The 93,044-nt window shown below is 60.7% G+C and carries 83 protein-coding genes, 1 tRNA gene and 2 riboswitches (1 of these 86 only partly in view); of the genes, 34 read left to right on the top strand and 50 right to left on the bottom strand.

Features of this window, described 5'->3' with window-relative positions; genetic code table 11:
* Positions 1 to 147: 147 nt before the first annotated feature.
* Both ACTJJW_RS11010 and ACTJJW_RS11005 read left to right on the top strand, forming a co-directional pair.
* Positions 148 to 1,878, top strand: coding sequence for a threonine/serine exporter family protein (locus ACTJJW_RS11010; protein WP_462644603.1), 1,731 nt, complete (start codon positions 148 to 150; stop codon positions 1,876 to 1,878).
* A gap of 207 nt (positions 1,879 to 2,085) precedes the next feature.
* A complete protein-coding gene (locus ACTJJW_RS11005) occupies positions 2,086 to 3,276 on the top strand; it encodes an integrase core domain-containing protein (protein WP_462644601.1) in 1,191 nt (396 codons plus the stop codon).
* Positions 3,277 to 3,332: 56 nt separating this feature from the next.
* On the opposite strand, the gene ACTJJW_RS11000 is transcribed toward ACTJJW_RS11005, so the two are convergent.
* The 3 genes from ACTJJW_RS11000 to ACTJJW_RS10990 form a co-directional block, all read right to left on the bottom strand.
* Positions 3,333 to 3,406, bottom strand: a tRNA-Met gene (locus ACTJJW_RS11000).
* Positions 3,407 to 3,496: 90 nt separating this feature from the next.
* Positions 3,497 to 6,373 (bottom strand): UPF0182 family membrane protein, encoded by a 2,877-nt coding sequence (locus tag ACTJJW_RS10995; protein WP_462644600.1) that lies wholly within the window; start codon positions 6,371 to 6,373, stop codon positions 3,497 to 3,499.
* A gap of 111 nt (positions 6,374 to 6,484) precedes the next feature.
* Positions 6,485 to 7,597: a YlbL family protein gene (locus ACTJJW_RS10990; RefSeq protein WP_462644598.1), complete on the bottom strand. Its 1,113-nt coding sequence runs from the start codon at positions 7,595 to 7,597 to the stop codon at positions 6,485 to 6,487.
* Between the two features lie 108 nt (positions 7,598 to 7,705).
* Between ACTJJW_RS10990 and ACTJJW_RS10985 the strand changes: the two genes are divergently transcribed.
* Complete coding sequence (locus ACTJJW_RS10985) at positions 7,706 to 9,049, top strand: zinc-dependent metalloprotease (protein WP_462644596.1); 1,344 nt, start codon at positions 7,706 to 7,708, stop codon at positions 9,047 to 9,049.
* A gap of 91 nt (positions 9,050 to 9,140) precedes the next feature.
* The gene (locus ACTJJW_RS10980) at positions 9,141 to 10,031 is read left to right on the top strand and encodes a hypothetical protein (protein ID WP_462644594.1); all 891 of its coding nucleotides are present in this window, start codon (positions 9,141 to 9,143) and stop codon (positions 10,029 to 10,031) included.
* Here the strand turns inward: ACTJJW_RS10980 and ACTJJW_RS10975 are convergent.
* Both ACTJJW_RS10975 and nudC read right to left on the bottom strand, forming a co-directional pair.
* On the bottom strand, positions 9,952 to 11,643 hold the full coding sequence (locus ACTJJW_RS10975) for an ATP-dependent helicase (RefSeq protein WP_462644592.1): 1,692 nt from the start codon (positions 11,641 to 11,643) through the stop codon (positions 9,952 to 9,954). The two genes, ACTJJW_RS10980 and ACTJJW_RS10975, sit on opposite strands and share 80 nt — an antisense overlap.
* Positions 11,640 to 12,566, bottom strand: a complete 927-nt coding sequence (nudC, locus tag ACTJJW_RS10970; protein WP_462644590.1) for an NAD(+) diphosphatase — start codon at positions 12,564 to 12,566, stop codon at positions 11,640 to 11,642. Before nudC ends, ACTJJW_RS10975 begins: the two co-directional genes overlap by 4 nt.
* A gap of 67 nt (positions 12,567 to 12,633) precedes the next feature.
* On the opposite strand from nudC, the gene ACTJJW_RS10965 reads away from it, so the two are divergent.
* On the top strand, positions 12,634 to 13,635 hold the full coding sequence (locus ACTJJW_RS10965; RefSeq protein WP_462644588.1) for a phosphotransferase: 1,002 nt from the start codon (positions 12,634 to 12,636) through the stop codon (positions 13,633 to 13,635).
* On the opposite strand, the gene ACTJJW_RS10960 is transcribed toward ACTJJW_RS10965, so the two are convergent.
* A complete protein-coding gene (locus ACTJJW_RS10960; protein ID WP_462644586.1) occupies positions 13,632 to 15,089 on the bottom strand; it encodes an MFS transporter in 1,458 nt (485 codons plus the stop codon). The two genes, ACTJJW_RS10965 and ACTJJW_RS10960, sit on opposite strands and share 4 nt — an antisense overlap.
* 88 nt (positions 15,090 to 15,177) lie before the next feature.
* Here ACTJJW_RS10960 and ACTJJW_RS10955 point away from each other — a divergent pair, with 88 nt between their 5' ends.
* Positions 15,178 to 16,026 (top strand): LysR family transcriptional regulator, encoded by an 849-nt coding sequence (locus ACTJJW_RS10955; protein WP_462644584.1) that lies wholly within the window; start codon positions 15,178 to 15,180, stop codon positions 16,024 to 16,026.
* A gap of 48 nt (positions 16,027 to 16,074) precedes the next feature.
* Here ACTJJW_RS10955 and ACTJJW_RS10950 read toward each other — a convergent pair whose 3' ends face one another.
* Together ACTJJW_RS10950 and ACTJJW_RS10945 are read right to left on the bottom strand one after the other, a co-directional pair.
* Positions 16,075 to 19,326 carry an ATP-dependent helicase gene (locus tag ACTJJW_RS10950; RefSeq protein ID WP_462644582.1) on the bottom strand — a complete coding sequence of 1,084 codons (3,252 nt, stop codon included), beginning with the start codon at positions 19,324 to 19,326 and terminating at the stop codon, positions 16,075 to 16,077.
* Positions 19,323 to 22,424 (bottom strand): ATP-dependent helicase, encoded by a 3,102-nt coding sequence (locus ACTJJW_RS10945; RefSeq protein ID WP_462644580.1) that lies wholly within the window; start codon positions 22,422 to 22,424, stop codon positions 19,323 to 19,325. The genes ACTJJW_RS10950 and ACTJJW_RS10945 overlap by 4 nt, the downstream gene beginning before the upstream one ends.
* A 73-nt stretch (positions 22,425 to 22,497) precedes the next feature.
* Here ACTJJW_RS10945 and ACTJJW_RS10940 point away from each other — a divergent pair, with 73 nt between their 5' ends.
* Together ACTJJW_RS10940 and ACTJJW_RS10935 are read left to right on the top strand one after the other, a co-directional pair.
* Positions 22,498 to 22,722, top strand: coding sequence for a DUF3107 domain-containing protein (locus ACTJJW_RS10940; RefSeq protein WP_341952554.1), 225 nt, complete (start codon positions 22,498 to 22,500; stop codon positions 22,720 to 22,722).
* Between the two features lies 1 nt (position 22,723).
* Complete coding sequence (locus ACTJJW_RS10935; protein ID WP_462644578.1) at positions 22,724 to 23,014, top strand: hypothetical protein; 291 nt, start codon at positions 22,724 to 22,726, stop codon at positions 23,012 to 23,014.
* 60 nt (positions 23,015 to 23,074) lie between these two features.
* On the opposite strand, the gene ACTJJW_RS10930 is transcribed toward ACTJJW_RS10935, so the two are convergent.
* Positions 23,075 to 23,791: a ferritin-like fold-containing protein gene (locus tag ACTJJW_RS10930; protein ID WP_462644576.1), complete on the bottom strand. Its 717-nt coding sequence runs from the start codon at positions 23,789 to 23,791 to the stop codon at positions 23,075 to 23,077.
* Between the two features lie 175 nt (positions 23,792 to 23,966).
* Here ACTJJW_RS10930 and ACTJJW_RS10925 point away from each other — a divergent pair, with 175 nt between their 5' ends.
* Both ACTJJW_RS10925 and ACTJJW_RS10920 read left to right on the top strand, forming a co-directional pair.
* Complete coding sequence (locus ACTJJW_RS10925) at positions 23,967 to 25,466, top strand: DEAD/DEAH box helicase (protein WP_462644574.1); 1,500 nt, start codon at positions 23,967 to 23,969, stop codon at positions 25,464 to 25,466.
* A 187-nt stretch (positions 25,467 to 25,653) separates the two neighbouring features.
* Positions 25,654 to 26,352 (top strand): hypothetical protein, encoded by a 699-nt coding sequence (locus ACTJJW_RS10920; RefSeq protein WP_462644572.1) that lies wholly within the window; start codon positions 25,654 to 25,656, stop codon positions 26,350 to 26,352.
* A 79-nt stretch (positions 26,353 to 26,431) separates the two neighbouring features.
* Here the strand turns inward: ACTJJW_RS10920 and ACTJJW_RS10915 are convergent, their stop codons facing one another.
* On the bottom strand, positions 26,432 to 27,385 hold the full coding sequence (locus tag ACTJJW_RS10915; RefSeq protein WP_462644570.1) for an L-lactate dehydrogenase: 954 nt from the start codon (positions 27,383 to 27,385) through the stop codon (positions 26,432 to 26,434).
* Positions 27,386 to 27,591: 206 nt separating this feature from the next.
* Between ACTJJW_RS10915 and ACTJJW_RS10910 the strand changes: the two genes are divergently transcribed.
* Positions 27,592 to 27,981 (top strand): TetR/AcrR family transcriptional regulator C-terminal domain-containing protein, encoded by a 390-nt coding sequence (locus ACTJJW_RS10910; protein ID WP_462644568.1) that lies wholly within the window; start codon positions 27,592 to 27,594, stop codon positions 27,979 to 27,981.
* Here ACTJJW_RS10910 and ACTJJW_RS10905 read toward each other — a convergent pair.
* Entirely contained in the window at positions 27,978 to 29,150 is a 1,173-nt protein-coding gene (locus tag ACTJJW_RS10905; protein ID WP_462644566.1) for a MalY/PatB family protein, read from the bottom strand. The two genes, ACTJJW_RS10910 and ACTJJW_RS10905, sit on opposite strands and share 4 nt — an antisense overlap.
* A gap of 57 nt (positions 29,151 to 29,207) precedes the next feature.
* Positions 29,208 to 30,074, bottom strand: a complete 867-nt coding sequence (locus ACTJJW_RS10900; protein WP_462644564.1) for a PHP domain-containing protein — start codon at positions 30,072 to 30,074, stop codon at positions 29,208 to 29,210.
* Between the two features lie 33 nt (positions 30,075 to 30,107).
* Between ACTJJW_RS10900 and ACTJJW_RS10895 the strand changes: the two genes are divergently transcribed.
* Positions 30,108 to 31,121, top strand: a complete 1,014-nt coding sequence (locus ACTJJW_RS10895) for an endonuclease/exonuclease/phosphatase family protein (protein ID WP_462644563.1) — start codon at positions 30,108 to 30,110, stop codon at positions 31,119 to 31,121.
* A gap of 34 nt (positions 31,122 to 31,155) precedes the next feature.
* A complete protein-coding gene (locus ACTJJW_RS10890; protein ID WP_462644561.1) occupies positions 31,156 to 32,634 on the top strand; it encodes an aminopeptidase P family protein in 1,479 nt (492 codons plus the stop codon).
* Positions 32,635 to 32,696: 62 nt separating this feature from the next.
* Here ACTJJW_RS10890 and ACTJJW_RS10885 read toward each other — a convergent pair whose 3' ends face one another.
* A complete protein-coding gene (locus tag ACTJJW_RS10885) occupies positions 32,697 to 33,275 on the bottom strand; it encodes a YflT domain-containing protein (RefSeq protein ID WP_462644559.1) in 579 nt (192 codons plus the stop codon).
* Between the two features lie 36 nt (positions 33,276 to 33,311).
* Between ACTJJW_RS10885 and ACTJJW_RS10880 the strand changes: the two genes are divergently transcribed.
* From ACTJJW_RS10880 to ACTJJW_RS10870, 3 genes are all read left to right on the top strand, one after another.
* A complete protein-coding gene (locus tag ACTJJW_RS10880) occupies positions 33,312 to 34,643 on the top strand; it encodes a magnesium transporter MgtE N-terminal domain-containing protein (RefSeq protein WP_462644557.1) in 1,332 nt (443 codons plus the stop codon).
* Positions 34,630 to 35,166 carry a DUF1003 domain-containing protein gene (locus tag ACTJJW_RS10875; protein ID WP_462644555.1) on the top strand — a complete coding sequence of 179 codons (537 nt, stop codon included), beginning with the start codon at positions 34,630 to 34,632 and terminating at the stop codon, positions 35,164 to 35,166. The genes ACTJJW_RS10880 and ACTJJW_RS10875 overlap by 14 nt, the downstream gene beginning before the upstream one ends.
* 95 nt (positions 35,167 to 35,261) lie before the next feature.
* The gene (locus ACTJJW_RS10870) at positions 35,262 to 36,359 is read left to right on the top strand and encodes a P-loop NTPase (protein WP_462644616.1); all 1,098 of its coding nucleotides are present in this window, start codon (positions 35,262 to 35,264) and stop codon (positions 36,357 to 36,359) included.
* 95 nt (positions 36,360 to 36,454) lie between these two features.
* Here ACTJJW_RS10870 and ACTJJW_RS10865 read toward each other — a convergent pair whose 3' ends face one another.
* Positions 36,455 to 36,577: a hypothetical protein gene (locus ACTJJW_RS10865; RefSeq protein WP_462644554.1), complete on the bottom strand. Its 123-nt coding sequence runs from the start codon at positions 36,575 to 36,577 to the stop codon at positions 36,455 to 36,457.
* 71 nt (positions 36,578 to 36,648) lie between these two features.
* Here ACTJJW_RS10865 and ACTJJW_RS10860 point away from each other — a divergent pair, with 71 nt between their 5' ends.
* A complete protein-coding gene (locus ACTJJW_RS10860; protein WP_462644552.1) occupies positions 36,649 to 37,581 on the top strand; it encodes a LysR family transcriptional regulator in 933 nt (310 codons plus the stop codon).
* 23 nt (positions 37,582 to 37,604) lie between these two features.
* Here the strand turns inward: ACTJJW_RS10860 and ACTJJW_RS10855 are convergent, their stop codons facing one another.
* The gene (locus tag ACTJJW_RS10855) at positions 37,605 to 39,095 is read right to left on the bottom strand and encodes a pyridoxal phosphate-dependent decarboxylase family protein (protein WP_462644550.1); all 1,491 of its coding nucleotides are present in this window, start codon (positions 39,093 to 39,095) and stop codon (positions 37,605 to 37,607) included.
* Positions 39,095 to 40,495, bottom strand: coding sequence for an MFS transporter (locus ACTJJW_RS10850; protein WP_462644548.1), 1,401 nt, complete (start codon positions 40,493 to 40,495; stop codon positions 39,095 to 39,097). Before ACTJJW_RS10850 ends, ACTJJW_RS10855 begins: the two co-directional genes overlap by 1 nt.
* A 60-nt stretch (positions 40,496 to 40,555) precedes the next feature.
* On the opposite strand from ACTJJW_RS10850, the gene ACTJJW_RS10845 reads away from it, so the two are divergent.
* A complete protein-coding gene (locus ACTJJW_RS10845) occupies positions 40,556 to 42,118 on the top strand; it encodes a succinic semialdehyde dehydrogenase (protein WP_462644546.1) in 1,563 nt (520 codons plus the stop codon).
* 43 nt (positions 42,119 to 42,161) lie between these two features.
* Here ACTJJW_RS10845 and ACTJJW_RS10840 read toward each other — a convergent pair whose 3' ends face one another.
* Positions 42,162 to 42,545 (bottom strand): sec-independent translocase, encoded by a 384-nt coding sequence (locus ACTJJW_RS10840; protein WP_462644544.1) that lies wholly within the window; start codon positions 42,543 to 42,545, stop codon positions 42,162 to 42,164.
* A gap of 62 nt (positions 42,546 to 42,607) precedes the next feature.
* On the opposite strand from ACTJJW_RS10840, the gene ACTJJW_RS10835 reads away from it, so the two are divergent.
* Both ACTJJW_RS10835 and uvrA read left to right on the top strand, forming a co-directional pair.
* Positions 42,608 to 43,240 carry an O-methyltransferase gene (locus ACTJJW_RS10835; protein ID WP_462644542.1) on the top strand — a complete coding sequence of 211 codons (633 nt, stop codon included), beginning with the start codon at positions 42,608 to 42,610 and terminating at the stop codon, positions 43,238 to 43,240.
* A 35-nt stretch (positions 43,241 to 43,275) separates the two neighbouring features.
* On the top strand, positions 43,276 to 45,741 hold the full coding sequence (gene uvrA, locus ACTJJW_RS10830) for an excinuclease ABC subunit UvrA (protein WP_462644540.1): 2,466 nt from the start codon (positions 43,276 to 43,278) through the stop codon (positions 45,739 to 45,741).
* 143 nt (positions 45,742 to 45,884) lie between these two features.
* On the opposite strand, the gene ACTJJW_RS10825 is transcribed toward uvrA, so the two are convergent.
* The 3 genes from ACTJJW_RS10825 to dapE form a co-directional block, all read right to left on the bottom strand.
* Positions 45,885 to 46,058: a DUF3117 domain-containing protein gene (locus tag ACTJJW_RS10825; RefSeq protein ID WP_341952577.1), complete on the bottom strand. Its 174-nt coding sequence runs from the start codon at positions 46,056 to 46,058 to the stop codon at positions 45,885 to 45,887.
* 94 nt (positions 46,059 to 46,152) lie between these two features.
* Complete coding sequence (locus tag ACTJJW_RS10820; protein WP_462644538.1) at positions 46,153 to 47,382, bottom strand: hypothetical protein; 1,230 nt, start codon at positions 47,380 to 47,382, stop codon at positions 46,153 to 46,155.
* Positions 47,364 to 48,461 (bottom strand): succinyl-diaminopimelate desuccinylase, encoded by a 1,098-nt coding sequence (gene dapE, locus ACTJJW_RS10815; RefSeq protein WP_462644536.1) that lies wholly within the window; start codon positions 48,459 to 48,461, stop codon positions 47,364 to 47,366. Before dapE ends, ACTJJW_RS10820 begins: the two co-directional genes overlap by 19 nt.
* A gap of 26 nt (positions 48,462 to 48,487) precedes the next feature.
* On the opposite strand from dapE, the gene dapD reads away from it, so the two are divergent.
* Positions 48,488 to 49,429: a 2,3,4,5-tetrahydropyridine-2,6-dicarboxylate N-succinyltransferase gene (dapD, locus tag ACTJJW_RS10810; RefSeq protein ID WP_462644535.1), complete on the top strand. Its 942-nt coding sequence runs from the start codon at positions 48,488 to 48,490 to the stop codon at positions 49,427 to 49,429.
* A 115-nt stretch (positions 49,430 to 49,544) separates the two neighbouring features.
* Here dapD and ACTJJW_RS10805 read toward each other — a convergent pair whose 3' ends face one another.
* From ACTJJW_RS10805 to ACTJJW_RS10755, 11 genes are all read right to left on the bottom strand, one after another.
* On the bottom strand, positions 49,545 to 50,813 hold the full coding sequence (locus tag ACTJJW_RS10805) for a citrate synthase (RefSeq protein WP_462644614.1): 1,269 nt from the start codon (positions 50,811 to 50,813) through the stop codon (positions 49,545 to 49,547).
* A gap of 126 nt (positions 50,814 to 50,939) precedes the next feature.
* Positions 50,940 to 52,046, bottom strand: a complete 1,107-nt coding sequence (gene dapC / locus ACTJJW_RS10800) for a succinyldiaminopimelate transaminase (RefSeq protein ID WP_462644533.1) — start codon at positions 52,044 to 52,046, stop codon at positions 50,940 to 50,942.
* Complete coding sequence (fdxA, locus tag ACTJJW_RS10795; RefSeq protein ID WP_462644531.1) at positions 52,046 to 52,381, bottom strand: ferredoxin; 336 nt, start codon at positions 52,379 to 52,381, stop codon at positions 52,046 to 52,048. The genes dapC and fdxA overlap by 1 nt, the downstream gene beginning before the upstream one ends.
* The gene (locus tag ACTJJW_RS10790) at positions 52,378 to 53,379 is read right to left on the bottom strand and encodes a PIG-L family deacetylase (RefSeq protein WP_462644529.1); all 1,002 of its coding nucleotides are present in this window, start codon (positions 53,377 to 53,379) and stop codon (positions 52,378 to 52,380) included. Before ACTJJW_RS10790 ends, fdxA begins: the two co-directional genes overlap by 4 nt.
* A gap of 98 nt (positions 53,380 to 53,477) precedes the next feature.
* Positions 53,478 to 53,930 (bottom strand): hypothetical protein, encoded by a 453-nt coding sequence (locus ACTJJW_RS10785; RefSeq protein WP_462644527.1) that lies wholly within the window; start codon positions 53,928 to 53,930, stop codon positions 53,478 to 53,480.
* Positions 53,931 to 54,127: 197 nt separating this feature from the next.
* Positions 54,128 to 56,035: a translational GTPase TypA gene (gene typA / locus ACTJJW_RS10780; RefSeq protein WP_462644525.1), complete on the bottom strand. Its 1,908-nt coding sequence runs from the start codon at positions 56,033 to 56,035 to the stop codon at positions 54,128 to 54,130.
* A 204-nt stretch (positions 56,036 to 56,239) separates the two neighbouring features.
* Positions 56,240 to 58,042: an ABC transporter family substrate-binding protein gene (locus ACTJJW_RS10775; RefSeq protein ID WP_462644523.1), complete on the bottom strand. Its 1,803-nt coding sequence runs from the start codon at positions 58,040 to 58,042 to the stop codon at positions 56,240 to 56,242.
* Between the two features lie 102 nt (positions 58,043 to 58,144).
* Positions 58,145 to 59,896, bottom strand: a complete 1,752-nt coding sequence (locus ACTJJW_RS10770) for a dipeptide ABC transporter ATP-binding protein (protein ID WP_462644522.1) — start codon at positions 59,894 to 59,896, stop codon at positions 58,145 to 58,147.
* Positions 59,893 to 60,852 carry an ABC transporter permease gene (locus ACTJJW_RS10765; RefSeq protein ID WP_462644520.1) on the bottom strand — a complete coding sequence of 320 codons (960 nt, stop codon included), beginning with the start codon at positions 60,850 to 60,852 and terminating at the stop codon, positions 59,893 to 59,895. Before ACTJJW_RS10765 ends, ACTJJW_RS10770 begins: the two co-directional genes overlap by 4 nt.
* Entirely contained in the window at positions 60,842 to 61,771 is a 930-nt protein-coding gene (locus tag ACTJJW_RS10760; RefSeq protein ID WP_462644518.1) for an ABC transporter permease, read from the bottom strand. Before ACTJJW_RS10760 ends, ACTJJW_RS10765 begins: the two co-directional genes overlap by 11 nt.
* A 137-nt stretch (positions 61,772 to 61,908) precedes the next feature.
* Positions 61,909 to 63,519: a peptide ABC transporter substrate-binding protein gene (locus ACTJJW_RS10755; RefSeq protein ID WP_462644517.1), complete on the bottom strand. Its 1,611-nt coding sequence runs from the start codon at positions 63,517 to 63,519 to the stop codon at positions 61,909 to 61,911.
* 248 nt (positions 63,520 to 63,767) lie between these two features.
* Between ACTJJW_RS10755 and ACTJJW_RS10750 the strand changes: the two genes are divergently transcribed.
* Together ACTJJW_RS10750 and ACTJJW_RS10745 are read left to right on the top strand one after the other, a co-directional pair.
* Complete coding sequence (locus tag ACTJJW_RS10750) at positions 63,768 to 64,169, top strand: thiol-disulfide oxidoreductase DCC family protein (RefSeq protein WP_462644516.1); 402 nt, start codon at positions 63,768 to 63,770, stop codon at positions 64,167 to 64,169.
* The gene (locus tag ACTJJW_RS10745; protein WP_462644514.1) at positions 64,166 to 64,966 is read left to right on the top strand and encodes a CPBP family intramembrane glutamic endopeptidase; all 801 of its coding nucleotides are present in this window, start codon (positions 64,166 to 64,168) and stop codon (positions 64,964 to 64,966) included. The genes ACTJJW_RS10750 and ACTJJW_RS10745 overlap by 4 nt, the downstream gene beginning before the upstream one ends.
* A gap of 74 nt (positions 64,967 to 65,040) precedes the next feature.
* Here ACTJJW_RS10745 and gcvP read toward each other — a convergent pair whose 3' ends face one another.
* From gcvP to ACTJJW_RS10725, 4 genes are all read right to left on the bottom strand, one after another.
* On the bottom strand, positions 65,041 to 67,965 hold the full coding sequence (gene gcvP, locus ACTJJW_RS10740) for an aminomethyl-transferring glycine dehydrogenase (RefSeq protein ID WP_462644513.1): 2,925 nt from the start codon (positions 67,963 to 67,965) through the stop codon (positions 65,041 to 65,043).
* Positions 67,965 to 68,336: a glycine cleavage system protein GcvH gene (gcvH, locus tag ACTJJW_RS10735; RefSeq protein ID WP_462644511.1), complete on the bottom strand. Its 372-nt coding sequence runs from the start codon at positions 68,334 to 68,336 to the stop codon at positions 67,965 to 67,967. Before gcvH ends, gcvP begins: the two co-directional genes overlap by 1 nt.
* Before the next feature lie 2 nt (positions 68,337 to 68,338).
* Positions 68,339 to 69,496: a glycine cleavage system aminomethyltransferase GcvT gene (gene gcvT, locus ACTJJW_RS10730; protein ID WP_462644509.1), complete on the bottom strand. Its 1,158-nt coding sequence runs from the start codon at positions 69,494 to 69,496 to the stop codon at positions 68,339 to 68,341.
* Positions 69,497 to 69,530: 34 nt separating this feature from the next.
* Positions 69,531 to 69,633: riboswitch (glycine riboswitch) on the bottom strand.
* A 1-nt stretch (position 69,634) separates the two neighbouring features.
* Positions 69,635 to 69,757, bottom strand: a riboswitch (glycine riboswitch).
* Positions 69,758 to 69,854: 97 nt separating this feature from the next.
* Positions 69,855 to 70,286, bottom strand: coding sequence for an Lrp/AsnC family transcriptional regulator (locus tag ACTJJW_RS10725; protein ID WP_462644508.1), 432 nt, complete (start codon positions 70,284 to 70,286; stop codon positions 69,855 to 69,857).
* A 131-nt stretch (positions 70,287 to 70,417) separates the two neighbouring features.
* Here ACTJJW_RS10725 and ACTJJW_RS10720 point away from each other — a divergent pair, with 131 nt between their 5' ends.
* Entirely contained in the window at positions 70,418 to 71,449 is a 1,032-nt protein-coding gene (locus ACTJJW_RS10720; protein WP_462644507.1) for an ornithine cyclodeaminase, read from the top strand.
* 7 nt (positions 71,450 to 71,456) lie between these two features.
* Complete coding sequence (gene ctlX, locus ACTJJW_RS10715) at positions 71,457 to 72,449, top strand: citrulline utilization hydrolase CtlX (RefSeq protein WP_462644506.1); 993 nt, start codon at positions 71,457 to 71,459, stop codon at positions 72,447 to 72,449.
* Positions 72,450 to 72,495: 46 nt separating this feature from the next.
* Here ctlX and lipA read toward each other — a convergent pair whose 3' ends face one another.
* Both lipA and lipB read right to left on the bottom strand, forming a co-directional pair.
* Positions 72,496 to 73,485 (bottom strand): lipoyl synthase, encoded by a 990-nt coding sequence (lipA, locus tag ACTJJW_RS10710; protein ID WP_462644505.1) that lies wholly within the window; start codon positions 73,483 to 73,485, stop codon positions 72,496 to 72,498.
* Positions 73,482 to 74,120: a lipoyl(octanoyl) transferase LipB gene (gene lipB / locus ACTJJW_RS10705; protein WP_462644504.1), complete on the bottom strand. Its 639-nt coding sequence runs from the start codon at positions 74,118 to 74,120 to the stop codon at positions 73,482 to 73,484. The genes lipA and lipB overlap by 4 nt, the downstream gene beginning before the upstream one ends.
* A 100-nt stretch (positions 74,121 to 74,220) precedes the next feature.
* Here lipB and ACTJJW_RS10700 point away from each other — a divergent pair, with 100 nt between their 5' ends.
* Positions 74,221 to 75,150: a prenyltransferase/squalene oxidase repeat-containing protein gene (locus ACTJJW_RS10700; protein WP_462644503.1), complete on the top strand. Its 930-nt coding sequence runs from the start codon at positions 74,221 to 74,223 to the stop codon at positions 75,148 to 75,150.
* Positions 75,151 to 75,218: 68 nt separating this feature from the next.
* Here ACTJJW_RS10700 and ACTJJW_RS10695 read toward each other — a convergent pair whose 3' ends face one another.
* Entirely contained in the window at positions 75,219 to 75,578 is a 360-nt protein-coding gene (locus tag ACTJJW_RS10695) for a zinc ribbon domain-containing protein YjdM (RefSeq protein WP_462644502.1), read from the bottom strand.
* 182 nt (positions 75,579 to 75,760) lie between these two features.
* Here ACTJJW_RS10695 and ACTJJW_RS10690 point away from each other — a divergent pair, with 182 nt between their 5' ends.
* A complete protein-coding gene (locus ACTJJW_RS10690; protein ID WP_462644501.1) occupies positions 75,761 to 76,345 on the top strand; it encodes a nitroreductase family protein in 585 nt (194 codons plus the stop codon).
* 42 nt (positions 76,346 to 76,387) lie between these two features.
* Here ACTJJW_RS10690 and ACTJJW_RS10685 read toward each other — a convergent pair whose 3' ends face one another.
* From ACTJJW_RS10685 to ACTJJW_RS10655, 7 genes are all read right to left on the bottom strand, one after another.
* The gene (locus tag ACTJJW_RS10685; protein ID WP_462644499.1) at positions 76,388 to 77,062 is read right to left on the bottom strand and encodes an SDR family NAD(P)-dependent oxidoreductase; all 675 of its coding nucleotides are present in this window, start codon (positions 77,060 to 77,062) and stop codon (positions 76,388 to 76,390) included.
* A gap of 122 nt (positions 77,063 to 77,184) precedes the next feature.
* A complete protein-coding gene (locus tag ACTJJW_RS10680) occupies positions 77,185 to 77,475 on the bottom strand; it encodes a type II toxin-antitoxin system RelE/ParE family toxin (protein WP_462644497.1) in 291 nt (96 codons plus the stop codon).
* Positions 77,472 to 77,705 (bottom strand): type II toxin-antitoxin system ParD family antitoxin, encoded by a 234-nt coding sequence (locus tag ACTJJW_RS10675; protein ID WP_462644495.1) that lies wholly within the window; start codon positions 77,703 to 77,705, stop codon positions 77,472 to 77,474. Before ACTJJW_RS10675 ends, ACTJJW_RS10680 begins: the two co-directional genes overlap by 4 nt.
* 160 nt (positions 77,706 to 77,865) lie before the next feature.
* Positions 77,866 to 78,420, bottom strand: a complete 555-nt coding sequence (locus ACTJJW_RS10670; protein WP_462644493.1) for a hypothetical protein — start codon at positions 78,418 to 78,420, stop codon at positions 77,866 to 77,868.
* Positions 78,421 to 78,478: 58 nt separating this feature from the next.
* Positions 78,479 to 79,555 carry a redox-regulated ATPase YchF gene (ychF, locus tag ACTJJW_RS10665; RefSeq protein WP_462644492.1) on the bottom strand — a complete coding sequence of 359 codons (1,077 nt, stop codon included), beginning with the start codon at positions 79,553 to 79,555 and terminating at the stop codon, positions 78,479 to 78,481.
* Between the two features lie 62 nt (positions 79,556 to 79,617).
* Complete coding sequence (locus ACTJJW_RS10660) at positions 79,618 to 81,114, bottom strand: CoA-acylating methylmalonate-semialdehyde dehydrogenase (protein WP_462644491.1); 1,497 nt, start codon at positions 81,112 to 81,114, stop codon at positions 79,618 to 79,620.
* A gap of 161 nt (positions 81,115 to 81,275) precedes the next feature.
* Positions 81,276 to 82,196, bottom strand: a complete 921-nt coding sequence (locus ACTJJW_RS10655) for a LysR family transcriptional regulator (protein ID WP_462644490.1) — start codon at positions 82,194 to 82,196, stop codon at positions 81,276 to 81,278.
* An 80-nt stretch (positions 82,197 to 82,276) separates the two neighbouring features.
* Here ACTJJW_RS10655 and ACTJJW_RS10650 point away from each other — a divergent pair, with 80 nt between their 5' ends.
* Positions 82,277 to 83,584 carry a DNA recombination protein RmuC gene (locus ACTJJW_RS10650; RefSeq protein WP_462644488.1) on the top strand — a complete coding sequence of 436 codons (1,308 nt, stop codon included), beginning with the start codon at positions 82,277 to 82,279 and terminating at the stop codon, positions 83,582 to 83,584.
* A gap of 4 nt (positions 83,585 to 83,588) precedes the next feature.
* On the opposite strand, the gene glpX is transcribed toward ACTJJW_RS10650, so the two are convergent.
* The gene (glpX, locus tag ACTJJW_RS10645; protein ID WP_462644486.1) at positions 83,589 to 84,578 is read right to left on the bottom strand and encodes a class II fructose-bisphosphatase; all 990 of its coding nucleotides are present in this window, start codon (positions 84,576 to 84,578) and stop codon (positions 83,589 to 83,591) included.
* A gap of 210 nt (positions 84,579 to 84,788) precedes the next feature.
* On the opposite strand from glpX, the gene fbaA reads away from it, so the two are divergent.
* A complete protein-coding gene (gene fbaA, locus ACTJJW_RS10640) occupies positions 84,789 to 85,814 on the top strand; it encodes a class II fructose-bisphosphate aldolase (protein WP_462644485.1) in 1,026 nt (341 codons plus the stop codon).
* A 98-nt stretch (positions 85,815 to 85,912) separates the two neighbouring features.
* Here the strand turns inward: fbaA and ACTJJW_RS10635 are convergent, their stop codons facing one another.
* Together ACTJJW_RS10635 and ACTJJW_RS10630 are read right to left on the bottom strand one after the other, a co-directional pair.
* Positions 85,913 to 86,527 (bottom strand): DUF6264 family protein, encoded by a 615-nt coding sequence (locus tag ACTJJW_RS10635; protein WP_462644484.1) that lies wholly within the window; start codon positions 86,525 to 86,527, stop codon positions 85,913 to 85,915.
* Positions 86,528 to 86,530: 3 nt separating this feature from the next.
* Entirely contained in the window at positions 86,531 to 87,577 is a 1,047-nt protein-coding gene (locus tag ACTJJW_RS10630; RefSeq protein WP_462644612.1) for a 4-hydroxy-3-methylbut-2-enyl diphosphate reductase, read from the bottom strand.
* Positions 87,578 to 87,712: 135 nt separating this feature from the next.
* Here ACTJJW_RS10630 and xseA point away from each other — a divergent pair, with 135 nt between their 5' ends.
* Genes xseA through ACTJJW_RS10605 form a run of 5 tightly spaced genes read left to right on the top strand, consistent with a single transcriptional unit; the run spans position 87,713 to position 91,939 of the window.
* Complete coding sequence (gene xseA / locus ACTJJW_RS10625; protein ID WP_462644482.1) at positions 87,713 to 88,933, top strand: exodeoxyribonuclease VII large subunit; 1,221 nt, start codon at positions 87,713 to 87,715, stop codon at positions 88,931 to 88,933.
* Between the two features lie 19 nt (positions 88,934 to 88,952).
* Positions 88,953 to 89,207 carry an exodeoxyribonuclease VII small subunit gene (locus ACTJJW_RS10620; protein WP_462644481.1) on the top strand — a complete coding sequence of 85 codons (255 nt, stop codon included), beginning with the start codon at positions 88,953 to 88,955 and terminating at the stop codon, positions 89,205 to 89,207.
* Positions 89,207 to 89,848: a DUF4245 domain-containing protein gene (locus ACTJJW_RS10615; RefSeq protein WP_462644480.1), complete on the top strand. Its 642-nt coding sequence runs from the start codon at positions 89,207 to 89,209 to the stop codon at positions 89,846 to 89,848. The genes ACTJJW_RS10620 and ACTJJW_RS10615 overlap by 1 nt, the downstream gene beginning before the upstream one ends.
* Positions 89,845 to 90,486, top strand: coding sequence for a carbonic anhydrase (locus ACTJJW_RS10610; protein ID WP_462644479.1), 642 nt, complete (start codon positions 89,845 to 89,847; stop codon positions 90,484 to 90,486). Before ACTJJW_RS10615 ends, ACTJJW_RS10610 begins: the two co-directional genes overlap by 4 nt.
* A gap of 55 nt (positions 90,487 to 90,541) precedes the next feature.
* The gene (locus tag ACTJJW_RS10605; protein ID WP_462644478.1) at positions 90,542 to 91,939 is read left to right on the top strand and encodes a class II fumarate hydratase; all 1,398 of its coding nucleotides are present in this window, start codon (positions 90,542 to 90,544) and stop codon (positions 91,937 to 91,939) included.
* Positions 91,940 to 91,956: 17 nt separating this feature from the next.
* Here ACTJJW_RS10605 and ACTJJW_RS10600 read toward each other — a convergent pair whose 3' ends face one another.
* A complete protein-coding gene (locus tag ACTJJW_RS10600; RefSeq protein ID WP_462644477.1) occupies positions 91,957 to 92,724 on the bottom strand; it encodes a fumarate hydratase in 768 nt (255 codons plus the stop codon).
* Between the two features lie 73 nt (positions 92,725 to 92,797).
* A protein-coding gene (locus tag ACTJJW_RS10595; RefSeq protein ID WP_462644475.1) for a PhoH family protein crosses the window boundary here: on the bottom strand, positions 92,798 to 93,044 show its 3' portion. 1,115 nt of this gene lie beyond the right edge of the window; 247 of the gene's 1,362 nt are visible here — the last part of the coding sequence; the start codon falls outside the window, past its right edge; the stop codon is at positions 92,798 to 92,800.

Genomic DNA, 93,044 nt, shown 5'->3' with positions numbered 1-93,044 from the left:
TCCCTACAGCCTGCCCGATCGAGCTGAGCCCTGTCATTACGGTGTTCGTCAAGGGGAACTCCTTCCCCGCCCTCTACGACACTATTCGGGACGATCCCGGTGCCTTATGCAAGGTTGACAGAGAGGGTCGCGGCTTGCGCTGCGGGCGTGCTCGCATTCTCGGCTCCTGCCGTCGCCATGGCCGCCGCCCCTGCGATCGCGATGGCGATCGACGAGCCCGGGGCCCCCGATCCCACGGCACCAACGCCTCCCCCGTCGACGGATACACCGACCCCAGGTCCGATCCCCACCGTCGAACCAACATCGACTCTCAGCCCCACTCCGATCCCAGTTCCGTCCGAGACCGTGGTAACGACCCCGAGCGCGACGCCAACTCCGGTCGAAACGCCAGTCGATCAAAACAATGGTGAGGTGACGCCTCTCCCCGAGATCCCGCCGAGCTTTGCGACATCAAATGTTTCACTCACCTCACTTCTGATTGCCGTTGCAGTGCTCGCTGCGAGTCTCCTCGTGCTGTGGCTCGTGCTTCGTCGGCGCCCGCTTCCCGCGTCTGCCGCAGCAGCCACTACGCATTCGCGCAACCGGAAAACGTCTGCCGCCGTCGTTCTCGATTCGATGGCCGATATCGGCGAAGCAATGATCGACAGCGGCTACCCCGTGAGCATGGTGCGTTCTGCCGTGCAGGATGTCGCCACGGCGAATGGCTACCCGTCGGCCGAGGTAGTCGTCTTTCCGACGGCACTGTTCGTGTCCTTGGACGACGGAGGTGCCACTCTCACTCGAGCCGTGTCGGCGGGGAGACAGTCGTATCTGCTTCATCACGTCGATGTAATTGATCGCGTCGTGAAGGTGGGGCGAGTTCGCTCAGGGTCGAGCGCGTGGGTCACTCGTCAGCTCGCAAAAGTGCGTGAGCTCCCGACACCTTTTTCAGGCGCTCAGCGGGTGTTCGCGTATGCGCTCACCTCGGCTGCGATCTCCGTGCTGTTGGGCTCGTCATGGCTGGGAGTGCTCTTGGCCGCGCTCCTTGGCGCGGGTGTGGGCACTCTACTGCTGCTCGGTGAGCGTCTGCCCTCCAGCTACAGTGCGCTCGTCATTGTCGGCGCCGCACTCGGATCCTCGCTGATTGTTCTGCTCGCGGCCCGGGCATCCGCTGACCCCGGAGTACTGCCGTCGCTAGTTGCCCCGTTGGTAATTCTGCTGCCCGGTGGGCTGCTCACGACCGCCGTGATCGAGCTCGCAACCGGCCACATCATGTCCGGTTCGGCGCGGGCCGCAGCAGGCGCCATGAGACTGCTGCTGCTCGCCGTCGGAATTGTGTCTGCGGGCGCCCTCGTCGGCGTGCCAACAATCGAACTTGACGTTGCCAGCGAACCGCTCGGCCCTCTTGCCCCGTGGATCGCCGTCGCGGTCTTCGGCGTGGGCATAACCGTCTATCAATGTGCCCGACCAGCCTCGATTCCATGGATTCTGCTCGTGCTTTATGTCGCCTACGGCGCTCAGGTGATCGGCGACGTGTTGTTTGGCGGCGTGCTCTCGGCACTCATCGGTGCGATCGCTATGACCCCGGTAGCGGTGCTCGTCGCACGGCACCGCAGCGGGCCTCCCGCGATCGTCAGCTTCCTCCCTGCGTTCTGGTTGCTTGTCCCTGGCGCGCTTGGTCTTGTCGGCGTCACCGAGATACTGGGCGGTAATGCCGGAGCTAGCAGCACCCTCATCACCACGGTCGGCACAATGATCGCAATCGCCCTCGGTGTGCTCATCGGACTCGCGGCGTCCAGTTCCTTGCGCGATCGCCGGCTGCCGAAACTCTTCGACTTCCTCGAGCCGGTCCCGGAGCCGGAGCAAGAGCAAGAGAAGGAGCCCAAGCCCAACGCGTAGTGAGCTAACGGCAAGCTCGAAAGCCTCGTCTTGTGGAGGCCAAGAAACAAAAAATCCCCCTCCAAGAAGGAGAGGGACTTACATGCAATGTCTAAGACATCTTTTCGTTGCGGGGACAGTGTTCTGGTGCAGGACATAGGAATAGGGTGTCGCACGACATCGGAATAACCTGTCGCACGTCATAGGCATACACGTTCAGGCTGAGGCATGAGTAAACAGCGCCTCGTGATCACCGCCGTTCTTGCCGGCCAAACGCAGTCAGACGTCGCCCGCCGATACGGTGTCTCGCAAGGGTGGATCTCGAAACTCATGACCCGCTGGCGTCTCGAGGGAGACGCCGCATTCGAGCCACGATCCCGTCGCCCTACGACCAGCCCCACCGCAACACCACCGGCGGTCATCGGCCTCGTGGTCGCCCTGCGCCAGCGGCTAGAGAAGGCTGGTTTGGATGCCGGCGCTGACACCATCGGCTGGCACCTGACCCACACCCACCAAATCTCTTTGAACCGGGCCACCATCCACCGGATCCTGACCCGGCAGGGACTGGTTGAGGCAGAACCACAGAAACGTCCCAAGAATTCCTACCTCCACTTCGCTGCCGATCAACCCAACGAGTGCTGGCAGTCAGACTTCACCCACTACCGCCTCAGCACCCCCGACGGACGCCCAGGCCCAGACACCGAGATCATCACCTGGCTCGATGACCACTCCCGCTACGTCCTGCACCTCTCAGCACACCATCGAATCTCTGCCGTCATCGTGCTGGATACCTTCACCCGCACCGCCCAGCAGCATGGTTATCCGGCATCAACGCTGACCGATAACGGAATGGTTTACACCGTCCGCCTCGCAGGCGGCAAAAACAGTGGCGGCCGCACGAGCCTAGAAACCGAACTTTTTCGCCTTGGGATCACCCAAAAGAATGGCTCACCCCATCACCCGCAAACCCAGGGCAAAGTTGAACGCTTCCAACAAACACTCAAGAAATGGCTGAGAGCACAACCGTGCCAACCCACCACGATCGCCGGACTGCAACTGCTGCTTGACGAGTTCGCGGAAGAATACAATCAGCGTCGCCCCCACCGCTCGCTGGACCACCGGGCAACACCATTCACGGCCTACACAACGAGCATCAAAGCCACACCCGCCAGCAGCCCCCGCGACGACACCCACAACCGAGTCCGCCACGACCGCATCGACAAATCTGGCACCGTCAGCCTTCGCGTCGCGGGCCACCTGCGCCACATCGGCGTCGGCCGAACCCACGCCGGAACCCACGTCACACTACTCATCCAAGAACTCGACGTCACCATCATCAACGCCGCCACCGGAGAAATCCTGCGGGAGCTCACCATCGACCTCAACCGCGACTACCAACCCGCCAGCACAAAAAAATAGTTCGAACCCACAAACCGTGGGTTCGAACTATTCCGATGTCTTGCGACATCACATCGTTGCGGGGACAGGATTTGAACCTGCGACCTCTGGGTTATGAGCCCAGCGAGCTACCGAACTGCTCCACCCCGCGGCGTGTAATAAAGACTAACACAGGGTGAAGGGCACGAAAACCGAACTCAGCGGGCTCGCAGTGTGCTGCAAGCCCGCAGAGTCGAAATGGCTACTCAGTTGCGGCAATTGCCTTCAGAATGGCGGCGACCATGCGCTCATCCGCCTCAGCAGCAGCTACCAGATCGTCGGCGGCGTATGCTGCCTGGCGATCGGCCAATGCCGCCTTGTACTCCGCGAGCGCACTGTCGAGTGCAGGGTTATCTCCGGGTGTACCGGGATCAACGGGAGCGTCAGGATCGACGGGGGTCTCAGAGTTATCCTCCGGAACCTCACCATCGCCAGCCTCAGCGCCCGAATCTCCCTCGAACAGCACGTCGAGCGCGCCGTCAAGGGTGTCCTCGAAGGCAATATCCTCACCGAATGCTACAAGTACCTTGCGCAAGAGCGGGTACTGCGTGCCACTGGTCGACTGAACGTAGACCGGTTGCACATACAGCAAGCCTCCACCGACGGGCAGCGTAAGAAGGTTGCCGAGCCTGACCTCAGTATCGCCTCGCTGCAACAGCGCCAACTGATTGGCTACGTTGGTGTCGGTATTGAAGCTGTTCTGCACCTGGCCCGGTCCGGGAACAGTGTCCCCGGTGGGCAAGTTCAGGAGTGTCAGCTTGCCGTAGTCGGGGCCATAATCTGAGTTCGCCGTCAAATAACCGGTCAGAACACTTCGGCTGGAGTCGTCAGTTCCCTGCGGGATAAACGCCGAGTACAGCGTGAATGCGGGATCTTCGGTTCCCGGAACCTGCATCGTCAAGTAGTACGGCGGCTGAGTCGACCCAGTAGTCGAAACCGGATCTTCGGGGCTCACCCACTGGTCATCACTCGAATAGAACGAGTTAGCGTCGGTTACGTGGTACGAACCCAAAACTTGACGTTGCATTTTGAATAGATCGGCCGGATACCGAACGTGATCAAGCAGTTCGACACTCATCTCGTCCTGTGGCAGCAGAGTGCTCGGGAACACCTTGTTCCACGTTTCCAGGACAGGGTCCTTGTCATCCCACGCGTAGAGCTTCACCGAGCCGTCATACGCATCAACGGTCGCTTTGACCGAGTTGCGAATGTAGTTGATGTTGTCGAGCGCAAACTGCGGCGCCGGCGTGTAGGTGTCAGCAATCGCACTCGATAGCTGTTCGACCTGCGAGTACGGATAGTTAGCACCTGTGGTGTAACCGTCAACGATCCACACGGTGCGACCATCCACAATTGCCGGGTAAACATCGCTGTCAACCGTGAGGTACGGCGCGACCTTCTTCACACGCTCAATCGGTTCCCGGTCGTAAAGAATCTGCGACTCATCGGTGACAGCTGACGAGAGGAAGATCTGCTCCGACTGGAACTTGATCGCGTAGACGAGCTTCTTGAAGATGTTATCGAGCAACGGTCCACCGTCGCCAGCGAACGTCGTGGTTGCGCTCTTCTCGGTATCTTCACCGCCCTCGCCCGCGGGGTAATCGAATTCGATATCATCAGCATCTTCGCTGGCGCCAACGATCGAGTACTCCGATGACTTCTCACCGAAGTAGATGCGTGGCTCAAAGTCACCAAGCGCTCCCGTGCTCGGCATGCCAGACTGCAGGAACACGGGTTCGCCATCGGCTGAGCGTTGGTTACCAAATGCCGCCACAACGCCATAACCGTGGGTGTAGACGACAGTGTTGTTGTACCACGACTGAGACTCACCGAGACCTGATTGATTGAGCTCACGAGCCGCGATCACAGTGTCCTGCATCTCGCCGTCTATTTCATAGCGGTCAACATCCAAGTGACTGTCGAACTGGTAATACTGTCTGAACTGTTGGAGCTGTGCGAACGCCTGTGGGGCGATTGCGGGGTCGAGGATACGAATGTTTGCTGTAGTAGCCGCATCTGCGCGCAGAGCACCTGCCGCGGCGTCCGTCGTTGCGCTGTAAGGAACCTCTTGAACGTCGGCTATCCCATAGGCATCTCGCGTCGCCTCGATGCTGCGATCAATATATTCCGCCTCGTAGATACGCGCGTTGGGGTCTACCTGGAAGCGCTGAACGACCCACGGGTAAAGGTTTCCGACGACGAGACCGCTGATGAGCAGGAGAGCGGTGCCAATCATGGGCAGACGCCAGCGACCGATGATCGCTGTGACGATGAAGAGGATGGCCACGATTGCCGCAATGCCGGCCAGAATCGCGCGGCCAGGAATGGTGGCATTCGCTTCGGTATAGCTTGCACCGGTCTGCAAAAATCCCTGGCTGGCTGAGTACAGCGTCGTGTACTGGTCGAGCCAGATGCTGACAGCCTGAAGAGCAAAAAAGAGGCCAGCGGTGATGGCCAGCTGGATGCGAGCGGAACGCGAAATGCGAACCTCGCGACCGTTAACACTGAGCGCACCATAGAGGTAGCTCGTGGCAAGCGCGCCAACGAACGAGACCAGCAGCACGGCTGACGCAAAGCCAATAATGCCGTGGTACATAGGCAGTTCGTAGAAATAGAACCCGATGTCGAACCCAAACTGCGGGTCTACTTCACCGAATGAACTGCGGTTGAGCCACTGAAGCGCAACCGGCCAGCTACCCGCTGCGGAGACACCGCCGAAGATACCCAGCAGCACGGGGATGCCGACCATGGCGAGCTTGCGCAGCGGCTCAACGACCTGCTGGTAGCCCTCTAGCTGCGCATTGAGCTTGGCGTAAATGGGGCGTGCACGGAATGCGATCAGCAGGCTGATGCCCACCGGAACTGACATCGCGACAAAGCCGATGAGGAACATCACTGCGTTTGCGATCCATTGGGTGGTAAGCACCCCTAGATAGCCGGCCTGGTCAAACCAGAGCACATCCGCGTAGAGGTTGGAGAACAAGAAGAACGCGATGACAATGACGGCGAGAATTATCGCCGTGATTGTAAACGCAGACCTCGTCTTGCTCGGTGGGGCTGATTTGGTTTGGGTCGACACAGTACTTCGCTCCTGAAATTGGGGGCCTAGCGGTATCTTAAAGGTCTTTCATGGGCGCGGGGCGAATGATCGCTCTCAGCGTCAATTGGGGCAACACTCAACCAGTGGCGCTCAACTTGCGTCGCATGACGGAAGACCGGTGCCACTCAGTCCAGCACGAATGCTGGCGAGCGCAACTAGTGCATCGTTGAGGTCGTCGATTGCATAGACGGTGAGGCCCTGAGGAATGTTTCCCGTTACCTCATCGCAGTTCTCGATGGGAGCAAAGAAGTAGCTGGCTCCTGCGTTGCGGGCTCCGTACAGTTTCTGCTGGATGCCGCCGATGGGGCCGACGTCTCCGGTTGCCGTGATCGTTCCGGTTCCAGCGATTTCTTCGCCGCCGTTAATCGCCCCTGGCGTGAGCTTGTCGATGATCCCCAAGGCAAACATCATGCCAGCACTCGGACCGCCAACGCTCTCCAACTGAATCTTGACGTCAACAGGGAAATTGTATGCGCTTCCGACTACGACACCGATTACAGCGATCGCGTCGTCACCCTCCGTCATCGCGGGGGTGACCTCAGCGGTTTGCTCTTCGCCATCACGTTCGAAAACGATCGTGGCTGGCGTAGTGGTTCCGTTGGCGGCAATCGCATCGCGAAGACCTGTCACGTCAGCGAACGTCTCGTCATTTACTGTGCGGATGATGTCGCCTGCCTGCAGCACGCCATCCGATGGCCCATCGGCACTCGTCTCAGCGACCGTGAGTGTTGCATCGAACTCGTAGCCCCGGTCAGACAGTGCAGCAGCGATCGCTTCCTGCTGCGAACTTTCCATTTGGATGCGGCCGGCTTCGCTTGACTCTTCAACAGTCACGCCGACGGGGTAGACGGCTTCGACCGGAACGATTGCGCGACTGCGATCGAAGAAGGCAGCACCAACCTCGAACCAGCTGAGCGGCGACTCCGGGTTTCCCCGCACGTTCACGGTGAGCATGTCGAGCGCACCCTCAGTGGGATACGTAGTCTCCACTGGAATCTGGATGAGCGGCACACGGGCACCGTCGATCTCGACGTCACCCAAGGTGTCGTATACCGGACCGGGTTGCTCGATGATGTACGGCGACGGAACAAGCGTTGCCAGCAGCGTGCCTATGAGCGCAACGCTGAGAATCAGCCACCCCAGCCAGCCACTTCGGGCACGGCGCGATGAAGGTTCGGGACGATTATCAGTAAACAGGGCCACCTAGGTCCTTACGGGGTGGAAGGGGTGTTCGCCACAGGCGCACGGTAAGAATTACTAGCCTAGGTCAAAACTCAGCCGCGCACGGCATCGAGCGAGTAGCGTTAATCCATGGCTGACGACGCTGACAACAATTCCGAAGACGAGTTCCGCGACATGATGCGCGAGTTTCTCTCCGGCGATGGAGAGATCGATCCAGCGAAACTCGCTGCGGCCGCGGGGCTGCCGAACGATCCGGCGATGATCCAACAGCTGCTCGGTCAGCTCCAGAATGCCCTCGGCAAGAGCGGTGATGGAATCAACTGGGATATCGCACTTGAGCAGGCCAAGAACCTTGCTTCTCAGAGCTCCGTCGTCTCGCTTCCGGCTGAACGTTCCAAGCTGGAGCAAGCCCTCCACGTGGCATCCCTGTGGCTCAATGAGGTCACCGATGTCTCTGAACTTACGGTCGAACCTAAGCTGCTCAGCCGCAGCGAATGGGTCACTATCACGATGCCCATTTGGACTCAGCTCGCCGAGCCCGTCGCCAATTCAATCGCCAATTCTCTCACTGATGTTCTCAAGCAGAACGCGCCAGAAGAGATGGACGAGATGCTCAGCGGGGCGAGCAAAGTGATGCGCAACATCGGCGGCACCCTGTTTGCCATGCAGCTCGGCCAGGTAGTTGGTCAGCTCTCCAGCGAGGTCGTTTCCGGTGGTGACATTGGCATCCCGCTGCTCGACGAACAGCAGGCAGCACTTATCCCGCAGAGCGTCTTCGCGTTCGGCAACGGACTCGACATTCCCGACGAAGAAGTTCACCTCTATTTGGCGGTGCGCGAGCTCGCCCACGCCAGACTCTTCCGGCACGCACGGTGGCTGCGTCTGCAGTTGCTCACGTCGATCACCGCTTACGCCCACGACATCCACATTGACTCGGATGCGATTGCCGAGCTTGCCAGCGGCTTCGACCCCAATAACCCTGAAGAGTTGCGCGATGCCATGACCAACGGTTCGCTGATTCCGCCAAAGAGCGAAGAGCAGCGAGAAGCGCTCGAACGCCTCGAGACAGTACTCGCACTTGTCGAAGGCTGGGTGGATGTGGTGACCGCCGCCGCGACCACGCGACTGCCAGCGCGTGGTGCCATTGCCGAAACCGTACGTCGCCGCCGCGCATCCGGTGGCCCCGCAGAGTCTGCATTCGCCACTCTCGTAGGTCTCGAACTTCGACCGCGTCGACTGCGTGAAGCCGCCGCGATGTGGCAACACGTCAGCGACGAACTGGGCGCAGAACAACGCGATGCACTCTGGTCGCACCCCGACCTGATGCCGACGGCTTCTGACATCGATGACCCCGCCGCACTCGTGGCCCGTCTTCGTGATGGTGGCAGCACACCCGACGATATCGATCAGGCCATCAACGACCTCCTCAACGACGAGACTGGCGACCGACCGCACGAGGACGACAACTCCTAGCTTCGAGCACCTCACGTCGGCGACATAGTGATCGCCGTAACCGCTGTGGAATCTTCGCTCTGATCAGTCGGACAGTGTGCACAATTGGCACATGATCCTGCGTGTAGACCCCCGACTACCACTGGTGTGGCGCTCCCCCACGAGCGCCCAATTCGGCATCGACCCACCTGCTGTCGTGCTGCCCAACGTCACCGAAGCCCAAGAAAAGATCCTCTCAGCGCTCGTTGCCGGCATCAGCCGCAGCGGTCTAGGGATGCTGGCCAGATCGCACCCCGAAGAATGCGATGACCTGCTTGATGCTCTCTCCCGCGTGCTCATTGCTACGCCACCGCAGTCGCCAAGCGCTCACGTTGCCGTGCTCGGCGTTGGCTCCTTAGCCGAGTCAATTGCCCGAATTCTCGCAGCCAGTGGCGTGAACGTTCGCGTTGCCGAGCACGCGGACGGGCTATCCGACCCCGACCCTGACCTTGCGATCGTTGTCGGCCATTATGTGATTGCGCCGTCGGCGCACTCACACTGGCTCCGCCGTGATATTCCGCATCTGCCCGTGGTGATTTCGGATTCTGCTGCCGAGGTCGGGCCTGTCGTCACCCCTGGGATCACCGGATGCCTGCTCTGCGTCGAGCTGCACCGTCGCGATGCCGATCTGGCGTGGCCTGCCATCGCAACCCAACTCATGGGTCGCACGTCGCACGCCGAAACCCCTGTGCTAATTGCGGAGGCTGCAGCAGAGGCGAGCCGCATGGCGCTGCACCGCTTAGGGCGCGCCGGTTACACCGTCTTCGACCAAACCCCGGCCAGCGCAACCGCATCGGTGCGCATCGACCACATCACAGGGCGTCGCGATGAAAGTTTGCGGTTCCGGCACCCAGAGTGCGGGTGTCAGCAGGTGGGCAGCGTCGCTACTGTTGCGTCCGATCGCGCACATCGTCCAGAAAGCGACTGGGGGCACGACGCCCACCCCGACCTGTTTGTGCACTAGCCGACCACGACATCCCGAGCGATCGGCGTGCACGAGTGATGCCGACGTACAGTAGGCGTCGTTCTTCATCGATCGCTTCGGGCGTGCGGGCATAGCTGATGGGCAGCAAACCTTCGTTGAGCCCGACGATGTGCACGCAGTCCCACTCCAAACCTTTCGCCGAGTGCATGGTTGCGAGGTTCACTGCTGATCGCAGCGGCTCGTTATTGCTGCTCTGGCGGTCAACCAGATCGGCAACAAACTCCCGCAGAGTCATCTCCTCAAGGGCGCCTTCGGCAAGCCGCATGATCACGTTGAGCGATTCCCAGCGGTCGCGTACTGCACCGGCGCTCTGTGGTGGCTCTTGCGACCATCCAATTGATCTGAGCACGTCGCTGACCGATTTGAAGAGTGGTTCGGTGGCCGTCGTAATGGATGCTCCACGCAGCAGCATGATCGCCTCTTTGACCTCGCGCTGATCAAAGAACCGCGTCGCGCCGCGCACCAAGAAAGGAACGCCTGCGGCAGCCAGCGCAGCCTCGATCGGCTGTGACTGCGCATTGATCCGGTAGAGCACGGAGATCTCTTCTGGGGATGTTCCTGCCGCAATCTGTCCAGCAATCGCCTCAGCAACTGCGGCGGCCTCAGCCTGATCGTTGTCAAATCCGGTGACCACTGGCGGTGCGGAGTGTTCTGTGGTGGCCGCTTGAAGGGTTAATGCTCCTGGCTGGCTAGCCATCAGCTTATTGGCGGTGTGCACAATCTCGGGCGTCGACCGGTAGTTGCGCTCGAGCCGCAGCACGATCGCATTCTCGTGGTGCGAGGCAAAACGCAACAAGAAGTCGGGGCTTGCTCCGGCAAACGAGTAGATGGTCTGGCTGACGTCTCCGACCACGCAGAGATCGTCCCGGTCTCCCACCCATAATCGCAGCAGTTCATGCTGAAGTGGCGAAACGTCCTGGTACTCATCCACAACAAAGAAGCGGTACTGCTCGCGCACCTGCTGCGCAATTCGTGGTTCCGCTTCGATCATCCCGGCTGCAGCCAGCAACACGTCTTCGAAGTCGATTTGGCGACGGGCATCCTTGGTCGACTCATAGGCGGTATGAATGTCAACCATGCGCTCGACTGTGAGGGCCGCAGGCAAAGTGCGCTGGGCTTCGCCATACTGCACGATCGACATACGGGAGGTCTTTCGCCACTCGATCTCCGCTGCAACATCGCGCAGGGTGGCGGTATCGAGCTTGAGCTTCAGCGAGTCGGCGGCGTGCGCAATCATGCGCGCTTTGCCCTCAAGAAGCCTGGGCATTGTTCCGCCGATCGTTTGCGGCCAAAACGCGTTCAGTTGCGAGAGTGCGGATGCATGAAAGGTGCGAGCAGCAACGCCTTCCGCACCGAGAGTTCTCAGTCGGCCGCGCAGCTCGCCCGCAGCGCGATTCGTGAAGGTGAGCGCCATCACTCGACCGGGCGGGTAGACACCGGTAGCTACGCCATAGGCGATGCGGTGGGTGATCGCTCGGGTCTTTCCTGTTCCTGCTCCGGCGAGCAGACAGACCGGCCCAAGGAGTGCTTCGGCTGCTTGGCGTTGGCTCTCATCGAGCGCGTCGAGCAGGGCGTTTGCATCCAGAGTCACGGTTGTTCGTCAATCGGTTGTCCGTACCAGTGCTCGATGATGGCGCGCGCAATGGAGGAGTGCCCGGGCAGGCGGATCTCGTTCAGCGACGCCGCGAGTTCTTCGCGACTGAACCAGCGCAGGTCAAGAATCTCGGTGCCGTCTGGGGTTCCCGACCCCGTAAACCCTGGGGCAACGGATGCGGTAAAGCCGAGCATGAGCGATGCCGGGAACGGCCACGGCTGGCTGCCCAAATAGACGGGGTCGACCACGGGAACGCCCGACTCTTCAAGGATTTCGCGTTGAACGGCCGACTCAAGCGACTCCCCCGGTTCTACGAATCCGGCCAGCAGCGAGTAGCGATTCGATTCCCACAGTGCGTTTGATCCCAACAGCAGACGGTCATCGTTGTCGGTGACCCCCACGATGATCGCAGGGTCGGTGCGAGGGAAAACTTCGAGCTTCGAGGCAACATCGCGACGAACCCATCCGGCCTTCTCTACGACGGTCGGTTCACCAGTCCGAGGCGAGAACAGGTGCGAAGAATGCCAGTTCAAAATCGCGAGGGCCTCAGTGAAGAGCCCGGCATCTCGGTCACTTAGCTGGGTGGCGATCGAGCGCAGGTTTCCCCAGTTTGCTTCGGCGAAATGACCGGCATCTTGCAGCTCTACGCTCACAATCGGAGTGCCGACCGGCTCAGGGCTCGTGATCGACATTGACCGCCCGAGATAAACACTCGTGTGGCTACGTTCGATTGCGTCCGGTCGCAGCAAAGCTAACGACCCATCGGCAGCGAGCAGAGCGGAGCCGTTGAAAATCGGCAAAACTCTCGTGGTGGTGTCGCGCCACAAGCGGTCAAGAAGACGAGGATCTTCCCTAGCAAGGTGGTCACGATCAACTTCGTATCGCGACAGTGGCAGTCGCGAAAGAAAAGCCTGTGACATGTATCGACCCCGTCCCAAGTGCGTGGCGTGCGGCAAATGCGCGTCTGAGCAACCTACCCTGAGTGTTATGGCCAGATCACATCTCACTCTAGCCGCGCTGGCGACCTCGGCTGTCGAGGGACTCGATGTTGCCGCAGCCGCACCGTTCGGCACCGGCAACGGCAACGACTTCGACTCCGCTCTCGTTACCGGGCGCGACGGCAAGCACTGGATTATTCGGGTGCCCCGCAACACTTCAGCAGAAAATCTGCAGTCCGCCGACCTCGTCGCATTGCGTGCCCTCAGCGCTGGCGTGCGCACCCGTCTGCCCTTTGCTGTCACGAGCTATGCCGGCCAGGTTCCTGTCGGCCAAACTCGCGGCATCGTCTACGAATTTGTGTACGGCAACAAGGTGCCGATGCGCTCGTACACCACCGGCGACGGCTCGCTCTCCGCGTCAATCGGTACTGCCATTGCCGCGATTCACAGCCTGCCAACAAGCTTTGTTGCGGATGCCGGACTCCCCGTGCAGACCGCCGGCGAGAGCCTGCGCGCCTGCGTCTCCATCATTGACCGCGCTGCGGCCACCAAATTGGTTCCCGCAGCGCTGCTCGAACGCTGGCGCGAAGCCGCCGAAGACTCCAAGCTCTGGCAGTTCCAGCCGACCGTCGTCAACGGCTCACTCGTCTCTGACTCGTTCTTGAGCGCAGAGAACGCCGTGACTGGCGTTCTGGGCTGGCAAGACATCAAAGTCGGCGACCCGGCAACCGACCTTCAGTGGTTGCTCGGCCCACGCAATGAGGCCATCATCGACTCGGCTTTTGGTGCCTACTCGGATGCCCGCGGTGCTGGCGATCGCCAACTCAAGCAGCGTGCGACCTTCTATGCGGAACTCTCGGTAGCCAAGTGGTTGCTCCACGGAACCGAAGTGCGCAGTACCGAAATTGTGGACGACGCCGTCGAAATGCTGACGACACTGCTTGACGACATCCGCGACGACGTGATGAACCCGATCAGCGCAAACACGATGCCAACAATGGCCGTCGACGAGGTTGAAGCCATGCTGCGCAAGAACTACCGCGCGGTCTAACGTTCCTCTTGCTCCGAACGGCGCTTGCGGGCCGAGCGAGATAGTGACGACCTCAGCCGGCGCAACTTGTTGCGGGAGGCTGGGGCCTCCACGGCATCCCCGTCGACGATCGTGATCGGCTCAGTGATTGCCCGCGACTGATGCTGCGGCACGATCGCGACCCAGCGGCCGTTGCGGCGCGGAGCCACCTTTACGGTCAGTCGACCAGACCGCGCCAAGGCAATGGAGATTGCGATGGCGACTGCTGCGGGTACCCCACCAGCGATAACGAACGCCATCTTGGCACCCCACAGTTCGGCGATCGAGCCCATGAGCGGGCCACCGATTGCTTGCCCTCCGATAATCACCATCACCCAAAACGCCATTACTCGGCCGCGGATGACGAGGTTCGATGACAACTGCACCATCGTTTCCGCCGCGGTCATCAACAGGAGACGGCTGAGCCCGATGCCGATCAGCACGCCGAGGAATAGCCCGTAGATCGGCACAATTCCGGCGAGCATCATCATCACGCCGTAGAGCACCGCACCAAAGATAATCGTGCGCAGCCGGAGGCTCGCCCTGCGTGCCGAGGCCAGCGCACCGAGCAGTGCACCAATCGCCGCGAGCGAGTTGTAAAGGCCATACCCACTAGCCCCGGTGTCGTACACGGTGTTGGCCATCGCGGCGAGCAACGTGGGCATCGGCATCCCGAACACGGCAATCACGAAGACCATCACCATGGTCCAGAACAGCGTGGGTTTTTTGCGGATGTAGCGCATTGCTTCGCGAATTTGCCCCGTGGACTCGGGGGCACGCGGCGCGATCAAGAGTTCGTTCTTGCGCATCGAGGCGAGGATGATGACGCCGATTACGACGGCAACCGCGTTGATGCCGATGGCCCAACCGGAACCTGCCGCGACGATGAGTGCACCGCTCAGCGCGGGACCCAAGAAAGCTCCCGAGTGGAAGATCGATGCGTTGAGGCTGATCGCGTTGCGCAAGTGGCGTGGCCCAACAAGCTCATTAACGAAGACAGCGCGCGCCGGGTTGTCGAAGACCTGGATGATGCCCATGAGCAAGACCAGCAGGTAGACGAGCCAGAGCTGCGCTAACCCCATGATCGTCACAATGGCGAGGGCAAGACTAAGCAAACCGATGATCGACTGAGCGACCATGAGCGTCGCACGCTTGTCGAAACGATCGGCGATGACTCCCGCATACGCACCGAGAATGATGGTCGGAGTGAACTGGATAGCGATCGTCAGCCCCACAAGCGCAACGTTGCCGGTGAGCTCAAGAACTAGCCAATCGACGGCGATGCGCTGCACCCACGCAGCCGTATAAGCGATGAATTGTGCGATCACATAGAGCCGGTAATTGTGCAGGCGTAGTGAGCTAAACGTGTCGCGCCAGAGTGGGCGCTGCATCACCGCCGAGATAGGCACAGTTGCCGGAGAAGTCTCAGATGTCATAGCCACACCCTCAACCGTATTGTCTCACTGCTCATTCCAGTGCATAATCGAGCCTATAAATTCAATTACGTTTCGTAATGAGGTGATTGTGTTCGACCCCGTGTTGCTGAAGTCTTTTGTTGCCCTCGCTGACGCTCTCAGCTTCACTGATGCTGCCCGAACGCTGACACTGAGCCAGCCAACTATCAGCCAACACATTCGCAAACTTGAGGCTGCCGCTGGCCGCACTCTCGTCGTGCGCGACACTCGCGCCGTATCTCTGACCGACAACGGCGAAGCGATGCTCGGTTTCGCCCGTGCAATTTTGGCCGAACAAGATCAGGCGGTGAAGTACTTCACGGGTTCGGCGATGCGGGGGCGACTTCGGTTCGGCTCCGCCGACGACCTCGCGCTCAACGAACTACCGGGCATCCTGCGCAACTTTCGCCAGTTGTACCCACAGATCAACCTCGAGCTCACGGTCAGTCAGAGCGGCACACTTGTGCGCCGGTTGCAGGCCGGGCAACTTGATCTGATCTTCGTCAAGCAAGACAAAGGCATGGAAGGTGGGCGACTAGTGCGCCGCGACCGGATGGTGTGGCTCGGCCACAAAAGCACGACATTGGAGTTGGGCGCACCCGTTCCGCTGATCGCCTATCAGGCGCCCAGTCTGGGCCGCGCCTATGCGATGCGCGCACTCGAGGCGAACGGCCGAACCTGGCGCATCACGTGCAACGTCAAGGAAGTCAACGGAGCCCTCGCCGCGGTGCGTGCGGGAATTGGAATTACCGTGTTTCCGCAGTCACTAATCCCGGTGGATCTTGCTCAAGTGCCGGCCACTTTCGAACTGCCCGAGCTCGGCGATGTCGACTTCGTCCTGCTTGATAACCCGATGGCTGCGCGAGAGCCTATCGATGCGCTCAGCACCGCAATCTTGAGTCGTCCTGCGCTCCTCTAACTAAGAACCAAGGTAACCAGCAGTCGCGGCAACTAGCAGTCGAGCCACCTAGCCACCAAAGCTTGGGGCTGAACCCACTGATCGCGCCCACGCTTCGCGCAACTCGCTCTCGCTGTAGATGTGCTCCGGACGAATTACTGTGTCGTCTGAAACGAAGTAGAAGGCCGCATCGATGTTCTCGGGCGCGATGCCCTTCCACTGCGCATAGGCCAGACGATAGAGCGCGAGTTGTAGCTGCTTAGCTTCAAGATCGGCAGCGTCGCGTGGGGCGCGACCCGTCTTCCAATCGACAATCTCGAAGCGGTCCCCTTCGGCATACACGGCATCGATCTTGCAGATCACCACACGGTCGTCGAAGGGAACGTGAATCTCAATCTCGACGTCGACCGGCTTGCGTGTTGCCCACGCTGAGCGTTCGAACGTGGCCTGCAAACGGGCAAGTTGTTCGGCATCCGCAACACCGTCGGCATCGGCCCCATCGATCTCGATCGACAAAGCGTCAAGCGTCTCAGTGGATGCCGAAGCGCCAAAGCGGGCTTCTACCCATTCGTGAAACTGGGTTCCCAATCGCGTTGCGCGGTAGGGCTTTTCGGGCATCGGCCGACGAAGCGAGAGTGCGACAGCTTCGGGGTCGGCGATGTAGTCCTTGAATCGGGATGCCGGGATGCGTTGCGGCAGCGGCGTGCGCTGGGCGTCGCTTGCCGCTCGGTTTCGCTCCGCGACCAGCAGATCGATCTCGTGCGACCAGAGTCCTTCGCCTCCGGGATCGGCGGCGCGCACAAGGTGAGCAGCTGTCTCAACACTCGTGCGACGGTTGCCGAGCGGATCGAACGGCCACAGCGGGTCAACAACGTCGTTGAGCGTCGGGTTTTCGTCGTTCATCGGATCGGTCGGAAGCTCAGCGATGAGTCCACGCTCTTCGAGTTCTTGCAGGAAAATACTCGGCGCTTGAGGTTTGCTGCGGCCCGACCAGAACGATCCGCTGAGCAGCAGATTGTCGCGTGCACGGGTGATGGCGACATAACCGAGACGACGCTCTTCGGCTTGGTGGCGGTCGGCAAGTGCTGCCTTGAAGTCTTTGAGCGAAGCATCAAACTCGGACTGGTAGCTCGCGTTCTCCCAGCCGAGTTCGGGCAACTCAGCAGCATCACCGCGGAAGGCGAATGGGAGCTTGCCGAAACCAACCCAGCCTTTTCCTTCCCGCGACGTCGCCGGTATTTCTCCGGCGACTAGTCGCGGAAGGGCAACCAGATCCCACTCCAAGCCCTTTGAGGCGTGGATGGTGAGCAGTTGCACAGTGCCCGCTTCGGCGTCATCGCTGCGTGGGCCCATCATGTCTTGCTGCGCAGCGCGCCTCAGCCACGACAAGAAACTGCCGAGATTGGCTTGATCGTCGCTGGCAAGAAAACCGGCCAGCTCATCGTGGAATGCATAGAGATTTGCCATGCCCTGTGCCTGCGGGCGGCTGGCGACAACCTCAACATCGAGCAGCAGTTCTTGCTCAAGCAGTCGCACCAGGTCGCCTAGCTCGAGCCCGACGCGCGACCGGAAGAAGGCCAGCTGTTTGGCAGCGGCTTTGAGCCGCGAAACGCCTTCTTCGCTGAACCCTTGAAGTTGCGAGTGGGTGGCTGGCGCTTCGCCAACGAAGTCGAGGGCATCCACAATTGACGCTGAATCATCGACCGCAACGGAGTCCCGCATTCGTTGCTTTACTTCGGCGCTCAGCTCGTGTTGCGTGACGGAGCGGCTCAGCAGCCACCGCGATAGCCCGGCAAGTTCTTGCAGATCGCGCGGGCCGATCGACCAGCGCGCACCTGACAGCAGTCGGATCAGTTCTGACCCTGCGGTGGGATCGTGGATGACGGTGAGCGCGCTCACGAGGTCGACGATTTCTGGAGTGGAGAGCAGACCACCGATTCCGAGCACGTGGTACGGGACCTCTTCGGCGCCGAGGGCTGCGGCAAAGCGATCCATGTCGCTGCGGCGCCGGAACAGGATTGCGGCGGTTGGCGGCGAGGGCGCGGTGGCCTCAGGGTCGGGGTCGTAGTGGTCCCAGGCTTGTAGAGCGAGTGCCCGCGCAAACCATTTGGCTACTCCCCTAGCCTCTTCGTCGATGTGCTCGAAGTAGTAGGTATCGATGGTGCCCTCGGGGGCTGACGGGCGAGCATCCAATGATTCGACGCGCACGGGTGAGCGTGCACTGAGCGGTTCGACGATGACGTTTGCTGCGTCGAGCACGCTCTTGGCATTGCGCCAACTGGTGGAGAGTGCGAAAACTTGGGCGTCGTTGTTGTCGGTGAAGTCGCGGCTGAAGCGGGCGAGGTTTGCGGCGCTTGCTCCGCGCCATCCATAAATTGATTGGTGCGGGTCGCCAACAGCCATCACCGAATGGTTGCTGAATAGCCGAGCGAGCAGGCGAGTTTGCACGACGCTGGTGTCTTGGTATTCGTCGAGCAGCACCACGCGGTAGCGGTCTTGGTAGTGCTCAACAACGTCAACGGAGCGTTCGCTGACCTCGAGGGCAAGAGCGACCTGGTCGCTGAACTCGAGCAAACCCTGCTGGCGTTTTTGCTGCGCGTATTGCACCGCCAGGGCGAGCAGTGGTGCAAGCGAACCGACCTCATTCACTGCTTCAATGACGGAAACGTATGGCGTCTTTTTGCGCGCTGTGTCGGCGTACGGCAGCTCAGAAAGTTCGGTGAATCGTTGCGCGTAAGCGGCGACTTCATCAGCGTTGGCCACGTTGTCGCTGAGCGCGTGGCTGAGATTGAGCACCGCTTCGGTGAGCGCGTTGATCGACTTCTCGAGCCCAATCAGGCGTTCGTCGGTGCTGGCGACGACGAGCTTGCGGGCCAACTGCCACGAAGAAGGATCGTTGAGCAGGGTCGACTCTGGTTCTCGGCCGATCAGCAGCGCGTTCTCGGTGAACAGCGCGCTAGCGAAGGAGTTGTAGGTCGAGATTGTGGGTTGGTCGAACTCGATCGACGCGGTTTCTGGGGTGGCCGCAAATCGTTCGGGATGCCGATCTTGTACGTCGCGCAGAATCGCAATGCGTTCGCTCACGCGCTTGCTGAGCGAACCGGCAGCCTTGCGGGTGAACGTGAGCCCCAAAATCTGATCGGGGCTGGCGAGGTTATTGGCTACGAGCCACACCACGCGGCTGGCCATCGTGTCGGTTTTTCCACTACCTGCACCGGCGACGACGAGCGCGGGAGTCAGCGGGGCCTCAATCACTACCTGCTGCTGCTCGGTGGGCGCGTGAATGCCCATGAGCTCGGCGAGATCGACAGAAGAAATCATCGTGCGCTCACCGCCGGAACAACGTGGATGCGGCAGTTGCCGAAACTCCACGGATCGGTACAGTGGCTACTCATGCGGGCCACGAACACGTTTGAGGCCATGCCTTTGGCATCGTCGATCACTCGCTGACGGAATAGTTCAAGCTGCTCATCGGTCATCGGTTCCTGTTTCGGGTCAACATAGTCCCGGGTTTTGGCAGTCGGTGAGAGCACCACAAGTTTGGCGCCGCCATTGACAAGCCCCTCGGGCACCCCATCGATCGCGCCAGATGCGAATGCCAGCTGGTAGGCCGCGAGCTGTGGATGATCGGCCACTGCGTTGTCGGTGGATGGCTCGTTCTTGCCGGTCTTGAGGTCAACGATCACGGCGGTTGTTCCTCCATACATTTCGACGCGGTCAATCTTTCCGCTGAGGCGCGCTTGCTCAAGCGGCAGCACAAAACCCATCTCGTTGCTGATGAGTTCACCCCCCTTGGACTCAAAGTCGCGCAGGTAGGTCGCCAAGTGTTGAGTCAATTTGCGAGCCCTTAGCTTCTCCGCTTCGGACTGCCACGAGGCTTCGAAACTCATCTCGCCCCAACGATCTTCGACCGCCCGAAAGAGTGCTTCTGCACTGAATTCGGTTGCCGTCTCAGCGACTCCGTGGATGAGCGAACCCAGGTTTGACGCGACGTTGGAAGTTGAGCCACCCAGCTGGTCGATCGCCCAGTGCAGCGGGCAACTCTCGAACGATTCCATGCGCGACGGGGAGACCCGCACTTCCGCTTCGGGATCGCTCAGATCGACTAACGGCACGGTCGTGCTCGGGTCACGCAGCCCGTACCAAGCACTGGGGTCGGCACCCGGCACACCTTCCTGAGCGAGCCTGGCGAGAGATGCCGCGGCAGGGCCCGCATTGGCAGACGTCGTCAGTTCACGCCGCAGCACCCCGACAAGCCCACGCAGACTGAGCGGCGGTCGAGCACGCATCGGCTCATCCGGTGTCGGAATCAGGGTCATGAACGGCGACGGCATACTGTCATCGCCCTCGACTGCGGTGACGATCACTTCACTGGTCGCCCGCGACACGGCTTGCGCGAACATCCGCAGCTCATCATGCAAAACTTCACGTCGGCGGTCGGCCACTGCGAGCTTCTCCCCCGCGAGCACGCGAGGCAGATCGTGCGCGCCCAACAGCGAACCACGCACGCGCAGGTTGGGCCACACGTTCTCTTGCATTCCGGCAATCACGACCACATCAAACTCTTGGCCGATGACGGATGCTGGCGTTCCGACCGTGACCGAGTCAACAATCGAGCGCGCGGCGAGTGTGTCTTCGGAGACATCGGCGGAGAGCCAGTCATTGAGAAAGACGTTGGCTGGAGCATCCGGCCGGCGCTCGACAAAACGTTTGGCGGCAGAAAACAGCGCAACGACGGCGTCGAGGTGACGGTTGGCTTCTTCTGCAACGATGCCAGAGCCGAGGGCCTGAGTGAACCACTGATCAGCGAGCCCACTGCGCTGCCAGGCACCCCACAACAGCTCTTCGATGGTGTCGCCGGCGGCACCCGCCGCAGCGGTCTCCCGCAGGTTGGTGGCCACCGCAGCAGCCTGCCGTGCCACCCGAGTTTCGATGCTCGTGAACCCTGCCGGTGCGGCGAGCGCCTGCGCGATCAGCTCATCGGCGGAGTCATAAATTTCAGCGCCGAGTGCTTCGTGACGCAACGCAGCCTTCAACCGACGCAACGAGACCGCATCGAAACCGCCGACAGAACTGCACAGAAGCTCCACCGCTGACGCGGCATCCAAGGCTCGACGCCCCAACGCCAATTCGAGCAACACGATGAGACCGTTCACGCTGAACTCGTCGCGAACCGCACTGCGAGCACTCGACACACTCGTGACGACCTCAAGCGTGCGCAACTGGCGTGCAAGTGAAGGAATGAGCGACCCGGTGCGCACAATCACCGCCATGTGCGACCACGGCACCGACTCAATAACGTGCTTCTCGCGCAGATGGCGGGCGATGAACGCCACCTCTTCGGACGGCGTTGCCAACTGATAGCTGTGGATACTCGACGGCACCGTCGCGACCGCTGCCGACTTGCGCTGCTCGATGAGCCCCGAGACTCCGATGCGCTGGGTCAGCTCAGTGATGGTCGCGCGTAGCACCGCGCTGTGCCGGTGCACTGACGACAGGAAAAGTGTTTGGCAGTTGTCGAGCTCAAGCCGCGCCGCCCAGGCTGCGAGCACAGCAGGCTGCGCGCCACGGAATGACCCCGTAGTGAGATCGGGATCGCCGAAGCCGATAATTGTGATGCCGCGACTTGCCAATGCACGCAGCAAAGAAATCGTGGCTTCGGTGAGCTCGTGAGCGTCATCCACAATCACTAAGCGAAGTCGGTCGATTGCAGCGTAGCGCCCCTCGGTGATGAGCGCGGCGGCCTCAGCAAGCAGCTCGCTCGCATCAAAGTGCCGGTCGCGATAGCTAGCCTTCACGCCGTCGTACACAGAGATGAAGGCGGATGCCGCTACCCATTCCGGACGGTCGGTGCGTTCGCCCAGCTGCGCAAGTTCTTGGGGCGTGACCCCAAACTCCACACAGCGCATCATGAGATCTCGCAACTCGGTGCGGAAGCCGCGCAGTCGGCGAACTTCCTGATCGAGGTGGGCCGGCCATGGTGCGCCATTGTTATCGGCGATCTCGCCAGCCAGCAGCTCGGCGATAATCTGGTCTTGCTCGGCGCCAGTGAGCAGCGTGGGGGCGCCATCGCCTGCCACAGCAGCAGCCTCTCGAATCACTTCGAAGGCAAGAGAGTTGGCGGTGCGCGCCATAGGCCCCAACGTTGGAGCATCGATTCGTGCCGCAAGTCGATCCCGCAGTGCTGTAGCGCTGTGGCGAGTGGCCGACAGCACGACAATCTGTTCCGGAGACCAGTCGCGAGCGTGCACCCGCTCGGCAACTACCTCAACGAGTGTCTCGGTCTTGCCTGAGCCTGGCGCCCCGACCACAATCGCGCTCACACCATCGTGAAGCGCGACAACAGCGCGCTGTGAAGCGTCGAGCGTGTGCGGCTCGGCAGCCGCGACATCCGCGCGCCCAGGGGGCAAGGTGACCATGAATCAACGTTATCTGGATGCGCTGACAGAGAACGGACATTCGCCGACTCTGGTTGTGTCGTAATCTGGGCGTGTGGACATAAGCATCGGTATCAACAACAGCCCCCGTGAGATCAACTTTGAGTCGGCACAGTCGTCGAGCGAGGTTGAGTCGATCATTGCCGAGGCATTGAACTCGGATGCCAAGTACGTGAGCCTGCGCGACGCCAAGGGCAAGCTTTACATCGTTCCGACTGCGGCTGTCGCCTACGTCGAACTCGGTGAAGAAGAGTCCCGCCGCGTCGGATTCGTGGCCTAGCGTGGAACTGCTCTTCGTCACAGTCATCGGTGCGTCGATCGCCGCAATCTTGCGGTACATACTGCCGTCACGCGGCATGTACGGCAGCGCACTGCTGCCTGCCGTCGGTGCGGCTGTAACCGCAACGGTGTGGGTTGCGCTCGTGTGGGTCGGCTTCACGTTCGACGGAACCTGGATCTGGTTAATCAGCCTTCTGGCTGGCGGCGGTGCAGCCCTCGCTACCGCGCTACTGCTACCGCGTCACCGTGAAGCTGCGGATGCTCGCGCATTCGACGAGCTCGCACACAACTAGCTAACTCGCTCGCAGCACCGCTGTTGACGCAGCGAACCAGCGGCTCGCCAGCGCACGAATCTAGGCAGTAAGGCCGAGCGCATCCATTCGACGCGTGTGTGCGGCGATGAGTTCGGTGAATACCGGCTCGACCTGCGCCTCGGTTGATCGTGTGTGATCTGGGAATACGAGAGCTGATCGCGCAGCCAGCATCATGTCGCCAACGAGTCGTCGGCCCCACATCGCTAGTCGGGAGTCAAGCCGCGGGTTGGCATCGATCGCTGCCTGCAAGTATTCAGCAAGAACCTTCTCGCCGGATTCACCGGAGAAGATTGCGACCAAGCGTGTGTGCGATTCCGTGGGAAGGCCCGCAGCGAGTCGCGCATAGAAATCGTCGAAGAAACCGGCACTGAGATAGGCAGTAATCATCGCCTCGTACCAGTCGGCGCCGCGAGCAACCCGCTCGAACTGATCAAATGCGTCAGTAAAGGGATCCATTACTTCGGCCGGCGAACCGCCCACCTTAGTAATTTCGGCGACGAGCGCTCGGTGCTTGCCCAGAGACAACTCCGCAGCTTTGCCGATCGCCGTTTTGGCTGCTGTCGTTGGCGCATTGGAAATTACCCGAGATAGATTCTCGAAGATCATGAGTTGCACATAGGCCGCACGCCCGAGGAATCCCAAAATGTCGGGAGCAAACTCTGCGAGCGCTATTTTTTCGGTCGGCAAATCATCGGAACGTGATCGAAGGCGAGGCACTTCGATGCGTCCTGATTCGCGTGAAAACCACTTAGCCACCCAGCCAGCTTAGAGCGTGTTGGTGCTTGACGCGGGTGCAACAACCCGCCTCGCCGCTCCAGTTCACCGCTTCAGCCCAGTCCTACCCGCTAAACTTCGGGCATCCCCCCGAATCTGGAGGGGGTCCGGCGCCCCAGGTCAAAAAGGGCGCATCGCACCTAGACGGGCTTCATACGTGACTTTCTCAGAACTCAATATCGATCAGGACATGGTCGATGCGCTTGCAACCAAGGGCATCCTCGAACCGTTCCCGATCCAAACTCAAACCATCCCCATGGGTCTTGCTGGTCAAGATATCATCGGGCAAGCAAAAACCGGTACCGGCAAAACGCTCGGATTCGGCCTCCCCGTGTTGCAGTCGCTGGGCACCGACCCAGAGCCCGGAGTGAAGGCACTTATCGTTGTGCCGACTCGCGAGCTGTGTGTTCAGGTAGCTGAAGACCTCGTGCTTGCAGCATCCAATCGCTCAACCAAGATCGCCGCGATCTATGGCGGCAAGGCCTACGAGGGTCAGATCGAACAGATCAAGGATGGCGCACAAGTCATCGTCGGTACTCCCGGCCGTCTGCTTGACCTGGCCAGCCAGCGAATGCTTTCGCTAAAAAACATCACGGTCATGGTCTTGGATGAGGCAGACAAGATGCTCGACCTCGGCTTCCTCTCCGACATCGAGAAACTGTTTGCGCAGACTCCCCCCACACGCCACACCATGCTGTTCTCCGCAACGATGCCAGGGCCAATCGTGGCTCTCGCTCGTCGCTTCATGAACAAGCCGATTCACATCCGCGCCACCGACCCCGACGAGGGTTTGACGCAGAAGAACATCAAGCACGTCGTTTATCGTGCGCACAACCTCGACAAAGATGAGGTCATCGCCCGCATCCTGCAGGCTGAAGGCCGCGGCAAGACTGTTGTGTTCACGCGCACCAAGCGTGCTGCAGCCAAGCTCGTTGAAGAGCTCAACGATCGTGGCTTCAACGCTGCGGCCGTTCACGGTGACCTTAACCAAGAGCAGCGTGAACGTGCAATGGCTGCGTTCAAGGCCGGCAAGAAGGACATTCTTATTGCGACGGATGTTGCGGCTCGCGGAATTGACGTCAACGACGTTACGCACGTAATCAACCACACCATCCCCGACGACCATGACACCTATCTGCACCGCGCCGGCCGTACCGGTCGCGCAGGCAAGACCGGTGTCGCTGTGACGTTCGTTGACTGGGCAGACATGCTTAAGTGGACGCACATCAACAAGGCTCTCGAGATGGGCATCCCCGAACCGACCGAAACATACTCGTCGAGCCCGCACCTCTTTACCGACCTCGACATTCCTGAGGGCACCAAGGGTCGCCTTCCTGGCTCGCACGCCCCTGTCGTTCGCACGGCGACGTCGGGTGGCTCAAGTGCAGGCGGTCGCTCAGGCAATGGCCGAGGCCGCGACTCGCAGCGCTCAGGCGATGGCTCGTCACGACCACCGCGCAACCGTTCGCGTTCGACCGGATCCGATTCAGGTTCGGGCAGCGATGCTGGTTCCGCTTCGAGTACACGCTCGACTGACGAGAACGTTCGCCCCGAAGGTGGCGGAACCCACGATGGTGGAGCACCGGCACGCCGCAAGCGCACTCGCCGCCGCCGTGGTGGCAATGAGGGTGCGCCGACTCCACCCCCGAGCGCCTAACACGCGCTATCCAGAAGTTTCAAGAAAGCTCCACCTCGTGTGGGGCTTTCTTTGTTGGTGCGCCGGGACTGACACGGCACTCTCAACTGCTCTCCACATGGTCCGCCGGCGGCTCTGGTTTTATCGGCAGAATGGGCGCACACTGGGAGAAACGTTCCTCAGCGCACGGTAGGCAAGGAGGAGAGCAATGCCGGTGCACAAGACGAACTATTCACCAGACTTCATGCCTGTTCTCTCAGTTGGGCGTCACCGAGCCCCGCGCAGGGGTGGATGCTTTATGGAGTTCGCCTCCTACCTTGCCGGAGAGAAGTGGAGCGACCACCCCTCGTGTACGCACCCGGCGTTAGCCCTCTTGGCCCGGTTGGTCAACGACTGCACTTCTGACGGAGATCGGTCGAAGCTGGCAGAACTCATACCTTCGGTGATCGGCGTGACCAGTGCCGATCCGCGAGTGGAACTTCGCATCGCGCTGCGAGCCGCAACAATGGCTCTGCCGATTGCCAGCGAGGAACGTCAACGAGCGCTCGCAGTCGGCATCATTGCTATCCAGTCGCAGCTGGCTAAATTTGAGTCCTTGGCTGACTCAACCCTGACGGTCGGCGTCGCTTCAGCTTTCGCTAAAGCTCCGTATGCCGAACATTGGGCACGAAAGTTCATTGCTGAGCACGGTGTCGAACGTCGGGGACGCGCGGTAATGCGAATGACCGAGTCCATCATCCGCACGGCTGTGATTGGCATCGCCGAGGCCTGCTCGCCTAGCACCAACGAGCGCATGAGAGCACTGCTTCGAAGCGCAATCGAAGATTGCCGCGTAATAGTCGACAGCAACTTCGCGGATGCTCAGACGAACACGTCAGGAATCGCTACGCCAATCGCCGTCAGCTAGTGAAACGTACTCATCGAGCCCCAGCTCTTCACCGAGCTCGATATTCCTGAGGACACCAAGGTCGCTACCTCTGGCCTGCCTATGTTCGTAGCGAGTCAGCGACGCCACGGAGCGCGGTCGCCGACTCGGTGAGGAGAAGCATCTCCCTCTCGCTAAACGCGGTTTCCTTGATCGGGGTTGCCCCCGAAGCACTAACGATGCATGGCACCGAGAGCGCGACGCCGCTGAGCCCGTGGAAGTCGGTGAGCACGGGAGCGACAGGCATTACGGAGTGTTTGTCGCCGAAAATAGCTTCGACGATATGTGCGGTCGACAAGCCGATTGCGTAGTTCGTCGCGCCCTTGCCCTCGATCACCTTATAGGCGGCGTCGCGGACGCCGATGGCGATTTCATCGAGCTCCGCTTGCGTCATACGCGGGTGGCCTTCGCTTTCCCATTCAAGAACCGGAACACCACCGATTGTGGCCCGCGACCACAGCGGGAATTCAGAGTCGCCGTGCTCTCCAACGATCGACGCGTGAACGCTGGATGGCGATACGCCTGCGCGTTCTGCGAGGTTCCACCGCAGACGCGAAGTGTCGAGCACTGTACCGGAAGCGAAAATACGCTCGGGCGGGAGGCCCGACTGCTCTTGGGCGAGCACAGTAAGCACGTCGCAGGGGTTTGTCACAATGACATAGATCGCGTTGGGAGCGACCTCCATTAGCTGCGGCATCATCGACCCAAGAATGCGGGCATTGACATCAGCAAGCTCAAGGCGGGTCTGGCCAGGGTTCTGCTTTGCACCAGCGGTGATCACAACGACGTGCGACCCTGTAACGACAGAGATATCACTTCCGCCCACGATCTGACTTGACCCCGTGAACTGTGTGCCGTGGGCTAGGTCGAGCACTTCGGCATCCACTTTCTTCGTAGCGATGTCGTACAGCGCGATCTGGCGGGCCGACCCCCTGATCAGGGCCGCATACGCGGCGCTTGCGCCCACACTGCCGGCTCCAACAATCGTGAGTTTTGAGTTCTCGACTACGCTCATGTGTTTAGTTTGCCACGACCGCTGATTCTCGTGCGTGAGCAAGAACCGGTACAGACACAGTGGGCCACGTCCTGTCGGGCGCCAGCCCGTTTTCGAAGGCTAGGCGTGTAGCGACGCCGCGTGCGCTAGGGCGGACTCGCTGCGGCATCCGACGATCGCAGGTGCTTGCTCAATGAGCGCGTCGTTCGTGATGGCCTCGACCATGAATGGACTCTCGCCGCGACCCCGGGCTCGCCACCCTGCGTCACCACGATGCCGTGATTGGAGCGCTCCGGGTCGGCGGATTCTTCATCGCCGGCGCCGCCCACGCGTTCTCCGCACTCGACAGCTACATCTACGGTTTCGTTCTCCAGCAGGTCAGTCTGCCGTTCAGTACGCCCGATGAGCTCACCGAGGTTGCCGAGTCGATCGTGCATGACATGCCCGCTGACGAGTTTCCCCACCTGACGGAGATCGCAGTCGGTCACGCGATGTTGCCCGGCTACAGCTACGCCAACGAGTTCGAGATCGGGCTTGATCTCATCCTCGACTCGCTCGAACAGCGCCTCAGCACAGACGGTTGGAGCAGCGCTCCCGCCTCAGCGCGCGCCTTCTAGGCCGTCATTGCGGCAGCGAGCTGGGCAACTAGCCGCTCAAGGATGGGACGCGAGGTAGCGACGTTCACGCGGATGTGGCCAGCACCAACCGCACCGTAACCGACTCCACCATTGACTCGGATGCCCGCCTTTTCGGCCAGCATTTCCGCGAGTTCTGGCTCATCCGAATATGCACGCAAGTCGACCCACGCCAGATAGGTGCCCTGCATCGGAGCCATCTGTGCGTCGGGAAGCTGCTCTGCGAGCGCTGCCCACAGGTACTCAATGTTGCCCTCGACGTATTCGCGTACCTCACTCAGCCATGGCTCGCCCCCTAGGTAGGCGGCCGTGTTCAGACGCATACCGGGCGTGCTTGCCCCGTGAGACGCCATCCAGCCAATCGTCTCCCAAAGAGCGCGATCGGCGTCATTGCTCAGGATGATTTGTGCACACTTGAGCCCGGGCAGGTTGAAAGCCTTTGACGTGCTTGTTGCGGTGATCGAAACACGTGCTCCGGCATCCGAGACGCTCGCTAGCGGCACATGGCGGTTGCCGAAGAGTGTGAGCGGCGAGTGAATTTCGTCGCTAAAGACGCGGGCACCGTGGGCGTCGGCAACATCAGCGAGCGCAGACAGTTCGTCGCGCGAGTAGACCTTGCCTGTAGGGTTTCCGGGATTAGCGAGCACGAGCAGGTTGGCGCCGGCGGCAAAGTGCGTGGCGATGTCGTCGAGGTCAAGCGCAAAGCTGCCGTCGTCGCCGCGCAGCATGGGTGATTCGATGACGTCGCGGTCGAAGATTTTCGGGACGAGCAAGAACGGCATGTAGGCCGGCGTGGGCACGATCACGGGTGCCCCGGGCTTGCTGAATTCGACGATAGCTAGCTCGAGCCCTTTGATCACGTCGGCCAGCGGGAAAATGTCTGCGGTATCCACTGCCCAGCCGTATTGTTCGTTATGCCATTTCGCTGTCGCAGCGCTCATCTCCCGCGCAACCGACTCATTGGGGTACCCAAATTCGAGACGCTCAGCGATCGACGCCCACTCCGTGAGCACGGCTGGCGCGGTGCCGAAGTCCATTTCAGCAACACCGGCACACAGCAGTTCACCTTCGGGCGCCGTCCATTTATTGCTACCGCGGCTCCGCAGCAGTTCGGGGGTGAGGGCATTCCACTGTTCGGCGTTACTGGTCATGCTGTCTCCTACTCGGCGGGGTTAATGGCGAACGCTGACGTCTCGGCGGCGCAGTCTCTAGGTCGTGGCGTTGGCGATGAACGGCTTCGAGCCGGTTGCCCGCGCAATGATTTTGTCGAGCACGGTCGGCGCGGTGGTGTTTTCGCCGAGGCGGTTGGGCTTGCCCATCCCGTGATAGTCACTGGCCCCTGTAGCTTCGAGCCCGTATTTAGCGCACAGCTCAAGCAAAAATTCGCGGCCCTCGGGCAAGTTATCGCGGTGATTGACTTCAAGCCCAAACAGGCCTTCGTCAGCCAACGATTTGATCACCGAACCGGTGAGCTGGCGGTACTTTCCGTGGGCGGCCGGATGCGCGAGCACAGGCACTCCGCCTGCTGCGACGATCATCTTGACTCCCTCGAGCGGGCTCGGGGCGTAGTACTTCTCGTAGTAGCCGCCCTGCCAGTGCAGGATGCTCTCAAACGCCGCACTGCGGTTGGAGACGTGCCCCTTGCGCACGAGTGCATCGGCAATGTGTGGGCGCCCTAGGGTGGTTCCGTCTGACGATTCGGCGAGTACGTCATCCCAACTGATGTCGTAGTCGAGAGCGATCTTCTCGACGATGCGTTCAGCCCGGCGCAGTCGGCCATCCCGAATGCGTGCCGTCTCGGTGACGATGGTGCGGTCGAGCGGGTCAAAAAGGTAGGCGAGCACGTGCACGCTCGCTGGGCCATAGTTGGTGCTCAGTTCCATGCCAGGGATCACGGTGATTCCTGAAACGGCGGCAGCCGAGATCGCCTCCTGCCAGCCCGCTGTGGAATCGTGGTCGGTGAGCGCGACAGTGCCGAGCCCAGCTCTCTTGGCAGACCGAACCAGCTGGGTAGGCGTTTCGGTGCCGTCAGACACAGCACTGTGAGTGTGCAGGTCGATCGGTGTGTTGCGCATTGTCCAAGCCTATTGCTCTAGGCTCAGGTCGCTATGTTTCAACGCATCCTTGCAGCGACCTTTATTGTCGCTATCGCCGCCGCCCTTGTTGTCGTGGCTTGGCCTCAGCTGTTTTCGCTCGAACAGACTGCGGGAGTCGCACAACTGGTTTCGCTTCGCGGCCTCGCTGCCGCCGTGGCATTTGTCGCCGTGCTGGGGTTGACGCTGATCTCTCTACTTTCGGCGCGCATGCACCGGTTCACGGCATCCCTCGCTGTTGTCGCGCTCGCCTTCAGTGCGCTCAGCCTTGTTGTGCTGGCCACGCGCGGTTTTGGCAGCCCCGGATTCGAGACCAAGGCAGAGGGTGATGTCACGGTGCTCTCCTGGAACACGCTTGGCGATGCGCCAGGTGCCTCGACTATCGCTGAACTCGCACTACTGAATGATGCGGATGTTGTGACTCTGCCAGAAACTACCCGCGAGTTGGGCTTTGAGATTGCCCAGTTGATGGCGGATGGCAATCGCCCCATGTGGGTGCACACGCTCGCCTACGACGAGGTGTCAAAGTCCCGGTCAACGACGATTCTGATTAGCGTCGATTTGGGCGAATACAGTGTTGACCTGTCAACCCGCACCACCTCGACACTGCCCAGTCTGGTGGCGGTGCCGCAAGACGGCGACGGCCCCACGTTTGTTGCTGTGCACGCTGTCGCACCTATTCGCGGCGAAATGGCCAACTGGCGCAGTGATCTCGACTGGCTTGCCGATCAGTGCCGGGCCAGCAACGTCATCCTGGCTGGTGACTTCAACTCAACGCTTGATCACTATGCCTCGCTCGCCGATGGCGGAGACTTTGCGCTTGGCAGTTGCATCGATGCTGCAGCCGTCACCGACAATGCTGCCATCGGAACCTGGCCGACACAGTTGCCAGCACTACTCGGCGCCCCGATCGACCACGTAATGGCATCAAGCGACTGGTCGATTACTGGGATGCGTGTCATCGAATCTCACGATGGCAATGGCAGCGACCACCGACCCATCTTGGCGACCCTCTCGCCAACCCAATAGTGCCTTTTGGCACCCTAGGGGCGACACTAGATGTATGGCAGATTCATCACCACCCACCCCTCGCGCGACCTCTAACCGCTCAACGACTCCCCAGTCTTCGGGATTCTCTGACTACATCTCTTCTGGATGGGCTGAGCGCGTAGAAGCTGACGTAATTCCGCGCGATCAGGCAGCGTTTGCTGCAGACCGCCGCGCACGACTTTCGCAGCTCCACACCGGCAAACGCCTAATCATTCCGGCCGGTGCCGCCAAGGTTCGCTCCAACGACACCGACTACCCGTTCCGCGCCCACTCCACCTTTGCCCACCTCACTGGTTGGGGTTCGGATGCCGTTCCCGGCAGTGTGCTCGTGATGGAGCCGACTGATGCCGGCCACACCGCCACGCTCTACTTCCGTCCGGCTGCTGGCCGCGACACCAACGAGTTCTACGCGAACCCGGATGTCGGAGAGTTCTGGACAGGCCCGCGCCCGTCACTCAGCAACGTAGCCACCGATCTCGGCCTCGAGACTCTGCCGCTTGCCGACTTTGAGGCTGTGCTCGACCTCGTCGACGCTATTACGCTCATCGTGCGCGATGGTGACCGTGACGTGACCGATCAGGTTGATGGCCGCCGTCTACTGGCCGCCGATTCTGAAGCGCTTGAGCATGATCGCGATGGTGACCTCAGCCGCGACTTGAGCGAGTTGCGTCTCGTGAAGGATGTCTATGAGGTTAACGAGATGCGTGCTGCGGTGAACGCCACCCAGCAGGGCTTCAATGATGTAGTAGCCGACCTGCCCAACATTGTTGAGCACACTCGCGGTGAGCGCCTCGTGGAGGGCACCTTCAACCGTCGCGCTCGCGCCGAAGGTAACACCGTCGGCTACGACACGATCGCCGCATCAGGTCCGCACGCTTGTGTGCTGCACTGGACCCGCAACGACGGCCCCGTAAAGCCTGGCGACCTGATCCTGATCGATGCTGGTATCGAGCTCGACAGCTACTACACCGCAGATATCACTCGCACGCTGCCCATCAGTGGCACGTTCACCGAAATTCAGCGTCGTGTGTATGACGCGGTGCTGGAAGCGGCGGATGCCGCATTTGCGATCGTGCGCCCTGGAATTAAGTTCCGCGACATCCACGCCGAAGCAATGCGGGTAATCGCTGAGAAGACCGCTGAGTGGGGCCTGCTGCCTGTGTCTGCCGCAGAGTCACTGCTTCCGGACAACCAGTTCCACCGTCGCTACATGGTTCACGGCACCAGCCATCATCTCGGCATTGACGTGCACGACTGCGCGGCAGCCCGTCGCGACATGTACCTCGATGGCGTGCTTGAGCCCGGAATGGTCTTCACGATCGAACCCGGCCTCTACTTCCAGCCCGACGATCTCACCGTTCCCGAGGAGTACCGCGGCATCGGTGTGCGCATCGAAGATGACATTCTCGTGACCGAAGATGGTGCCGAAAACATGTCAGTCAACATCCCGCGCAGTGCGGATGCCGTCGAAGCGTGGATCGCACGCTCCTAGTGCTGGAGGCGTGCGTCAGCGATAGCTCGGCGCGCGCCTCACTAGTACCGGCGGCGAGTTCGCTATTTGGCAGTCTCGTCAGAGTCCTTGCTGTCGATCGCGTCTGATGCGCTTGGCACGTGCGGTGCCGAGTGCACACCGTGCGCCCCAGCAGCGGCCGTGCCCAGAATGCCGTGTGCCTTGGCTGCGAGATCGGGCGAGATGATGATCTCGTAGCGATCGGCGATGAGTTGTGACGTCGCCGCATAGTCGCGACGCTTGCGCATCATGGAGTAGTTGACGACTCCGAAGATCATTCCGATGCCTGCACCGGTAAGGATCGCGGCGAAGAAGATGCCCACTTGCTGGGGCGTTACCGGCGCGATGATGGTGGTGATCAGGCCAAAGAATAGTCCGAGCCACGCTCCCGTGGTTGCACCAGCGAGTGCTCCACGGCCGTAGCTCAATCGGGCTGTGACTACCTCGACGGTGGTGAGGTCACGACCGACGATGGCGATGCCTTTAACGTCGAATTCTGCTTTGGCGAGCTGGTTGATTACGGTCTGTGCGTCGGTATAGCTGTCGTAGCTGCCGAGAACGTCTCCGCGCGGCACGCTCGACTGTTGCCGCACACGGCGGGAGAATCCACTGAAGTTACTCATCGGTTCATTGTCCCATGCAAGGGTATGGTTTTAGTTGTGAGCACCTCAAGAGTATTCGTCGCCCGATTGGTGGGCTGCTCGGTCTTCGATCCCAATGGAGATCGCGTTGGCAAGGTTCGCGATGTGCTCGTCGTGGAGCGCTCTGATGCGAGCCCGCGCGTTGTCGGAATGATTGCCGAAGTCCCAGGCAAGCGTCACGTTTTTCTCTCCATCGGCCGTGTGACAAGCATCGGCTCTGGGCAGATCATCACCACCGGTCTCCTCAATCTGCGTCGCTTTGAGCAGCGTGGTGGCGAGATCCGGGTAATGGCTGAGTTGCTTGGTCGCCGCGTCGGTATGCGCGATGGTTCTGGCGAAGCCCAAATCGAAGACGTTGCGATCGAAGAGGTCGATATTGGCGAATGGGAGATCAATCAGCTCTTCCTGCGCCGCCCGAAAGCCGCTGGCTCACCACTCTTTGCCAAGGGCGCCACCGATTTTGCGGCGTGGGATGAGATCAAACACAACGCGCACAAGGGCGAGGCGCAGTCGGCTACCCAACTCGTTGCGAGCTTCTCTGACCTCTTGCCCGCTGACCTCGCCAACGCCATGCTCGAACTGCCCGAGCAGCGCATGATGGAAGTCGCTGAAGAACTTTCCGATGATCGTCTCGCCGATGTGCTCGAAGAGATGCCCGAAAAAGAGCAGGTTGATCTGCTCAACAAGCTCGATGACAATCGTGCTGCCGACGTGCTCGATCAGATGCAGCCGGATGACGCGGCCGACCTTATCGCCCATCTCACCGACGAGCGCGGCGAGACTCTCCTTGATCTCATGGAGCCCGAAGAAGCCGAAGATGTTCGCTTCTTGCTCAGCTACGACTCCGATACTGCCGGTGGTCTGATGACGACCGAGCCGATCATTGTGTCTGCCGACGCGACGGTAGCTGAGGGTCTTGCCCTCATCCGCCGTCACGAACTTGCTCCAGCGTTGGGTGCCGCAATCTGCGTCACCCTGCCTCCATACGAGCCGCCGACTGGTCGCTTGCTCGGTATGGTTCATTTTCAGCGGATGCTACGCTATCCGCCCAACGAACGTCTCGGTGCTTTGATTGACCAGTCTCTTGAGCCGGTACGCTCGTCGACAACGGCGGCAGAAGTTTCGCGCATCCTCGCCAGCTATGACCTCGTTTCGGTTCCCGTGGTTGATGACAACCACCGACTCCTCGGGGTGGTGACCATTGATGACGTGCTTGATCATCTGCTTCCCGATGACTGGCGAAGTACCACCGACGAGTCGGCGAGTTTCGACGACACTTCTACTAGACCGCTAACCATCGTTCAACAGAAAGCAATTCGCGCAGGGAGGGCACCACGTGGCACCAGCTAAGCGGTCACTTCGATCACAGCGCAACGAACTGCGCCTGGACACTCCCAAGGGTCTTCGCAGCGGTTTTGGTATGTTCCAAAGTCGCGATCGCATGGGCCGGTACTCCGAAGCTTTCGCTCGCGGCATGGGCACGCCGTGGTTTCTTGTTGGACTATCCGCCTTCGTTGGCGTGTGGTTGATTTACAACACCAGCGCACCAATCGGCGCCCAATTTGACCCTCGCGCCACCAACTTCACGTTGCTGACGCTGATCCTGTCGCTGCAGGCATCGTACGCGGCGCCAATGATCCTGCTCGCTCAGAACCGTCAAGATGACCGCGACCGTGTTCAGATCGAGCAAGATCGTCAGCGTGCCGAGCGCAACCTCAACGACACCGAATACCTTGCCCGCGAAGTTGTTGCGCTGCGTTTGGCAATGACCGATTTGGCCAGCAAAGACTTTATACGTGCCGAGCTTCGCTCCCTGCTCGAAGAACTCGAGAAAGATAGCGAGGCCGACGATGAGAGCTCGGCGCCTTCGTGACCGCTGAGCTCGACAAGGGTTCGCCCGGCGATGGTTCGCGCGCCGCCGATTCGGCTAGCACCCAGTCGCCCAGCACCAATCCATTAGAAGCTGCTGTGCTGCAGTCGTTGGCCTCCGTGATTGACCCCGAGATTCGTCGCCCGGTGACAGAGCTCGACATGATTTCTGGAGTCTCGGTAGATGACGCTGGTGCGGCATCCGTGGGTCTCACTTTGACGATTGTCGGATGCCCAGCCGCTACTTCGATCGAACGTGACGTGCGCGAGGCTACCGCCCGTGTGCCGGGCATTTTCGAGGTGACGGTGACCGTGTCGATCATGTCGCGCGCGCAACGCGATGCCCTCACCGAGAAGCTGCGCAAGGGGCGCCCCAAGACGATGCAGTTCGGGCCCGATTCGCTGACTCAGATTGTGGCAGTGACAAGCGGTAAGGGTGGCGTGGGCAAGTCGACGCTCACCGCGAACCTGGCTGTGTCGCTGGCCCAGACCGGTTTGCGCGTCGGCGTGATCGATGCCGATGTATTCGGGTTCTCGATTCCTGGGCTGCTTGGTCTGCAGGGCGCGAAACCCACTCAGGTGGGCGAGATGATTTTGCCGCCGGTTGCCTACGACGTGAAGGTGATCTCGATCGGCATGTTTGTCGAGGAGAACACGGCGGTGTCGTGGCGCGGGCCAATGCTGCACCGCACGATTCAGCAGTTCCTCACCGATGTGTTCTTCGGCGACCTTGATGTGTTACTGCTCGACCTGCCGCCCGGCACTGGCGACGTGGCGATCTCCCTCGGGCAGTTGCTGCCCCACTCCGATGTTGTTGTTGTCACGACCCCACAGTCGGCCGCTGCCGATGTGGCCGAACGCAGCGGACTCGTTGCCCGCCAAACCGGTCAGCGCGTGATCGGCGTCATCGAAAACATGGCCGGTCTCCCCCAGCCCGATGGCAGCGTGCTCGAACTCTTTGGCTCAGGCGGTGGGGCGGATGCCGCAGCCAAGCTCTCCACTCCAGAGGAGCCAGTCTCGGTCTTGGCGTCGATCCCGCTGAGCATCGCCCTGCGCGAGGGCGGCGATGCTGGGGTCCCCGTAGTAATCGCGGCTCCCGAGGATCCGGCAGCCCAGGCCATCCACGCTCTTGCCGCAACCCTCCGCTCACATAAGCGCAGCGTTGCCGGCCGCAAGTTGGGCCTCAGCACCAACTAGCGGCACTGTCCTGTGAACGGCGTGCGCGGTGTCCGTTAACGCAAAAACACCACAGCATTAGTTGCTGTGGTGTTGCGTGTACCGACGGGCGGTGGCTACGGCATCTGGTGGTAGCGGCGGGTGGGGGTGCGACGGTATCCGTCGGTTGCGACGGCACGCATGGTTGCGATGATGCCGAATGCGGACAGTGCCCCAATGATGACGAGTTCGATGTTCATGTCTATATTTCATCGTGATTAACCTGTTAGAACAAGATGATCTTCCTTATCTAACTATGTAGGCTATCTACATGGAGATACGTCGGCTGGAACTGCTGCGCGAACTGGCCGACCGCGGCAGCATCACCGCGGTCGCGAAGGCTACGATGCGCACCCCATCCGCCGTCTCGCAGCAGCTCAAAATCCTGGAACGCGAGGCCGGCATCCCCCTCACCGAGCGCGTGGGCCGGGGCATAGTGCTGACCTCGGCTGGCCGTGCTCTCGCCCAAACGGCAACAGATGTGGCAACGGCAATTGAGAAGGCTGAAGCGCTCTGGAACGACTTTCGCGAGTCTCCGCGCGGTGAAGTCACGATGACAATCTTTCCCACCGGCGGCGAGATGCTGCTGCCCGGGCTTCTCCACTCCGTCAATCGTCTGGCGGGGCTCAAGCTGTACTGCAATGACCAAGACTCGGTGCTCGAAGACGTGGCCAATCTCACCGCCGACTACGACGTCGTCGTCTCCGACTCCCCCCACATTTTACCGTCGTGGACCGAACGCGGGCTCGCCATTGTTCCTCTCATGCGGGAGTCACTGGATGTCGCACTCCCCGAAGATCATCCGCTCGGTCGCAAAGCGGCGCTCACTCCCGCGGATCTGATCGACGAAACCTGGATCGGTGTGCCCTCCGGTCTGCCCTTCGACCGCATCCTGCGACGTATCGAAGCCGCCAACGGCGCCCCGGCAAAGGTCGCCCAGCGGCTTACCGACAACAGCATCGTCGAAGCCGTCGTCGCTGCCGGGCATGGCATCGCGATCTTGCCGCGCTTCACCACCCGAGACCGCGAGAACGGACTCATCACGAGGCCACTCAAAGGCGTGCCTTCATCGAGGCTCATCTCTGCGCTGTTGCGCCCCGACCGCGCCGAGCGCCCCTCAGTGCGTGCCGTCGTGAAAGCTCTCGTCGATGAAGCTACACGCTTCGAACGCGAGCACACCGTCGACGGCGCCCAAATGAGCTAAGGGCCGCCGTAGCGCCAGCCGCACTAACTCGTGGGTTCCACCAAGCGCGCCAGCAGTTCGGTGAGCAAGCGCTCCGTGAGCGGTGCGGGCAACGCACCAATCAACGCGAGCAGGGGCGCCATACGTTCAGGGAGGCCGTCGTTGGCGCCCTCTAAGCCGATCATCGCCAAGACTCCGGCGGCCTGCTCTGAAGTGAGCGGAGGAGCATCCGGAGCAGACAGAGCCGCACCGACCTCTGCGGGCAGGGCTGCGAGCGCTGCCTCTGCAGAGACAGCAGGAATCCCCCGAACCTCGTCAGCCGCCGACCGCAGTGCGGTGCTCAACTCGTCGAGCACGCTCTCCGTCACCGGAGTAATCGTGAGGTGCGTTGTCGCCGGCAACACGGTGCCATCGCTCTGGGCCAGGCCGGGCTGCAACTGCAGGAAGAAGCCGTGCAGTCGCGCCTGATCAGCCCAGTGGTGGGCATCAACCCGGCGGTCGGCAGCAACAGTCTCGTCAGATGCCACCGCCAGCAACGGTCCAACAGGCTCGCCGACCACGCGCAGGCCCTCAATCCCCTCAATAACGTCGCGCACGGCACGAGTGGAGCGCGCGCACGACGCGGCAAGCTCGGCAAGACCGCTCGTGCCAAGCGCCTGAATAATCGCCCAGGCAGCAGCCAGCGGACCGGCCGATTTCGAGCCCAGAATTGTGGGGTTCACGATCGGATAGCCCGGCCAGCGGGTGGTCGCAAAGTATTGTGCGCGCTGGCGGTCACGGTCGCGCTGGAGCAATACCGAGGCCCCCTTGGGCGCGTAACCAAATTTGTGCAGGTCGGCGCTGATGCTGGTGACGCCCGGGACCGTGAAGTTCCACGGCTCGACGCCCTCCCAGAACGGCAACACCCAGCCACCAATACACGCATCAACGTGGCAGGCAATGCCGTGTTCAGCAGAGGCAGCAGCGACCTCCACCACCGGATCCATCGCTGCGTGCGCGTAACTAGGCGCCGACACGACAACGATCGCAACATCATCGCCAAACCGGGCAATCACATCCTTCGCAGCGACGACGCCATCGAGTCCAACGGGAACCAAATCGAGCTCAAGCCCAAAGTAATGAGCGGCCTTCTGGAATGCCGCATGAACCGTCACCGGGGCCAGCAACCTCGGCGTGCCAGTGCGTGCCGATGGCCCAGCACCGCGCCACACGTCGCGGGCAGTCTTGACGGCCAGCAGACAGCTCTCGGTACCTCCCGTGGTTACCGTGCCAACGACATCCGCATCGCCGCCGAGCAGGTCACGCGCAAACGCGACAACTTCGCGTTCCATGACCGCAACCGAGGTGAACGTTGTGGGGTCGAGGCCGTTCACCGGCTGCACGGCACGAATGGCGCTGGCAGCTAGCTCGTCGAGCTCAGCCAACCCCGAGTCGTACACATACGAGAGCACTCGCCCACCGTGAGTGGGCGCATCCGCACGGCGCAGCTCGTCGAGTCGTTCCAGAATGTCCGCGGGCTCGTGGTCAAAGTTCACTAGTTCTCCTGATCGCTGATTGCGGGTTCGGTGCCTGCAGAGTCGGTGTCCGCAGAGCCAGTGTCTGCATGCTCGATGTCGTGTCGGCGCAGTGGATAGCGTGCAAACGTCAGCAGCGAGACGCCGATGATCGCGGCAGGCACAATGCTGAAGCTGATGATGATGCCCGCAATCGCCGAATCGGGTTGAGCCACCATCTGATTCGCCACTGATTCGACGTAACCGGATGTCGCAAGCACGATGGTCAACACTGTCGCTCCGAGTGCCATGCCTGTGGTTTCGCCCGCAGTCCAAACTCCCCCGAAGGTGCCTGCTGAGGCGATCTTGTGGCGGCGCGAGTCGTGGGAGATCACGTCGGGCAGCATCGACATCGGTAGAGCCTGCATTCCGGCGTAGCCCGCACCGGCGAGCGCGACGGGAGCGTAGATCCATGCACCGGGCCACCACAATTGCAACACGATGAGCAACGCTGCAACGCCATACAGTGCAGAAGCCCACACGAAGGCACGCTCCTTGCCAATACGGCGCGAGATTGCCGCCCAGACCGGGGCGAAGACCAGTGCGGGGCCGATGAGCGAGACAAAGAGAATCGCAACTCCGGCGCCGAGCACCCAGGTGGCCACGTATTGGGCACCGGCGAGCATCACACCGGTGGCGAGTCCCTGCAACAGGAAGGTCAGCAGCAGCGAACGAAAGGGTTGGCTGCGCTTGAGCGCGGCAAGTCCGGCCCGGTACGTCGCGGCAATCGACACTGTCGGCGCAGAAGCCACGGTGCCCGTTGGGGCAACAAACGAGGAGATGATGAGCGAGACGCCGATGAGTGCTGCTGCGGAAAGCGCCATCACGAGGTAGCCGAGCCGTTCATCCGCAAATGCGTCACGAATCTCTGGGGCACCAGCCCCGAACAACAGAATCGCGATGGTCAGCACCACGACGCGGGTAGCCAGCAACTTAGTGCGCTGGTCGTAGCCGCTCGTCAGTTCGGCGGGCAGCGCGATGTAGGGCACCTGAAACATACTGAAGGCGGTCGCTGCAGCAACAAAAGCCACGAAGACCCAGATACCCGAGGCAACGGGACCGATACCGGCCGGAACAGCGAAGGTCAGCACAAAGAGAACGGGCAGCAGGATCGCCCCTAACAACATCACCGGTCGGCGCGTGCCGCGATGGGCGAGGCTGCGGTCGCTTCTGGCACCGATCACCGGATCAATCAGCACGTCCCACACCTTGGCGATCGTCACCACAATGCCCGCGGCAAGTGCGGCGATACCGAGGGTGTCGGTCAGGTAGTACACCAGCACGAGGCCAGGCAGCGCGGCAAAACCTCCGGTACCCAAAGAGCCGATGGCATAGGTGGCAATTGTGGTTCGGGTCAGAGTTCGCGGTGCTGCGGTCGTCATCTTTGTGAGCCTATCGCTACACACAGCGGAAATTGTGGCTCCCGGTCTTAGTGTTGGGGCATGTCGCCAAACACGCTTTCTGCACTCGTCGGAGCCCGACGCCGTGACGCACTCGTCGCCCAACTGAGCCGCACATCCTCCGACACTGCTACCGTGATCGCCCCGTTCACCGGGCAGCCCCTGCATGAGCTGCCACTGAGCTCAATCAGCGATGTTCAGGATGCCGCAGCATCCGCCCGTCACGCCCAGCGTGCATGGAAATCAGCCGGCTTCGCCCACCGCCGCCGCGTACTGCTACGCGCCCACGATCTATTGCTGGAACGCCGCGAAGAGCTACTCGACCTGCTGCAGACCGAGTCGGGCAAGACCAGGGGTCAAGCCTTTGAAGAGATCTTTCAGGCCACAACAGTCACGCGTTATTACGCTCTCTCGGCGCAGCGCGTGCTGGCCACGAAACGTCGTCGCGCTGGTATCCCCCTGCTCATAAGCACCCGCGTCAGCTACTCGCCCAAGCAGCTTATCGGGGTCGTCACGCCGTGGAACTATCCGATCGCCCTCGGCACCATGGATATTGTTCCGGCGCTCGCTGCGGGAAGCTCAGTGATCCAGAAGATTGACAATCAAGGCGCCCTCTCAATGCTCGCGACCCGTGAGGCGTATATCGATGCCGGAGTCCCCGCCGAAGTCTGGCCCATCGTTACCGGCCCCGGCAGCAAAGTTGGCAACGCCGTAATCGACGCCTGTGACTACGTCTGCTTCACCGGCTCAACGCCCACCGGCACGATGGTCGGCGAACGAGCCGCCGGCCGCCTTATTGGCGCTTCGCTCGAGCTCGGTGGCAAGAACCCATTGCTTGTGCTCGCAGACGCCGACCCCGCCAAAGCTGCAGCGGATGCCGTCTACGCCTGCTACGCGTCCATGGGCCAGTTGTGTGTCTCCATCGAACGCATCTACGTGCACGAGTCAATCGCCGACGAGTTCACCCGCGAGTTCGCCGCTCGCGTCAACGACCTGACCCAAACTGGGGCACTCGACTACACCGGGGATGTTGGCTCACTCACTTCTGCAGCCCAGCTCGAGAATGTTCAGGCCCACGTTGATGATGCCGTAGCGAAGGGCGCCACTGTGCTCGCCGGCGGCGCTGCCCGACCAGACCTTGGGCCATACTTCTTTGCCCCAACGGTGCTCAGCAATGTCACCGAAGACATGGAGTGCTACGCGAACGAAACGTTCGGGCCCGTCGTTGCCATCGCGACAGTCGCGAGCGACACCGAAGCAATCGACCGCGCAAACGACAGCGAGTTCGGGTTGAACGCATCCATCTTCAGCGGATCCATTGCCCACGCACGTCGTTTGGCTGACCGCCTCGATGCCGGCAGCGTGAATATCAACGAGGGCTACCGTGGCAGCTTCTCGAGTGTCGATGCGCCGATGGGTGGCATGAAGCACTCGGGGCTTGGCCGCCGCAACGGCCCAGAAGGCATCTTACGGTTCGTGCAATCGCGCACGGTCTCGCAGTCAAACGGCATTCTGCAGCTGCCGCGCACTGGCGCAGAGTGGGCTGCGATGACTGGCATCATGATCACCCTGCTGAGCGTGCTGAAGTTCTTGCGACGGCGTTAGGCTGCGTGCCGCTAGGCCGCCCGGTAGCTGCGCCGCGAGTTCGCTAGGTGGCTTCGTTGTCGAACGGCGCTTTCTCGCCCGCAGCGAGTTCACCCTTGCGCTGGGCGAGGGCAGCCTGACGCTCCGCATAGGCGGCTGAGCGTGGTGGCCGCACGGTCACGGGAGGTGTGTCGTCATCAAGCAATGCATCGCGGATGATGCGGCGCGGGTCATACTGGCGCGGGTCGAGTTGCTTCCAGTCGATGTCGTCAAAGTCAGGGCCCATCTCTTCACGCATGCGATCTTTCGCACCGTTGGCCATATCTCGCAGCGATCGAACGAGTCGAGCGAGCTGAGAGGCGTAGTACGGCAAACGTTCCGGGCCAAGCAAAAAGACAGCGATGAGCCCAATGATGAGCAGCTTGTCGAAACTGAGACCAAAGGACACCCGTTTAGCTTACCGGCGGCAACGCCTGCTGCGTCTACAGTTGAGGCAGGGATAGGAGCAATGTGTCAGACAAGCAGCTGAGCTGGAAGTACGCCGAGGAGTTCGTAGTCGAACGCCCCGAGATTGCGGCCGCGCGCGTGCATTCGAGTGAACTCGGCATCGAAGCCGTCTCCCCCGCGGTAGGAGCGCAACTGGCTCTGCTGGCTGCGGCGACCAGCGCCAAGAGCATCATCGAAGTAGGCACCGGCGTTGGCATCAGTGGGCTCTGGATGCTCGCAGGAAGCCCGACCGCACTGCTCACCACCATCGACTCTGAGCTCGATCACCAACAAGTGGCCCGCGCTGTATTCGCTGAAGCGAATATTCCGGCAAATCGTGTTCGTCAGATCGGCGGGAAAGCCACCGAAGTCTTGCCGCGCATGAACGAATCAAGCTACGATCTGGTCTTCATCGACGCTGACCCGCAATCAGTGATCGAATATGTCGAGCACGGGCTACGTCTCGTGCGGCCCGGCGGCGTAGTTGCTGTCGCTCACGCCCTGTGGCGCGATCGTGTTGCCGACCCCGCCCAGCGCGACGCAACAGTCTCACACTTCCGATCGCTACTCAAAGAGATCTCCCAATCCGAGGCTGTCATCAGCTCACTGATTCCCGTTGGCGATGGGCTGCTGCAACTCACCAAACTCAACGACTAGCTGACTCTCAGAGTCGTGCACGTAGTGTTAAGCCAATGACAATGAACGACTCGAATGGCTGGGTACAGGTACGGGGTGCCCGTGAGCACAACCTCAAAAACATTGACGTCGACATCCCGCGAGATTGCCTGGTTGTCTTCACCGGTATTTCTGGTTCGGGAAAGTCTTCTCTCGCGTTTGGCACGCTCTATGCGGAGGCTCAGAGGCGCTACTTCGAATCAGTCGCGCCGTACGCGCGTCGGCTACTCAACCAGGTAGGCGCACCAGACGTCGGCGAGATTACGGGGTTACCCCCAGCCGTCGCCCTGCAGCAACGTCGAGGTGCCCCGAGCTCTCGATCAAGCGTCGGCACAATCACGACCCTGTCGAATCTGCTCCGCATGTTGTACTCCCGAGCAGGCACGTATCCTCTGGGTGTCGAACACCTATCGGCCGAAGCGTTCTCGCCGAATACCGTCGCCGGGGCATGTCCACGCTGCCACGGTCTCGGCGTTGTGCACGACGTTACTGAAGAACTGCTCGTTCCCGATACCTCACTGAGCATCCGTGAGGGTGCGATTGCCGCATGGCCCGGAGCGTGGCAAGGTGCAAATCTGCGAAGCATTGTTAGCGGACTCGGCATCGATATCGAGAAGCCGTGGCAGTCATTGAGCCGCGCCGATCGCGACTGGCTGCTGTACACAGAAGAGCAACCCTCTGTACTAGTGAAGCCCGAACGCGATCGAGTTGACCACGGCTATTACGGCAAGTTTTGGAGCGCGCGCAAACACATCATGAACGTGCTCTCACAATCACAGAGCGAGCGGATGCGCGACCGCGCCTTGCGCTTCGTGCAGAGCATGACGTGCCCCGACTGCTCGGGAAGTGGACTCCAGCCTGACGCACGTGCGGTCACGTTCGCCGGTCTCTCTATTGCTGAAATGAACGCAGTACCGTTGGCCGATCTCGCGGTGCGACTGCGGCTCGGTATCGAAACGCCGAGTGCAGGGGGTGGGGCTGCACCGCAGGAAAGCAACGAGGTTGCGAGGCGCATTGGAAACGATGTGATCGCACGCGTCGAGGTACTCCTCGACCTTGGCCTCGGATACCTGAGCCTCGGCCGAAACTCCACCACACTCTCGCCAGGCGAATCGCAACGATTGCGCATTGCGACCCAATTGCGGTCGGGGCTTTTTGGGGTCATCTACGTTCTCGATGAGCCGTCGGCGGGATTGCATCCCGCCGACGCGCAACCATTACTCGATGTTCTGGATCGGCTGAAAGCATCCGGTAATTCACTCTTCGTCGTTGAGCACGATCTTGATGTCATCCGTCGAGCCGATTGGGTTGTCGACATCGGTCCTAGTGCAGGGGAGGGCGGTGGGCAGCTTGTTTACTCTGGCCCCGTTGACGGGCTCAGAGCTGTGGAGGAATCAGTCACCGGCCAGTACCTCTTTCCCCGTACTGCAGCGGCTACCCGCGAGATCCGGACGCCAGATTCGTGGCTACGGCTGAGCGGAGCATCTCTCCACAACCTTCGCGATGTCTCAGTCGATTTTCCCCTCGGGGTCATGACCGCGGTAACCGGTGTCTCAGGGTCAGGCAAGTCGACCCTCGTCACCCAGGTACTCGCCACTGTTGTGCGCCAACATCTCGGTACGGCACCGGACGATCCGGACGCGGCGGAGCTGCAAGTGGAAGTGGACGACGCGTCGGGAGTCGAATCGTTCGATCGACTCGTGCTCGTCGACCAGCGACCGATTGGGCGCACTCCGCGTTCCAATCTCGCCACCTATACCGGAATGTTTGATGTCGTCCGCAAACTATTCGCTGCAACAGACGAGTCGAAGGTCCGCGGCTACACTGCCAGCCGCTTCTCGTTCAACGTCGTGGGTGGGCGCTGCGAGACCTGTCAGGGCGAAGGATTTGTCTCCGTCGAACTGCTGTTCCTGCCCGGCACCTACGCTCCCTGTCACACGTGTCACGGAGCGCGCTACAACGCCGAGACGCTCGAAGTTAACTATCGAGGCGAATCGATTGCCGCGGTATTGACGATGACCGTTGACACCGCAGCAACGTTCTTCGCTGACGTGCCGTCGGCCTCACGAAGTCTGGAAACGCTTCGCGACGTCGGACTTGGCTACCTGCGGCTCGGCCAGCCCGCCACCGAACTCAGCGGAGGCGAGGCGCAGCGCATCAAGTTGGCGACGGAGCTGCAACGCGCCCACCGCGGGCATGCGCTCTTCCTGCTCGATGAACCGACCTCTGGCCTCCACCCCGCCGATGTTCGGTTGCTACTCGAGCAGTTGCAACGGCTTGTCGACGCAGGCAACACCGTCGTACTCGTGGAGCATGACCAAGCGGCAATCACCGCGAGTGACTGGGTCATCGATCTCGGGCCCAGTGGTGGCGACGCAGGCGGGCAAGTGGTTGCCGTCGGAACCCCACACAGCATCGCGACGGGCGAAGGAGCAACGGCAGTACATCTTGCCGCGTGGCTCGCTAAGCAGGAATCAAAGTAGAGTTCGCCGTTCGATGCGTACCGGACCATCAGCGCACAGACGAAAGCGCCAGCCGGATTCCGGCTGGCGCTTTCGTCGAATCTAGATGCAGCGTGAAGACTTGCGGAATCAACCGCGAGTTCACCAACGCTGAGTGGAGCCCTCTAAACGGGAGCTACAACACCCGCAAGTGCGTCGTGCAGTTCCTTTGCTTCGTCATCGTTGACAGATACAACGAGACGGCCGCCGCCTTCGAGAGGCACTCGAACAATAATAAGTCGACCCTCTTTGACAGCCTCCATCGGCCCGTCACCGGTCCTCGGCTTCATGGCTGCCATAGCTAGTCCCCTTTCATTGGTACTTACTTCTATTATCCCGCAAAAGTCGCCGATACTGAAACTCCAGCGGAGGAACTATGGAGAACTCGTCAGTTTACGGTGGAGACCAGTCGTAGTTGTCCACCCACCAAGCGATGTGGATCCACCCCACCTGGCCCGCGACACAGGCCAGCAGTAGAAGAATTCGGTACGTCGGCGACTTCGGCTGAGCGAGTACTCCCGCGATCGGGAACATAGGCATGAGCAGGCGAAAGGTGCTCGACTGGGGGAAAAACACGGCCAAAATGTAGAGCGCGTAGCTCAGCAGCCACAAACGCAGGTCGACGCCTAGACGCCGGGCGGGTCGGGTGAACAAGAAGCCAAAAAAGCCAAGCACAGCGACCACCAGCACACCAGACAGCACCCACTGCGGGATATTCCACCACAGCTGCCAGAAGCCAGCTGCCTGGAACCATGCGGTGAACGGCACAAGCTCGACATGGCCGATATACGGCGCACGCCACGCCAGCTCCGTATCGGTATACGCAGTCAGCGACCCGGTCACGACTGCCGCAATCAGCAACCACGCAAACCCCATCACCAGGCTGAACACCGTTGCCGAGATCGCAGCAACCGCCTCGCGCCGAGGGAAACCATCCCGGTGACGCACCCACCAGCGATACACAACGTGCAACCCCATCGCGAGCGCAAAGGCAAGACCACTCGGTCGGGTCAGCGACATCACCACAATGACCGGCAGCAGCATCCAATATTGGCGCTTCATCAACCAGTAGAGGGCGAGGATGAGCAAGAACAGCGCCATCGACTCTGCATATGCCACTTGCAGAATGGGCGACAGCGGCGCGAAACAGAAAATCGCAACGGCGAATAGCGCCGAGCTCGAGGGAAGCACCCGATTCATCACACGGTAGAACACCAACGCAGCACCGAGCGCGAAACCGACCGAAACGATCACCGCTGCGAAGGCGAAGTCGAGGGTCGTCATCGTCATGACAAAACGCACAACGGCCGGATAGCCCGGCATGAACGCCCAAGCATTCTCGGCGACGTGACCAGCCTCATCCAGCGGCAACTCGCTCGGATACCCGGTGAGCGCAATAATGTAGTACCAGTGACCATCCCAGATCTTGGCGAACGAGAAATAGTCGGGCTTCGGCCCGGTCCAGGCGTTGGTGCCCTGAATGGATGCGTACGCCAACAGAATTGACGTCGTCACGACCCGTGAGGCCGCAAAGATCGCGATGACCGCAACCCACCATCGCTCGGGAGCAAGCACCGCAGTTGTTGCGCGGCGCACCACGGAGACTAGCGAGCCGTCAGCCACGCCCTCAGCCCTTGCTCGCAGGCCACAATCTCGCTTGTCGCTACGCGCTCATCGTCGGCGTGGGCGCGCAACGGGTTGCCGGGTCCGTAGTTCACTGCTGGCACGCCGAGTTCGGAGAAGCGGGCAACATCGGTCCAGCCGTACTTGGGTGCGGGGGTACCGCCCACTGCAGCGAGGAAGTTGCGCGCGATCGGCGCATCCAGTCCAGGGCGTGCACCTCCAGCGAGGTCGGTGACCTCGAACTCAAACCCGGCGAAGACCTCCCGCAAGTGCTGGATTGCCTGATCCGTGCTGCGGTCTGGGGCGAAGCGGAAGTTCACGGTGACTGTCGCAGCATCCGGAATCACGTTGCCGGCAACGCCTCCAGTGATGCCAACGGCATTGAGGCCCTCGCGATACACCAGACCATCGACTTCGTGTTGTTCCGGCTCGTAAGCCGCCAGAATAGCCAGCACGGGCGCCGCGGCGTGAATCGCATTCTCACCCATCCAAGCGCGAGCGGAGTGCGCACGCAGACCCGTCAGGTGGATGTCGATGCGCGCCGTGCCGTTGCAGCCGCCCTCGACCGCAGCATTCGACGGTTCGCCGATAATCGCAAAGTCGCCCGCCATGAGGTCGGGTCGGTTGCGCGCGAGCCGGCCAAGGCCGTTGAGGTCAGCCGCGACTTCTTCGTGGTCGTAGAACATCCAGGTCACGTCGACCGAGGGGTCAGCGAGTTCGGCAGCGAGCTTGAGCGCGACAGCAACGCCACCCTTCATGTCGACAGTGCCCCGACCAACGAGGTGCTCTTCACCATCGATCATCTCGAGGCTGGTTGGCAGGTTCGCGTTCACGGGAACAGTGTCGAGGTGACCGGCAATCACCACACGCTGCGCCTTGCCGCCGTGTGTGCGGGCGACGACGGCATCCGCATCCCGAATCACCTCAAGGTGATCGAAGGCGCTGAGGGCAGTCTCGACAGCATCCGCGATGCGCTGCTCGTTGCCCGAGACAGACTCGATGTCACACAACTGGCGAGTCAGGTCGGGGCTCGAGGCGCCCAAATCGAGCACGGGGACAGTGGGATCGGTCACGGGCATGCACCCAGTGTAAGTAATCTTGAGGTATGACTTCGCGCACAGCATGGGGATACGGACTCGCAACAATCGCCGGCGACGGAACAACACTCGACGTGTGGTTCCCTGCCCCGCACCTGGGATCCATTCCCGAGGGCACCGACCCGCACTACACACCAGCCAACCTTGAACAGCATTTGGGCGCTGATGACCGCCGCCGTGTGACCACTGAATTTGTCACCATTGAGATCGATTTGGATGCCGCACCGCAGACGACCGCAGACGCCTACCTGCGCCTACACCTACTTAGTCACCTGCTCGTCGAGCCCAACAGCATCAACCTCGACGGCCTCTTTGGCGCCCTGCCCATCGTGGTGTGGACCAATGCCGGAGCCGTGCACCCCAACGACTACGCGGAGCTTCGCGTCTCGCTGCAGCGCGCCGGCATCGCCGTTACCGGCATCGACAAGTTCCCCCGGATGCTCGACTACGTCGTTCCCGAGCGCGTGCGCATCGCCGATTCCTCCCGCGTGCGTCTCGGTGCCTACCTCTCCCCCGGCACTACTGTGATGCACGAGGGGTTCGTTAACTTCAACGCTGGCACGCTCGGCAGCTCGATGGTCGAAGGCCGCATCTCTCAGGGCGTTATTGTGGGTGACGGTGCCGATATCGGTGGTGGAGCATCCATCATGGGCACCCTCAGCGGTGGCGGAACCGAACGCGTCTCGATTGGCGCCCGCGCCCTCCTCGGCGCCAACTCGGGTATCGGTATCGCGATCGGCGACGACTCGGTTGTTGAGGCTGGGCTGTATGTCACTGCTGGCACCAAGGTCACGATCATTGATGGCTCAGCCACACCGCGCACCGTGAAGGCTGTTGACGTGAGCGGAGTGAACGGCTTGCTATTCCGTCGCAACTCGCTCACCGGCGCTGTCGAGGTCTTGCCCCGCAGCGGCAGCGGAGTCGTGCTTAACACGGCGCTGCACGCGTAGCCAACTCGAACACAAACCAGAAACAACAGAACGGCCGGCGCCCAGAGGGATGCCGGCCGTTCTTAGTGTGTGAGCCGTGCGCGATATCGCACTTCGGCTGTCACGAATCGCGTCGTTAGCGCTGAGGCCAGGCGCGAGTTTCGGGGCCCGTGTACAACTGCTGCGGGCGACCGATCTTGGTGTTGGGGTCTTCGTTCATCTCGCGCCAGTTGGCGATCCAGCCGGGAAGTCGGCCAATCGCGAACAGCACGGTGAACATGCGGGGTGGGAATCCCATCGCCTTGTAGATGACTCCGGTGTAGAAGTCGACGTTGGGGTACAGCTTGCGCGAGATGAAGTAGTCATCCGCGAGGGCAACTTCTTCGAGCTCGCGAGCAATGTCGAGCAGCGGGTCGCTGACGCCGAGGTCGGCAAGCACCTCATCCGCACTCTCTTTCACCAGACGTGCACGTGGGTCAAAGCTCTTGTACACACGGTGACCGAAGCCCATCAAGCGCACACCTTCTTCTTTGCGCTTCACACGTTCAACGAACTTCTGAACGCCTTCGCCTGACTGCTGAATCTCACCAAGCATCTTGAGCACAGCCTCGTTGGCGCCACCGTGAAGCGGGCCATAGAGGGCATTGATTCCGGCTGAGATCGACGCGAAGATATTGGCTTCGGTCGAGCCAACGAGACGCACCGTTGAGGTGGATGCATTCTGCTCGTGGTCTTCGTGCAAGATAAGCAGGCGATCGAGCGCCTTGCTCAGCACGGGGTTGACCTCGTAGTCCTCGGCCATGTTGCCAAAGTTGAGCTTCAAGAAGTTGTCGACAAAGCTCAACGAGTTGTCGGGGTAGAGCAGTGCCTGGCCCAGCGACTTCTTGTGGGCGTAGGCCGCAATCACGGGCAACTTAGCGAGCAGGCGGATGGTCGAAAGCTCAACATGCTCGGAGTCGCGCACGTCATGCGAGTCTTCGTAATACGTCGACAGTGCCGAAACTGCGCTGGACAGCACAGACATCGGGTGTGCGCTGTGCGGCAGTGCGTCAAAGAAGCGACGAAGGTCTTCGTGCAGCAGAGTGTGACGGCGAATCTTCTCGTCGAATTCCTCGAGCTGCGAGGCGCTGGGGAGCTCACCGTAGATGAGCAGCCAGGCTACTTCGAGGTAGGTGGAATTGGCCGCGACATCTTCGATTGCATAGCCGCGGTAACGCAGAATGCCACGATCGCCATCGATGTAGGTGATCGCACTACGGGTCGAGGCGGTGTTAACGAAGCCTTGATCAAGCGCCGTGTACCCGGTCTGCTTCATGAAGGTGGAAATGTCGATGCTGTTGTGACCATCAACTCCACGGATTATCGGGAATTCGGCAGCGCCACCCGGAAAGTGGAGGGTGGCCATCTCTGGGTCTTGACGGGCATCATTCACCGTTACAGCCTACAAGGGTTGAATGGCCACTGTCACACGGGCCAAGCAATCTACGCCACGTTTAGAGGTCAACGACAAGGCCTTGGCGAGTTAGTGCACTTAAGACAGCAATTCGAGCCGAGCTACGGCATCCGCAATAGTGTCATCGCTTGCCGTGAGCGCAATACGCACGTGCCGTGCAGGCTCTTCGCCGTAGAACGAACCAGGAACAACGAGGATGCCCGAGTGAGCAAGATCGCCAACGGTCTGCCACGAGTCTTCGTTCTTAGTCGCCCACAGGTAGAGCCCGGCAATACTGTCGTCGATGTGGAATCCGGCGCGCTCAAGGGCAGGAAGAAGCTTCGCTCGCCGCGCGCGGTACAGCTCGCGCTGGTGCGCAACATGGGCTTCATCGCGCAGCGCTGTCACCATGGCCTCTTGCACCGGGGCGGGGGCGATGAGCCCGATGTGTTTGCGAACTGCAAGCAGCTCAGCAATGAGGGCCGAGCATCCGGCAACAAAGGCGGCACGGTACCCAGCGAGATTCGACTGTTTGCTGAGGGAGTACACCGCGAGCACCGATGAGCGATCGTCTCCGATCACCTCTGGATCAAGAATTGAGGGGGTGGGGTCATGGCCGTTCCAGTTGAGTTCGGCGTAGCACTCGTCTGAGGCAATCACCGCGCCAAGTTCGCGTGCGCGCGCTACAGCCGCCCGCAACTGGGAGACATCCGCAACACGGCCATCGGGGTTGCCTGGACTGTTCAGCCACACCAGAGCCGTGTTTTCGGGCCACTCAGCGGGGTTGTCTGATGCCATGGCGGTCGCGCCGACCATCGCCGCACCAATTGCATACGTGGGATACGCGACCGATGGATGCACAACCACATCGTCTTTGCCCAGACCGAGCAGCAGCGGCAGCAGTGCCACCAACTCTTTGGAGCCGATCGTGGGCAGCACGTGGTCAACCGTCAGTCCGGTTACACCTCGGCGGCGCTCAAACCACTCAACAATGGCTTCGCGCAACCGCACGGTGCCGGTCGTAGTGGGGTAGGCGTGAGCATCCGTTGCCGACGCAAGCGTCTCGCGGATGATCTGAGGTGTCGGGTCTACCGGCGAACCGACCGAAAGGTCAACGAAACCGTCGGGATGCGTGCGAGCGATCTTGCCGTAAGGAACAAGTGCATCCCAAGGAAAGTCGGGCAGGGCCAACGGCGTGCGCACCATCAGTCTGAGGATCCGCCGCCCTCGGGAAGCGCAGCCACGAGGGGGTGATCCTTGTGAATCACGCCGACCTTCGCTGCCCCGCCGGGCGAACTGTCGTCGAGGAGGTTAAAGAACTCGACATTGACCTTGTAATAGTCGGCCCACTTATCGGGCGTATCGTCTTCGTAGTAGATGGCCTCAACGGGGCATACCGGCTCACAGGCACCGCAATCGACACACTCATCCGGCTGGATGTAGAGCATGCGGTCACCCTCGTAGATGCAATCGACGGGGCATTCGTCGACACACGCGCGATCCTTTAGATCGACACACGGCTGGGCGATGATGTACGTCAAGAGATATCCGCACCTTTCACGGGAGAGTTCAACTCAATGTTATCGCGGCTCGACATCGAAGCCTGACGATTCACCCGTGGCCAGCCAACAACCAGCAAGACGATCAGCACAGGGGCAAAGGTCCAGATGTAACCCGACACGTTCCCGGGAATCAAAATCGTTCCCCCCGGCATGGACGTCGCCAAGAGAGCCGACATCAACAAAACGCCAAGGGACGCAAAGCCCGGCGCCACCCTGGTGTCATAGATCAGGCGCAAACCAAGAATGAGAGCCGTCGTCAGCGCAAGAGCTGCGATGATCCCCCACGGCACTCGCACACTAAAGAGAGTGATAGCCGACTGGTGCACTACCGTCAACACAAGCCCAACAAGCGCACCGACAGCAGTCGCCACAAGAGCGAGCACTACACGCTCAAGGCGACTGCGCTCTCCGATCACTAGTTCGCGACGGCGAAGCCGACGCAAATATTCAACCGGCGTAGAAACGCTCTCGCCAACGGGAACCTCATTACTGTAGATCTCCATAGCGCGACGCTTGAAGGCAAGAGCAGTAGCTGACGAGACCGCAACTCCCCGATCAACCGGGACCGATGATGCCGTATAAAAGGGAACCCCCGCAAGCTCGGTGGCGAGCGCCGTCGCCTCACGCACGAGCCGCGCTTCAGGCTCGTGGTCGCTGCCGCTGGCAGACGATGCGTAGCTGACAACGACATCCGGCTTAAGTGAGGTAATAGCTGCCGCAAGATCGGCTGCAAGATCTCGCGCAGAGAGCGTGCTGAACTGCTGCGAATTATCTTCTCGCAAGACGTGGTGCGCGGTGATCCCTAAGATCTCTCGCACGCCAGCGTGTGCGTCGCCTGACCCCGGCGAGTTGCTGCACGTGAGCACAATGAGCTCAGTTCCTCGTTGGACAAGGGTGGCGATAGTGGCGCCAAAGACCGTGGCCTCGTCTTCTGGGCGCGCGGCAACAACCAGCACCCGCTGTGCACGATCTTTCATGGCCATTCCTCCGCAATTAGTTCTGCACTAGACAGAATAAGCATAGGTAGGGGCATTACAGTTGCTTAGGTTAGGCTTACCAAACTGCCTGGTGCAGGCTAGGTTCCTGCGGGCGCCACCGTGTAATTCGCGGTGTAGCCGTCGTCTGTCTTCGCGACGATAACCCCACCGACCCACGTGTCACTTGTGAAGATGACCGTGCCCTCACCGTCAGAACCGCTCCCCTGCAGTTGGATCTCAAAGCCAGCATCCGCAAGCTCGGTCTCTATGCCGTCGAGCGGCGACTCAGCGCCCACCAAAATAGTAACGTTATAGCCGCGGCTCTCGCCTTCGCCCGCAGCGATACCAAACTGCACCTCGCCTGAGACGACGGGCACCTCACTCGGGAAGCCCTCAGGGATCTCGCTTCCGCCCAAGTTAACCTGCCCGCCCGTTGCCTGCTCAACGATGTTCTCAATGGGGTTGCCGAAGCATCCAGAGAGCGCTGGGGTGATACCCAAGGCAAGAACAATTGCGATGGATGCACTAGCGCGTCGTTTCGGGCTAATCATGACTACTCTCCTGGTGCTCGTGATCTCGGGCTGACGTTGGGCTGTGACTGTCGTTGGGCGTGGCTGTCGTTGGGCGTGGCTGTCGCCTGCGTCAATGCACTCTGCGTTAACGAACGATGCAGCCACGATCTCATGACCGTAGCTGCATCGTACTCCCGCAAGGCTAACGATTCCTCGCCAGCCCCTGAGGGTTTGGGCTATGCGTTCTGCTTCTTGAGACGCGAGGTCTGACGCGCGCGAGCATTTGAGTCGAGCTCTACCTTACGGATTCGCACGAACTCGGGCGTTACCTCAACGCACTCGTCTTCGCGAGCGAATTCGAGGCACTCTTCCAACGTGAGCTTGCGTGACGGCGTCATACGCTCGAACGAGTCCGAGGTCGACTGGCGCATGTTGGTGAGCTGCTTTTCCTTGGTGATGTTGACGTCCATGTCGTCGGCGCGCGAGTTCTCGCCAACAACCATGCCTTCGTAAACCTCTTGAGTTGGCTCAACGAAGAACGACATGCGCTCTTGGAGCGCAACCATGGCAAACGGAGTAGCCGCACCGGCACGGTCGGCAACGATCGAACCGTTGACGCGGGTGAGGATTTCGCCAGCCCACTGCTCGTAGCCGTGCGATACCGCGTTAGCGATGCCGGCACCACGCGTGATGGTCAGGAACTCGGTGCGGAACCCGATGAGGCCACGCGAGGGAACGATGAACTCCATGCGCACCCAGCCGGTGCCGTGGTTGCTCATGCCTTCCATGCGGCCCTTGCGAGCAGCAAGAAGCTGAGTGATGGCGCCGAGGTATTCCTCGGGAGCGTCAATCGTGAGGTTCTCGAACGGCTCGTGAACCTTGCCATCGATCTTCTTGATAACTACCTGTGGCTTGCCAACAGTCAGTTCGAAGCCTTCACGACGCATCTGCTCAACGAGGATGGCGAGCGCAAGTTCTCCACGGCCCTGAACCTCCCACGCATCGGGGCGCCCGACGTCGACGAGCTTGAGCGAAACGTTACCAACGAGTTCGCGGTCGAGACGATCCTTGACCATACGCGCGGTGAGCTTGTGGCCCTTGACCTTGCCGATGACCGGCGAGGTGTTGGTACCGATCGTCATCGAGATTGCAGGTTCGTCGACCGTGATGGTCGGCAACGGGCGAACGTCGTCCGGGTCACACAGGGTTTCACCAATGAAGATGTCTTCGAAACCTGCGACGGCCACGATGTCACCGGGGCCAGCGCTTTCGGCGGGGTAGCGGTCGAGAGCCTTCGTGATCATCAGCTCAGTTACGCGCACGTTTGCGACGCTTCCATCGTGCTTGACCCAGGCGACCGTCTGACCCTTCTTGATCGTTCCGTTGAAGACGCGCAACAATGCGAGACGGCCAAGGAACGGCGAGGAGTCGAGGTTGGTAACCCAAGCCTGAAGGGGGTGTTCGTCATCGTACGACGGCGCAGGAACGTGCTTGAGGATAGCGTCGAACAGCGGCTCGAGGTCATCGTTGTCTGGCAACGTGCCGTTCTCTGGCTTGTTCCAGCTAGCGGCGCCCGCGCGGCCCGAAGCGTAAACGATAGGAACGTCAAGGATCGCGTCCAAGTCGAGGTCGGGAACGTCATCCGCCATGTCGCTCGCGAGGCCCAACAGCAGGTCCTGGCTTTCGGCAACAACCTCGTCGATGCGCGCATCCGGACGGTCAGTCTTGTTGACCAACAGGATCACGGGAAGCTTGGCCTCAAGTGCCTTACGGAGCACGAAGCGGGTCTGCGGCAGCGGGCCCTCACTGGCGTCAACGAGCAGAACTACGCCGTCGACCATGCTGAGTCCACGCTCGACCTCGCCGCCGAAGTCGGCGTGGCCAGGGGTGTCGATCACGTTGATGGTGATGGGGCTGTCAGTGGCGTACTTGCCGTTATACGAAATCGCGGTGTTCTTCGCGAGAATCGTGATGCCCTTTTCGCGCTCGAGCTCATTCGAGTCCATGGCGCGCTCTTCGAGATGCGCGTGCGCCTCGAATGAGTTCGTCTGGCGAAGCATCGCGTCAACGAGGGTGGTCTTTCCGTGGTCAACGTGGGCAACGATCGCTACGTTGCGCAAGTCGCTGCGAGTGGCCATAGCCATAGCAATATTCCTTAATTCATTGGAGGCTGTGCGGTCTCTCACCGCAGACGCTGCGCAGAAAATTTCGGCAGCAGATCGGCGGCCAAATGCCACCGGGTAAAGATCATGGGAGGGCGCAGAAAATCGTTCAGAGTATCCTGCTCCACCAGTTTACCCTGTTTGACAAGATTTATCGCCGACTATGCTCTGAGCGCATTCGATTGGCTACGGTTGCCACTCCCAGACGTTCCACCAGATGCCCGGGCTCAGCGATGAAAGCGAGACTTTAGATACCTGGTCTTGGTCGAAGGCTGCGGTCGCAGGATGTTGAAATAGCGGCACTCCGTAGCGGCTTTTCCAGAGTTCCGCATCCGCTTCTGCCAGCAAATCGGCTTGGGCCTCAGCATCGACAGCGAGTGAACCGGCATCGCTGAGGAGGGAGTCGACTGTGGAGTCTGAGAAGTAGTTGAGATTTGCGAAACCGTCGGTGCCGAACACCGCGGGAGCAACTCCGACTCCTGGTCGCGTCGCCTGCCAACTGAATAGTGCTGCGTCGTAGGCGCCCGGCGTGCCGAGTGTCGCACGCCAATCCTCTGTAGAGCAGTCACTCACAACGAAGCCAGCGGATGCCGCAGATTCTTCGATCAGTTCGAATTCAGTGACGCGCATGGGGTCGTCAGCCGCGTAGAGCACGCAGACAGCTGGCTTCTTCACGCCGACTTCGACCAAGAGTTCCTTGGCTCTGGCGATGTTCACCTCGGCGAACTGGCTTGAGCCATTGCCTGAGCGCACGCTGCGGTAGTCGGGGTCGTTAGGGGCGAAGAGAAAAGAATCACGATTCGTGGCGCGCGGCTGAATATCGGCGAGAGCGGCAGAGACCAACTCTCGGCGCGGCACCGTCAGGAGGAAAGCCTCCCGCACGAGAGGGTCGTCAAATGTACCGTTCTTTGATTCAGCGAATTGAAGGTCGAGGTGTTCGAAGCTGTCGGTCGTGCCATCAATTACGGTGGCATCCATGGTTTCGAGGGCATCCCGAACTTCGGTGTCCATCTCGGGGACTGCGATCTGCACGACACCGACGAGCAGCGCTTGGGCCTGCGCGAGCGGGTCGCTCATGAAGCGAACGGTGATCTCTTGAAAGGTGGGCTGGCGGTCTCCGCTGTAGTTCTCGTTGGCGCGCAGCGTCACATACTGGTTCGCCACAAAACCTGAGACGACGTAGGGCCCGTTCGAGACAACGAGGCTCGCGTTGGCGGGCATTCCTTGAAAGTTGAATACCGTGTTCCAGGTGCGCGCAATCGCGGCGAGATCGATTTCGTCACCGTTCGTGATGGCCGCGTACACCCGCTCTTTGGCCGTGAGCGCATCGTCGCTGGCAAAGGACATCATGCCGACGACGTGTGCAGGCTTCGCCGCAGAGTCGGCACCGAAGAACGCAGTCTCCCAATCAGCGAATTGCTCATCAAATACTAGGGTGAGCGACATGCGATCGTCGCTAATCTGCGGCAGCTCTGTGACGAGATCGATGCCGGTGTTGCCTGTCGCGCTTGCGTCAAACAAGATGCGTGCGTCGGCACGGTCAAGGGGTGCACCAGTCTCGGAGTCGACCGTGCTTGCGGGGTCGGCGTCAGGAGTGTTGAGTGCTCCGGATGTTGCGGCCCACTCCAAGAGGAGGTCGACGGCATCGACGGCGGTTCCGTCTGACCAACGCACACCGTCTGACACTGTGTAGGTCACTGCGAGGGGGTCATCCGACACCCTCTCGTAGCGCCCGAAGGACTCATCGCGCACCAGCTCGGAGTCGTCGTTGAAGTAGTTGAATCCCGTGCCGGTCGCATACGCGATATTCGCGTTGGTTTCGCTCACGCCGTAGGAGGTGACCGGATTGCCCGATGTGTAGGGCTGAGTGACCGCAACGGTCAGTTCTGAACCGTCAATCGTTGTGGATTGCTGGGGTATGCACCCGGTGAGCACTAGAGCTGCACTGGCGGCAACCGCAATGGTCGCCATGATTCGTGTGGCGCTCACTGAACCTCCTGCATACGATCACGCAATGCACGGTGGCACGCTTGTATCGATTCTAAGCGAGAAGGGCCGCCCCACGTGGAACGACCCTTCTCCCCTAATGAACTAGGCGCCCAGTTTAATGTTGGCGCCAGGAATCGCTTCGAGCAGCTCCTGCGTGTACGGGTTGCTCGAGTTCTCGAACACTTCGTCTGTCGTCGCCGCCTCAACAATGCGGCCACCCTGCATGACACACACGTTGTCTGCTACCAGTCGCACGACCGCGAGGTCATGAGTGATGAACAGGTACGTGAGGTCGAGCTCGGCCTGAAGCTCTGTGAGAAGGTTCAATACTTGACCCTGAACCAGCACATCGAGTGCTGACACCGCTTCGTCGAGCACGAGCACTTCTGGCTTCAGCGCGAGCGCACGAGCAATTGCCACACGCTGACGCTGGCCACCCGAAAGCTCACCGGGATAGCGGTCACGTGTTGCCTGCGGCAGTGACACCTGGTCGAGCAACTCGCTCACGCGATTGAAGCGCTCCTTCGGTGTGCCTACGCGATGAGCGAGCAGCGGCTCGGCGATCGTGTTGCCCACACTGTATTGCGGGTCGAGTGAGCCATACGGATCCTGGAACACTGGCTGAACTCGACGACGGAATCTCAGGAGCTCTTGTCCCTTGATTCCTGCGAGGTCAACTCCGTCGAACTCGATGCTTCCGCTCGTGAGCGATTCCAGTTGCAGAATCAGCTTGGCCACGGTCGACTTGCCCGAACCTGACTCACCAACGAGGGCAGTTGTGGTGCCCTTCTTGACGCCAAACGAGATGTCGTTGACCGCCAACAGCTTGTCTTTGCGGAACCCCTGCTTGCGGATCTCATAAACCTTAGTGATGTTGTTCACCTTGATGAGGTCAGTTGTCGCAGCAGCTTCGCGACTCGCAGCACGTGCAATGAGTGCGTCATCGAGCGAGCCCTGACCAAAGATGTGCAGGTCATCATCGGAGCTCTTGTGCGACTTGATCGACTGGATGCGACGCGAGGCAAGGCTCGGAGCCGCAGCAACCAGACGCTGCGTATACGGATGCTGTGGGTTTTCAAGGATTGTGCGGGACGGACCCGACTCAACAACCTTGCCCTTGTACATGACGACGAGCTGCTCGGCACGCTCAGCGGCAAGGCCGAGGTCGTGGGTGATGAACAGCACCGAGGTGCCGTAGTCACGCGTGAGGGTCTCTAGGTGATCCAGAATCTGACGCTGCACGGTGACGTCGAGCGCTGAGGTTGGCTCGTCGGCGATCAGTAGCTTCGGGCGAGCCGAGAGGCCAATACCGATGAGTACACGCTGACGCATTCCACCAGAGAACTGGTGCGGGAACTGCTTGAGTCGTTCGGCAGCATCACTGAGTCCGGCCTCTTTTAGCACCTCGATTGTGCGCTCACGTGCCGCTTTGCCCTGCGCAATGCCATTGGCTTTGATGGCCTCTTCAACCTGGAACCCGATGCTCCACACCGGGTTCAGGTTCGACATCGGGTCTTGGGGAACGTAACCGATTTGGCTTCCGCGAACCTCAGAGAACTGATCATCCGAGAACTTCGTTAGGTCGTTGCCTTCGAACTCGATTGAGCCGCCGAGCACCTTACCTGTGCCGGGAAGCAACCCGATCACTGCTTGCGCAGTGGTGGATTTACCCGAACCGGATTCGCCCACAATTGCCAGCGACTGGCCTTGGTACAGCGTGAGGTCGATACCGCGTACAGCTTGTACAACGCCGCGCTGAGTTTCGAAGCCAACTTCGAGGCCACGAATCTTGAGCAGCGGAGTCTCTTCGTTCGATGAGCCTGATGTCACGGGAGCTGTTTGTGGATTAGTCATCGGCGTGCTCTCGCTTCCGGGTCTAGGGCATCGCGAACTACGTCGCCGAACATCAAGAAGGCAAGCACCGTAACTGACAGTGCGGCCGAGGGAAGCAGCAGCGTTTGCGGGTGAGTACGAACCGTGACGCGTGCCTGGTTGATGTCGTTGCCCCAAGACATGACCGTTCCCGGGAGACCGATACCAAGGAACCCCAGAGTTGCCTCCGCCACGATGAAGATACCGAGCGACACCGTTGCGATAACGATGACCGGCGCGATGGCGTTGGGGATGACGTGACGCACGAGCGTCTTAAACCGTGAGACACCGAGTGCAGCCGAGGCTGTCACATAGTCGGAGTTTCGAGCCGAGAGCACCGAACCGCGCATGATTCTCGCGATCTGAGGCCAGGCGAAGAGCGCGAGAACAAAGGAAACGCTCATTGCATCCCGAACGGGAATGACCGAGATGACAACGATTGCACCGAGAACGGTAGGAATTGCGAAGAAGACGTCACCGATGCGCGAGACGAACGAGTCGAGAATCCCACCGTAGAAGCCGGCAAGGGCTCCGATTGTTCCGCCGAACAACGTCACCATGATTGTCGTGAGGAGACCGATCGTGACTGATGCCTGGGTTCCGAAGATGATCCGGGAATAGACGTCGCAACCCTGTCGCGTGAAGCCAAGTGGATGCCCGGCTTCCGGATTTCCGTTGCTGAACTTCAGGTAACACTCGGTCGGACTGTACGTCGCAAAGAGACCAGGGAACGCGGCGATTGCCACGATGATGAGGATGAGCACCGTGGAGATCCAGAACATTGGTCGACGGCGCATTGACTCCCACGCGTCTGTCCACGTGCTGCGCGCCTTACCGGTTTCATCAAGTTGATCGATCTCGGCGACCGGAGTCTCCGCGAGCGAGGCGATGAAGTGGTCTTGGCCGGGCCGCTGACGGCCAGTGTTGTTACTTGGCATAACGAATCCTTGGGTCGAGCGCGGCGTAAAGCAAGTCGACGAGCAGGTTGGCGAGCACGAAGATGATGACCATCACCGCGACGAACGAAACAACCGTTGGGCCTTCGCCCAACCTGATTGCTCGATAGACGGTTCCACCGACACCGTTGATGTTGAAGATTCCCTCTGTGACAATCGCGCCGACCATGAGCGAGCCGATGTCGACGCCCAGATAGGTAACAACCGGAACGAGGGAGTTGCGCAGCACGTGCACGGTGACCACTCGACGTCGAGATAGTCCCTTTGCGGTTGCGGTGCGAACAAAGTCAGCACCGAGGTTGTCTGCAACGCTCGCACGGGTAAGCCGCACGATGTAGGCGAAGGAAACAGAGGCAAGCACGATGGCAGGAAGAATCAGTTCGCCCCAGGGAGCGGCACCGCTCACCGTTGTTCTTGCCCAACCGAGTTGGATGCCGAAAATGAACTGTAATACGAAACCAACGACGAAGGTCGGCACCGAGATCAGTAGCAGGCTGATGACGAGGGCGGAGGCGTCAAACAGCTTTCCCTTGCGAAGTCCAGCAACGAGGCCGACGATGATGCCGAAAAAGGCTTCAATGGCGAGAGCAAGCATTGCGAGACGGGCTGTGATGGGGAAGGCCTGAACCATGACGTCGGTGACAGATCGGCCGGAGAACGTTGTTCCGAGGTCACCTTGGAACAGTCCGCCGATATAGAGGAGGTACTGAACGATGAATGGCTTGTCGAGGTTGTACTCAGCCCGAATGGCTTCAATAACGCCAGGAGCCGGTGGGTGGTCTCCGTAGAGTGCGGCGATGGGGTCACCGGGCACTGCGAAGACCATGAAGTAAATCAAGAAGGTCGCGCCGAAAAACACCGGGATCATCTGGAGGAAACGCTTGCCTGCGTACCACAGCATCAGATAGTTCCCTCGTTGGAACGAATAAGCATAGGAATCACAATCGCTGAATGACGGTACTCAGTGTAATGCCCGGGGCTTGATCAGCCCCGGGCATTACACCTTGAGAGTGGAAACTGGGTAACGCTAAGAGCGCATTAGCCCTTGGTTACCTCGTCGTACAGCGGGACAGAATCCCAACCGAATACAACATTGTCAACGCTGTCTGAGTAGACACCGGTGACGTTCGAGTACCACAGCGGGATCGAAGGCAGGTCGACCAGGAGGATTTCCTGAGCTTCCTGGTACTTCGCCGTTGCTTCCTCTACCGACGATGCGCTTGCGCCCTCTGCGAGGACCTTCTCAAACTCGGGGCTCGAGTAGCCTTCCTTGTTCGAGCCAGCGCCATCAACGTAGAGCGGGCCGAGGAAGTTGTACAGCGATGGGTAGTCAGCCTGCCATCCAGCACGCGTTGCACCGGTGAGCTTATTAGCGTCACGGTCGTTCAGCGCGTCCTTGAAGGTGGGGTATGCCTTACCAACAGCCTCGATACCGAGCGTATTGCTGATGCTGTTTGCAACAGCGTCAACCCATGCCTGGTGTCCACCATCGGCGTTGTACGCGAGGTCAAAGACGGTGTCTCCGTAGGGAGCGATAGCGTCAGCTTCGGCCCACAGCTTCTTGGCCTCATCCGGGTTGAAGTCAAGAACTTCAGCACCAGCAAGGTTGTCAGAGTGACCAGCGATTACTGGCGAGGTGAAGTCGGTCGCAGGAGTGCGGGTGCCTTGGAAGATGACATCCGTGATTTCCTGACGGTCGATCGACATCGAGATAGCTGCACGACGCAACTTGCCCTCGTCGCCCGACCAGTGCTCGAGGTAGTACGGCATGTTGAACGCCTGGAAGATCGCAGCAGGCTGGTTGACCGAACGACCAGGGAAGTCTGACTCGTAGGTGGCGAATGCGGAGTCTGGGACAGCATCGAGGATGTCAAGGTTGCCACCGAGAGCGTCAGCATAAGCAGCGTCCTGGCTCGTGTAGAAGATGAGCGAGATGCCACCGTTTACGGGCTTACGAACACCGTCGTAGTCAGGGTTCGTCACGAGGTCGATCTGAACGTCGTGCTGCCAGGCGCCTTCACCATCGAGCATGTACGGACCGTTGCCGACCGGGTTCTCACCGAAAGCGTCAAGGTCGTCCCATGCGGACTCTGGCAACGGCATGAATGCCGAGTAGCCGAGACGCAGCGGGAAGTCAGCCTCAGGGTTAATCAGGTTGACAGTGAACTCGGTGTCGCTAACGACCTCAAGTCCGGTCAGTTCGGAGTCTTCGTCGTAGCTGAAGCCCTCGATGTTGTCGAAGAAGTATGAAGAGCTCTGCGCGTTGCTGAGCAGGGCGCCGTACTGCCACGCCTTGATGAAGGAATCAGAGGTGACGGGCTCGTCGTTGGTGAATGTCCAACCATCGTTGAGCGTTACCGTCCACTTTTGTGCATCTTCGGACTCGATCGACTTGGCAACTTCGTTGACTACATCGCCGTCAGCGGTGTATGAAACGAGGCCAGCAAAGATCGAAGTGATGACCTTGCCGCCACCGGTTTCGGTGGTGTTGGTCGGAATGAGCGACTGCTGTGGCTCACTACCGTTGGTGGTGATGATCGCTGCGGTATCGCCTTCGGCAGGCTTATCGCCTGTCGAGCAGCCCGCAAGAACGAGTGCTGAGGCTGACAGCAGCGCGACCGCGCTGAAGCCTATGCGTGACCTTTTCAATGTTTCCTCCTGTGCAGAATTTTGCAAACGGTACAGAATTTTTGACGCCGCACCGCGCTTGATAGTTCACACCCTAAACGGGGGGATGCCCCTTTCAAAACTGTAGAGCCAAACGTTACACACCAGTAACGCTCGTGAAGATTATGTGCGGAGGTTGCAGCTTTATCGCGCAGAAAGCACGACTTTCACAGAAATACTGCACAATCTCACTGCAACAAGCGCACAGCATCGTGAGTTAACATCGATCCATGTCAGCCACAGGCTCTACACGTGACCCAGCAACTAGGGTGCTTATTTTCGATGGTGACTGCGCATTCTGTAGCCTCTGGGTAGAGCGGCTTCGCACCATGCTCCCCGAGTTCCCGGCCAGCACACCGTGGCAATGGATCAATCTCGACGACTACGCACTCACTCGCGACGATGTCGAAAAAGCAGCCTGGTTCCTGACTTCTACTCGACAATTTGCCGGTCACCGTGCACTTTCCGCAATCCTGCGAAGCCAACCAACCATCGGATGGCGCTTCCTGGGGCACCTCATCGCAACCGAGCCATTCAGTTCCATCAGCGCGCTCGCCTATCGGGTTATTGCGCGCTACCGCCACCGCCTCCCGGGTGGAACTCCCGCCTGTGCAGTGCGCGGCCCCGAGTGACCGCGTCACCCCCTCTGGCGCAGTCGCGGGGCAGACTGTGGGCAGAGATCTCGATTGTTCTTGCGTTGTCGCTGGGGGCATCCGCAATTTATTCAGTGGTATCGATCACGAATCGGCTGACCCGCGTTGAACCGCTGTCTCAGCAGACCGCGACGCTCAACTCCTCGTTGAGCTCCCGGCCCACCTTCGATCTGATCTACCAACTGCTGGGGATAACTTTCGACCTTGCGCCTGTGGCGCTTGTAGCGTTTCTGCTGTGGAGTACAACGACGCCCCGGCTCGCTCGCCTAGGCGTCGATTTCACGCGCCCTGTCCGCGACAGCCTGAGCGGTGTCGCGCTGACCCTAGCGATCGGCATCCCCGGCATCGCGGTGTACCTTGTCGGGCGCAGTCTGGGTGTCACCGTGAACGTGGTGCCCGCCGCGCTCGACCAATACTGGTGGACAGCTCCTGTGCTGCTGCTCTCCGCGCTTCGGGCCGGCATCACCGAAGAAGTGATCGTGATCGGCTACCTCTATGCGCGACTCGGCGATCTGGGATGGGGACGGTGGCAGATCATCATCTCCACGGCCCTGCTGCGGGGCACATACCACCTCTATCAAGGGATCGGAGCGTTCGTCGGCAACGTCGCAATGGGCCTGCTCTTTGGTTGGTTATACACGCGCTATCGCCGCGTACTCCCCCTCGTAATTGCGCACACGCTGATCAACGCGACAGTCTTTGTAGGGTACGGATGGGCGGCAGGAGCATTCCCCGATCTCTTCGGCCCCATCCGCGACCCAACCGCCAACGACTAGTGACGAATAGCCTGAGGCGCGCGCCCACTGGCACCCGGGATTATTCCCCGAGTACCAGTGCGCGCCAGACAGACTTAGTCGGCGAATGCCTCAATGGGAGGACATGAGCACACCAGATTGCGGTCGCCGAATGCGTTGTCGACGCGGCGAACCGGCGGCCAATACTTGCCCGAGACGAGCGAACGCAACGGGTACACGGCCTGCTCACGCGAGTAGGAGTGCTGCCAGTCACCCGAGATCACCGAATGCGCCGTGTGCGGGGCATTGATGAGTGGGTTGTCGTCGGCAGGCCACGTTCCGGCTGCTACGGCATCCGCTTCATCCTTGATAGCTATCATCGCGTCGATGAAGCGATCCAGTTCAGCGAGGTCTTCGCTCTCAGTGGGCTCCACCATGAGCGTGCCCGATACCGGGAATGACATCGTTGGTGCGTGGAAGCCGTAGTCGATGAGGCGCTTGGCGACATCGTTGTTGTCGATGCCGGTCGCCTCCTTGAGCGGACGCAGGTCGAGAATGCATTCGTGCGCGACCAGTCCGTTGTCTCCCGCGTAGAGCACCGGGAAGTGCTCGCGTAGACGTACTGCAATGTAATTTGCAGAGAGCACAGCGGCGCCGGTTGCAACCTTGAGGCCGACCGATCCCATCATGCGCACATACGCCCACGTGATCGGCAGAATGCTGGGGCTGCCATACGGCGCGGCACTGATCGCTCCCCCGGCGTGAACATACGGTCCGGCCTCACCGGTCTGCATGTCGAATGCCGGATGCTGCGTGCTCTGCGCCATCGGGTGACCGGGCAAGAACTCTGCCAGGTGTGCTTTCGCAACGACTGGCCCGACTCCGGGCCCGCCACCACCGTGAGGGATGCAGAAGGTCTTGTGCAGGTTGAGGTGGCTAACGTCGCCGCCGAAGTCACCAAAGCGCGCGTAGCCGAGCAGGGCGTTGAGGTTGGCGCCGTCAACGTAAACCTGTCCGCCAGCATCGTGCACCGCCTGCGTGATTTCACGCACTTCGTGCTCGTACACACCGTGGGTAGAGGGGTAGGTGATCATGAGGGCCGCGATTTCACTCGCGTGCTCGGCGATCTTTGCGCGCAAGTCACCGAGATCCACATTGCCGAGGTCATCACAGGCGACGACGACGACGCGCATGCCGGCGAGCACTGCACTGGCGGCGTTCGTGCCGTGTGCGCTCGACGGGATGAGGCAGATCGTGCGCTCCTTGTCGCCGTTCGCGCGGTGGTAACCGCGAATGGCCAGCAGACCCGCAAGTTCACCCTGGCTGCCGGCATTCGGTTGCAGCGACGCTGTGTCGTAACCGGTGACTTCTGACAGCCATGACTCAAGGTGCGAAATCATGACCAGGTAGCCAGAAACGTCCTCTGCCGGAGCGAACGGGTGGATGCCCGCAAACTCCGGCCAGCTCACCGCTTCCATCTCGGTCGCAGCATTCAACTTCATCGTGCACGAACCCAGCGGGATCATGCCGCGGTCGAGCGCGTAATCCTTGTCGGCGAGGTACTTGAGGTACCGCATCATGCTCGTTTCCGAGCGGTGCGTGTTGAACACCGGGTGCGCGAGGTACTCGCTCGTGCGGTTGAGAACCTCGGGAATGCTGGCATCTTCCGGGGTATGAGCGAAGCCGGCATCCAGCCCGAAGGCCTTCGCGAGGTCGTTCTTCTGCGACGCGAAGATACCTTCGTAGGGCTGGGTCGACACTTCGTCGAAGCTCAAACGCACGGTGTCGGCATCCACCACATAGAGCAGGATGTCGCTCTCGAGCGCCTTGGCAGCGATCGCGTGAGCCTGGCCAGGCTTCGTCACCGACAGGGTGTCGAAGAAGGTGTCGTTTTCGATCGTGTAGCCAGCGGCGCGCAAGCGGGCCGCGAACTCGGCGGTGTCGTGGTGGATGCGCTGAGCGATCCGCTTGAGACCCTGGGGTCCGTGATAGACGGCATACATGGATGCCATAACCGCCAGCAGCACCTGTGCGGTACAGATGTTGGAGGTCGCTTTCTCGCGGCGAATGTGCTGTTCGCGAGCTTGCAAGGAGAGACGGTAGGCGGGGTCGCCAGCGGCATCCTGAGACACACCGACGAGACGTCCAGGCAGCTGGCGTTCGAGACCCTTGCGCACTGACATGTAGCCGGCGTGCGGTCCACCGAAGCCCATCGGAACACCGAAGCGCTGCGTGGTTCCGACCGCAACGTCTGCGCCGAGTTCACCCGGTGACTTAAGGATCGTGAGAGCGAGCAGGTCGGCCGCGACAACCGCAAGCCCACCGTGAGCCTTGACCGCGGCGATGACTTCGCTGGAATCCCAGACGCGACCCGTGGCACCGGGGTACTGGATGAGCGCACCGAAGCACGCGGGCAGCTCGGGGTTCGCACCCAGCGTTGCGAGGTCCAGTTCAACAAGCTCAATCCCGACAGCCTCCGCGCGGTTCGCAAGCAGAGCCTTGGTTTGGGGAAGGGTGTCCGCGTCGACGATGAACACGTGTGACTCCACGCGGGCTGCGCGACGAGCCAACAGCATGCCCTCAACGGCAGAGGTGCCCTCGTCGAGCATCGATGCGTTTGTGGTGGTCATTCCGGCGAGGTCAGCAACCATCGTCTGGAAGTTGATGAGCGCCTCAAGGCGGCCCTGCGAAATTTCGGGCTGGTATGGCGTGTATGCCGTGTACCAGCTCGGGTTCTCAAACACGTTGCGCTTGATAACAGCAGGCGTGATGGTGTCGTAGTAGCCGAGACCGATCATGCTGCGGCGAACCTTGTTCGCGCCGGCGAGGGCACGCAGTTCGGCGAGCGCCTCCCGCTCCGAGGCGGGAGCCGGGATCGTGGAGTTCACGACGGGTGTCTGGTGAATTGCGGGCGGGACCGCGGCATCCACGAGCGCTTCGAGGCTGTCGTAGCCGACGGCGGCAAGCATGCTCGCCTGTGCTGCAGCATCCGTGCCGATGTGGCGGTCGGCGAACTTGCTGATGATGATGGGGTTGGACATTACTCGCCTGTCAGTGCGGTGTATTCGTCAAGGCTGAGCATCGACGGGAGTTCGGAAAATTCGATCCTCACAAGCCAGCCCTCGCCAAAGGGGTCGCTGTTGACGAGTTCGGGGCTGCCCGAGACTGCATCGTTGGCTTCAACGACGGTGCCTGCGACGGGTGCAAAGATTTCGCCGACAGACTTGGTCGACTCAATCTCTCCGACGATCTTGCCGAGAGCGACGGTGTCGCCCACCTTGGGCAGTTCGACGAACACGATGTCGCCCAGCTTGTCTGCCGCGTAGTCGGTAATGCCGACAGTCGCGACGTTTCCGTCAACAAGCACCCACTCGTGCTCGGCGGTGTACTGCAATTCGCTCTTCTCAGCCATGATCAGGCCTCTCTTTTGTAAAAAGGTAGGGAAACAACGGATGCAGCGATGCGACTGCCCCGCACATCAATGTGAAGCTCGGTGCCAACTTCGCTCACGTCGGGGTCGACGTATGCCATGGCGATGGGGTGCCCCAGGGTTGGCGACAGTGCGCCCGAGGTGATGACTCCTACCTCGGTGTCGCCGCTGTAGAGCGCGTAGTCGGCGCGACCGGCACGACGACCCTCAGCGGCGAGACCCACGAGAACTCGGGCACCGGCATCCGGTCCGGCTTCGATCGCGGAACGACCCACGAAGTCGCCTTCCTTGCTGAGGGCAACCACTCGACCGAGACCGGCCTGCACGGGGAAAGTGTTGAGGTTCAGTTCGTGACCGTAGAGCGGCATTCCTGCTTCAAGGCGCAAGGTGTCGCGGCAGGCGAGACCGGCGGGTACGAGACCGAGTGGTTCGCCGGCAACCGTGAGTGCTGCCCACAGGTCAGCCGCGGCATCCACGTGAATGTACAGTTCGAAACCGTCTTCACCGGTGTAGCCGGTGCGGCCGATGATGAGGTCGTGACCGTTAAAAATGGCGGCGGTTTCACGGTAGTACTTGAGCTCATCGAGCGGGGTGGCAAAGTCGGTGAGGCCTGCGGTTGCTTCGAGGATGGCCCGCGATACCGGCCCCTGCACGGCGATCAGTGCATAGTCATCGCTCTCGTCGGTGACAGCGACATCGAACCCTGCAGCGCGTTCGGCGAGCGCCGTTGCTGCAGCGAAACGGTTGCCCGCGTTCGCCACCACCAAGAAGTGCTCATCGGCCAGGCGATAGGTGACGAGGTCGTCAATGATTCCGCCGGCATCGTTGAGCAGCAGGCTGTACTTGGCCTGCGCGAGTGCAATGCCCGAAAGCTTGCCCACGAGCGCGTAGTCGAGGAAGGCGCCAGCATCGGTTCCCCGCACGTGAATCTCAGCCATGTGCGAGATGTCGAAAATACCAGCAGCAGTGCGCACAGCATGGTGCTCGGCGAGGTCAGAGCTATACCGCACCGGCATCATCCAGCCAGCGAAGTCAGTGAACGCAGCGCCCAGCTGTTCGTGGATGCTGTGCAGCGGTGAATACCTCACCGCAGCAGGTGACGATTCAGCGGGTGAAGCTGCAGACGAAGATTCATCGGTCACGGAGTTCTCCTGGCGCGTGGCTAGTGGATAGAACTCCCCCTCTGTGATGAGCCTGAGAGCTTCACGCACCTTCAAGCTAGTGCGCTTTCACCGTCGGCGGAACCTCTTGGTTATGCGAGGTTCTCTTTCCAGAGTGGCCAGTGCGATGCGGTACATGAACCTGAGAGATTGGCGGGGAGGCTTGCTCCTTCGGTGCCGTGCGGACGTTTGGTCAACGAGTGTTGATAAACGCCGTATGCCCGGCTCTCCCGCATCGTGTTGCGGCCCGATGTTCAGTTGTTAGCTCAGCATAGCAATGCTGGGCGGATGCTCGTGCCTGTGCCAACGCAGAAAAGGCCCTGTGCCAGCGCAGAAAGGCTTAGAGCAGCGCCGAACTGAGCAGCAGACTCGTCTCACTGTTAACAACGCCCTCGACATTGCGCATGCGGGCCAGCACTCGGTCAAAGTTACTGAGACTGTCGGTGCGGATGTCGGCCACGAGATCCCACGCACCGTTGGTGGTGTGGAGTTCGTGGATCTCGGGCAGTCCGCGCAACTTGGCGATGACAGCATCCGTTGACCGCCCTTCTACCTCGATGAAAGAGATCGCCCGAATGAAGGATGGGTCGCGATCTTCGCGAATACGCACTGAGAAACCGAGCACGGTTCCGTCGCTGACAAGCCGGTCGATGCGGCTGTTTACGGTCGCGCGTGTGACGTCGAGTCTGCGGGCGAGACTCGCGATTGACTCGCGCCCGTCGGCCCGGAGGGCTGCGAGGAGGCGGCGGTCGAGATCATCCAGTTGAGGCATGCACAAAGTGTATAGCCACGCTCTCGATTATGCTTATTCACTGGCACATAATCGCGTCTAATGGGTGTTGTGGATGCATAGTGCACATTCGTAACGTGGGGACTATCCATACTGCAACGAAGGGAGTGACCGTGGTCAACTACGTAGACGTCAACAACATGGGGCGCTGGATCGCCGACACCGGAATCGAGCCCATCATCATGGGCATCGTGAGCTACCTTGAGCAGGATTACGCCAAGTGGCCACAGTTCGACAAGTCCGCTCGCGTTGCGGCACATTCCGCCGAGGGCGTTATCGAGCTCATGCCGACGAGCGATGGCGAAACGTATGCCTTTAAGTACGTGAACGGCCACCCCTCGAACCCCGCCAACGGCTTTCAGACGGTCACCGCTCTCGGCATGCTCGCGCGCGTCGATAACGGCTACCCCACCTTCTTCTCTGAGATGACGCTGCTCACCGCGCTGCGCACCGCTGCAACATCGGTGCTCGCTGCTCGCGCTCTCGCCCGCCCCGATTCACAGGTGCTCGCCTTGATCGGCACCGGTACCCAGTCAGAGTTCCAAGCTCTCGGATTCCGTGCAGCCTTTGGCATCACTCAGCTGCGCGTATGGGACACCGACCCTGCAGCGCTCGACAAGTTCATCCGCAACGTCGAACCGCTCGGCTTCGAGGTCGTTCGCGCTAGCTCAGCTGCGGAAGCTGCTGCCGGCGCCGATATCGTGACTACCTGCACCGCAGACAAGGCGAACGCAACAATCCTCACCGCCGACATGATCGAGCCCGGTATGCACCTCAACGCGATCGGTGGCGACTGCCCAGGCAAGACCGAGCTCGCCGCCGACATCGTGCGCGACGCGACAGTGTTTGTTGAGTTCCCCGAGCAGACTCGCATCGAGGGTGAGATTCAGCAGCTTGGCGCTGACTCCCCCATCACCGAGCTGTGGGAAGTGCTCGCTGGACGCGCCGCCGGTCGCACTTCAGAAACCGAAGTGACGCTGTTTGACTCGGTCGGTTTCGCGATCGAAGACTTCTCGGCACTGCGCTACGTCTTCGATGCGGTTCGCGGCACCGACTACACAACAGACCTTGACCTCATTGCTAGCCCGGCCGACCCCAAGGACCTGTTCTCGCTCGTTTCGCGCGCGCCCGCGCTCACCGCGTAGGTCATCAGTGAGCGTTCAGGCCCCCTCGGCCGCAATACTCATTCGCCCGCACCTGTTCACTCCAAACAGTCAGACCGCCAGCGATAACGCATTCCAGTCGACCGATCCCACCCGCACTCCGGATGAGATTGCTCGCGCTGCGTATGCAGAGGCGACGCAGGTGGCCGAAACGTTGCGCGACGCAGGCGTCAACATCCACATGTTTGAGGACACTGAGAGCACGCGCCCAGACAGCGTGTTCCCGAACAATTGGTTCTCGACTCACAGTGGCGGACGCGTTGCCGTGTACCCGATGTACGCACCGAATCGTCGCAGTGAGCGTCGCACCGATGTGATCGAGATGCTCAAGCAAGACTTTCGCGTGCAAGACGTCGTTGACTATTCGGGGCTTGAGCACGACGGTATCTACCTTGAGGGCACCGGCGCGATGGTCATTGACCACACCAACCGGGTCGCGTACGCGGCAGAGTCACATCGGGCGAACCCGCTTGCCTTGGAACGATTCTGTGCCTCGTTTGGCTATGAGCCAATGATGTTTGAGGCCCGGGACAGCCATGGTGTTCCGATCTATCACACCAACGTCATGATGTGCATTGCTACGGATTTTGCGATGATCGGGCTTGACCTGATTGCGTCTGGCGATCGCCGCATGGAAATTGCGGAGCGACTAACTGCGCCTGGTCGCACACTGATCGATCTGACTGCAGATCAGATCGCCAACTTTGCAGGCAATGCTTTGGAACTGCGGGGATCGCAAGGGCGGGTGCTGGCCCTGTCGAGTCGCGCGCTGAAGAGTCTTACGGCCGCTCAGCGTTCCGTGATGGAGGCAAGCTGCCAGATTGTGCCGTTGGATATTCCTACAATCGAACTGGCTGGCGGATCAGTGCGCTGCATGGTTGCGGCCATCCACCTTGATCGTCGTTCACGTATGGCTGCGGATGTTGCTGCCGGCGTTCCCGCCGCCGGTTCTGCCGAAGCAGCCCCGACGGCTGGCACCTAGCGCTGTGACAACGCCTCGAACATCGGGTTGCTGAGCTCGGTGGGCCTCAGGAAACGGCTTGCGTAAAGCCGAGCGTTGCATCCGCAAGAGGCCGAAGATGCTCCGGGATGTCGCGCCCCTTAGCCTGCATCGACTGCGCCCACAGTCGCCCTGCGCGGTAGGAGGAACGAACGAGCGGACCGGCTAGCACACCGAGGAATCCGATCTCCTCCGCCTCCGCTTTGATATCGATGAACTCTTCAGGGCGCACCCATCGGTCAACGGGCAGGTGGCGGGGAGTCGGCCGCAAATACTGATTGACGGTCATGATGTCGGTGCCGGCGTCATGCAGGTCTTGCAGCGTCTGACTGATCTCGGCTCGATCCTCTCCCATGCCCAGAATCAGGTTTGACTTGGTGATCATTCCGGCGTTGCGCGCCTGGGTCAGAACATCAAGCGACCGCTCATAGCGAAAGGCTGGACGGATGCGCTTGAAGATCCGCGGCACGGTCTCCACATTGTGGGCGAACACCTCCGGACGCGCCGAAAATACCTCATTGAGCAAATCCGGGTTGCCGGAGAAGTCGGTAGCGAGAATCTCCACGCCGGTGCCAGGAGCTTGGGCATGGATCTGGCGGACGGTCTCGGCGTGCAGCCAAGCGCCTTCATCAGGCAGGTCATCGCGGGCAACACCGGTGACCGTTGCGTAGCGGAGGTTCATTGCGACCACGGATTCGGCTACGCGGCGCGGTTCATCGGTGTCGTAGGCCGCCGGTTTGCCAGTGTCAATCTGGCAGAAGTCGCAGCGTCGGGTGCACTGCGCACCGCCAATCAGGAAGGTCGCCTCCCGATCTTCCCAGCACTCGAAGATGTTCGGGCACCCGGCTTCCTGGCAGACCGTGTGCAGGTTCTCGCTCTTCACTAGCTCCTGAAGCTGCCGGTATTCCGGCCCCATTCTGGCCGTGGTCTTGATCCATTCCGGCTTACGCCCGATTGGAGTCTCGGCGTTGCGGATCTCCAAGCGCAGCATCTTGCGGCCCTGCGGTTCAGCGCTCATGCCTGCACCGACTCCCACATGTCGGCGAACCTCGCTTGGACCAACGGAACGACATCTTCCGGCCGTATCGTGCGGCCAAGCACCTTACTGATCGAAGTGACGCCGGCATCGCGGATGCCGCAGGCGACGATGTGCTCATAGGCGTCGAACGTGTTGGAACAGTTCAGGGCAAAGCCGTGCATGGTCACTCCATCTGCTACGCGGATTCCGATGGCAGCAATCTTTTCGTCGCGCCCGGCGGTGGCCACCCAGACACCGGAGCGGTGCTCTACCCGATGCCCGGACACACCGAGTTCGGCGAGCACGTCAATCAGGAACCCTTCGAGCCGTCGCACGTAGGCGACCACGTCGATCGGGTCGGGCAGTCGCAAGATCGGGTAGCCGACCAACTGCCCCGGACCGTGCCAGGTGATCTTTCCGCCGCGGTCGGTGTCAATCACGGGAGTACCGTCGTCCGGGCGTTCACCCGGCTCAGTACGTCTGCCGGCCGTATACACGGACGGATGCTCGAGCAGCATTACGGTATCGGTGCGCTGGCCCGAGACTACGGCGGCGTGCAAGGCACGCTGCTGGTCTAGGGCCGTCAAATACGGCACGGAGTTGGCGCTTAGCCCCGCGACGACAAAGTCGACCACCCCAGAAGTCTATGTCTTCCGGTGTGGGATGCGAATCCACAACGTTTGCGCCGCACCCATCACCCTGTGCGAGACGCTCGTCGAGGAGTACTGTGGCGCCATGGATGTCCTGACTTGGCTCGTAGACTCCGACCCTGCTATCCGCTGGCAAACATTGCAAGATCTTGCTGACGCCCCTCCCGAAGCTGTGTCCGTCGAGCGTGCACGTGTGGCAACCAGCGGGTGGGGTGCGCAGATGCTCGATCTGCAGGGCGCCGACGGCCAGTGGGAGGGTGGCTCCTATTTTCCTGAGCACGATGATCAGCCTGGCCAGCCTTGGACCGCGACCGCATTCAGCTTGCAGTTCTTACGAGAACTGGGCGTTGATCCAGCGAACTCCAACGTGCGCGGTGCCGTGGAACGTGCGCGCGACAACAGCCGATGGGACTACGACGGCTCGCGCTTCTTTGACGGCGAAGTTGAGCCGTGCATCAACGGTATGACCGTTGGTATTGGCGCTTATTTTGGTGAACGGATTGACGGTGTTGTCGAGCGGCTGCTACACGAGCAGCTCGACGACGGAGGCTGGAACTGTGAAGCGGAGAACGGCTCTGTGCGCAGTTCATTTCACACCACGCTCGCGGTGCTCGACGGCCTTCGCGAATACGAAAAATCCGTTGACGGCAATGACGCGGTGGCTGTGGCCCGCAGACGCGGGCACGAATACCTCCTCAACCGACACCTCATGCGTCGGCTCAGCACCGGCGAGATTATCGATGCAGAGTGGTTGCAATTCTCGTTTCCGCCACGCTGGCACTACAACGTGCTCCGGGCGCTCGACTACTTTCGAGCATCCGGAACCCACTACGACACCCGAATGGATGAGGCACTGACGTTGGTCGAAAGCAAACGTGGCGCTGATGGACGATGGTTGCTCGAAAATACCCATCCCGGCAGTGTGCACTTCGAGATGGAGGACGGCGACGGCAAGCCCAGCCGGTGGAATACGTTGCGAGCATTGAGGGTGCTGCGGTGGTTTGGGCGGGGTTGAGCTAGCCCGCTCTCTGGCTCTGACCAAAATAACTTTAGGGTGCCTAAAGTTATTTTGCCCCTCGCCAGCTAAACCTTCTTGACAACGCTCGACTTCAGTTGCATCTGCCCGAATCCGTCAACCTTGCAGTCGATGTCATGGTCACCAACACCATCAACGAGACGGATGTTGCGCACCTTCGTGCCGACCTTGATCGACGTGGGGCTGCCCTTGACCTTGAGATCTTTGATGATGCTCACCGTGTCGCCATCGGCGAGTGGCGCGCCAAACGCATCCTTGATGGCCGCAGCACCCTGCTCAGCTTCGGCAGCGGCATCCGCTTCACTCGGCGACCACTCGTGTGCACACATCGGGCACACGAGAAGCGCGCCCATCTCGTAGGCGAGGTCGCTTGAGCAGTTCGGGCAGAGCGGCAGAGTGTCAGACATGGGGAACTTTCGGCTGAGTGTCAATCGGGCTGGCACAGCGCTGAACTAGTCGCTGATCGTCAATTTTACCTGACTGCTCGTGCGCTAATTCGTTCGCCGATTTGGAATAGGCATCACGCCGTCCGCGTTGCACCCACCGACACCGCAGACTCGCTCTGCTCAGGATTCGAAAGGCCCTCTTCATGACCGTGCTTCACGACCGCCTCGCCGCAACCGACTCCCCCATCCTTGATGTGCTTGCCGAGCGGTGGAGCCCCCGCCACTTCGACGCCACCGCACCTCTTGACGAGGCGGCGCTGCAGAACGCTCTCGAAGCTGCTCGCTGGGCACCCTCGGCCTACAACAGCCAGCCGTGGCGAGTCGTTATCGCGCGTCGTGGCACCGCGCAGCACGATGCAATCGTCGCAACCCTCAGCGGCTTCAACCAGACGTGGGCTCCCTCGGCATCCGCGCTGATCGTGTTCGTGGCCGAGCACCACAATGCAGAGGGCCGGGCGCAGGCCATGGCTTCGTACGACCTCGGCCAGGCAGTTGCCTACTTCACGATCCAGACTCAGAGCCACGGCCTTTTCAGCCACCAGATGTCAGGATTCGACCCGGATGCTGCGGCCGCAGCCCTCGAGATCGACGACCGCTTCACCCCCAACACCGTCATGGCTGTGGGCACACTGGGCGACCCTGCCGAGATGACCGACGTCATCCGCGAGCGCGAAACCGCGCCCCGCGCACGTCGTGCAGCCGCCGAATCGGTGCTCGTTAACGCGTAATACTTGATGGTTTGATGCGGCCGGGAGCGCGGCGGCGGCGCGTTATTCGCGGCCGTCTTCGAGTGGGATGAGCATCGTGCGGAACTCGCCTTCTGCGGCGTGGATGTCCCAGATGCGTGACGCAACGTCGTCGATACCGTTGGGCAGTTGAAGCTTGGGGATGCCGCCCGGGATGACGAGCTGACGAACACGAATCCCCTCCGCTTCGAGCGCCTCGTGCAGCATCTCGCCGTAAGCACTTTCGGCGGGGAAGGCGAGCGACGTTCCCGCGAACCCAGCACGCGACTTCACTGAGGTTCCGCCGTTGATCAGGATGATGCTGCCCTGACCTGCCTCACGCATCGCGGGCAGCACAGCGCGCACGGTGTGAATGAGCCCGAGAGCAGAGAACTGAAGCGCTTCGAGCGCCAGCTCGGGAGTGAGATCGAGTACAGGCTTCAAGTAGTCGCGCGACGGGAGCGGGCTGTATTGCACGGTCGTGATCGGCCCGAGCACGGCAGCGGCGCGAGCGAGCGCGTCCTCGAGCTGCGCAGGCACGCGCACATCCGCAGCAAAACCGCGGGCGGTCACGCCATCCGTTTCGAGCTCAACGGCGAGAGCGTCGAGCTTCGACTGATCCCGAGAAATTAGGGCTACAGCGAAGCCTTCGCGTCCGAACCGGCGAGCGACTGCTGCGCCCAGTCCTGGGCCTGCTCCGATGATGGCGATGACGGGCATGAGATTCCTTCGATCGAAGTGTTCGGCGGGCCGTACTGCTCGAAAGCCTAGCGGCGTTACCGCTCGGTTTGCCACAACGGCACCGGAGATCAGTGGCCGCGACGAGTCCACCGTCAGCGTGACTATAAGTGCCGAGTCAGATCCATCCGCTGGTGAAGGATTCGGATCACGTCCACGCTGTCGGATCCTTGGGTATAGAAGATCAGATGACTGCCGATGCTGTAACGACGGTAGCCCTCACGAACGTCGTCGCAAGTACGTCCGCGCTGAGGGTCAGCAGCGATCCGTTCGATCGCTGCCCGCATCTCGGAAATATAAATCTCCGCCTGAGTCGCATCCCAGCGCTCCTGCGTGTAGTCCCAGATCGCTGAGAGGTCTCGCTGTGCGGCCGGGGTGAGGCGATAGTTCGTCACTGCTTCTTCGACGCGACGAAGGCGTCGAAGTCGAATTCTTGCGGCGCGCCACTGTCTTCACCCGCAATGAGTGCGGACCTCAACGCCGCCATCTGGGTCTCTTGATCTTCCAGCAACCGGAGCGCAGCACGAACTACTTCGCTAGCGGAGCGGTACCGTCCGGTCTCGACCTCGCGGGAAAGGAATTCCGCGAAGTGGTCATCCAGACTGATCGAAGTGTTTTGAGCCATGCGCCCAGAGTACCAAGGACTGGTATTCCTGCGCGCTGCGACGCTAGATGCGCCCGACGTTAGTTGTTGAAACGGATCTCCACGACATCGTGGTTAGTTAGCGTCTCGCGTGACCCTCTAGGCGCTCCAGGCGCATGCATCTGTCCCCGCGTGCCGCAAGTCACGCCCCAATGGCCTTGGCCAGATCTTCCTCCGACCATCCACCGTGTGGGCTCGGCACGTGCCAGAACGGATCGGATTTGAAGGACTTCCCATTCGTCAGCTCGACCCTGCCGCGAAACATGTAACCGTTGACAGGCGCGTAGTTATATGGCGGCACGTCCAGTGAAATCGTCCACCTTTGGCCGGCTCCGGAGGTCAGGTTGACTGGGTCTCCAAAGCCGGTCGGCGGGAACCCTGACGTAGACGACGCGATCGAGCTGTCCACCGAGCCCATGACAGGACCCTGCGACGGATCAGGAGCCTCGCCGACGATCTCAAAACGGATCGCGTTGATCGCAACCGGGCGCCCCTCAGTCGTGACGGTGACCGCCACGTAGGACTGGTTGGACGTTCTTTCCCCATCCTCTTCGGGAACTGCAACAGTCATCGATCGACACGCGACGTACACCCGATGCCGGGCGTTCCACCACTCAGAAATTCTCAGCAGCGCAAGCCCGGTCGATACAACAAGGGCGACTAACGCGAGCCAGTTTGAAACGAGCCAGTCAATCATTGCCACACTGCACCTTTATCAACACCTCAAGTTCTGACTGCTACAGATCGGCAAGACGCTAGTTATTGAAGCGGAACTCCACCACGTCGCCATCGTTCATGACATAGTCCTTGCCCTCAACACGGGCCTTGCCCTTGGCGCGAGCCTCAGCGATGGAGCCAGTCTCGACGAGGTCGTCGAAGCCTATGACCTCAGCCTTAATGAAGCCCTTTTCGAAGTCGGTGTGAATGACGCCGGCAGCCTGAGGTGCCTTGGCACCCTTCGGGATCGTCCACGCGCGCGACTCTTTCGGACCCGCCGTGAGATACGTCTGCAGGCCGAGAGTGTCGAAGCCGATGCGGGCGAGCTGGTCGAGACCACTCTCTTCCTGGCCGGTGCTCGCAAGAAGTTCTGCGGCATCCTCCTCATCGAGGTCGATGAGTTCGGCCTCCAACTTGGCGTCGAGGAAGATCGCCTTCGCGGGGGCAACCAAGGCTGCCAATTCCGCGAGCTTTGCGGTGCTGCCGAGCACGTCTTCATCCACATTGAACACGTAAATGAACGGCTTGGAAGTGAGCAGACCCAGTTCGCGAATCGGCTCAAAGTCAAGCTTGGTCGCGGACGACAACGGCTTGCCCTCGTTCAGCACGGCCTGAGCAGCGAGCGCAGTCTCAAGCACTACAGGCTCAATGCGCTTAGTCTTGAGCTCCTTCTCATAGCGAGCAATAGCCTTCTCGAGAGTTTGAAGGTCAGCCAGAATCAACTCGGTGTTGATGGTTTCCATGTCAGAGGCGGCATCCACCTTGCCGTCGACGTGAATAACGTCGGGGTCACTGAAGCCGCGCACAACCTGCGCAATAGCGTCAGCTTCGCGAATGTTAGCCAAGAACTTGTTGCCCAGGCCTTCGCCCTCGCTGGCGCCCTGCACAATGCCGGCGATGTCAACGAAGGAGACAGGAGCAGGCAGAATGCGCTCGCTTTTGAAAATTTCGGCCAACACCTTCAGGCGCGGATCGGGCAGGTTGACGATGCCCACGTTCGGTTCGATAGTCGCGAACGGGTAGTTCGCGGCAAGCACCGAATTCTTGGTCAGAGCGTTAAAGAGGGTGGACTTGCCGACATTCGGGAGTCCAACGATTGCAATAGTGAGAGCCACAGAAGTCAATCCTACCGGCGATAGCGGCCCCACGAAACGGGACCGCTATCGCCGAGCAGAAGCTAGCCGTTGTTTTGCGGGAAGCCCAAGTTGATTCCACCGTGGCTGGGGTCGAGCCAGCGACTCGTTACAGCCTTCTGGCGGGTGAAGAAACGGATCGCGTCGGGCCCATACGCCTTAGCGTCGCCGAACATCGAGTCCTTCCAACCGCCGAAGGAGAAGTACGCAACAGGAACAGGAATCGGCACGTTGATACCGACCATGCCGACCTGCACTTCGCGCTGGAAACGGCGAGCCGCTCCCCCATCGCTCGTGAAGATCGCGGTGCCGTTTCCGTACTGCGACGCGTTGATAAGTGCGAGACCCTCGTCGTAGCTCGCTACGCGAATCACGCCAAGAACCGGTCCGAAGATCTCGTGCTTGTAGACATCAGAATCGGTCGAGACGTTATCAATGAGCGTCGGGCCGAGCCAGAAGCCGTTCGCATCACCATCGACCTCGATGCCGCGTCCATCAACGACAACAGTTGCGCCGTCCGTCTCTGCCAGCTTGATGTAGCTTGCAACCTTGTCGCGGTGCTGCTGCGTGATGAGCGGGCCCATGTCGCAGGAGCGGGTTCCATCGCCGACCGTGAGGCCCGACATCCGCTCGCTGACCTTGGCGATGAGTTCATCAGCAACCGGCTCGACAGCAACGATGACCGAGATGGCCATGCAGCGCTCGCCAGCAGAACCGAAACCAGCGTTGACGGCGGAGTCAGCGACCAAGTCGAGGTCGGCATCCGGAAGCACAAGCATGTGGTTCTTGGCGCCACCGAGAGCCTGAACGCGCTTGCCGTGGTGAGCGGCGGTTTCGTAGATGTACTTAGCAATGGGAGTGGAGCCAACAAACGAAACGCTGGCAACATCAGGGTGCTCAAGCAGAGTGTCAACGGCGACCTTGTCACCGTGCACGACGTTGAAGACGCCATCGGGCAGTCCAGCTTCAGTGAAGAGTTCGGCCATCCACACTGCAGACGACGGGTCTTTCTCACTGGGCTTCAACACAACCGTGTTACCGGCCGCGATTGCCATCGGGAAGAACCAGAGCGGCACCATGGCCGGAAAGTTGAACGGGCTAATGATTGCGCTCACACCGAGCGGCTGCTGCAACGAATACACGTCAACACCCGTCGACACGTTCTCGCTGTATTCACCCTTGCTGAGGGTGGAGATCCCACACGCATACTCAATAACCTCAAGGCCGCGGGCAATCTCGCCGGCGGCATCAGAGAGAACCTTGCCGTGCTCAGCCGTGATGATCGCAGCGAGCTCATCCTTACGAGCATTGAAGAGCTCACGGAACGCGAACATCACGCTCGTGCGCTTCGAGAGTGACGTCGTGCTCCAGCCAGTGAAAGCAGCCTTCGCTGCGGCGACACCGGTGTTGACGTCGTCAGCGGATGCCAGAGGAACGGTGCGAGCAACGGCGCCAGTGGCGGGGTTGAAGACGTCGCCACGGTTGGGCGAATCGCCCTCGGTAGCTGAGCCATTGATCCAGTGCGGAATCGTGGAGTACATGAGCCTACTTTCGATCGGAGGTAGGCCCAGTCTGCAACCACGGTGATCTGCAATCAAGACCTATTCACGCACGCGCAATCTGCGAAAATGCACATGCTGCTTGATGGGCACACCACCTCTGCATGCTTCGCTCCAGTGCGCGCTGGGCGCTGCGTTTTTCGCTAGCGCTCAGGCAGCAGCTCTGAGCCGCGACGCGCAACCTCACGATGCAGCGCCGCACGAACCAACTGCACGGCCTCAACATCCGCTGCTTCCTTGCGCACAGACAACGCAAACTCCAGCCGGAAGCTCACCTCGTCGGGAAGCACAGCAACCAGATCCTCATCGTGCTCGGCCATAAACGCGTGCAGCAGCCCAACCCCAGCTCCCCGACGCGTGGCCTCCAGTTGCGCAAACACACTCGTGGATCCAAACCCCACCCGCATACCGCCGAGCACCGGGGCTAGATCGAGCTCGCGAACCATGAGCAGGGCATCCACATAGAAAACGAGCGGGTGAATGTCGAGGTCAGTAACAGAACGGATTGGCGTATGCGTGGCCACATAGTCGGGCGAGGCGTAGAGCCTGAGCGCGTAGGCGGCGAGAGGTTCGGAGGCGAGACGTGACGTTGCGGCCGAGCCGATCGTGATCGCGAGATCGAAGCCGGCGCCACGAAGGCTGAGGGGGCGTGTTGAGGTGACTAGTTCGACGGTGATGGCTGGATGCTCCGCCTGCACCGCCGCGAGCGCTGCAGTAACAAAGGTGGCCCCGAATCCATCGGGCGCAACAATTCGCACCGTGCCGCGAACCTCGTCGGCTCCCCCGCTGGTTGCCCCAACGACGTTTTCGACAATGTTCTCGAGTCCGGCGGCACGGGTGGCGACTTCACGGCCAACGGCGGTGAGTTCCCAACCGTCAGCACCTCGATCGAGCAAGCGCACGCCGAGCGCGGCTTCGAGCCGGTCAATGCGGCGGCGAACCGTGGTGTGGTCAACGCCGAGCAGGGTTGCTGCCGACACCATCCGGCCAGCCCGCGCGACAGCGATCAGGTACCTCAGATCGTCGGTGCTCACATCGAGCGGATGCACGGAATCGCTGGCCATTCCCCCAGCCTAGAGCGGTGACGCGGTCGCCCTCCCGCATTGCTCCCCGAAATGTCCGCGCAGGCTGGCACACTTGCCGAATGGATCCCATCCTCGCACTCATCATCGGCCTTCTTGTCGGCACCATTCTCGGCGTCGTTATTGGTTTGCTCGTCGCACGCGTGCGGGCCGCAGCGCCCAGCGATCGTGTTGACCCGGAGGTGCTTGAGGCCCGCCACCAGGCCGCAATCGCTCAAGTGACAGCGCAGGAGCGTGAGCAGCAAGCGCGGCTCTCGGCCGAACTGGCGTCGATCACGGCGCGTGCCGGGGCAATGGGCGAACAGGTTGCGTCACTGCAGCAGCAATACACGGAGACCATCGACCGTCAGCGGGATGAGGCTCAGGCTTTGGCCGAGCGCGAGCGTCGCGAGTCAAAGGTGTTGCAGGCTCTCACCCCCGTGCAAGAGACACTGCGCACCATGCAAAACAAGGTTACTGAGTTGGAGTCACAGCGCAGTCTGCAGCACGGCGAGCTGAGCCAACAATTGAAGTCGGCCACCGAATCCGAAGAGCGTCTTCGCAGCACCGCCGAGTCGTTGGCATCTGCCCTGCGCAACAACTCGACTCGTGGAGTGTGGGGAGAAACCCAGCTGCGCAACGTTGTGCAGGCTGCTGGCCTCATCGAACGCGTGGACTTCGACGTGCAATCGAGCGTCACGTCGGATGCCGGTGCCGGCCGCCCCGACATGGTCGTGCACCTCCCCGGTGGCAAGAACATCGCGGTCGACGCCAAGGTGCCATTCAGCGCATTCTTGGAGGCAAGCCAAATCTCGGTCACAGCCACCGGCGAAGAAGGTGCTCGCCGTGAAGCGCTCATCAAGCAGCACGTCAAGGTGATGCGCGGCCACATCGACACCCTCGCGAGCAAGGCCTATTGGGCCGGCCTCGATGCTTCCCCCGAACTCGTGATCGCCTTCATCCCGAGCGAGTCGCTCGTATCGTCGGCGATGGAAGCTGACCCGTCGATCATGGATTACGCCTTCGGCAAGCGCGTAGCACTCGCCTCGCCTGTAACGCTGTGGTCAGTGCTGAAGACCGTCGCGTTCTCGTGGCAGCAAGATGTGCTCACCGACCAAGCCAAAACCCTGTTTGACCTCAGCAAAGAGCTCTACCAACGTCTGGCAACTCTCGCCGAGCACGCCGACAAGTTGCGTCGCTCCATCGATACCACGGTGAACAGTTACAACCAGTTCGCAAACTCCCTAGAGACCCGAGTGCTCGTTACCGCTCGCAAGCTCAACGCCCTCGACGAATCGAAAGTCATCGGCGCCACCAACACTGTTGAAGGCACGCCAAAGCACATCACGGCAGCCGAAATGGACCTCGAACTTCCCGACGAAGACGCCTAAAGGCTTAGTGGTCGAGCCACTTCTCCGCGAGGTGATCGGCCGAAATGCGGCGGATCGTTCCCGAGTGTGACCGCAACACAATCGACTCCGTGCGAATGATCGGGCCGTAACGACGCACACCCTTCACGAGTCCGCCGTCAGTTACGCCGGTCGCCACAAAGAAGGTGTTGTCGCTGGAGACCATCTCGTTGGCCGTATAGACGTGATCAAACTTGAGACCGGCATCCAAACCTCGTTGACGCTCGTCGTCAGTTTGCGGGTACAGGATCGTCTGAATCTCGCCGCCAAGCGCCTTGATGGCACACGCCGTCGCAACGCCCTCAGGGCTGCCACCGATACCGACACACATGTCGATGCGGGTGCCATAGAGCGCGGCGTTGATTCCACCGGCAACATCACCATCGAGCATGAGGCGCGTTCCCGCACCCGCAGCACGGATGTCTTCAATAAGCTGCGCGTGACGCGGACGGTCAAGCACCGCAACCACGATGTCTTCGGGGAGCTTGCCCTTGGCCTTAGCCAACGCACGAATGTTGTCGCCAATGGGCTTGTGGATGTCGACAACACCAACGCCTTCAGCGCCGGTAACGATCTTGTCCATGTAGAAAACACTGGATGCGTCAAGCATCGTGCCACGGTCAGAAACAGCAATCATCGAGATCGCGTTCTGGCGCCCCGCAGCAGTTAGCGAGGTGCCGTCGATCGGGTCAACCGCGATATCGCAGGCGGGCCCACGACCGGTGCCAACCCGCTCGCCGTTGAAGAGCATGGGGGCGTGGTCTTTTTCGCCCTCACCAATGACGACAAGGCCATCGAAGTCGACGGTGCCCAAGAACTTGCGCATTGCATCGACGGCGGCACCGTCAGCACCGAGCTTGTCGCCCTTACCGATGAAGGGAACGGCGCGAATAGCTGCCGCTTCGGTGGCCCGCACAAGCTCAAGAGCGAGGTTGCGATCGGGGTGGAGGAATAACGTGCCGGTTTCTGAACTCACCTTGAGGCATCCTTCGTAGATAGTGGTCGACTGGGGACGCGCCGGTGGTGGTCAGCGCGGCCCCAGTCTATCGGAATCGCGATTCACCCTCGCCGCTCACAAGGCCCCTCCGTCGCACTTGCAACAGTTCGCGCCCGCACAGAGGTGGTGGATAGAATCGACGCGAGCCGTACCAGAGCGGTAATCGGTACCGTACGAGGAGAGACAACAATGCCCGTCGCAACCCCAGACCAGTACGCAGAAATGCTCGACAAAGCGAAGAAGAACTCTTTCGCCTACCCCGCCATCAACGTCTCGTCGTCATCGACGATCAACGGCGTGCTGCAAGGACTCAGCGATGCCGGCTCTGACGGCATCATCCAGGTCACCACCGGTGGTGCAGACTACTTTGCCGGCCAGTCGGTCAAGGCACGCGCATCCGGAGCACTCGCATTCGCCGCATTTGTCACCGAGGTCGCCAAGAACTACCCGGTCACCGTTGCTCTGCACACCGACCACTGCCCCAAGAACGCCCTCGATGACTTCGTATACCCACTGATTGCGGCATCCGAAGCTGAAGTGAAGGCCGGCCGCAACCCGATCTTCCAGTCGCACATGTGGGACGGTTCCGCTGTTCCTCTCGACGAGAACCTTGACATTGCGCGCGAAATCTTGCCACGCATGAAGGCAATCAACTCGATTCTCGAAGTAGAAATCGGAGTTGTTGGTGGAGAAGAAGACGGCGTAAGTCACGACATCAATGACAGCCTCTACACAACGCTGGATGACGTAATCGCGACCGTAGAAGCGCTCGGTCTTGGTGACCAGGGCCGCTACATCGCCGCTCTCACCTTTGGCAACGTGCACGGCGTGTACAAGCCAGGAAACGTGAAGCTGCGCCCCGAACTGCTCGGCGAAATCCAGGCTGGTATCGCTGCGAAGTACGGCACCGACGCCAACCCGCTCGACCTCGTCTTCCATGGTGGATCAGGTTCGACGGATGCCGAAATTGCGACCGCTGTTGCCAACGGTGTCATCAAGATGAACATCGACACCGACACCCAGTACGCCTACAGCCGCTCAATCGCGGACAGCGTTATGACCAACTACGCCGGCTTCCTGAAGGTCGATGGTGAGGTCGGAAACAAGAAGATTTACGACCCCCGCGCCTGGGGCAAAACTGCAGAGTCCGCTCTCGCACTGCGTGTTGTTGAAGCGACCAAGCAGCTCGGTTCGGCTGGATTCTCCAGCAAGTAACCATTTAGGCAGAACGGGGTTAGCCTTCGGGTTGGCCCCGTTTAGCGTTTAACGCGTTGTTGTTGAGTTGGGTATGCAACTACTGCCTGAGTATGCAACTACTGCTGTTGCTGGATGCCCTCTACGTACGCGATAAATCCGGGGTCATTCATTACAGCAATGACGACCGCGACAGTAAGGACGATTCCGGCGATCGCAGCCCCGACAACGGGAATCCAAAAGGCGATCCGCTTGCGCTGAATCTGGATGAGGGCGAACACAATCGTGAGCACCAGCACCACTACGCGCACAATGTTGGCGGCACCTCCGGCTTCGGCCGCAACCGCATCTGAAGTAAACGACGCGCCCTGAGGCTCGAGCGCCTCCCGCAGAAATGGCCCCATAGCGGCCAACACAGGGATCGTTCCCACGACATCCAAGACACCCAGAAGCAGTAGCGCTGACGTGAGCAGAACATCCCACATGCGACGTTTGCGCTCGGGGGCGACAGCGTCACTCGCGGTGTTGGCGAAAACGGGCTGGGCTACCCCCGGCTGCTGGGTCGCTGAGGACGGATCGCTGGAGAGCGGCGTCGTGGAAGGGGCTGGGTACTGCGGCGCTACGGGAGCACCCGAACCTTGCGAATCGTCAACAGCATCGGCGACGTGCTCGGGGGCAGCAGGAGGAAGCGGTGCGTACTCGCCGTACTTCGGCCGGGGGCGCGGGTCAGTCATGGTCTATTGCCAATCAAGTTTGCGATTGCGCCCGCCTAGGCCGCGCTCGTCGGGGTTGCCTGCGGCATCAGTGCGCAGTTCTTTGGGTAGCGAGAACATGAGATCTTCCTCAGCGGTCACCACACTGGAGACATCGCCGTAGCCTGCGTCTGCAAGGTCAGCGAGAACTTCTTGAACAAGAACTTCAGGAACGGATGCCCCGCTCGTGACACCGACGTTCGAGATTCCGTCAAGCCACTCCTGCTTGATTTCACTCGCATAGTCGACGCGGTAGGCGGCCCTAGCGCCGTACTCAAGGGCGACATCCACCAGTCGCACAGTGTTTGAGCTGTTTGCGCTGCCCACAACAATCACGAGTTCTGCCTCTTCGGCTACCTTCTTGATTGCGACCTGACGGTTCTGGGTTGCATAGCAAATGTCGTCACTCGGCGGATCTTGCAGCGTAGGAAAACGCTCGCGCAGCAGGCGAACCGTCTCCATGGTTTCGTCAACGCTCAACGTGGTCTGCGAAAGCCAGACGAGGTTGTCGGTGTTGTCGACCACGATATTGGGCACATCGGCCGGGCTGTTGACGAGGATGGTGCGCTCGGGCGCATGGCCCATAGTGCCTTCGACCTCTTCGTGGCCGTGGTGGCCGATGAGCAAGATTTGGTAGTTGTCGCGAGCGAAGCGGGTTGCCTCACGGTGCACTTTAGTGACAAGCGGGCAGGTGGCATCAATCGCGTGCAGCTCACGGTCGGCAGCACCCTTAACGACGGCGGGCGAGACGCCGTGGGCAGAAAACACCACGGTAGACCCTGGAGGAACTTCGTCAACTTCATCCACAAAAATGGCGCCCTGAGCTTCGAGCGTCGTCACGACGTGGATGTTGTGCACAATCTGCTTGCGGACATACACGGGAGCACCGTAGTTTGCGAGCGCTTTCTCGACGGCGATTACGGCCCGATCTACTCCTGCACAGTAGCCGCGAGGCGCAGCCAACAGCACACGTTTGCCACCCGCAACCGGCAGATCTTTCAACTGTTCGCGGCGTGCGGGCATCGCAGGCATCGCTAGCGCTTGGGCGCTTCCGTTAGAAATGGTGCTCACAGAAAAGATTCTACCGAACAGTGCTGCACGAACGCCGAGCGCACTGCGGTATCAGCGGCATCATCTACCCTGTAATTACGAGCTTGAGGAGGCTAGGTGACGATCACAGAAGGCCCACCGACCGTTGATACTCCGTGGCCGGTATCAGTTTTGTCGCAAAAGATTCGCGGCTGGATTGAACGACTCGGCACCGCCTGGGTCGAAGGCGAAATCACTCAGTGGGGTGGTTCAGGCGGCAACATCTACGGCAAGCTCAAAGACCTTGAAGTGGATGCCACCATTTCGTTCACCGTGTGGTCGTCAGTTCGTGCCAAGCTTCCTAACGATCTGAAGCAGGGCGACCGCGTTGTCGCCCTCGTTAAACCGAACTACTGGGTCAAGGGCGGAACGCTCACGATGCAGGTGCTCGAGATGCGCCACGTCGGGCTTGGCGATCTGCTCGAACGCCTCGAGTTGCTGCGCCAGAAGCTGCGCGCCGAGGGCCTCTTCGAACGCAAGCAGTCGCTGCCCTTCTTGCCGAATTGCATTGGCCTAGTGACTGGCAAAGACAGCGACGCCGAGAAAGACGTGCTTCGCAATGCGCAATTACGGTGGCCCGCTGTGAAGTTCCGCACCGTGCACGCCGCGGTGCAGGGCGAGCGCGCCATCAGCGAGGTTTCGAAAGCGATCACACAGCTGGATGCCGACCCCGAGGTCGATGTCATCATCGTCGCCCGCGGCGGTGGAGACTTTCAGAACCTGCTCGTGTTCAGCGATGAATCGCTCGTGCGCACGGCTGCGGCTTGCCAGACTCCTCTGGTTTCCGCGATTGGGCACGAGAACGATCGGCCGCTGCTCGACGAGGTTGCTGACCTGCGGGCATCCACCCCCACGGATGCCGCCAAACGGGTCGTTCCCGATGTCGCCGAAGAGTTGAGCCGTGTGCAGCAGGCGCGCGCGGGAATGCGATTGCGCATCACTCAACGTTTGGCGCACGAGGGTGACCGCTTGGAGTCGCTGCGCACCAGACCGGTGTTGGCGAATCCGGTGTCGCTCGTTGACGCGCATGCCGATGAGCTTTCACGTTACGTTTCCCGCAGCAACGAGTTGGTTGAGCGGGCGATCGAGAAAGCCCATGCTGGAATGACCGAGCTCACTGGTCAGTTGCGTGCTCTGTCGCCGAAGCGCACGCTGCAGCGTGGCTATGCGATTGCTCAGCTTTCCGATGGCACGGCCGTGCGTTCCACAGCCGATGCCCCCAGCGGCACCGAACTCCTGCTCACGGTTGCGGATGGCAAGATTTCCACCGCTGTCACCGGCCAGTCGGCAGATACCTAGAGAGCAGTAGAATTACATCGTGGCTACCCCCAATGAGACCCCCGTCAGTGACCTCAGCTATGAACAGGCTCGGGATGAGCTCATCGCCGTTGTCAACGAGCTAGAGCAGGGTTCAGCGACTCTCGAGCAGTCACTTGCCCTGTGGGAGCGTGGCGAAGCGCTAGCTCAGCGGTGCGAAGAGTGGCTCATCGGAGCGCGTGCTCGCCTCGACGCTGCCAGAAGTGTTGCGCCGACAGATGCTGGCACCGCGGGTGACGCGGGCGCTGACCAGTAATGGCCAAGAACACCGAACCGCGCATCGTTGCCGAGCTGGGTCGCCCAGAAACGCCAGAAGAGACCTTCGCACGCAAGGCCGAAAACTCGCGCAAGCACCGCGCGAACCAAACGCTGTTCAATTTGGTGATCGCCACGGTCGCTTCTCTTGGCATCGTCTTGCTTCTTGTCTTGGTCGTCGTTCGCCCCACCGATGACAGACCAGTAACTGCCGACTACCAAACCATTGCTGCTGATGCGCAGACGGATGCTAGCGAACCTCTCCTTGCTCCGACACTCCCCCCTGAGTGGTACGCGAATTCAGCGCGGCTCAGCACCACGTCGTCGGTTCAGACTTGGTATGTCGGTTTTGTGACACCACCATTGACGTCTCCACAATTTGTTGCTCTTGAGCAGGGAATTGAAGCGAACGAAACCTGGCTGTCGATCGTTACCGACGGCGCTCCAGCCACCGATACAACCACGGTCGATGGAATCGACTGGATAATCTATGACCGCCGGTCTTCCGCAGATGCCGGAAACTACGCATACTCAATGTCGGCACAGATTGCGGGCAGCACGGTTGTGCTGCACGGAACAGCCACAGATGACGAGTTCGAACTACTGGCAGCATCAATCGCTGCCGAGGCGGAGGTGCAATGACGAATCCCACCAGAACACCGGCACAGGTCTGGAATGAGATGGCACGCGGCAACGAACGATTCGTTGCTGGCGAGCCGAATCATCCGCGCCAAGACGTTGAGCGACGCACCGAACTCGCTATGGCTCAAGCGCCTCACGCCGCCCTGTTCGGCTGCAGCGATTCACGCCTAGCTGCAGAGATCATTTTCGATAAAGGGCTTGGCGATCTGTTTGTTGTGCGCAACGCCGGCCAGATCATTTCCGACTCCGTCATCGGATCGCTTGAATACGCCGTCGGCGTGCTCAACGTGCCGCTCATCCTGGTACTCGGCCACGACGAGTGCGGCGCTGTGGCCGCTGCCATCGAGTCACAGGCGGCCGACGCCCCAACCCTCCCCCCACACATCCAGTCACTCATCTCAAAGATCGTGCCCGCCGTGCGCCGCGTCGCCGGCAACGAGACTGGCTCAATCGACATCCAGAGCATCAGTTCCACGGATGTCGGCCGCGAGCACTTGCGCGAAACAATCGCCGAACTGGTGAGCTCCTCTGAGCTCATTAGCGACGCAATCGCCGCAGGTACGCTTGCTGTAGTTGGCGCGAACTACCGCTTGCTTGAAGGTAGAGCTGTGCCCGACGTCGTCGTCGGCACGGTCTAGCGCCCTCCACCACGTTCTCACCCCAGTTCGCTCGCAAACAAAGGATTACAACGCTGTGACGAGTTCCACCGAATACCGCATCGAACACGACACCATGGGCGAGGTACGCGTGCCCAAGGATGCCCTCTACGGCGCTCAGACCCAGCGTGCCGTCGAGAACTTTCCCATCTCTGGCACTGGCCTAGAGCCAGCCCAGATCGTCGCTCTAGCCCGCGTCAAGCGCGCAGCAGCGATGGCCAATGCTGAACTTGGCAAGCTTGATTCGCCCATTGCCGATGCCATTATTGGCGCTGCAGACCAGATCATCGATGGTCAGCACCACAACCAATTCCCTGTCGACACGTACCAGACCGGCAGCGGCACCTCCTCAAACATGAACATGAACGAGGTGCTTGCTCGACTTGCGAGCGACTCGCTTGGCAGTGCCGTTCACCCCAACGACCATGTGAACGCTTCGCAGTCATCGAACGACGTGTTCCCCACCTCGGTGCACCTTGCCGTGACCGGTGCGCTTCTCGGCGATCTGATTCCCGCGCTCCAGCACCTTGCCGCAGCGCTCGAAGTGAAAGCAGAGCTGTGGAAGGGTGCCGTCAAGGCTGGCCGCACTCACCTCATGGATGCCACGCCCGTCACCCTCGGTCAAGAGTTCGCCGGCTACGCCCGCCAGATCCGTCTCGGCGTTGCCCGCGTGCAGTCGAGCATCCCGCGCGTTGCTGAGGTACCGCTCGGCGGCACCGCAGTCGGCACCGGCATCAACACCCCGCTGGGCTTTCCCCAGCGCGTGATTGCGATTCTCGCCGAGAACTCAGGCCTGCCGATCACCGAAGCCGAAGACCACTTCGAAGCTCAGGGCGCGCGAGACGCACTCGTTGAAGCCTCCGGTGCCCTGCGTGTGATTGCGGTTTCCGTCACCAAGATTTGCAACGACCTTCGGTGGATGGGTTCTGGCCCCAACACTGGGCTCGGTGAGCTGCGCATCCCCGACCTGCAGCCCGGTTCCTCGATCATGCCTGGCAAGGTCAACCCCGTCATCCCCGAAGCTGTGCTCATGGTGTGCGCACGCGTGATCGGCAACGACGCGACGATCGCGTGGGGTGGAGCATCCGGAGCATTCGAGCTGAACGTCGCGATCCCTGTGATGGGAACCTCGCTGCTTGAATCAAGCCGACTGCTCTCCAATTCGCTGCGTGCACTCGCCGACAAGACCGTTGACGGCCTCGAAGCAAACCTTCCGCGTGCACTCGCTCTCGCCGAATCATCGCCGTCGATCGTGACACCGCTCAACAAGATCATCGGCTACGAGGCTGCAGCCAAGATCGCCAAACACTCCGTTGCACAGTCAATGACCGTGCGCGAAGCAGTAATCGACCTTGGCTTCGTCGAACGCGGCGAAGTCACCATCGACCAGTTGGATGCTGCACTCGACGTTCTGTCAATGACCACACCTGGTTAGTCGATGACCAGACTTGGCTAGTCGCCAAGACCCACCATCGTGAGGGGCGCACCGTCGAGAGTTTCGACGGTGCGTTCTCCTATGGGATCACTCAACGTGATCGGGATCAGCACCGAACCAGTGAGATCCTCACCCAACAGGCAGCCCTCAGCATTATCGGGTTGCGAGCCATCGCTTGGGGTCGGCAGCCCATATAGCACCGCAAGTTGAACCCGCTCAGGCGTCTCAATTGCAACAACGCGACGTGGGATGCACAGCAGCGGTCCGCGCACCTTCACCACCACATCCGCTCGACTGATTATGGAATCAGTCTCACTGGGGATGGTGCCGATATAGCCGGGGATGTTGGTAGTGCCGAGTCGAGAGAACGGTTCAAGCTCGAGCAAATACAGTGGCGCTCGCTCTTCGTCATTTACCGGCAGGTAGCTCTCGATGGGCACGTCAACGAGAGCCTCGTCTGTCGAGCGACTCGTCTGAAATGTGCGGTACACCAGCAGCGGCTCGGGTGTTCCCCACGTCTGTTCGATGTCATTGACGCGCGGTGGCTCGACAGGTTCCCGCGCGGCAGTGGAAATGACGGAGAGCACGATCGTCAGTAGCGCGATGCTCAGGGCTACGGCCGCACTGAGCTGACGGTAGGCGAATGCGGCACCGCCCGGTTCTGACGTGTGCGCGTTGGCGACCGACCACGAGAACAGGCTGCGCCACTGATTTCGGGGAGCAAAAAGCGCCCACACAGCGACTACCCCTAAGGGGACCGCAAGAAACCACCAGACCCAGCCCACGAGAAAAGCTTACGTTGTCTGAGCGCGCCCCGCGAACACTCGCACGGCGCACTCAGACTTCGAGAGGTAATTGTTAAGCGAGCTCGTTGCCCTCCAACAGCTCGGTGACGAGGGCTGCAATTGCTGACCGTTCAGAACGAGTCAGGGTGATGTGTCCAAACAGTGAATGGCCTTTCAGCGTTTCAATTACCGAGGCAACACCGTCGTGACGTCCAACACGGAGGTTGTCACGCTGTGCCACATCGTGAGTGAGCACGACACGAGAGTTCTGACCGATGCGGCTAAGCACTGTCAACAGAACGTTGCGTTCAAGCGACTGC

Source organism: Rhodoglobus galactosidasius (assembly GCF_054957775.1).
This window is presented reverse-complemented; position numbering and strand designations above follow the sequence as displayed.

Excerpts from the sequence above, each read along its gene's own strand:
- ACTJJW_RS10725 (WP_462644508.1), bottom strand. The coding sequence starts at position 70,286 with ATGCCTCAACTGGATGATCTCGACCGCCGCCTCCTCGCAGCCCTCCGG.
- ACTJJW_RS11005 (WP_462644601.1), top strand. The coding sequence starts at position 2,086 with ATGAGTAAACAGCGCCTCGTGATCACCGCCGTTCTTGCCGGCCAAACG.
- ACTJJW_RS10960 (WP_462644586.1), bottom strand. The coding sequence starts at position 15,089 with ATGACATCTGAGACTTCTCCGGCAACTGTGCCTATCTCGGCGGTGATG.
- ACTJJW_RS10895 (WP_462644563.1), top strand. The coding sequence starts at position 30,108 with ATGTTTCAACGCATCCTTGCAGCGACCTTTATTGTCGCTATCGCCGCC.
- ACTJJW_RS10885 (WP_462644559.1), bottom strand. The coding sequence starts at position 33,275 with ATGAGTAACTTCAGTGGATTCTCCCGCCGTGTGCGGCAACAGTCGAGC.
- ACTJJW_RS10655 (WP_462644490.1), bottom strand. The coding sequence starts at position 82,196 with ATGGCCAGCGATTCCGTGCATCCGCTCGATGTGAGCACCGACGATCTG.
- ACTJJW_RS10860 (WP_462644552.1), top strand. The coding sequence starts at position 36,649 with ATGGAGATACGTCGGCTGGAACTGCTGCGCGAACTGGCCGACCGCGGC.
- ACTJJW_RS10630 (WP_462644612.1), bottom strand. The coding sequence starts at position 87,577 with ATGCCTGCGATGCCCGCACGCCGCGAACAGTTGAAAGATCTGCCGGTT.
- ACTJJW_RS10690 (WP_462644501.1), top strand. The coding sequence starts at position 75,761 with ATGACCGTGCTTCACGACCGCCTCGCCGCAACCGACTCCCCCATCCTT.
- gcvH (WP_462644511.1), bottom strand. The coding sequence starts at position 68,336 with ATGGCTGAGAAGAGCGAATTGCAGTACACCGCCGAGCACGAGTGGGTG.
- ACTJJW_RS10790 (WP_462644529.1), bottom strand. The coding sequence starts at position 53,379 with ATGAAAGATCGTGCACAGCGGGTGCTGGTTGTTGCCGCGCGCCCAGAA.
- ACTJJW_RS10650 (WP_462644488.1), top strand. The coding sequence starts at position 82,277 with ATGGATCCCATCCTCGCACTCATCATCGGCCTTCTTGTCGGCACCATT.
- ACTJJW_RS10805 (WP_462644614.1), bottom strand. The coding sequence starts at position 50,813 with ATGGCCACCCTCCACTTTCCGGGTGGCGCTGCCGAATTCCCGATAATC.
- dapD (WP_462644535.1), top strand. The coding sequence starts at position 48,488 with ATGACTTCGCGCACAGCATGGGGATACGGACTCGCAACAATCGCCGGC.
- ACTJJW_RS10825 (WP_341952577.1), bottom strand. The coding sequence starts at position 46,058 with ATGGCAGCCATGAAGCCGAGGACCGGTGACGGGCCGATGGAGGCTGTC.
- gcvP (WP_462644513.1), bottom strand. The coding sequence starts at position 67,965 with ATGTCCAACCCCATCATCATCAGCAAGTTCGCCGACCGCCACATCGGC.
- ACTJJW_RS10695 (WP_462644502.1), bottom strand. The coding sequence starts at position 75,578 with ATGTCTGACACTCTGCCGCTCTGCCCGAACTGCTCAAGCGACCTCGCC.
- ACTJJW_RS10700 (WP_462644503.1), top strand. The coding sequence starts at position 74,221 with ATGGATGTCCTGACTTGGCTCGTAGACTCCGACCCTGCTATCCGCTGG.
- lipA (WP_462644505.1), bottom strand. The coding sequence starts at position 73,485 with ATGAGCGCTGAACCGCAGGGCCGCAAGATGCTGCGCTTGGAGATCCGC.
- ACTJJW_RS10965 (WP_462644588.1), top strand. The coding sequence starts at position 12,634 with ATGGCCAGATCACATCTCACTCTAGCCGCGCTGGCGACCTCGGCTGTC.
- ACTJJW_RS10785 (WP_462644527.1), bottom strand. The coding sequence starts at position 53,930 with ATGATTAGCCCGAAACGACGCGCTAGTGCATCCATCGCAATTGTTCTT.
- ACTJJW_RS10910 (WP_462644568.1), top strand. The coding sequence starts at position 27,592 with ATGGACTCTCGCCGCGACCCCGGGCTCGCCACCCTGCGTCACCACGAT.
- ACTJJW_RS10865 (WP_462644554.1), bottom strand. The coding sequence starts at position 36,577 with ATGAACATCGAACTCGTCATCATTGGGGCACTGTCCGCATTCGGCATC.
- ACTJJW_RS10635 (WP_462644484.1), bottom strand. The coding sequence starts at position 86,527 with ATGACTGACCCGCGCCCCCGGCCGAAGTACGGCGAGTACGCACCGCTT.
- ACTJJW_RS10670 (WP_462644493.1), bottom strand. The coding sequence starts at position 78,420 with ATGATTGACTGGCTCGTTTCAAACTGGCTCGCGTTAGTCGCCCTTGTT.
- typA (WP_462644525.1), bottom strand. The coding sequence starts at position 56,035 with ATGGCTATGGCCACTCGCAGCGACTTGCGCAACGTAGCGATCGTTGCC.
- ACTJJW_RS10750 (WP_462644516.1), top strand. The coding sequence starts at position 63,768 with ATGTCAGCCACAGGCTCTACACGTGACCCAGCAACTAGGGTGCTTATT.
- ACTJJW_RS10915 (WP_462644570.1), bottom strand. The coding sequence starts at position 27,385 with ATGAGCGTAGTCGAGAACTCAAAACTCACGATTGTTGGAGCCGGCAGT.
- ACTJJW_RS10890 (WP_462644561.1), top strand. The coding sequence starts at position 31,156 with ATGGCAGATTCATCACCACCCACCCCTCGCGCGACCTCTAACCGCTCA.
- ACTJJW_RS10980 (WP_462644594.1), top strand. The coding sequence starts at position 9,141 with ATGATCCTGCGTGTAGACCCCCGACTACCACTGGTGTGGCGCTCCCCC.
- fbaA (WP_462644485.1), top strand. The coding sequence starts at position 84,789 with ATGCCCGTCGCAACCCCAGACCAGTACGCAGAAATGCTCGACAAAGCG.
- ACTJJW_RS10770 (WP_462644522.1), bottom strand. The coding sequence starts at position 59,896 with ATGACTAATCCACAAACAGCTCCCGTGACATCAGGCTCATCGAACGAA.
- ACTJJW_RS10675 (WP_462644495.1), bottom strand. The coding sequence starts at position 77,705 with ATGGCTCAAAACACTTCGATCAGTCTGGATGACCACTTCGCGGAATTC.
- ACTJJW_RS10760 (WP_462644518.1), bottom strand. The coding sequence starts at position 61,771 with ATGCTGTGGTACGCAGGCAAGCGTTTCCTCCAGATGATCCCGGTGTTT.
- dapC (WP_462644533.1), bottom strand. The coding sequence starts at position 52,046 with ATGGTGCGCACGCCGTTGGCCCTGCCCGACTTTCCTTGGGATGCACTT.
- ACTJJW_RS10610 (WP_462644479.1), top strand. The coding sequence starts at position 89,845 with ATGACGAATCCCACCAGAACACCGGCACAGGTCTGGAATGAGATGGCA.
- ACTJJW_RS10615 (WP_462644480.1), top strand. The coding sequence starts at position 89,207 with ATGGCCAAGAACACCGAACCGCGCATCGTTGCCGAGCTGGGTCGCCCA.
- ACTJJW_RS10845 (WP_462644546.1), top strand. The coding sequence starts at position 40,556 with ATGTCGCCAAACACGCTTTCTGCACTCGTCGGAGCCCGACGCCGTGAC.
- ACTJJW_RS10660 (WP_462644491.1), bottom strand. The coding sequence starts at position 81,114 with ATGTACTCCACGATTCCGCACTGGATCAATGGCTCAGCTACCGAGGGC.
- ACTJJW_RS10765 (WP_462644520.1), bottom strand. The coding sequence starts at position 60,852 with ATGCCAAGTAACAACACTGGCCGTCAGCGGCCCGGCCAAGACCACTTC.
- ACTJJW_RS10945 (WP_462644580.1), bottom strand. The coding sequence starts at position 22,424 with ATGGTCACCTTGCCCCCTGGGCGCGCGGATGTCGCGGCTGCCGAGCCG.
- nudC (WP_462644590.1), bottom strand. The coding sequence starts at position 12,566 with ATGTCACAGGCTTTTCTTTCGCGACTGCCACTGTCGCGATACGAAGTT.
- ACTJJW_RS10920 (WP_462644572.1), top strand. The coding sequence starts at position 25,654 with ATGCCGGTGCACAAGACGAACTATTCACCAGACTTCATGCCTGTTCTC.
- ACTJJW_RS10900 (WP_462644564.1), bottom strand. The coding sequence starts at position 30,074 with ATGCGCAACACACCGATCGACCTGCACACTCACAGTGCTGTGTCTGAC.
- uvrA (WP_462644540.1), top strand. The coding sequence starts at position 43,276 with ATGACAATGAACGACTCGAATGGCTGGGTACAGGTACGGGGTGCCCGT.
- ACTJJW_RS10905 (WP_462644566.1), bottom strand. The coding sequence starts at position 29,150 with ATGACCAGTAACGCCGAACAGTGGAATGCCCTCACCCCCGAACTGCTG.
- ACTJJW_RS10950 (WP_462644582.1), bottom strand. The coding sequence starts at position 19,326 with ATGATTTCTTCTGTCGATCTCGCCGAGCTCATGGGCATTCACGCGCCC.
- ACTJJW_RS10985 (WP_462644596.1), top strand. The coding sequence starts at position 7,706 with ATGGCTGACGACGCTGACAACAATTCCGAAGACGAGTTCCGCGACATG.
- dapE (WP_462644536.1), bottom strand. The coding sequence starts at position 48,461 with ATGCCCGTGACCGATCCCACTGTCCCCGTGCTCGATTTGGGCGCCTCG.
- ACTJJW_RS10685 (WP_462644499.1), bottom strand. The coding sequence starts at position 77,062 with ATGCCCGTCATCGCCATCATCGGAGCAGGCCCAGGACTGGGCGCAGCA.
- ACTJJW_RS10850 (WP_462644548.1), bottom strand. The coding sequence starts at position 40,495 with ATGACGACCGCAGCACCGCGAACTCTGACCCGAACCACAATTGCCACC.